This window comes from Micromonospora matsumotoense, from assembly GCF_900091525.1.
Taxonomy (GTDB): Bacteria; Actinomycetota; Actinomycetes; order Mycobacteriales; family Micromonosporaceae; genus Micromonospora; species Micromonospora matsumotoensis.
Genome location: NZ_FMCU01000003.1, coordinates 516,434 through 625,011 on the forward strand (window position 1 = coordinate 516,434; position 108,578 = coordinate 625,011).

Annotated in this window: 99 protein-coding genes and 4 pseudogenes (1 of these 103 cut by a window edge); 49 read left to right on the plus strand and 54 right to left on the minus strand. The window is 72.9% G+C overall.

From position 1 onward, the window contains the following. The 3 genes and pseudogenes from GA0070216_RS09415 to GA0070216_RS09425 all read left to right on the plus strand — a co-directional run. Positions 1 to 102, plus strand: the end of a protein-coding gene (locus GA0070216_RS09415; protein WP_091242284.1) for an ABC-F family ATP-binding cassette domain-containing protein. The gene continues 1,536 nt to the left of window position 1, outside the view; the window shows 102 of its 1,638 coding nt (coding positions 1,537-1,638); its start codon lies off the left edge, out of view; it ends in the stop codon at positions 100 to 102. A gap of 37 nt (positions 103 to 139) precedes the next feature. Continuing rightward, a pseudogene (locus GA0070216_RS09420) lies at positions 140 to 391 on the plus strand (hypothetical protein); the annotation flags it as partial. Between the two features lie 229 nt (positions 392 to 620). Further along, positions 621 to 1,346, plus strand: coding sequence for a methyltransferase domain-containing protein (locus GA0070216_RS09425; RefSeq protein WP_091242293.1), 726 nt, complete (start codon positions 621 to 623; stop codon positions 1,344 to 1,346). Between the two features lie 39 nt (positions 1,347 to 1,385). Here GA0070216_RS09425 and GA0070216_RS09430 read toward each other — a convergent pair whose 3' ends face one another. Then, positions 1,386 to 2,387: a LacI family DNA-binding transcriptional regulator gene (locus GA0070216_RS09430; protein WP_091242295.1), complete on the minus strand. Its 1,002-nt coding sequence runs from the start codon at positions 2,385 to 2,387 to the stop codon at positions 1,386 to 1,388. Between the two features lie 139 nt (positions 2,388 to 2,526). Here GA0070216_RS09430 and arfA point away from each other — a divergent pair, with 139 nt between their 5' ends. Further along, on the plus strand, positions 2,527 to 4,038 hold the full coding sequence (gene arfA, locus GA0070216_RS09435; protein ID WP_091242298.1) for an arabinosylfuranosidase ArfA: 1,512 nt from the start codon (positions 2,527 to 2,529) through the stop codon (positions 4,036 to 4,038). A 244-nt stretch (positions 4,039 to 4,282) separates the two neighbouring features. Here the strand turns inward: arfA and GA0070216_RS09440 are convergent, their stop codons facing one another. Continuing rightward, positions 4,283 to 5,776 carry an amino acid permease gene (locus GA0070216_RS09440; RefSeq protein WP_091242301.1) on the minus strand — a complete coding sequence of 498 codons (1,494 nt, stop codon included), beginning with the start codon at positions 5,774 to 5,776 and terminating at the stop codon, positions 4,283 to 4,285. A 364-nt stretch (positions 5,777 to 6,140) separates the two neighbouring features. Here GA0070216_RS09440 and GA0070216_RS09450 point away from each other — a divergent pair, with 364 nt between their 5' ends. Continuing rightward, positions 6,141 to 7,847, plus strand: coding sequence for a glycoside hydrolase family 10-like protein (locus GA0070216_RS09450; protein ID WP_091242310.1), 1,707 nt, complete (start codon positions 6,141 to 6,143; stop codon positions 7,845 to 7,847). A 171-nt stretch (positions 7,848 to 8,018) separates the two neighbouring features. Then, the gene (locus GA0070216_RS09455) at positions 8,019 to 8,561 is read left to right on the plus strand and encodes a phospholipase (protein WP_091242314.1); all 543 of its coding nucleotides are present in this window, start codon (positions 8,019 to 8,021) and stop codon (positions 8,559 to 8,561) included. 143 nt (positions 8,562 to 8,704) lie between these two features. Here the strand turns inward: GA0070216_RS09455 and GA0070216_RS09460 are convergent, their stop codons facing one another. Both GA0070216_RS09460 and GA0070216_RS09465 read right to left on the minus strand, forming a co-directional pair. Then, positions 8,705 to 11,581: an ATP-binding protein gene (locus GA0070216_RS09460; protein ID WP_091242317.1), complete on the minus strand. Its 2,877-nt coding sequence runs from the start codon at positions 11,579 to 11,581 to the stop codon at positions 8,705 to 8,707. Positions 11,582 to 11,783: 202 nt separating this feature from the next. Then, positions 11,784 to 12,011: an FmdB family zinc ribbon protein gene (locus tag GA0070216_RS09465; RefSeq protein ID WP_091242321.1), complete on the minus strand. Its 228-nt coding sequence runs from the start codon at positions 12,009 to 12,011 to the stop codon at positions 11,784 to 11,786. A gap of 56 nt (positions 12,012 to 12,067) precedes the next feature. On the opposite strand from GA0070216_RS09465, the gene GA0070216_RS09470 reads away from it, so the two are divergent. The 3 genes from GA0070216_RS09470 to GA0070216_RS09480 all read left to right on the plus strand — a co-directional run bounded on the left by GA0070216_RS09470 (position 12,068) and on the right by GA0070216_RS09480 (position 17,921). Further along, entirely contained in the window at positions 12,068 to 13,372 is a 1,305-nt protein-coding gene (locus tag GA0070216_RS09470; RefSeq protein ID WP_091242324.1) for a lytic transglycosylase domain-containing protein, read from the plus strand. Positions 13,373 to 13,444: 72 nt separating this feature from the next. Beyond that, positions 13,445 to 14,461 (plus strand): GNAT family N-acetyltransferase, encoded by a 1,017-nt coding sequence (locus tag GA0070216_RS09475; RefSeq protein WP_091242327.1) that lies wholly within the window; start codon positions 13,445 to 13,447, stop codon positions 14,459 to 14,461. 187 nt (positions 14,462 to 14,648) lie between these two features. Further along, on the plus strand, positions 14,649 to 17,921 hold the full coding sequence (locus tag GA0070216_RS09480; protein WP_091242331.1) for a lamin tail domain-containing protein: 3,273 nt from the start codon (positions 14,649 to 14,651) through the stop codon (positions 17,919 to 17,921). 56 nt (positions 17,922 to 17,977) lie between these two features. On the opposite strand, the gene GA0070216_RS09485 is transcribed toward GA0070216_RS09480, so the two are convergent. From GA0070216_RS09485 to GA0070216_RS09515, 7 genes are all read right to left on the minus strand, one after another. Continuing rightward, positions 17,978 to 18,694: a helix-turn-helix transcriptional regulator gene (locus tag GA0070216_RS09485; RefSeq protein ID WP_091242724.1), complete on the minus strand. Its 717-nt coding sequence runs from the start codon at positions 18,692 to 18,694 to the stop codon at positions 17,978 to 17,980. Between the two features lie 755 nt (positions 18,695 to 19,449). Further along, positions 19,450 to 20,433: a porphobilinogen synthase gene (gene hemB / locus GA0070216_RS09490; RefSeq protein ID WP_091242334.1), complete on the minus strand. Its 984-nt coding sequence runs from the start codon at positions 20,431 to 20,433 to the stop codon at positions 19,450 to 19,452. A 19-nt stretch (positions 20,434 to 20,452) separates the two neighbouring features. Continuing rightward, the gene (locus GA0070216_RS09495) at positions 20,453 to 22,033 is read right to left on the minus strand and encodes a bifunctional uroporphyrinogen-III C-methyltransferase/uroporphyrinogen-III synthase (protein ID WP_091242337.1); all 1,581 of its coding nucleotides are present in this window, start codon (positions 22,031 to 22,033) and stop codon (positions 20,453 to 20,455) included. Next, complete coding sequence (gene hemC, locus GA0070216_RS09500; RefSeq protein ID WP_091242340.1) at positions 22,030 to 22,998, minus strand: hydroxymethylbilane synthase; 969 nt, start codon at positions 22,996 to 22,998, stop codon at positions 22,030 to 22,032. Before hemC ends, GA0070216_RS09495 begins: the two co-directional genes overlap by 4 nt. Further along, positions 22,995 to 24,386 carry a glutamyl-tRNA reductase gene (locus GA0070216_RS09505; RefSeq protein ID WP_091242343.1) on the minus strand — a complete coding sequence of 464 codons (1,392 nt, stop codon included), beginning with the start codon at positions 24,384 to 24,386 and terminating at the stop codon, positions 22,995 to 22,997. Before GA0070216_RS09505 ends, hemC begins: the two co-directional genes overlap by 4 nt. Next, positions 24,383 to 25,153, minus strand: coding sequence for a redox-sensing transcriptional repressor Rex (locus tag GA0070216_RS09510; protein ID WP_091242345.1), 771 nt, complete (start codon positions 25,151 to 25,153; stop codon positions 24,383 to 24,385). Before GA0070216_RS09510 ends, GA0070216_RS09505 begins: the two co-directional genes overlap by 4 nt. 294 nt (positions 25,154 to 25,447) lie before the next feature. Further along, positions 25,448 to 25,702, minus strand: coding sequence for a glutaredoxin family protein (locus tag GA0070216_RS09515; RefSeq protein ID WP_091242727.1), 255 nt, complete (start codon positions 25,700 to 25,702; stop codon positions 25,448 to 25,450). Between the two features lie 941 nt (positions 25,703 to 26,643). On the opposite strand from GA0070216_RS09515, the gene GA0070216_RS09520 reads away from it, so the two are divergent. The 3 genes from GA0070216_RS09520 to GA0070216_RS09530 all read left to right on the plus strand — a co-directional run bounded on the left by GA0070216_RS09520 (position 26,644) and on the right by GA0070216_RS09530 (position 29,547). Beyond that, on the plus strand, positions 26,644 to 27,471 hold the full coding sequence (locus GA0070216_RS09520; protein ID WP_425413143.1) for an ECF subfamily RNA polymerase sigma factor, BldN family: 828 nt from the start codon (positions 26,644 to 26,646) through the stop codon (positions 27,469 to 27,471). A 230-nt stretch (positions 27,472 to 27,701) separates the two neighbouring features. Next, entirely contained in the window at positions 27,702 to 28,565 is an 864-nt protein-coding gene (locus tag GA0070216_RS09525; protein ID WP_091242350.1) for a DUF5667 domain-containing protein, read from the plus strand. A gap of 109 nt (positions 28,566 to 28,674) precedes the next feature. Continuing rightward, positions 28,675 to 29,547, plus strand: coding sequence for an HAD family hydrolase (locus GA0070216_RS09530; RefSeq protein WP_091242352.1), 873 nt, complete (start codon positions 28,675 to 28,677; stop codon positions 29,545 to 29,547). Between the two features lie 119 nt (positions 29,548 to 29,666). On the opposite strand, the gene GA0070216_RS09535 is transcribed toward GA0070216_RS09530, so the two are convergent. The 6 genes from GA0070216_RS09535 to GA0070216_RS09565 form a co-directional block, all read right to left on the minus strand. Then, the gene (locus tag GA0070216_RS09535) at positions 29,667 to 30,524 is read right to left on the minus strand and encodes a lysophospholipid acyltransferase family protein (RefSeq protein WP_425413144.1); all 858 of its coding nucleotides are present in this window, start codon (positions 30,522 to 30,524) and stop codon (positions 29,667 to 29,669) included. A 143-nt stretch (positions 30,525 to 30,667) separates the two neighbouring features. Continuing rightward, on the minus strand, positions 30,668 to 31,741 hold the full coding sequence (locus tag GA0070216_RS09540) for an NAD-dependent epimerase/dehydratase family protein (protein WP_091242355.1): 1,074 nt from the start codon (positions 31,739 to 31,741) through the stop codon (positions 30,668 to 30,670). A 120-nt stretch (positions 31,742 to 31,861) separates the two neighbouring features. Beyond that, positions 31,862 to 31,963 carry a 30S ribosomal protein bS22 gene (locus GA0070216_RS09545; protein WP_007465623.1) on the minus strand — a complete coding sequence of 34 codons (102 nt, stop codon included), beginning with the start codon at positions 31,961 to 31,963 and terminating at the stop codon, positions 31,862 to 31,864. 207 nt (positions 31,964 to 32,170) lie between these two features. Continuing rightward, the gene (locus GA0070216_RS09550) at positions 32,171 to 32,383 is read right to left on the minus strand and encodes a helix-turn-helix domain-containing protein (protein ID WP_091242358.1); all 213 of its coding nucleotides are present in this window, start codon (positions 32,381 to 32,383) and stop codon (positions 32,171 to 32,173) included. Between the two features lie 186 nt (positions 32,384 to 32,569). Beyond that, positions 32,570 to 33,880 carry a hypothetical protein gene (locus tag GA0070216_RS09555; RefSeq protein ID WP_141723030.1) on the minus strand — a complete coding sequence of 437 codons (1,311 nt, stop codon included), beginning with the start codon at positions 33,878 to 33,880 and terminating at the stop codon, positions 32,570 to 32,572. Between the two features lie 118 nt (positions 33,881 to 33,998). Further along, the gene (locus tag GA0070216_RS09565; protein ID WP_091242366.1) at positions 33,999 to 34,919 is read right to left on the minus strand and encodes a proline dehydrogenase family protein; all 921 of its coding nucleotides are present in this window, start codon (positions 34,917 to 34,919) and stop codon (positions 33,999 to 34,001) included. 123 nt (positions 34,920 to 35,042) lie between these two features. Between GA0070216_RS09565 and GA0070216_RS09570 the strand changes: the two genes are divergently transcribed. Genes GA0070216_RS09570 through GA0070216_RS09580 form a run of 3 tightly spaced genes read left to right on the plus strand, consistent with a single transcriptional unit; the run spans position 35,043 to position 37,064 of the window. Next, positions 35,043 to 35,324 (plus strand): hypothetical protein, encoded by a 282-nt coding sequence (locus tag GA0070216_RS09570; RefSeq protein WP_245722382.1) that lies wholly within the window; start codon positions 35,043 to 35,045, stop codon positions 35,322 to 35,324. Positions 35,325 to 35,326: 2 nt separating this feature from the next. After that, positions 35,327 to 36,493, plus strand: coding sequence for a glutathionylspermidine synthase family protein (locus tag GA0070216_RS09575; protein ID WP_091242369.1), 1,167 nt, complete (start codon positions 35,327 to 35,329; stop codon positions 36,491 to 36,493). Positions 36,494 to 36,512: 19 nt separating this feature from the next. Next, entirely contained in the window at positions 36,513 to 37,064 is a 552-nt protein-coding gene (locus GA0070216_RS09580) for a CGNR zinc finger domain-containing protein (RefSeq protein WP_091242372.1), read from the plus strand. Positions 37,065 to 37,239: 175 nt separating this feature from the next. Here the strand turns inward: GA0070216_RS09580 and GA0070216_RS09585 are convergent, their stop codons facing one another. After that, a complete protein-coding gene (locus GA0070216_RS09585) occupies positions 37,240 to 38,046 on the minus strand; it encodes a sugar phosphate isomerase/epimerase family protein (RefSeq protein ID WP_176738889.1) in 807 nt (268 codons plus the stop codon). A gap of 76 nt (positions 38,047 to 38,122) precedes the next feature. Beyond that, positions 38,123 to 39,067 carry a Ppx/GppA phosphatase family protein gene (locus tag GA0070216_RS09590; protein WP_091242379.1) on the minus strand — a complete coding sequence of 315 codons (945 nt, stop codon included), beginning with the start codon at positions 39,065 to 39,067 and terminating at the stop codon, positions 38,123 to 38,125. A gap of 74 nt (positions 39,068 to 39,141) precedes the next feature. Between GA0070216_RS09590 and GA0070216_RS09595 the strand changes: the two genes are divergently transcribed. Then, positions 39,142 to 39,954: a DUF3109 family protein gene (locus tag GA0070216_RS09595; protein ID WP_091242383.1), complete on the plus strand. Its 813-nt coding sequence runs from the start codon at positions 39,142 to 39,144 to the stop codon at positions 39,952 to 39,954. Positions 39,955 to 39,972: 18 nt separating this feature from the next. On the opposite strand, the gene GA0070216_RS09600 is transcribed toward GA0070216_RS09595, so the two are convergent. Together GA0070216_RS09600 and GA0070216_RS09605 are read right to left on the minus strand one after the other, a co-directional pair. Continuing rightward, the gene (locus tag GA0070216_RS09600; protein ID WP_091242387.1) at positions 39,973 to 40,656 is read right to left on the minus strand and encodes a response regulator transcription factor; all 684 of its coding nucleotides are present in this window, start codon (positions 40,654 to 40,656) and stop codon (positions 39,973 to 39,975) included. A gap of 22 nt (positions 40,657 to 40,678) precedes the next feature. Next, positions 40,679 to 41,962 carry a sensor histidine kinase gene (locus GA0070216_RS09605; RefSeq protein WP_091242390.1) on the minus strand — a complete coding sequence of 428 codons (1,284 nt, stop codon included), beginning with the start codon at positions 41,960 to 41,962 and terminating at the stop codon, positions 40,679 to 40,681. A 211-nt stretch (positions 41,963 to 42,173) separates the two neighbouring features. On the opposite strand from GA0070216_RS09605, the gene phoU reads away from it, so the two are divergent. Beyond that, a complete protein-coding gene (gene phoU / locus GA0070216_RS09610) occupies positions 42,174 to 42,827 on the plus strand; it encodes a phosphate signaling complex protein PhoU (RefSeq protein ID WP_091242392.1) in 654 nt (217 codons plus the stop codon). Positions 42,828 to 43,075: 248 nt separating this feature from the next. On the opposite strand, the gene GA0070216_RS09615 is transcribed toward phoU, so the two are convergent. Continuing rightward, a complete protein-coding gene (locus GA0070216_RS09615; protein ID WP_091242395.1) occupies positions 43,076 to 43,843 on the minus strand; it encodes a phosphoglyceromutase in 768 nt (255 codons plus the stop codon). A 151-nt stretch (positions 43,844 to 43,994) separates the two neighbouring features. Between GA0070216_RS09615 and GA0070216_RS09620 the strand changes: the two genes are divergently transcribed. Then, positions 43,995 to 45,335 (plus strand): MDR family MFS transporter, encoded by a 1,341-nt coding sequence (locus GA0070216_RS09620; protein ID WP_091242398.1) that lies wholly within the window; start codon positions 43,995 to 43,997, stop codon positions 45,333 to 45,335. A 455-nt stretch (positions 45,336 to 45,790) separates the two neighbouring features. On the opposite strand, the gene GA0070216_RS09625 is transcribed toward GA0070216_RS09620, so the two are convergent. From GA0070216_RS09625 to mshA, 3 genes are all read right to left on the minus strand, one after another. Then, a complete protein-coding gene (locus tag GA0070216_RS09625) occupies positions 45,791 to 46,645 on the minus strand; it encodes a hypothetical protein (protein ID WP_245722401.1) in 855 nt (284 codons plus the stop codon). 187 nt (positions 46,646 to 46,832) lie between these two features. Continuing rightward, on the minus strand, positions 46,833 to 47,348 hold the full coding sequence (locus tag GA0070216_RS09630; RefSeq protein WP_091242403.1) for a type III secretion system chaperone family protein: 516 nt from the start codon (positions 47,346 to 47,348) through the stop codon (positions 46,833 to 46,835). Between the two features lie 60 nt (positions 47,349 to 47,408). Further along, on the minus strand, positions 47,409 to 48,773 hold the full coding sequence (gene mshA, locus GA0070216_RS09635; RefSeq protein WP_091242404.1) for a D-inositol-3-phosphate glycosyltransferase: 1,365 nt from the start codon (positions 48,771 to 48,773) through the stop codon (positions 47,409 to 47,411). A gap of 183 nt (positions 48,774 to 48,956) precedes the next feature. On the opposite strand from mshA, the gene GA0070216_RS09640 reads away from it, so the two are divergent. Together GA0070216_RS09640 and GA0070216_RS09645 are read left to right on the plus strand one after the other, a co-directional pair. Then, the gene (locus GA0070216_RS09640) at positions 48,957 to 49,724 is read left to right on the plus strand and encodes an SDR family oxidoreductase (protein ID WP_091242407.1); all 768 of its coding nucleotides are present in this window, start codon (positions 48,957 to 48,959) and stop codon (positions 49,722 to 49,724) included. Positions 49,725 to 49,804: 80 nt separating this feature from the next. Further along, positions 49,805 to 50,602, plus strand: a complete 798-nt coding sequence (locus GA0070216_RS09645) for a class I SAM-dependent methyltransferase (protein WP_091242409.1) — start codon at positions 49,805 to 49,807, stop codon at positions 50,600 to 50,602. Between the two features lie 355 nt (positions 50,603 to 50,957). Here GA0070216_RS09645 and GA0070216_RS09650 read toward each other — a convergent pair whose 3' ends face one another. Next, complete coding sequence (locus tag GA0070216_RS09650) at positions 50,958 to 52,049, minus strand: UDP-N-acetylmuramate dehydrogenase (protein ID WP_091242411.1); 1,092 nt, start codon at positions 52,047 to 52,049, stop codon at positions 50,958 to 50,960. 70 nt (positions 52,050 to 52,119) lie between these two features. Here GA0070216_RS09650 and GA0070216_RS09655 point away from each other — a divergent pair, with 70 nt between their 5' ends. The 7 genes from GA0070216_RS09655 (at position 52,120) to GA0070216_RS09685 (ending at position 60,385) form a co-directional block, all read left to right on the plus strand. Beyond that, positions 52,120 to 52,881, plus strand: coding sequence for a maleylpyruvate isomerase family mycothiol-dependent enzyme (locus tag GA0070216_RS09655; RefSeq protein WP_091242414.1), 762 nt, complete (start codon positions 52,120 to 52,122; stop codon positions 52,879 to 52,881). 291 nt (positions 52,882 to 53,172) lie between these two features. Further along, entirely contained in the window at positions 53,173 to 54,480 is a 1,308-nt protein-coding gene (locus tag GA0070216_RS09660; protein ID WP_091242418.1) for an ABC transporter substrate-binding protein, read from the plus strand. A gap of 227 nt (positions 54,481 to 54,707) precedes the next feature. Beyond that, complete coding sequence (locus tag GA0070216_RS09665; RefSeq protein WP_091242422.1) at positions 54,708 to 55,694, plus strand: carbohydrate ABC transporter permease; 987 nt, start codon at positions 54,708 to 54,710, stop codon at positions 55,692 to 55,694. After that, complete coding sequence (locus GA0070216_RS09670; protein WP_091242425.1) at positions 55,691 to 56,524, plus strand: carbohydrate ABC transporter permease; 834 nt, start codon at positions 55,691 to 55,693, stop codon at positions 56,522 to 56,524. Before GA0070216_RS09665 ends, GA0070216_RS09670 begins: the two co-directional genes overlap by 4 nt. Before the next feature lie 46 nt (positions 56,525 to 56,570). After that, complete coding sequence (locus GA0070216_RS09675) at positions 56,571 to 57,950, plus strand: GH1 family beta-glucosidase (protein WP_091242428.1); 1,380 nt, start codon at positions 56,571 to 56,573, stop codon at positions 57,948 to 57,950. A 19-nt stretch (positions 57,951 to 57,969) separates the two neighbouring features. Then, complete coding sequence (locus tag GA0070216_RS09680) at positions 57,970 to 58,977, plus strand: LacI family DNA-binding transcriptional regulator (RefSeq protein WP_091242433.1); 1,008 nt, start codon at positions 57,970 to 57,972, stop codon at positions 58,975 to 58,977. A gap of 511 nt (positions 58,978 to 59,488) precedes the next feature. After that, positions 59,489 to 60,385, plus strand: coding sequence for a GNAT family N-acetyltransferase (locus GA0070216_RS09685; RefSeq protein WP_091242736.1), 897 nt, complete (start codon positions 59,489 to 59,491; stop codon positions 60,383 to 60,385). A gap of 59 nt (positions 60,386 to 60,444) precedes the next feature. Here GA0070216_RS09685 and GA0070216_RS09690 read toward each other — a convergent pair whose 3' ends face one another. Next, on the minus strand, positions 60,445 to 61,239 hold the full coding sequence (locus GA0070216_RS09690; RefSeq protein WP_091242436.1) for an EI24 domain-containing protein: 795 nt from the start codon (positions 61,237 to 61,239) through the stop codon (positions 60,445 to 60,447). Positions 61,240 to 61,323: 84 nt separating this feature from the next. On the opposite strand from GA0070216_RS09690, the gene GA0070216_RS09695 reads away from it, so the two are divergent. Then, positions 61,324 to 62,316, plus strand: coding sequence for a helix-turn-helix transcriptional regulator (locus GA0070216_RS09695; RefSeq protein ID WP_091242740.1), 993 nt, complete (start codon positions 61,324 to 61,326; stop codon positions 62,314 to 62,316). Positions 62,317 to 62,346: 30 nt separating this feature from the next. On the opposite strand, the gene GA0070216_RS09700 is transcribed toward GA0070216_RS09695, so the two are convergent. Further along, on the minus strand, positions 62,347 to 63,264 hold the full coding sequence (locus tag GA0070216_RS09700; protein WP_091242439.1) for an SDR family oxidoreductase: 918 nt from the start codon (positions 63,262 to 63,264) through the stop codon (positions 62,347 to 62,349). 76 nt (positions 63,265 to 63,340) lie between these two features. Here GA0070216_RS09700 and GA0070216_RS09705 point away from each other — a divergent pair, with 76 nt between their 5' ends. Continuing rightward, positions 63,341 to 64,033: a nucleotidyltransferase domain-containing protein gene (locus tag GA0070216_RS09705; protein WP_091242443.1), complete on the plus strand. Its 693-nt coding sequence runs from the start codon at positions 63,341 to 63,343 to the stop codon at positions 64,031 to 64,033. Here GA0070216_RS09705 and GA0070216_RS09710 read toward each other — a convergent pair. The 4 genes and pseudogenes from GA0070216_RS09710 to GA0070216_RS09725 all read right to left on the minus strand — a co-directional run. Then, entirely contained in the window at positions 64,023 to 64,910 is an 888-nt protein-coding gene (locus tag GA0070216_RS09710; protein WP_091242446.1) for an alpha/beta fold hydrolase, read from the minus strand. The two genes, GA0070216_RS09705 and GA0070216_RS09710, sit on opposite strands and share 11 nt — an antisense overlap. Next, positions 64,907 to 65,221, minus strand: a complete 315-nt coding sequence (locus GA0070216_RS09715; RefSeq protein WP_091242743.1) for a DUF2516 family protein — start codon at positions 65,219 to 65,221, stop codon at positions 64,907 to 64,909. The genes GA0070216_RS09710 and GA0070216_RS09715 overlap by 4 nt, the downstream gene beginning before the upstream one ends. A 70-nt stretch (positions 65,222 to 65,291) precedes the next feature. Beyond that, positions 65,292 to 66,089: a hypothetical protein gene (locus GA0070216_RS09720; RefSeq protein WP_091242449.1), complete on the minus strand. Its 798-nt coding sequence runs from the start codon at positions 66,087 to 66,089 to the stop codon at positions 65,292 to 65,294. 185 nt (positions 66,090 to 66,274) lie between these two features. After that, a pseudogene (locus GA0070216_RS09725) lies at positions 66,275 to 66,946 on the minus strand (helix-turn-helix domain-containing protein); the annotation flags it as partial. 110 nt (positions 66,947 to 67,056) lie between these two features. Here GA0070216_RS09725 and GA0070216_RS09730 point away from each other — a divergent pair. Next, positions 67,057 to 67,857 carry an alpha/beta fold hydrolase gene (locus tag GA0070216_RS09730; RefSeq protein WP_245722383.1) on the plus strand — a complete coding sequence of 267 codons (801 nt, stop codon included), beginning with the start codon at positions 67,057 to 67,059 and terminating at the stop codon, positions 67,855 to 67,857. Positions 67,858 to 67,945: 88 nt separating this feature from the next. On the opposite strand, the gene GA0070216_RS09735 is transcribed toward GA0070216_RS09730, so the two are convergent. The 4 genes from GA0070216_RS09735 to GA0070216_RS09750 all read right to left on the minus strand — a co-directional run bounded on the left by GA0070216_RS09735 (position 67,946) and on the right by GA0070216_RS09750 (position 71,584). Then, positions 67,946 to 68,905 (minus strand): asparaginase, encoded by a 960-nt coding sequence (locus GA0070216_RS09735; protein ID WP_091242460.1) that lies wholly within the window; start codon positions 68,903 to 68,905, stop codon positions 67,946 to 67,948. Between the two features lie 195 nt (positions 68,906 to 69,100). Beyond that, positions 69,101 to 69,928 carry a beta-keto acid cleavage family enzyme gene (locus GA0070216_RS09740; RefSeq protein ID WP_091242463.1) on the minus strand — a complete coding sequence of 276 codons (828 nt, stop codon included), beginning with the start codon at positions 69,926 to 69,928 and terminating at the stop codon, positions 69,101 to 69,103. A gap of 142 nt (positions 69,929 to 70,070) precedes the next feature. Further along, on the minus strand, positions 70,071 to 71,183 hold the full coding sequence (ygfZ, locus tag GA0070216_RS09745; protein ID WP_091242466.1) for a CAF17-like 4Fe-4S cluster assembly/insertion protein YgfZ: 1,113 nt from the start codon (positions 71,181 to 71,183) through the stop codon (positions 70,071 to 70,073). Next, positions 71,180 to 71,584 carry a Fur family transcriptional regulator gene (locus GA0070216_RS09750; protein ID WP_091242469.1) on the minus strand — a complete coding sequence of 135 codons (405 nt, stop codon included), beginning with the start codon at positions 71,582 to 71,584 and terminating at the stop codon, positions 71,180 to 71,182. Before GA0070216_RS09750 ends, ygfZ begins: the two co-directional genes overlap by 4 nt. Positions 71,585 to 71,697: 113 nt before the next feature. Here GA0070216_RS09750 and GA0070216_RS09755 point away from each other — a divergent pair, with 113 nt between their 5' ends. Beyond that, the gene (locus GA0070216_RS09755; protein ID WP_091242472.1) at positions 71,698 to 72,540 is read left to right on the plus strand and encodes an aminotransferase class IV; all 843 of its coding nucleotides are present in this window, start codon (positions 71,698 to 71,700) and stop codon (positions 72,538 to 72,540) included. A gap of 141 nt (positions 72,541 to 72,681) precedes the next feature. Here GA0070216_RS09755 and GA0070216_RS09760 read toward each other — a convergent pair whose 3' ends face one another. Together GA0070216_RS09760 and mtfM are read right to left on the minus strand one after the other, a co-directional pair. Continuing rightward, a complete protein-coding gene (locus GA0070216_RS09760) occupies positions 72,682 to 73,269 on the minus strand; it encodes a heme-binding beta-barrel domain-containing protein (RefSeq protein ID WP_091242476.1) in 588 nt (195 codons plus the stop codon). A gap of 114 nt (positions 73,270 to 73,383) precedes the next feature. Further along, the gene (gene mtfM, locus GA0070216_RS36045) at positions 73,384 to 73,488 is read right to left on the minus strand and encodes a small membrane protein MtfM (RefSeq protein ID WP_067315095.1); all 105 of its coding nucleotides are present in this window, start codon (positions 73,486 to 73,488) and stop codon (positions 73,384 to 73,386) included. 12 nt (positions 73,489 to 73,500) lie between these two features. On the opposite strand from mtfM, the gene GA0070216_RS09765 reads away from it, so the two are divergent. The 3 genes from GA0070216_RS09765 to GA0070216_RS09775 all read left to right on the plus strand — a co-directional run bounded on the left by GA0070216_RS09765 (position 73,501) and on the right by GA0070216_RS09775 (position 76,535). Beyond that, positions 73,501 to 73,875 carry a DsrE family protein gene (locus GA0070216_RS09765; protein WP_091242478.1) on the plus strand — a complete coding sequence of 125 codons (375 nt, stop codon included), beginning with the start codon at positions 73,501 to 73,503 and terminating at the stop codon, positions 73,873 to 73,875. 228 nt (positions 73,876 to 74,103) lie between these two features. Beyond that, positions 74,104 to 74,481, plus strand: a complete 378-nt coding sequence (locus tag GA0070216_RS09770; protein WP_091242482.1) for an SCP2 sterol-binding domain-containing protein — start codon at positions 74,104 to 74,106, stop codon at positions 74,479 to 74,481. Then, entirely contained in the window at positions 74,481 to 76,535 is a 2,055-nt protein-coding gene (locus GA0070216_RS09775; protein ID WP_091242485.1) for an amylo-alpha-1,6-glucosidase, read from the plus strand. The genes GA0070216_RS09770 and GA0070216_RS09775 overlap by 1 nt, the downstream gene beginning before the upstream one ends. Before the next feature lie 166 nt (positions 76,536 to 76,701). Here the strand turns inward: GA0070216_RS09775 and GA0070216_RS09780 are convergent, their stop codons facing one another. Further along, positions 76,702 to 77,541, minus strand: a complete 840-nt coding sequence (locus GA0070216_RS09780; protein ID WP_091242488.1) for a hypothetical protein — start codon at positions 77,539 to 77,541, stop codon at positions 76,702 to 76,704. A gap of 12 nt (positions 77,542 to 77,553) precedes the next feature. Then, positions 77,554 to 78,054 carry a winged helix-turn-helix domain-containing protein gene (locus GA0070216_RS09785; RefSeq protein ID WP_245722384.1) on the minus strand — a complete coding sequence of 167 codons (501 nt, stop codon included), beginning with the start codon at positions 78,052 to 78,054 and terminating at the stop codon, positions 77,554 to 77,556. A gap of 301 nt (positions 78,055 to 78,355) precedes the next feature. On the opposite strand from GA0070216_RS09785, the gene GA0070216_RS09790 reads away from it, so the two are divergent. After that, positions 78,356 to 82,738 (plus strand): S8 family serine peptidase, encoded by a 4,383-nt coding sequence (locus GA0070216_RS09790; protein ID WP_245722385.1) that lies wholly within the window; start codon positions 78,356 to 78,358, stop codon positions 82,736 to 82,738. 882 nt (positions 82,739 to 83,620) lie between these two features. Here GA0070216_RS09790 and GA0070216_RS09795 read toward each other — a convergent pair. The 5 genes from GA0070216_RS09795 to GA0070216_RS09815 form a co-directional block, all read right to left on the minus strand. Continuing rightward, positions 83,621 to 83,941: a DUF1416 domain-containing protein gene (locus GA0070216_RS09795; protein WP_091242495.1), complete on the minus strand. Its 321-nt coding sequence runs from the start codon at positions 83,939 to 83,941 to the stop codon at positions 83,621 to 83,623. A gap of 3 nt (positions 83,942 to 83,944) precedes the next feature. Further along, positions 83,945 to 84,793, minus strand: a complete 849-nt coding sequence (locus tag GA0070216_RS09800) for a sulfurtransferase (RefSeq protein ID WP_091242498.1) — start codon at positions 84,791 to 84,793, stop codon at positions 83,945 to 83,947. Positions 84,794 to 84,995: 202 nt separating this feature from the next. Then, a complete protein-coding gene (locus tag GA0070216_RS36375) occupies positions 84,996 to 85,124 on the minus strand; it encodes an Ms5788A family Cys-rich leader peptide (protein WP_342670712.1) in 129 nt (42 codons plus the stop codon). A 65-nt stretch (positions 85,125 to 85,189) separates the two neighbouring features. After that, the gene (locus GA0070216_RS09810; protein ID WP_176738890.1) at positions 85,190 to 85,981 is read right to left on the minus strand and encodes an LmeA family phospholipid-binding protein; all 792 of its coding nucleotides are present in this window, start codon (positions 85,979 to 85,981) and stop codon (positions 85,190 to 85,192) included. A gap of 117 nt (positions 85,982 to 86,098) precedes the next feature. Beyond that, positions 86,099 to 87,145, minus strand: a complete 1,047-nt coding sequence (locus tag GA0070216_RS09815; protein ID WP_091242501.1) for a hypothetical protein — start codon at positions 87,143 to 87,145, stop codon at positions 86,099 to 86,101. Between the two features lie 274 nt (positions 87,146 to 87,419). Here GA0070216_RS09815 and GA0070216_RS09820 point away from each other — a divergent pair, with 274 nt between their 5' ends. From GA0070216_RS09820 to pstB, 7 genes are all read left to right on the plus strand, one after another. After that, entirely contained in the window at positions 87,420 to 88,160 is a 741-nt protein-coding gene (locus GA0070216_RS09820) for a winged helix-turn-helix transcriptional regulator (RefSeq protein WP_091242504.1), read from the plus strand. 150 nt (positions 88,161 to 88,310) lie between these two features. Further along, positions 88,311 to 89,189, plus strand: coding sequence for a polysaccharide deacetylase family protein (locus GA0070216_RS09825; RefSeq protein ID WP_091242753.1), 879 nt, complete (start codon positions 88,311 to 88,313; stop codon positions 89,187 to 89,189). A gap of 158 nt (positions 89,190 to 89,347) precedes the next feature. After that, the gene (gene mshD / locus GA0070216_RS09830) at positions 89,348 to 90,274 is read left to right on the plus strand and encodes a mycothiol synthase (RefSeq protein WP_091242507.1); all 927 of its coding nucleotides are present in this window, start codon (positions 89,348 to 89,350) and stop codon (positions 90,272 to 90,274) included. A gap of 315 nt (positions 90,275 to 90,589) precedes the next feature. Next, positions 90,590 to 91,699: a phosphate ABC transporter substrate-binding protein PstS gene (gene pstS / locus GA0070216_RS09835; RefSeq protein WP_091242510.1), complete on the plus strand. Its 1,110-nt coding sequence runs from the start codon at positions 90,590 to 90,592 to the stop codon at positions 91,697 to 91,699. A gap of 45 nt (positions 91,700 to 91,744) precedes the next feature. Next, positions 91,745 to 92,836, plus strand: a complete 1,092-nt coding sequence (gene pstC, locus GA0070216_RS09840; RefSeq protein WP_091242513.1) for a phosphate ABC transporter permease subunit PstC — start codon at positions 91,745 to 91,747, stop codon at positions 92,834 to 92,836. After that, positions 92,833 to 93,921, plus strand: a complete 1,089-nt coding sequence (pstA, locus tag GA0070216_RS09845; RefSeq protein WP_091242516.1) for a phosphate ABC transporter permease PstA — start codon at positions 92,833 to 92,835, stop codon at positions 93,919 to 93,921. The genes pstC and pstA overlap by 4 nt, the downstream gene beginning before the upstream one ends. A 17-nt stretch (positions 93,922 to 93,938) precedes the next feature. After that, complete coding sequence (gene pstB, locus GA0070216_RS09850) at positions 93,939 to 94,715, plus strand: phosphate ABC transporter ATP-binding protein PstB (RefSeq protein WP_091242519.1); 777 nt, start codon at positions 93,939 to 93,941, stop codon at positions 94,713 to 94,715. Between the two features lie 48 nt (positions 94,716 to 94,763). Here the strand turns inward: pstB and GA0070216_RS09855 are convergent, their stop codons facing one another. Then, positions 94,764 to 95,639 (minus strand): NUDIX hydrolase, encoded by an 876-nt coding sequence (locus GA0070216_RS09855; protein WP_091242522.1) that lies wholly within the window; start codon positions 95,637 to 95,639, stop codon positions 94,764 to 94,766. Positions 95,640 to 95,824: 185 nt separating this feature from the next. Between GA0070216_RS09855 and GA0070216_RS09860 the strand changes: the two genes are divergently transcribed. After that, a complete protein-coding gene (locus GA0070216_RS09860) occupies positions 95,825 to 96,793 on the plus strand; it encodes a Gfo/Idh/MocA family protein (RefSeq protein ID WP_091242525.1) in 969 nt (322 codons plus the stop codon). A 98-nt stretch (positions 96,794 to 96,891) separates the two neighbouring features. Here GA0070216_RS09860 and GA0070216_RS09865 read toward each other — a convergent pair whose 3' ends face one another. The 3 genes from GA0070216_RS09865 to GA0070216_RS09875 form a co-directional block, all read right to left on the minus strand. Beyond that, positions 96,892 to 97,896: an inorganic phosphate transporter gene (locus GA0070216_RS09865; protein ID WP_091242527.1), complete on the minus strand. Its 1,005-nt coding sequence runs from the start codon at positions 97,894 to 97,896 to the stop codon at positions 96,892 to 96,894. 4 nt (positions 97,897 to 97,900) lie between these two features. After that, a complete protein-coding gene (locus GA0070216_RS09870) occupies positions 97,901 to 98,527 on the minus strand; it encodes a DUF47 domain-containing protein (protein ID WP_067311399.1) in 627 nt (208 codons plus the stop codon). Between the two features lie 140 nt (positions 98,528 to 98,667). Further along, positions 98,668 to 99,648 (minus strand): PPK2 family polyphosphate kinase, encoded by a 981-nt coding sequence (locus GA0070216_RS09875; RefSeq protein WP_091242530.1) that lies wholly within the window; start codon positions 99,646 to 99,648, stop codon positions 98,668 to 98,670. A 123-nt stretch (positions 99,649 to 99,771) separates the two neighbouring features. Here GA0070216_RS09875 and sigJ point away from each other — a divergent pair, with 123 nt between their 5' ends. Further along, complete coding sequence (gene sigJ, locus GA0070216_RS09880; protein ID WP_281190406.1) at positions 99,772 to 100,743, plus strand: RNA polymerase sigma factor SigJ; 972 nt, start codon at positions 99,772 to 99,774, stop codon at positions 100,741 to 100,743. A 136-nt stretch (positions 100,744 to 100,879) separates the two neighbouring features. On the opposite strand, the gene GA0070216_RS09885 is transcribed toward sigJ, so the two are convergent. Next, entirely contained in the window at positions 100,880 to 101,386 is a 507-nt protein-coding gene (locus GA0070216_RS09885; RefSeq protein ID WP_091242533.1) for a DUF402 domain-containing protein, read from the minus strand. Between the two features lie 140 nt (positions 101,387 to 101,526). Between GA0070216_RS09885 and GA0070216_RS36565 the strand changes: the two are divergent. Both GA0070216_RS36565 and GA0070216_RS36570 read left to right on the plus strand, forming a co-directional pair. After that, positions 101,527 to 102,888 (plus strand): annotated as a pseudogene (locus GA0070216_RS36565) (ATP-dependent DNA helicase); the annotation flags it as partial. A gap of 132 nt (positions 102,889 to 103,020) precedes the next feature. Further along, a pseudogene (locus GA0070216_RS36570) lies at positions 103,021 to 103,707 on the plus strand (ATP-dependent DNA helicase); the annotation flags it as partial. 93 nt (positions 103,708 to 103,800) lie between these two features. On the opposite strand, the gene GA0070216_RS09895 reads toward GA0070216_RS36570, so the two are convergent. Next, positions 103,801 to 105,156 carry an AI-2E family transporter gene (locus GA0070216_RS09895; protein WP_342670714.1) on the minus strand — a complete coding sequence of 452 codons (1,356 nt, stop codon included), beginning with the start codon at positions 105,154 to 105,156 and terminating at the stop codon, positions 103,801 to 103,803. 134 nt (positions 105,157 to 105,290) lie between these two features. On the opposite strand from GA0070216_RS09895, the gene GA0070216_RS09900 reads away from it, so the two are divergent. Both GA0070216_RS09900 and GA0070216_RS34445 read left to right on the plus strand, forming a co-directional pair. Continuing rightward, on the plus strand, positions 105,291 to 105,638 hold the full coding sequence (locus GA0070216_RS09900) for a GroES family chaperonin (protein ID WP_091242545.1): 348 nt from the start codon (positions 105,291 to 105,293) through the stop codon (positions 105,636 to 105,638). Between the two features lie 204 nt (positions 105,639 to 105,842). After that, positions 105,843 to 106,010 carry a hypothetical protein gene (locus tag GA0070216_RS34445; protein WP_176738891.1) on the plus strand — a complete coding sequence of 56 codons (168 nt, stop codon included), beginning with the start codon at positions 105,843 to 105,845 and terminating at the stop codon, positions 106,008 to 106,010. A gap of 60 nt (positions 106,011 to 106,070) precedes the next feature. Here GA0070216_RS34445 and GA0070216_RS09905 read toward each other — a convergent pair whose 3' ends face one another. Genes GA0070216_RS09905 through GA0070216_RS36050 form a run of 3 tightly spaced genes read right to left on the minus strand, consistent with a single transcriptional unit; the run spans position 106,071 to position 108,324 of the window. Further along, positions 106,071 to 107,336, minus strand: a complete 1,266-nt coding sequence (locus GA0070216_RS09905) for a glycosyltransferase (RefSeq protein WP_091242757.1) — start codon at positions 107,334 to 107,336, stop codon at positions 106,071 to 106,073. Between the two features lie 8 nt (positions 107,337 to 107,344). Then, complete coding sequence (locus GA0070216_RS09910; protein WP_091242549.1) at positions 107,345 to 107,950, minus strand: tetratricopeptide repeat protein; 606 nt, start codon at positions 107,948 to 107,950, stop codon at positions 107,345 to 107,347. Continuing rightward, entirely contained in the window at positions 107,947 to 108,324 is a 378-nt protein-coding gene (locus tag GA0070216_RS36050; RefSeq protein WP_218108154.1) for a hypothetical protein, read from the minus strand. Before GA0070216_RS36050 ends, GA0070216_RS09910 begins: the two co-directional genes overlap by 4 nt. A gap of 45 nt (positions 108,325 to 108,369) precedes the next feature. Between GA0070216_RS36050 and GA0070216_RS36055 the strand changes: the two genes are divergently transcribed. After that, positions 108,370 to 108,578 (plus strand): hypothetical protein (locus GA0070216_RS36055; RefSeq protein WP_218108155.1); only part of this gene is annotated, 209 nt, incomplete at its 3' end.

The following is a 108,578-nucleotide window of genomic DNA, read 5'->3' on the forward strand; positions in this document are numbered from 1 at the left end:
CCGGGGACGTTGCTGCTGGTCACCCACGACCGGCGGATGCTCGAAGCGGTCAGCGTCGACCGGCGGCTGCGGGTCGACGCCGGGCGGATCGCCGAGGACTGATCCGCGCCGTCCGGTAGCGGCCGGGTGACAATGGGTCATGCTCAGATGGGAGTACGCGCTGCTGGTCCGCCGTCGCCAGCCGACCGCCTCCGACCTCAGCTGGGAGGTCGTCTTCTCCTGGTACGGCCCGGACGGCTCGATGGCCGACGTGACCGCCTACGGCGACACCGCGCTGGCCCACCTGAACCGGGCCGGTGACCAGGGTTGGGAACTCGTCGGGATGAGCGAGGACCCGTCCCTGGCGGGCCACAACGAGCTGCACCGCTACCACCTCAAGCGACCCAAGTCGGCCGACACGCCCCGGCAGCGCATCCGGGCCGTCGGCCGGCCCACCCGCCGCGCCGGCGGCTGACCGGAGGGGTACCCGTTCCGCGCCCAAAGCCGTCACCGGGCTGGACGGCCGCGGTGGTCCCACCGGCCCCGCGATGGGCAGCAGAGCGGGCGGCAGTTGCCGGTAACCGACCGGATCGGGTGGTGTGCCGGGCCGGAGAGCGGGTAACGGCCGGCGGGAGGTGGCCATGGTCGCGTTGGCGCAGGCACCGCCCTCGGCCGAACGGCTGCGGGCGCTCGACGGGTTCCTCGATGCGGCCTGGGTCGAGCAGGCCCGCCACGACGAGCGGTTGCGCGGGCTCCCGGTCGAGGTGCGGTTCGACCGGGGGGTCGCCCACCTGAGCGGGGAGGTGGCCGAACCGGATCAGTTGCGGCTGGTCCGTGAGCTGGTCGGCCGGCTGGCCGGGGTGTACGGCGTGTGGGGGCGGGTGCGCGTCGGTGGCCGGGACCCGGTGGTGGTGGACCTGGGCTGCGGCGGCCAGAAGCAGTACCCGACGAACCTGGGGCTGGACATCTTCCCGGCACCCGGGGTGAACGCGGTGGCGGACCTGTCCGGGTCGCTGCCGCTGGCCGACGGCTCCGTCGACGTCATCTTCACCGTGCACATCCTGGAGCACCTGATCGACTTCCTGCCGCTGCTGGACGAGTGTCACCGGGTGCTCCGGCCGGGCGGGGTGCTGCACGTGATGAGCCCCTGGTGGGGGCATGTCAACGCGGTGGCCGACCCGACCCACGTGCGACTGTTGGACGTGCAGACGATCAAGGGGGTCTGCGGTCAGCGCCCGCCGGGCACCCCGCGTTGGCATCCGCTGCACGCCGGCTGCGACGGGGCGTCCATCTTCGCCGACCTCACCCCGCTGCCCGTCGACGCCCCACCCGTCGCCCCGACCCACCTGGCCCGCTTCTTCGACTGACCGGCTGCGCGGCGGCGGGCTGACGGGCCGGCAGGTGGGTCAGGCGGTGCTCTCGCGGGGGGTCAGCCGGTGCGGGGCGGTGAGTTCCCGTGGCGGCGCGTCCCGGTCGCCTGCCAGCCGGCCGGCGAGCAGGTCGACGGCGAGCCGGGCGATCCGCTCCTTGTCCGGGGCGACCGTGGTCAGGGTGGGGACGCTGAACCGCCCGTCCTCGATGTCGTCGAAGCCGGCGACGGCGACGTCGCCGGGGACCCGGAGGCCGGCCTCGTGCAGGGCGCGCAGCGCACCGAGGGCGAGGGTGTCGTTGAAGCAGAAGACCGCGTCGGGGCGGGCCCCGGAGTCGAGCAGGTGGCGCATGGCGGCGGCCCCGTCGGCGCGGTGCCAGGCCGGGGTGGGGGCGACCAGGCTCTCGTCGTACCCGAGGCCGGCCTCGGTCAGGGCGGCGGTGTAGCCGGCCAACCGGAGGCGGGCGCCGGCCCCCTCGGGGGTGCGTGGTGAGCCGATGGCGGCGATCCGGCGGCGGCCGAGGCCGATCAGGTGGGTGGTCATCTCCCGGGCGGCGGTCACGTTGTCGATCACCACGTGGTCGGCGAGGCCGTGGTCCACCCGTTCGCCGAGCAGCACCATCGGCATGCCGTCCAGGCCGGTGAGGTCCTCGGCGTCGAGGGACAGCGGGCTGAAGATCAGGCCGTCGATCATGTGGTCGCCGATGCCGGCGGCGGCGACGCGTTCCTGCTCGGGGCCACCACCGGTCGGGTGGATGAGCACGGTCCAGCCGTGGTCGGCGGCGGCGGTGACCACGTGCCGGGCGAGTTCGGCGAAGTACGGGATGTCCAGTTCCGGCACGGCGAGGGCGATCACGCCGGTGCGGCCCTTGCGCAGGTTGCGGGCGGACAGGTTGGGCCGGTAGCGGAGTTCGGCGATGGCCGCCTCGACCCGGGCCCGGGTGTCCGGTCGCACGTGCGGATAGCCGTTGACCACGTTCGACACGGTCTTGACCGACACCCCGGCCCGTTCGGCCACATCCTTCAGTCTGTGCCGCACGATCGGCCACCTCCCCGCCTTCGACTCAGGACTGTATCGCGTGACAAGTCCTTTACAACGTTGGTTACAACGTTGTAGGAATGCGGGGGTAGGGCGTGACCGCAGTCACGGAGCAGGTCGAGGAAAGGTGGCACCCCCGGTGCGTACAGCTCGGTTGACGATCGATCCGGCCTTCACGATCGGCCCCGTGGATCGACGGCTCTTCGGCTCCTTCGTCGAACACCTGGGCCGCTGCGTGTACGGCGGGATCTACGAGCCCGACCACCCCGAGGCCGACCCGCTCGGCCTGCGCCGCGACGTGCTGGCGCTGACCCGGGAGCTGGGCGTCTCGATGGTCCGCTACCCCGGCGGCAACTTCGTCTCCGGCTACCGCTGGGAGGACGGCGTCGGCCCGGTCGGCGACCGCCCCCGCCGGCTGGACCTGGCCTGGAAGACCGTCGAGACCAACGCGTTCGGCATCGACGAGTTCATGACCTGGGCCGCCGCCGCCGAGGTCGAGCCGATGATGGCGGTCAACCTCGGCACCCGGGGCGTCCAGGAGGCGTGCGACCTGCTGGAGTACGTCAACCACCCCGGCGGCACCCAGCTGTCCGACCTGCGCCGCGCACACGGCGCGGAGCAGCCGTACGGGGTCCGGCTGTGGTGCCTCGGCAACGAGTTGGACGGACCGTGGCAGGTCGGCCACAAGACCGCCGAGGAGTACGGCCGGCTCGCCGCCGAGACCGCGCGGGCGATGAAGCTGATCGACCCCTCGATCAGCCTGGTCGCCTGCGGCAGCTCCGGTCGGGGCATGCCCACCTTCGCCTCCTGGGAGGCGACCGTGCTGGAACACACCTACGAGCACGTCGACTTCATCTCCGCGCACTCCTACTACGACCCGACCGACGGCGACCGGGCCAGCATCCTGGCCTCGGCCGTCGACATGGACCAGTTCATCACCGAGGTGGTCGCCACCGCCGACCACGTGGCCGCCCGACTGCGCCAGACCCGCAAGCTCAAGATCTCCTTCGACGAGTGGAACGTCTGGTACCAGTCCCGCGTCCAGGGCGACCTGGACGGGCGCGGCTGGGTCGAGGCACCCGCGCTGCTCGAGGACGACTACACCGCCGTCGACGCGGTGGTGGTCGGGAGCCTGCTGATCACCCTGCTCCGGCACGCCGACCGGGTCGGCGTCGCCGCCCAGGCGCAGTTGGCCAACGTCATCGCCCCGATCCGTACCCGCACCGGCGGGCCGGCCTGGCGGCAGAGCATCTTCCACCCGTTCGCGCTGACGGCCCGCTACGCCCGGGGCACCGTGCTGCGTACCGAGCCGGTCTCCCCCCGCTACGAGACGAAGCGGTACGGCGACGTGCCGGTGCTGGACACCGTCGCGCTGCACGACGAGGAGTCCGGCGAGCTGACCGTGTTCGCGGTCAACCGGGGCACCGCGGACCTCCCGCTGGACCTCGACCTGCGGGGCCTGTCCGGGCTGCACCCGGTGCAGCACCTCAGCCTCGCCGCCGGGGACGACCCGGACGCGGTCAACACCGAGGCCGAGCCCGACCGGGTGACGGCCCGGGAACTGCCCACCGCCGACGTCGACGGCGATCGCTGCTCCGTACGCCTGCCGGCGGTCTCCTGGAACGTGCTGCGCTTCGCGCCGCAGCCCTGATCAGCCGACCCGGCCCCGGGCGCACCCACCCTGTCGGGACGCGGGTGCGCCCGGGCCGGGTCGGCCAGCTGCGGCGGGCCAAGGTAACGCCCGCCGGGTGCGGGTCGGCCGGGTGCGGGCCGGCCGGGTGCGGGCCGGCCGGGTGCGTCGGGGCCGAGGTCGGGCCGGCCGGGTGCGGCAGGCCGAGGTCGGGCCGGCCGGGTACGGGCGGCGGGAACGGTGTGGCCGGCAGCCGACCGGGCGGTCAGGCCGAAGCGGGCTGCTTGGCGCGGCCCTCGGCTTCGCCGGTGGCCAGGCGGTTGCGACGGTAGCCGTAGCCGAAGTAGATGATCCCGCCGAGCGCCATCCAGATGAGGAACCTGATCCAGGTCTCGATCGACAGGTTGAGCGTCAGATAGAAGCAGGCCAGCGCGGTGAAGATCGGCAGCACCGGGGAGAACGGGACCCGGAACGGCCGCTCCAGGTCGGGGCGCTTGCGGCGCAGGATCGGCACCGCGATGGCGACGATCATGAACGCGCAGAGCGCGCCGATGCTGACCAGGTCGGCCAGCGCGGACAGCGGCAGGAATCCGGCGAGCAGCGCCACCGCCACCGTCATCACGGCGGAGATCCGGTACGGGGTCCCCCAGCGCGGGTGGATCTTGGCGACGGCGGGCGGGATCAGCCCGTCCCGGGAGATGGCGAACCCGATCCGACCCATGGCCACCAGGTCGACCAGGATCACGCTGGTCAGGCCGGCGACGGCGGCGATGGAGACCAGCACCCCGGCCCAGCTCGCACCGACCGCGTTGAAGGCTGCGGCGATCGGGGCGCCCCGGTCGATCTCGCCGTACGGCACCATGCCGACCACGACCAACGAGACGCCGATGTAGAGCGCGGTGGAGATCAGCAGGGTGCCGAAGAGCCCCAGGGTCAGGTCCCGCTTGGGCCGCCTGGTCTCCTCACCCAGGTTCGCCACCGCCTCGAACCCGGTGTACGCGAAGAAGACCACGGCGGCGGCGCTGAGCACCCCGACGAAACCGAAGACGGACGGCTCCAGCCCGAAGAACGCCTGGACGACCGGCTGCTTGATCCCGTCGTCACCGGCGCCGGCCGGCTCGGCCGGCGGGATGAACGGGCTGAGGTTGGCGGCCTTGACGAAGAACAGCCCGGCGACCACGACGAAGACGCAGATGGCGACCTTCACCAGGACCAGGATGTTGGTGATCCGGGCGGACTCGCGGATGCCGATGATGGCGACCACGCCGAGCAGCAGCACGATGCCGATCGCGCCGAGGTTGACCACGCTGCCCTCTTCGGCGAACCAGGTGCTCGGCAGGCCGAACAGCTCGGCCAGGTAACCCGACCAGCCCCGGGCCACCACCGCCGCGCCGAGCGCGAACTCCAGCAGCAGGTCCCACCCGATGATCCACGCGACGATCTCGCCCATCGTGGCGTACGCGTAGGTGTAGGCGCTGCCGGCGGTCGGCACGCTGGACGCCAGCTCGGCGTAGCAGAGGGCCGCGAGCAGGGCGACCACCCCGGCGATGGCGAACGAGATCACCACGCCCGGCCCGGCGCTGTCGCGTGCCTCGATGCCGGTGAGGGTGAAGATGCCGGTGCCGATCACGATGCCGATGCCGAAGCCGGTGAGGTCGCGGGCACCGAGCCGACGTTTCAGGCCGGGGCTGCCGTCGCTGCCGTCGGCGTCGCCCTGGGCAACCACATCCTTGATCGGTTTGGTTCGCAGCACAGACACCGTACTCACCCCTCCCACCACCGCGATCGCCCTGCTGACGACCGGTGCCGCGCGTTGCTACCCACCCCGACCCCCCGCCAATCACCCCTCCCCCACCCACCCACCATCAACCCCCAGTCCCCCCACAACCACTTTCGGTCACACCACCCCCACCCCGGCCCGCCCCACCCCGGCCCGGCCCGGTGATCAAGAGGTTTGCGTCATCCGCCGCGCGAAAGCTGACGCAAACCTCTTGATCACGGGGGGGTGGGGGGTGACCCGGAGGGCCCGGGGGTGGAGGGGGTGACTGGGGATGGGTTGACGTGTATCTCTTTCTCGTGGGGAGCGGTGGGGGCCACCGGGGACCTATTGAAGGGATATCGGCGTGAGAGTGACTCGGATCGGTGTGGTCGGGCTGGTGGTGGCACTGCTGGGAGGGCTCTCCTGGAGTGGGGCGGCCGGGGCGGCCGGGGCGGCCGGGGCGGCCACCGCGGCCGGGGCCAGCTTCACCGGCGGGGCCGGGCTCACTGGCACCGGAGCTGGTGGTGTCTGCGAGGTCGATCCGGCGGTGCCGAAGCGGCAGTTCCGGGCAATGTGGATCTCGTCGGTGGTGAACATCGACTGGCCGAGTGCGGGCTCCCGGACCGCCCCGGACCGGGTCGCCGCCCAGCAGGCGGAATACCGGGGCTGGCTCGACCTGGCGCAGCGGCTGCACCACAACGCGGTGGTGGTCCAGGTCCGGCCGACCGCCGACGCGTTCTGGCCGTCGCCGCACGAGCCGTGGTCGGAGTACCTGACCGGGGTGCGCGGGCAGGACCCGGGCTGGGACCCGTTGGCCTTCCTGGTGGCCGAGTCGCACCGGCGGAACCTGGAGTTCCACGCCTGGTTCAACCCGTACCGGATCTCCATGCCGGCACCCGCCGGCGCGGGCGCGGACCTCGGGCAACTCGCCCCGGGCCACCCGGCCCGGCAGCACCCGGAGTGGACCTTCGCCTACCCGCCGGCCGGGGTCGCCGGCAGCCGGCTCTACTACGACCCCGGCGTCCCGCAGGTCCGCGAGTTCGTCCAGACCGCGATGCTGGACGCCGTCGGGCGGTACGACATCGACGGCGTGCACTTCGACGACTACTTCTACCCGTACCCGAGCGGCACCTACCCGGTGCCGGACGATGCGACGTTCGCCGCGTACCACCGGGGATTCACCGACCGGGCCGCCTGGCGGCGGGACAACATCGACCTGCTGATCCAGGAGATGGGGACCAGGATCAAGGCGGCCAAGCCGTGGGTGAAGTTCGGGGTGAGCCCGTTCGGCATCTGGCGCAACGCCAGCGCCGACCCGAACGGCTCGGACACCACCGGCAGCCAGTCCTACGACATCATCTCCGCCGACACCCGTAAGTGGGTCAAGCAGGAGTGGATCGACTACATCGTGCCGCAGCTCTACTGGTACATCGGCCAGTATCCGGCCGCCGACTACGCCCGGCTAGTGCCCTGGTGGGCGCAGACGGTACGCGGCACCCGGGTGCAGCTCTACATCGGCCAGGCGGACTACAAGAGCGGCGACCCGGCCTACGGCACGTACTGGATGAACCCGCAGGAACTGTCGGACCACCTGACGCTCAACCGGTCGTACCCGGAGGTGCTCGGCAACGTGCACTTCTCCGCCGTGCAGGTGCGGGCCGACCGGCTCGGCGCGACGAGCAGCTACGCCGCCGCGCACTACTCCCGCCCGGCGCTGGTGCCGACCATGGCGCACCTGCCGGCGAAGCCGCTGCTGCGCCCGGCACTCACCCGGGCCGAGCGGACCACCGAGGGGGTACGACTGCGCTGGCGGCAGCCGGCCGACGGGAAGGGCCCGCTCGGCACCGCCACGTCGTATGCGGTCTACCGGTTCGACGGGCCCGGCCGGGTCGACGGGTGCGACCGGGCCGACGCGGCACACCTGGTCGGCACGGTCCGGGCCGCCCCCGGGCAGCCGCAGTCCTGGGTGGACGGCACCGCTGAGCCGGGCCGGGCGTACACCTATCAGGTGACCGCGCTGGACCGGCTGTGGAACGAGAGCGCCGCCTCGTCGGCCCGGGTGGTGCGCTGATCGACCTCGGACGCCCCGGGTGCCACGGCACCCTGGGCATTCGTCTGTTTCGACGTATGCCATCAATACGTCGCCTCCACCACATCCCACCGACGGGATATTGATCGAGACTGATCCCATTCCGGTAACCAGCCACTGACGCACCGTACCGCCCACCCCGCGGAGGAAACCGTGTCCCGTCGTCTCGCCACCGCCCTCGCCGCCGGCACGTTCGCACTGCTCAGCGTGCTCGGCGTCGGCTCACCCGCGTCCGCCGCGGTGAGCACCGCACAGAAGCTCAGCGTGCTGAGCAGTTGGACCCAGACCAGCGCCAGCAGCTACAACGCGTGGAACTCCGGCCGCCTCAACCAGGCCGCCTGGGCGGACTACGGCTTCGACTGGTCCACCGACTACTGCTCGTCCAGCCCGGACAACCCGCTCGGGTTCACCTTCAACCTGTCCTGCTACCGGCACGACTTCGGCTACCGCAACCACAAGGCGATGGGGATCTTCTCCGCCAACAAGACCCGCCTCGACAGCGCCTTCTACGAGGACCTGAAGCGGGTCTGCGCCACCTACAACTCCGTCGTCCGCCCGGCCTGCACCAGCCTGGCCTGGACGTACTACCAGGCAGTCAGCATCTTCGGCTCGGTCGCCGCCGTCTCGCAGGCCGACCTCGACCGGGCCGCCCGGATGAAGGCCGACGCCGAGCGGGCCGCCGCCGTACGCGGCTGACCCACCGGCGCCCCGACCCACCCGCATCCGGGCGTCCGGCGGCGCGGACCGCGTCGCCGGACGCCCGCGCCCGCCATGCCGCGCGCACCACATCCACCGGCGGCCCGCGGTGTCGCTTCCGCACCACCGGACGGCGCGGCGGGTCAGGCCCACTCCTCCCGACGTTCCGCATCGCGGCGGCCCACCGGCCGAGGGGTGACCGCACTGGCCGGTCGGGGCGTGGCCGTGCCGTTCGGTCGGGGCGTCACCGCGCCGGTGGCCCGGAACCGGACCGAGTCCGCTGCCAGATCCGGGTGCTCCACCGCGAACGCCAACGCCGCCGCCTCCTCCAGGCCCAGCTCACCACCCTCGCCGTAGGCGGCGTCGAAGGCCGCGTCGCCGAGGGCGCGCCGCAGCTCCGCCTGCCGCTCGTGCCAGTACGAGGCGAAGATGCCCGGAGTGCCCCGTAACCTGGCCCGGGTGGCCTGGGCCGCGCCGAAGAGCCGGGCCGCCGTCACCGGCTCCCCACCCAGCGCGCACCGCACCGCCACCGCGTTCACCGTGTCGCAGGCCCGCCCGTGGTAGCCGTGGCCCATCCGGGCCCGCAGCGCCACCAGCAGATGGTCGTGCGCGGCCACCAGGTCACGCCGGGCCAGCGCCACCATGCCCAGCAGCATGTCCACCGACCGGCAACCCCGCTCCACCGGGCGGGCCGCCTCCACCGGCCGGGCCGCCCCGAGCAGCTCCGCCGCCTCCGCCAACGCGCCCCGCCGCCACAGCAGCTCGGCCAGGTTGTAGACGGCCAGCAGCGCGTCCCCGCTGACCTCCAGCTCGCCCGCCCAGTCGATGACCTCCCGGCAGACCCGCTCCGCCTCGGCGAACTGCCCCATGTCGACCAGCGGTGCGGCCCGCCCGGCGAGCACCCGGGCCAGCAGCCCCGCGTCGCCGGCCTGCCGGGCCGCCGCCTCAGCCCGCTGCGAGAACCGCAGCTCCTCGGCGAACTCGCCGTCCGCCCCCGCGTGCAGCGAATGCAGGTGGTACGCCGCCGCCAACTCCGCCTCGGGGATCGACTCGCCGGTCTCGGCGATCCGCCCGTACAGCCGGAACAGCCACAGCCGGGCCTCCCGGGACAGCCCCCGCTCCCGCCACCACTGGTCCAGCCCACCGGCCAGCCGCAGCCCGGCCCGGGCGCTGCCCCCGGTGGCCGACCAGCGCAGCGCCGCCCGCAACTCACGGGCGAGCGGGTCCACCGCGTAGAGCGACAGGGTGACCGGGCGGCCGTCCTCCCCCAGGTGCGCCCGGTGCAGCGCGTGCTGGGCCCAGGCCACGTGCCGGTCCCGGGCGGCCTGCTCCTCGCCGGTCTCGACCAGCCGCCGCGCCGCGTACGCCCGGATCGGGTCGAGCATCCGGTAGGTGCTGCCGGAGGCGTGCGGCTCGGCCAGCACCATCGACTTGTCCACCAGCACCGACAGCGGGTCGAGCGGGTCCTCGGCGAGCAGCCACTCCACCGTGGCCAGATCCACCGGCCCGGCGAACACCGCCAACCAGCGCAGCAACCGGGCCGCGCGGGGCCCCAACGTCCGGTACGACCAGGTGACCGTGGCCTGCATGGTGAGGTGCCGCTCGGTGGCGGACCGCTGCACCGCCCGGTGTGCTGGGCTCGGCGGCGCCTGCCCGAAGGCGGCGGCGACCAGGTCGACGGTGTCCTGCTGGTTGCCCGCCCAGCCCCGCCCGGCGGGTGGTTCCGTGACGTCCCTCCCGGCGTCGAGGGTGCCCAGCATGTCGTCCAACCGGGCGGCCAACTGGCCGGCGGAGAGCACCCGCAACCGGGCTGCGGCCAACTCGATCGCCAACGGCAGCCCGTCCAGCCGCTGCACCACCCGGCGCAGGTCGGCGGCCTCCGTCCACTCCGGCGGGCGACCACCCCGGGCCGCCGCCGTACGGTCCAGCAGCAGCGCCACCGCATCGCTCTCGGTCCGCCCCGGCTGCGGGTCGACCGCCAGCGGCGGAATCCGCCACACCACCTCGCCGGGGAGACCGAACGCCTCCCGACTGGTGGCCAGCACCCGCACCCCGCTGCCACCGGCGAGTAGTCGGGAGATCACCTCGGCGCAGGCCGCCGGCTGGGCGTCACAGGTGTCGAGCACCACCAGCATCCGCCGGACGGCCGCGTACTCCACCAGGGTGTCCAGGATCGGGCGGCCCGGTTCCGGGCGCGGCCCGAGCACGGCGGCGATCGCGAACGCCACCAGCCCCGGGTCGGTGACCGTGGCGATGTCGACGAACCACACCCCGTCCGGGTACGCCTCCACCTGGCCGGATGCCACCTCGACGGCGAGTCGGGTCTTACCGGCGCCGCCCGCGCCGACCACCGTGACCAGCCGGTGCCGGCGGATCAGCAGATCCAGCTCGACCCGCTCGGTCTCCCGGCCGACGAACGAGGTGACCTGGGTGGGCAGGTTGTGCGCCAACGCCTCGGCGGTACGCGGACGGGGGAACTGCCGCCCCAGCCCCGGCGCGACGAGTTGGAACAGCCGTTCCCGGTCGTCGAAGCCCCGGAGCCGGTGCAGGCCCAGGTCGATCAGGCTGGCCCCGTCGGGCAACGGCTCGGCCAGCCGTGCGGTCGACGCCGAACAGAGCACCTGTCCACCGTGCGCGGCGGCAGCCACCCGGGCGGCCCGGTGCACCTCGGGGCTGGCGTACTCACCGTCGCTGGGTTCCGCGTAGCCGGTGTGCAGCCCCATCCGTACCTTCGGGGCGGCCTCCGGGTTCGGCCAGTCGTGGGTGGACAGCGCCCGCTGCGCGGTCAGGCAGGCGGTCAGCGCCGCCGACGCGTCCGGGAAGGCCAGGAAGAACGAGTCCCCCTCGGTCAGCAACTCCGCGCCGTCGGTCTCGGCCAGGGTGTCGCGCAGCAGCCGACGATGCTCCCAGAGCACCGGGCGATAGTCCGACCCGAGCAGTTGGGCCAGCCGGGTCGACCCTTCGATGTCCGTGAACACGAAGGTCACCCAACCGCTCGGGAGGTGGATCCGTGGCGACATGCGTGGCACCTCCGCCCCTGACGTCGGGTTCATGCTGCCCTATGGTCAACCGGTCACGCATCGTGAGAACGGTTGGGCGATATCGGACCCAAGGGGCCAATGATCTCGGCGCATCATCGCGCCGCACCGTTACATCGGGCCGCGTCCGGCCCGGTCGACAGCCGGCCGGGTCAGCAGCCCGCCTGGTCGACAGCCCGCCCGGTCAGCAGCCGCAGCCACCACCGCAACAACCGCCCCCGGAGGCGGGACCCGCCGGGGCGCCACCGGTCGCGGAGCCGCCACCACGGCCGGTGACCGCCACGGTGGAGAGGAGCTTGACCGTGTCGGCGTGGCCCTGAGGGCAACCGGCCGGCGCACCGGCCTCGACCATCGGTCGACTGACCTCGAAGGTGTCGCCGCAGGCGCGGCAGCGGAACTCGTACCGGGGCATGCCCCCACCCTACGACCGGACCTGACTCCCTGGCCGACATGGGTGATACTCAAACAGTGGTGAGCGGCGAAGATTCGACGGTACGAGCCCTGCGCGCAGCGACCCCACCCGAGGATGTGCCCCCCGCTCCGCGTCGCGGCTGGATCCCCCGGCCCCGCCGACCCCGCCGTGACCCCGCCAGCCCGCCGGCCGACCCGGCCGACCCGGCCACCGTCGCCTCGACGGTGGACTCCGCCGCAGGTCGTCCCCCGGCCTCCGAGGTCCGACCGGACCCGGCGACGCCCGGGGCGGAGCCGACCACGACGACCGGCCCCGACGACGATGCCGGGCCTGCGCCGAAGACGGATGCGGGAGAGAAGGCCGGGCCGACTGCGAAGGCCGACGCGGACGGCGGTGCGGAGCCCACCACGAAGGCCGACACGGTGGCGGGTCGGCGGCGGAGGATTCCGTTCGCGCACGCCGTCCGGCTGCCGCCACCCCGGCAGGCGGTGGGAGCCGCGACCCGGGCCACCCGGGCCTGGTCCCGTCGTCCGAGCGGCCGGCTGACCCTGCCCGCCCTGTTCCTGTTCGCACTGGTCGCGGCGACCGCCGCCGTCGGCGCGGTGGTGGTGCCGAACGCGGTCCGGGCACCCCGACCGGTAGCGGTGGACGACACCGCCACCACCGGCCCCGGGTTCCCGCCGGTCACCGCGACCACCGGGGTTCCGCTGCTCCCGGGCGGGAGCGTCCCCGGACTGCCGCCGGGCGGGGTCGCACCGACCGGGCCGATCGCCCCCACCGCCGCCGGTCGCCCCGCCGACGCGCTGGGCGACTGGGCCCGGGTCACCGGCACCAAGGTGGGCATCTCCCCGATCGCCATGCAGGCGTACGGCTACGCCGAACTGGTGCTCGCCCAGACGAACCGGAGCTGCCAGCTGAGCTGGACGACGCTCGCCGCCATCGGCTACGTCGAGTCCCGGCACGGGCAGGCCAACGGCGCGACGCTCGGGCCCGACGGCCGGGCCGTACCGGAGATCATCGGCGATCCGCTCGACGGCAAGGGCGGACGGTCCCTGATCCGGGACACCGACGGCGGGCTGTTCGACCGGGACACCGTCTACGACCGGGCGATCGGGCCGATGCAGTTCATCCCCACCACCTGGGAGCAGGTCGGCGCGGACGCCGACAACGACGGCCGCAAGGACCCGCACGACCTGGACGACACCGCGCTCGCCGCCGGCAACTACCTGTGCCAGGGCGGCCGGAACATGACCGTCCCCGGCGACTGGTGGGGGGCCATCCTCTCCTACAACGATGTACGCCGGTACGCGCAGGACGTCTTCGACAAGGCCCACGAATACGGACGCGCAAGCCGTACGTGAGGTGATCGTTCGCATACATTGCCGGACCGGACACTTCCCCCGAGAAGCCGTTGACGGCAAGCTAGACGCGTGATGGTGCGCGAGTGGGATCCCCGAACCGCGTCGTCCGCCGAGATCGGCTCCGTGCTGGACACGCTGAACGCGGTCCTCGCCGCCGATCTCCCGCAGGACCCGCCGTGGCGGGAGGATTCCCTGCGGGAGTACCTCTCCGAGGTGATGCCCGGCGAACGACGCATCTCCTGGGTGGCGGAGGCCGATCCACCGGCCGGGGGCGGTCCCGGGCAGATCCTCGGGCACGTGCACGTGCTGCTGCTCGGTGACATCGGCGTGCTGGAGGTGCTGGTGCACCCGGCGGTGCGCCGCAACGGGCTGGGCCGGGAGCTGGTGCTGACCGCCGCCCGTCGGGTCTACCAGGAGGGCTTCCAGTCGATCGGGGTGGAGGTCGTCGGGGACACCCCGGCGATCGGCTTCTACTCGTCGCTGGGCTTCGCCCTGGAGTACGTCGAGACCCGCAGCGTGCTCGAACTGGCCACGGTCGACTGGACGGCGCTCACCGAGATGGCTGCCGGCGTCGACCCGGGCTACCACCTGGAGTTCTACCCGGGCGGGCCGTCCGACGACCTGATCGAGGCGTACGCGCGGGCGAAGGCCGAGGTGCGCGATGTCGACGACGGCGAACTGCGCCCCAGCTCGTACGACCCGCAGCGGCTGCGGGACAGCCTCGACACCCTGCACCGCCGGGGCATGAAGCCGTACATCGTGCTCGCCCTCCAGCAGCGGACGGGCACGGTGGCCGGCCTGACCGAGGTGGTGGTGCCGGTCCAGCACCCCACCCGCGCCGACCAGTACGACACCATCGTGGTGCGCGACCACCAGGGATACGGCATCGACCGGGCGATCAAGGCGCGGATGCTGCTGGAGCTGCGTTCCGCCGAGCCGGAGCTGGCCGAGGTGCAGACCTGGAACGCCCAGGCCAACGAGGCGATGCTCAAGGTGAACGCCGAGCTGGGCTACCAGACCGACCGGGACTGGTGCGAATACAGCGTGGACGTCGCCGAGCTGGTACACCGGTTCGACGCCCAGCGCTGAGCAGCGACCGGCGGCACGGCACCCCGCAGCAGCGGGCGACAGCCGGCGGGCGGCCGCACCGGGCGGGTGCTGGGCGGCACCGGGCGGCACTGTCGCGAATTCACCACATCGCCGCCGCAGGGATGGACGGCGGACAGCGGCGCACCTTAACGTGCGTTGGTTCCCGTCCACCCATCGTGGAGGCCCCATGCGCCTGCGCCGCAGATTCGCCGCGCTCGCCACCGTCGCCGTCGTCGCCGTACCGGTGCTCGGCGTCGCTCCCACCGCGGCCACCGCCGCGCCCACCGACCTGTTCATCTCCGAGTACGTCGAAGGATCGTCGAACAACAAGGCGATCGAGCTGTACAACGGGACCGGCGCACCGGTCGACCTGACCGCCGGCGGCTACCAGCTCCAGCTCTATTTCAACGGGGCCACCACGGCCACCACCATCGCCCTCACGGGCACCGTCGCCGCCGGGGACGTCTTCGTCTTCGCCGCCGCCTCGGCCGGCCCGGCGATCCTCGCCCAGGCCGACCAGACCACCGGCGCGAGCCTGTTCAACGGCGACGACGCGATCGTGCTGCGCCGGGGTGGGACCGTGCTCGACGCGATCGGGCAGGTGGGCGTCGACCCGGGAACCGAGTGGGGCAGCGGGCTGACCAGCACCGCCGACAACACGCTGCGCCGGCTGCCGTCGATCTCCGCCGGGGACACCGACCCGTCGGACGCGTTCGACCCGGCCGCCCAGTGGGCCGGGTTCGCCACCGACACCTTCGACGGGCTGGGCGCGCACACGCGCGACGGCGGCGGCCCGGTGGATCAGCCGGCCGTGCTGACCTGCGGCGGCGCGTTGACCATCGAGGCCGGCGCGACCGGCAGCCGGGAGGTGACCGGCACCGACCCGGACGACACGATCGTCGACCTGGCGGTCACCTCGGTCAGCCCGGCCCCGGCGAGCGGCTCGATCAGCCGTACCGCGTTCACCCCGGCGACCGCGACGGGTGGCACGGCGACCGCGACGGTGACCGCCACCGGCCTGCCCGGCGGCACGTACGCGGTCACCGTGACCGCGACGGACGCCGACGGCGGCACCGCCACCTGCCTGCTCACCGTGCAGGCCAACGGGGTGCTGTCGGTGGGCCAGGTGCAGGGCCCGACCGGCGACGACGAGAACCCGCGCACCGACCGGTCGCCGCTCGCCCCGCCCACCGGCACCGGCACCAGCCCGCTGCTGTACGACGTGCGCGGCGTGATCACCCAGAAGTCGCTGACCCGCACCTCGGCCGGCGCCGACCAGTACGGCTTCTACCTGCAGAGCCGTACCGGCACCGAGGACGGGGACCCGCTCAGCTCGGACGGCGTCTTCGTCTTCATGGGCGCGTTCACCACGCTGATCGGCGGCTACGCGCCGACCGTCGGCGACGAGGTGCTGCTGCGCGGCCGGGTGTCGGAGTACTTCGACCAGACCCAGCTCTCCGGCGCCTCGCTGGTCCGCCGGCTCGACACCGGGCTGGACGTGAACACCGCCGTGACGGTGGACGACGCGGTCCCGCCGGCCGACGCTGCGGCGGCGGACCGGTTCTGGGAGCGGCACGAGGGGGCCCGCCTGCGGGTCCGCAGCGGCTCCGGCGTCACCGGTCCCCGGGACGTGTTCGGCTCCACCGCCGACTCCGAGGTGTGGGTGGTGGACCGCGCGGATCCGCTGTTGAAGCGGGCCGACCCGTACGCCCGCCGGGTGTTCCGGGACACCCACCCGCTGGACGACGTGCCGGGGCAACTCTTCGACAACGGCAACGGGCAGCGCATCCTGCTCGGCGGCGGCGGCGTGAAGGCCACCGCCGGTGACTCGACGGCGCTCCTCCCGCCGGCCCGCACCTTCGACACCCTGACCGCCGACGCGTTCGGCGCGGTGTCGTACGGCTTCAGCAAGTTCAGCGTGCAGCCGGAGTCGCTCGCCCTGACCGCCGGGGTCGACCCGGCGAAGAACAACCCGCCCCGCCCCGCGGACCGCTCCCGGGAGGTCGCGGTGGCGACCTACAACGTGGAGAACCTGTACGACTTCCGCGACGACCCGTTCGACGGTTGCGACTTCACCGGCAACCCGGGCTGCCCGGGGGTGTCCCCGCCGTTCGACTACGTGCCGGCGGGCGAGGCCGACTACCGGGAGCACCTGACCGAGTTGGCCGCCCAGATCCGCACCGACCTGCACGCCCCGGATCTGATCCTGGTGCAGGAGGCCGAGGACCAGGACATCTGCGCGGTCTCCGGGGGCAGCCTGGTCTGCGGCACCACCGACAACGCCGATGGTGCCCCGGACACCCTCCAGGATCTGGCGCTGGCGATCCGGGCCGCCGGTGGTCCCGCCTACCTGGCGGCGTACGACCGCACCGGCGCGGACGCCCGGGGCATCACCTCGGCGTTCCTCTACCGCACGGACCGGTTGTCGCTGGCCGGGGCGACCGCCACCGACCCGCTGCTGGGTTCCGCTCCCACCGTGCAGTACCGGTCGGCGGGGCTGGCGTCCAACGCGGACGTGCAGAACCCGAAGGCGCTCAACGCGGTGCTGCCGGCCGACACCGACACCTCGACCGGCAAGGACGGCAACAACGTCTTCACCCGGGCCCCGCAGCTGGGCAAGTTCGTGGTGCGGGCGACCCCCGGCGGGTCGGAGTCCTCCCTGCTGTACGCGCTGAGCAACCACTACTCGTCGGGGCCGGACACCCGGGTCGGGCAGCGCACCGAGCAGGCCGGGTACGGAGCCGCGATCGTCACCGCGATCGAGGCGGCCGACCCGAACGCCCGGGTGGTGTACGGCGGGGACCTGAACGTCTTCCCCCGCCCGGACGACCCGATCGCGACCGGCGCCAACCCGACCCCGTCGGACCAGCTCGGGCCGCTCTACCGGGCCGGCCTGCACAACCTCTGGGACGACCTGGTGGCCGACGTGCCGTCGGCGGCGTACTCGTACAGCTTCCAGGGGTCGGCGCAGACGCTGGACAACCTGTTCGTCAACGACGCGCTGCACGACGACCTGGTGCAGATCCGGGCGGCGCACGTCAACGCGGACTGGCCGGCCGAGTTCACCGGGGACGGCACCCGTGGGGCCAGTGACCACGACCCGCAGGTGGCCCGGTTCCGCAGCCAGCCGTCGCTGCGGGTTGCCGACACGTCCGTGGTGGAGGGCGACCGGGGCACCAGCACGATGATGTTCCAGGTCACCGTGTCCCGCCCGCTGTCCCAGCCGACGACGCTCTGCGCCGCCACGGTGGGACTGACCGCGACCGTCGTGTTGGACTTCGACCCGTACGTCGGCTGCCGGACCCTGCCCGCCGGGCAGACCTCCCTGGCGTTCCCGGTGACCGTGCGCGGTGACCGGAAGCGGGAGGCGGACGAGAAGATCGCGTTCGCTGTCGCCGGTCCGTTGCAGCTGCGGTTCGCCGACCTGCTGGCGACCGGCACCATCACCGACGACGACTGACGATCCCGTACCTCCGACGGCCCGTCGGTCCGGCTTCCCGCCGGGCCGGCGGGCCGTCACCATTGCGGGCCCACCACCCGGGGCGGTGGTGGCACGTTGCGGTACTTCGCCACCCGCACCTCCCACTGGCTCCGGCGGCGCATCGCGTCCCGGACGGCCCGGTTGCGGTAGAACGTCTCCGGCGGCCGGGCCAGCCCGTAGACGTCCGCCCACCACTCACCGGGTTCCGGGTCGAGAATCGTGTCCAGGTGCGAGGGGTAGCGGCGCTCCGCACCGTCGCGTGCGTCGTCGCGGTCCCGCATCGGGGTGAGCACCCGGCCGAACTCGTCGACCACGGCCAGCCGGAAACCGGCCGCCGCGATGATCCGGCGCAGCAGGGCGATGCTCGGCGTGAGCGCACCCGCCTCGATCCGGCCCACCGTGCCGTGGTGCACCCCCGCCCAACGGGCCAGTTCCCGTTGACTGGCGTCCGCGCGACGACGGACCGCCCGCACGATGCCGGCCGCCGGCCAGGGCAGGTCGTACGGCTTGCTGAGGAAGGTGGGCGGCTCGTCCTCCCATCGCCTCTCTTCCCTCGCACGACCCGGCGCGTCCCCGGACGCCGCACGCACAGAGGCCGGGCCGCAGGCAGCCGCCGGAATGGCCCCGGAAGCCGGAACAGAACCGACGTCCGGGGCGGCATCAGCGGCCGGGGTGGCATAGGCGGCCGGGGTCGCATGAGCAGCCGGGGTGGGGTGGGCGGCGGGTCCGTGCGGCGGGACGGAGTCGGTCATGTCGCCACCGTCGCGCTCGGCCGGGCACCGCGGCAACCCCGCCCTCGTCACCTGTGGACAACGCCGCCCCCTGTGGAAAACCCTCCCCCACGACCAGCCACCTCGACTACAACGAGTGACTGTTCCGCTCAGATCACCTCGGTTACTGGGCGTAATCGGGAATTCAGCCTCGCCGACACCATCAAGATCCGCAATATCCGCCTCACCTGTGAAAACAAGACTCCATCGTCGGCCCGGCCCCACCCCAATGCCGGCGCTTTGCTCTGCTGCCCCATCAGCGACGGACACCCAGAGCAAGCGTCGCGCGGAGGGCAGCAGAGCAAAGCGTGCGAGAGAGGGTAGGGATGGTCGGGCAATAAAGTGCGGAGAGTGACCGAAGCCGTGTCGAAACCGGACGGGCGACGCCGACGAGGGCCAGCCACCCCTGCCGGAACGGGGCAGGCAGACGAGGCGGTGGAGGCAACCATCCCGTGCCGGAACCGGCAGGCGGGCGAGGCGGTAAGGGGGCAGCCGCCCCGTGCCGGAACCGGGCAGGCGGTCAAGGGCCAGCCCACCCTGTGCCGGAACCGGACGGCGGACGACACGGTCGAGGGTCAGCCCGACCGGTGGCAGCCCGACCGGTGGCAGCCGGCCGTCAGCGGCGGCGGACGATGGTGACGGATGACGGTGGCGACCCGGGCGGGTGGCGCGAACGAGGGCCGGTGACAGCGCTCAGGACGGGCTGCGGGCCCAAGGTCGGGCAGCGCGCGTCCGGGTCAGTAGCGCTGGCGCAGCAGAGCAGCAGCCTCGACCGCCCAGTAGGTGAGGATGACCTGCGCACCGGCCCGCCGGATCGAGGTGAGCGTCTCCAGCATCACCCGCTCGCGGTCGATCCAGCCGTTCGCGGCAGCCGCCTCGACCATCGCGTACTCGCCGGAGACCTGGTAGGCGGCGACCGGGACGTCCACGGCGGCCCGGACCGCGGCCACCACGTCGAGGTAGGGCAGGGCCGGCTTCACCATCACCAGGTCGGCGCCCTCGGCCACGTCCAGCGCGACCTCGCGCAGCGACTCCCGCAGGTTCGCCGGGTCCTGCTGGTAGGTGCGCCGGTCGCCGTCGAGCGCCGACTCGACCGCGTCGCGGAACGGGCCGTAGAAGGCGGAGGCGTACTTCGCCGCGTACGCCAGCACCGCCACGTCGGCGTGACCGGCGGCGTCGAGGGCCCGGCGGACCACGCCCACCTGGCCGTCCATCATCCCGGACGGGCCGACCACGCCGACCCCGGCGTCCGCCTGGGTCACCGCCATCTCGGCGTACGCGGTCAGGGTCGCGTCGTTGTCCACCCCGCCGTCGGGGGTGAGCAGCCCGCAGTGCCCGTGCGAGGTGAACTCGTCCAGACACAGGTCACTCATCACCACGGTGGCGTCGCCGACCTCGGCCACCACGTCACGGATCGCGACGTTCAGGATGCCGTTCGGGTCGATGCCGCCGGAACCGGTCGGGTCCCGTCGCTCGGGCACCCCGAACAGCATGATCCCGCCGACCCCGGCCTGGACCGCCTCCACGGCCGCCTTGCGCAGCGAGTCCCGGGAGTGCTGGAGCACCCCCGGGAGCGACGCGATGGCCCGTGGCCCGGTCAGCCCCTCCTTGACGAACATCGGCACGACCAGCTCGGCCGGGTCGACGCGGGTCTCGGAGACCAGCCGCCGCACGGCCGCGTTACGGCGCAGCCGGCGGGGCCGGATCTCGGGGTACGGCATGAGGGGCCTCCCAGTACGACTAGCGGAACCTGAGCGCGGTCGGCCCCTGCACCTTCGAACCCCGACGCTGCTTCGCCGGCATGGCGGCGAGCTTCTCGCGCAGTTCGACGGCGTAGGCGGCGAGCGCCTCGACCAGGTCGGGCACCGAGGCGTGCGGCGGCTGCACGTCGACCCGCAGGCCGAACTCCGTCGCGGTCTCCGCCGTCTTGGGCCCGATGACGGCAACAACGGTACGCGCGTGCGGCTTCCCGGCGATACCGACGAGGTTGCGCACCGTGGAGGAGGACGTGAAGAGCACCGCGTCGAACCCGCCCGACTTGATCGCGTCCCGGATCTCGGCGGGCGGCGGAGCGGCCCGGACCGTGCGGTACGCGGTCACGTCGTCGACCTCCCAGCCGCGCTCGGTGAGCCCGGCGGCGAGCGTCTCGGTGGCGATGTCGGCGCGCGGCAGCAGCACCCGGCCGACCGGGTCGAGGATCTCGTCGTGCGGGGAGAACTCGGCCAGCAGCCCTTCGGAGGACTGTTCCCCGGCGGGCACCAGCTCCGGCTGGATGCCGAAGGCGCGCACCGCGTCGGCGGTGGCCTCACCGATACAGGCGATCTTGACGCCGCCGAAGTGCCGGGCGTCCAGTCCGTGCTCGGCGAACTTCTCCCAGACGGCCCGGACCGCGTTCACCGAGGTGAAGATCACCCAGGCGTACCGGCCGTCGACCAGCCCCTTGACCGCCCGCTCCATCTGGGCCGGGGTACGCGGCGGCTCGACCGCGATCGTCGGCACCTCGCACGGGATCGCTCCGTACGCGCGCAGCCGGGCGCTCATCGCCCCGGCCTGCTCCTTGGTCCGGGGGACCAGCACCTTCCAGCCGTACAGCGGGCGGTTCTCCCACCAGCTCAGCCGGTCCCGCTGGCCGACGCCCTCGCCGACGGTGAGCACCACCCGGCCGGTGAATCCGAGCGCCGCCGCGACGAACGAGTCCACGCTCGACGTGGTGGTGTACTGCGTCTCGCCGGTGCCGTCACCGGTCACCCCGACCCCGGTGGTGCCGTCCACCCCGGCGGCCAGCAGGCCGTCCCGCACGGCGGCCAGGTCACCGGCGTCGACTGCCAGGGCCAGCGACCCCCGGCCGACGGCGGCGGCGAGCGCGTCGAAGTCCAGCGTGCCGACGTCCTCGACGTCGGCGGCGGTGCGTACCCCGGGCAGTGGCACCCCGGCGTAGGTGGCGACGCCCTCGGCCTGGCCGACGCCCGGCACCACCTCGAAGTGCGCGGCGGTACGCGCGACCGCCTGCACCTCCTTGACCACCGAATCGTGGCCGAACGGGTCCCCGGCGACCAGGTGCACCGCGTTGAGCCCGGAGCGGGCCGCGCTGATGAGCATCTTCGCCACGTCGCCCGGCACGCCTTCGGCGGGGCTGAACTGGGCGTCTGACCGGGCCTGGGCGCGTACGACGTCGAGCAACGAGTCGGGGACTCCCCGGTCGTACACCACCTGGTCGGCGTCGATCAGGGCGTCGTGGGCCCGGCGGGTCAGCAGGCCCGGGTCACCGGGACCGGCGCCGACGAACGCGATGCGGCCGACGGGCTTACGGGTGCGGGTCATTCTGTGCTCCCAAATTGCTGGGTCCCCGGGCCGGTGCTTCCTTCGTGGCCGAGGATCGAGTCGGCGCCGAGTTCGAGGAGTTCGGCGGCGAGTGCCTTGCCGATCTCCGCCGCGTCGGCGGGCGTTCCGGTGCGGGACAGCCGGATGTCTCGGGAACCGTCCGGGCTGATCACCGCCCCGCGCAGGTAAATCTCGTCACCGGCGTCGCCTTCGGCGAGTTCGGCGTAGGCGGCGACCGGGGCGGAGCACCCGGCCTCCAGGGTGGCCAGCAGCGCCCGTTCCGCGATGACCGCGGCCCGGGACGGCGCGTGGTCGAGCACGGCGAGCAGCTCGACCAGGTCGGAGTCGTCGGCCCGGCACTCCACGGCCAGCGCGCCCTGGGCGGGCGCGGGCAGCATCAGCATCGGGTCGAGCGTTTCGGTGATCACGTCGGTCCGGCCCAGCCGGGCCAGCCCGGCCCGGGCCAGGACGACCGCGTCGAGGTCGGCGTCCGGGCCGAGTACCCGGCCGAGCCGGGTGTCGACGTTGCCCCGGATCGGGGCGACCTCCAATTGCAGGCCGAGGGCGTGCAACTGGGCGATGCGGCGCAGCGCGCCGGTGCCGACCACGGCCCCGGGCGGCAACTCCGCGAGGGTACGGCCGCCGGTGGCGACCAGCGCGTCACGCGGGTCCTGCCGGGGCGGCACCGCCGCGATGTGCAGCCCGCTCGCCCCGGCGGTGGGCAGATCCTTGTAGGAGTGCACGGCGAGGTCGATGGTGCGGGCGGTCAACGCGTCGCGCAGCGCCGAGACGAAGACGCCGACGCCGAGCCGCTGCACCGGCGCGGACGAACGGTCACCGACGGTGACCACCTCGACCAGCTCGACGGCGCGGCCGGTCGCCGCGGTGATCGCCTCGGCGACGTGGCCGGACTGGGCCATCGCCAGGGCGCTGCCCCGGGTGCCGAGGCGCAGGGGGGTACTCATCGCTCACCTCCGGTGGGCGGCTGGTCGGTATCGGTCGGCGGCACGTCGGCGACCTCGAACGAACCACGGCCGTCGACGGTCTCGACCACGTCGGGCACCGAGTCGACCGGCGAGGTCTGCGGCACCTGCAGGTCGAACAGTTCACGCAGCAGCGCGGCGTACTGGTCGCCGCCCGGCTCGGCGGCGAGCTGGCGGACCTTGACGGTGGGCTGGTGCAGCAGCCGCTGCACCACCCGGTGCACGGTCCGGGCGACCTCGGCGCGCTGCTCGTCGCTGAAGTCCGGGCGACGCTGGGTGAGTCGACGCAGCTCGGCGGTGACCACGTCGTCGGCGCGTCCGCGCAGGGCGGCGACGGTGGGCGCCACGTCGGCCCCGCGCAGCCAGCTCAGGAACGCCTCGACCTCGGCGGCCACGATCCGGCCGACCTCGGCGGCGTCGGCGGCGGCCGGGCCGTCGGCGAGCAGTGCGGCCATCCGGTCGATGTCGATCACCTCGACGCCGGGCAGCCCGGCCACCTCGGGTGCCACATCACGGGGTACGGCGAGGTCGAGCAGGACCAGTGGCCCCCGGTCGGGGTCCCGGCGGGCGAGCGCACCGGTCACCACGTCGACGGTGAGGACCGGTTCGGTGGCCGCGGTGGCGGCCACTACGATGTCCACTGTGGAGAGCGCGGGGACGAGTCCGGCGATCGGAACGGCGTTCGCGCCGTACGACTCGGCCAGCCGGACGGCCCGGTCGATGCCCCGGTTGGTCACGGTGAGCGGGCCGGCGTCCCGGCGGGACAGCGTCGCCACGCTCAGCGCGCCCATCGCGCCCGCGCCGACCACCAGGGCCGGCCGGCCGGCGAGGTCGCCGTCGAGAAGTTCGGCGGTGAGGTCCAGGGCGGCGGTGACGACACTCTGCCCGGCCCGGTCGATGTTGGTCTCGGCGTGGGCCCGCTTGCCGACCCGCAGCGCCTGCTGCATCAGCTCGTGCAGCAGCCGCCCGGCGGTGTCCGCGCCGGAGGCCCAGTGGTAGGCGTCCCGGAGCTGGCCGAGGATCTGCGCCTCGCCGACCACCATGGAGTCCAGCCCGGCGGCGACCCGGAAGACGTGGTCGACGGCGGCCGAGTCGTAGTGCACGTAGAGGTGGTTGGCGAACACGGCGGGCGGGGCGCCGGCCTGCTCGGCGAGGACGGCGCAGATGTCGCCGAGGCCGCCGTGGAAACCGGACACGGCGGCGTACACCTCCACCCGGTTGCAGGTGGAGACGAGCACGGCCTCGGCGACGTACGGCTGGGCGACCAGGCGGTCCAGGGTTCGGGTGAGGTCGGCGGGGGCTACCGCCAACTGCTCCAGGGTGGCCACGGGAGCGGTGCGGTAGGACGCGCCGACGACGAGCAGCTTCACGTGCCGATCGCCTCCTGGGTGTCGGGGGTCGCGAGCCCGCCGGGCAGGGCGGTGAGGGCGGAGCCGCCGGCGGCGGGCAGCGCGGTCAGCGACGCCTTGCGGTGCTCGTGGAAGGACAGGATCTGAAGCTCGATGGCGAGGTCGACCTTGCGCACGTCGACCCCGTCCGGCACCGAGAGTACGCACGGCGCGAAGTTGAGGATGCTCGTGACGCCGACGGCGACCAGTTGCTCGGCCACCGCCTGGGCGGCCGGGGCGGGAGTGGCGATCACGCCGATCGAGATGGCCTCCTCGGCGGCGACCCGGGGCAGCTCGTCGACGTGCCGGACGACCAATCCGTTGATCATCTCGCCGACCCGGGACGCGTCGGCGTCGAACAGGGCCGCGATCCGGAAACCCCGGCCGGCGAAGCCGTCGTAGCCGGCCAGGGCGTGACCGAGATTACCCACCCCGACCAGGGCGACGGCCCGTCGCTGGGTGAGCCCGAGCACGAACTCGATCTGGTCGATCAGCAGGGCGAGGTCGTAGCCGACCCCCCGGGTGCCGTACGAGCCGAGGTGGGAGAGATCCTTGCGGAGCTTGGCCGAGTTGACCCCGGCCGCCCCGGCCAGGCCCTCGCTGGAGACCGTCTCGTGCCCGGCGTCGGCGAGGTTGTGCAGGGCGCGGAGATACTCGGGGAGCCGCGCGACGGTCGCCTCCGGGAGGTCCGGGAGCGCCGGTACGGCACCGGCGCGGTCGGGCGCGCCAGGGTGACGGTGCTGACTCATGAGACTCCGTGCGGTGCGATCCTCGGCCGGCTCCGGTGCCCGCCCGTTGGGGGACCCCCGCCGGTGGCCGGGTGAGCCGGCCGTGCTAGCAGGGCGCGTCGAAACTACAGAGTAGGCGCTTGTGAAGACGTGCACAAATCGCGATCTTGCTGAATCGCGGCGCCCCTCCACCAGCTCCCCCCATCCCGCAAGATCGATCCGGCAGGTCAGTGCTGCCGCCGCGCGATTATGACGCAATCGCGACTTCCCTCACCAATCGCGCGCGGTTGCTGACCCACCGTGATCCTCGCCACCCTAGAGCTGGGGAGTGGTCAGGTCGCGCAGCAACCGCTCCTCCTCCACCCGCCAGTAGCCGTGCTCCTTGCCGTCGAGCAGCACCACCGGCAGCCGGTCGCCGTACTCGCGCTCCAACTCGACGTCGCCGGTGACGTCCTTCTCCACCCAGCTGTCGCCGGTGACCGCCACCACCCGCTCCAGCGCGGCCTTGGCGTCCTCGCACAGGTGACAACCGGGCCGGGTGATCAGAGCGAGCCGGGCGGCAGTGGACATCGGGACCTCCGGGTACGGGCGGCCGGGCTCGGCCGCGACTGGGATGCGCGCGGTGGACAGACCACGGCGCACCGGGTGCCGGACGCCCGACGACACGCGCCGGGCAGGCCCGCCCAGTCTCACCCGCCCCCGGGGGCGGCACACCCTGGACGGCGGAGCCGGTCGTCCGCCCGTCGCCGCGCGGTGGCTGAGTCTGACACGCCGTCGGCCGCCCGGCCAGGCGCACACACCGTACGGTCACGCAGCGTCAACCGGACCGCTCGACCAGGGCGGTCGGTCCGCGTCCAGACCGCCGCCGGACGGGCCGGGTGACGCTGGCCGCCGGAGATCTGGGCCACTCCGCCACCGACCGGCCACCCCCGCGCTGACCTGGAATTTCCATCCCGAAACAAGTCGTGACGTGAAAGTCAACCGACCACGACGGACAACCGGTCCGCCACCGGTCTGCGGGCCGGGCAAATACTTTGGCCCTGTGTAACGGACTTGGCACACGCGGGTGACGTTGGCCCTATCATCACTCGGGTCGGCTCACCCCATTTGCCGTGAGTCGACACCCCTCAGCCCGAGGAGGCCCCCGTGCCTGTGCGCGCATTGGACCAGCACCTCAAGGGGATCTGCCGCGCGTCGGCACCCCACCACACGGCCCTGTCCGGCAGGGACAGACCCGGCGCGGCGGCTGCTCGCCGCCGCCCGAGCCCGGCCGTGTCGCGCCCCCGGGAGGCCCGATGACCGCCTTCGGCTACCAGGATCGTCCCACCGGACTGACCGGGCCGGTGCCCCGGGCCTCGGTCAACGAACGGTTGGACCCGGCCCGCCCCGAGGCGGCGTCCCGCCGGGTACACCAGCGTCCGCACCACAACGAGGCCGCGCCCCGGCCCGCCGCACCCGGCGGCAACGCCACCCCGGCCGGCCGGGTGACCTCACCCGCCCGGCCACCCACCATGCCGACGCAGAGCCGACGGGTCGGCGACCCCCCCGCCGTCGCCGATCCGGCCGCCGGGGAGACCGCCGTGATCCCGGTGGTCCCGGCCGACGACACCGCCGTCATCCCGGCGGTCCCGGCCGACGACACCGCCCTGATCCCGGCCGTCACGACCGACCCCACCGTGCTGCCGACGGCCCCGGCCGCCGCCCCGCCCGGCACCGCGGCGACGCCCGCCGGCAGCCCGCCGACCGGCTTTCCGAGCCGGCCCGACCCGTCCGACCCGGCCACCGAGGTCTGGACGCTGGTCGAGCGGGCGCAGGCCGGCGAGTCCGAGGCGTTCGGGCTGATCTACGACCGGTACCTGGACACGGTCTTCCGGTTCGTCTACTTCCGGGTCGGTAACCGCCAACTGGCGGAGGACCTCACCTCGGACACCTTCCTGCGCGCCCTCAAGCGGATCGGCAGCTTCACCTGGCAGGGCCGTGACCTGGGCGCCTGGCTGGTCACCATCGCCCGCAACCTGGTCGCCGACCACTTCAAGTCCGGCCGCTACCGGCTGGAGGTGACCACCGGCGACGTGCTCGACGCGGACCGGGAGGACCGCGGGCCGGAGGGCAGCCCCGAGGCGGCGGTGGTCGAACACATCACCAACGTCGCCCTGCTCACCGCCGTCACCCGGCTCAACCCGGAACAGCAGGAGTGCATCGTGCTCCGCTTCCTCCAGGGCCTCTCGGTGGCGGAGACGGCCCGGGCGATGGGCAAGAACGAGGGAGCGATCAAGGCGTTGCAGTACCGCGCGGTCCGCGCGTTGGCCCGTCTGCTACCGGACGGTTTCCAGCCCTGACCTGCGGTAACGATCACTCTTCGTGATTTCGCTACCGGCCGCCCCGTAACCGGTGCCCGGCACGGAGCGTTTCTCCGGGTGCGGCCGGTGGTTGTCCCGGCGCCCCCGGATCCGTCCCGATCCGGAGCAGCGCCGCCGACCATGACCCTGGTACGACGGTGCACGCCGCCGCCGGTCGCTGGGAACCACCGCGGCCGACCGGCCGTGACCAGCGATAGGGGGTGCCTGCGGTGGACAGCGACCTTTTCTCCCGTCGTCGGGCCGTACGCTTCGCCCAGCTTCTCGACGAGGCCAACGGCGGTCGACGCCATCACGTCAGGTCCCGCGCCGACGACCAGCTCACCAGGCTCGTGGCGGTCGGGCAGCGACTCGTCGCCGAACGACCCGACGTCCAGGTGGACGTCGAGTTCCGCGCCGGCCTGCGGGCCATGCTGGTGGCCGCCGCCGAACGGGAGCACGCCGCCGACCCGGTTGTCGACTCCGCGCCGCAGGCCACCGGCCGGAGTTCGCTGCTGGGTGGGGCGACCGCCCGCCGGGCCCGGGCCCGGGGCGCCATCCTGGTCGGCATCGCGGCCGGGGCGGTCGCCGTCTCCGGCATCTCCGCCGCCAGCGAGAACGCGGTACCGGGCGACGCCCTCTACGGCATGAAGCGCTCCACCGAACGGGCCCAGCTCGCCCTGGCCGACTCGGACCTCGGCCGGGGGCAACTCTTCCTCGACTTCGCCCGGACCCGGCTCGACGAGGCAGCCACGCTCCGCGACGACGCGACCGGATTCAGCGCGGTGCTCGACGACATGGACGCCGACACCCGGCAGGGCGTACGGCTGCTCACCACCGGGGCCGCGCAGCACACCGATCCGGCGGCGCTGGACGCGGTGAACACCTTCGTCAGCGGGCAGCGCCGGGCGGTAGCTGGCCTGCTCGACGGGGCCGGCTCCGCCGAGCGGGAACGCACCCGGCAGTCCCTCGCCCTGCTTGACGCGATCCGCAAGCGCTCCGACGCGCTGCGCGCCGCGATCGCCTGCACGCTGCCCACCCCGGTCGGCAGCGACGCCCTCGGCCCCATCCCGGCCGGCTGCCCGATCGGCCGCTGAGCGGCGGCGGAGCCGCACGCCACAGTTCCTGCGTGGACCGGCCGGCCGGTGCCCGGGCCCGACTAGGCTCGTCGACGGAGGCCGACTCGTCGGCGCGGGAGGAGGTGCGATGGCCAGCACCCGAAAGGTCACTGTCAGCACCGACGTCCACGGGCACACCGCCGGCTGGGCGGACGCGACGCCGGCGCCCGGGCCCGCACCGGCGGACTCCCGCGCCGCCGCGTTCTTCGACATCGACAACACCATGATGCAGGGCGCATCGATCTACTGGTTCGCCCGTGGGCTCGCCGCCCGCCGCCACTTCACCACCGGTGACCTGGCCCGGTTCGCCTGGCAGCAGGCCCGGTTCCGGTTGCTGGCCACCGAGCACGCCGGCGACATGTCGCAGGCCAGACAGGCCGCCCTCGCGTTCGTCCAGGGCTGGCGGGTCGGTGACGTCGAACGGCTGGCCGAGGAGATCTTCGACGAGTTGATGGCACCGAGGATCTGGGCCGGCACCCGTCGGCTCGCCCAGCACCACCTCGACGCCGGCCAGCGGGTCTGGTTGGTCAGCGCCGCGCCGGTGGAGATCGGCCGGGTGATCGCCGCCCGGCTCGGTCTGACCGGCGCGATCGGCACGGTCGCCGAGGTGGTCGACGGCGCCTACACCGGTCGGCTGGTGGGTGAGCTGATGCACGGGCCGGCCAAGGCCGACGCGGTCACCCAGCTCGCCACGGTCGAAGGACTGGACCTGGCCCGCTGCGCCGCCTACAGCGACTCCCGCAACGACCTGCCGATGCTCGACGCGGTGGGCCGGGCCGTGGCGGTCAACCCGGACGGCGCATTGCTGCGGACCGCCCGGGAACGGGGCTGGGAGGTTCGTGACTTCCGCACCGGCCGCCGGGCCGCCCGGATCGCCGTACCGTCGACGGCTGCGCTCGGGCTGTTGGCCGGCGCGGTCTCCGCCGGCCGGGTGCTGCACCGACGCCGACGCCCGGCCTGACCCGGGCCGCCTCGGGCCGCAGCCCGGCCCGGATCGCCACACCGCCGGCGTCACCGCAGGGTCGGCGCAGGGTCACCTCAGGGTCGGCACCTGCCCGGGCAGGTGCCGACCGGGGGCGGTCAGGGGCCGAACGGGTCGGGGCGGCGTTCCAGCAGCTGGTGCAGGGTCTGCTGGATGGTCTCGCGGACCTGGTCGGCGAGGTTGAACACGACCAGCGGGTCGTCCGCCGAGTCGGTCAGGTGGGCGGTCGGGATCGGCGGGCAGAACTCGATCAGCCACTTGCTCGGCAACGGCACCATGCCCAGCGGCCCCAGCAGGGGGAACGTCGGCGTGACCGGGAAGTAGGGCAGCTTGAGCAGCCGGGCCAGCGGCTTGATGTCGGCCAGCATCGGATAGATCTCCTCGCCGCCGACGATGGCGACCGGAACGATCGGGGTGCCGGTGCGCAGCGCCGCCGAGACGAAGCCGCCCCGGCCGAAGCGTTGCAGCTTGTAGCGGTCGGAGTAGAGCTTGCCGATGCCCTTGAAACCCTCCGGGAAGACCCCCACCAGCTCGCCGTTGCCGAGCAGTCGCTCGGCGTCCAGGTTGCAGGCCACCGTGCCGCCGGTCTTGCGGGCCAACTCGGAGACCACCGGCATCCGGAAGACCAGGTCCGCGCCGAGCAACCGCAGGTAGCGGCGGGCGGGATGCTGGTCGTGCAGGGCGGCGGAGAGGATCAGCGCGTCCAGGGCCACCGTGCCGGAGTGGTTGCCGACCACCAGGCCGGCCCCGTCGGTGGGCACGTGCTCCAGGCCGGTCACCTCGGTGCGGAACCAGTCGCGGTAGAGCAGCCGCAGCAGCGGGTGGAAGATCGCCCCGGTCAGCTCCGGGTCGAACCCGAACTCGTCCACCTCGTACTGGCCGGAGAGGCGGCGGCGCAGGAACGCCAGACCGGAGGCGACCCGACGGTCCCACTGGTCACCGGACCGGTCCGCCACCGAGGGGCCAGCGACGGCCGGAGCGGGCCGCACCCGGTCAGCGACAGCCAGATCGGGGACAGCCGGATCGGGTCGCGCCCCGTTCCGGGACGACGGGGCGGGTACGGGTGCCGTGGTGAGCCGACGGTGGCCGTTCTGCTCGGTCACGTACGTTCCCGGACGGCGGCACGGACCTGACGGATGCTCTCCAGCACCAACTGCTCGGCCGCGGCGAGCTGGTCCCGGCTGACCACGACACCACCGTGGTGGGCGCGGATGAAGTCGTCGAACGCGACGGCGGTGGAGCGCGGGGTGAAGCCGTACTCCCGGGTCAGTCGGCTGGTGTCGACCACCCGGCCGTGCACGATCAGGTCGACCTGGTCGAGGCCGTAGCGGCCGAAGCCGAGGTTACGGGCGAGCGCGGCGGCCCCGGACAGCCCCGGCTCCCACACCGGCACGGCTACCCGGCCGGCCCGGCGGATCGCCTGGGACAGCGAGAGCACCCCCGGCCCGGCGACGTTGTACGTGCCCGGATGGTCCTCGGCGATGGACCGGTGCAGCACTTCGAGGGCGTCGTCGAAGTGCACGAACTGGAGCCGCGGATCGCGGCCGAAGACGGTGGGCACCACCGGCTGGGAGAGGTAGCGGGTGAGCGTGGTGTCGGCGGTCGAGCCGATGAACGGGGCGAAGCGCAGCACCGTCGCGGTCACGTCGGGCCGACGGCGGCGGAAGCCCCGCACATACCCCTCGATGTCGAGGATGTCGCGGCCGAAACCGCCGCGCGGCACCTCGCGGGGCTCGGTCTCCTCGGTGAAGACCGCCGGGTCGCGGAAGGACGCGCCGTAGGCGGCGGTCGACGAGCGGACCACCAGCTTGCGCAGCCGGGGCGCCCGCTGGCAGGCGGCGAGCAGCTGCATGGTGCCGATGACGTTCTGTTCCTTCATCCCCGACCGGCCGCCCTGCTGCGGGTCGGGGGCGGTGGCCAGGGCCAGGTGGACCACGGCGTCGACGTCGAGGTCGGCCAGCAGCCCCCCGAGGGAGTCGAGGTCCAGCCGGATGCGTTCCACCCGGCCGAGCAGGTCGGTGAACTCGGGGCCGGGGGCGGCCGGGTCGACGCCGATCACCCGTTCGATGCGCGGGTCGGCGGCGAGCCGGGCGGCGACGTGCGCCCCCAGGTAGCGACCGACCCCGGTGACGACGACGACCCCCGGAGCACCTGGGGTGCCACCGGGGGTCATCGCGCACGCCCTGACCGGCAGGTGGGATCGAGCCGGGATGTCCGCGGCCTGATCACCTGAGCCTCCGGGGGTCGACAGTTGGCAAGTGGTGCCGGACGCCGGGTGGTGACCCGGCGTCGGTCACTTACCGAGACGGCGACGCTGGACGCGGGTCTTGCGCAGCAGCTTGCGGTGCTTCTTCTTAGCCATGCGCTTGCGGCGCTTCTTGACCACCGAGCCCATACGACAGCCTTTCAATGCAACGTTCGGCGCGGACTCCCGGCGTCGAGATGGTGACGCCGGTGGCCGCTCTGCGGACAACGGACCTGGACCAGTCTGGTGGCGGCGGGGCACACCGGCGCACGGTCAGGATCGGCTCCAGGGTAGCCGGAGAGCGTCAGCAGGACCAACGCGCCCCCGTCGATGCCCGTTACGTCGCGATCGGCGAGGTCAGGCGGTCTCCTGGAACGCCCCGCGCAGATAGTCGTGCACGGCGTGCTCGGGCACCCGGAACGAGCGGCCCACCCGCACGGCGGTGAGTTCACCGCTGTGCACCAGGCGATAGACCGTCATCTTGGACACCCGCATCACTGCGGCGACCTCGGCGACCGTGAGGAACCTGACGTCCGACAGCCGACCGTCGGAGGACTGCGACCCGGCCATGGCTCACCCGACCCATCCCATGCCCGGCGCGCGCCACCCGACGGAGCTCCCGTACGGGCCGGCAACGCGCGTGTTACCAGTACGGTAGCGGGGCGGCTGTGACCTGCGCGATCCCTTCCCACAACTGATAGTGCCCGGAGCCCCGTTCACCCGGTCGTGACCTGGCGTCCTCCCCCCGGACGCCGGTCAGGCCCGGGCCCGGACGTAGGCGACGCACTCGTCGTGCAACGGTTGCCACGGCTCGCCGAAGACCTGCGCGGACGCCTCCTCGACGGCACGGCCCCCGGACAGCGCCGCCCGGAAGAAGTCCCGGACGCGCTGCTCGCCGTACCGGTCGACGAGGTGCCGGACGGCCAGGTAGCCGATGCCGTAGGCGGCACCCGCCCGGTCGGCCGGGGCGTCGTCGGCCGGGGCGAGGGCGGCGAGCCGACCGTCCCAGCCGGCGGCGACGAACCGGTGCACCTGGTCCAGCCCCTCGTAGCGGTCGACCGGGGCGTGGTCGGTGGCGGCGTACTCGGCCAACCCCTCCACCAGCCACCAGGTCGGCCCGCCCCGCCAGCCCGCCGCAGGCAGCGAGGCGGCATGGGCCAGCTCGTGCCGGAGCAGCTCGTCGGGGCCGCTGGCGGTGAGCGCGGCGGCGTTGAGCACCACCTCGTGCCGCCCGTCGCCGACGGTCACCGCGTACCCGGCGGTCCACCGGGGTCGGCCGCCGCCGTACCAGCGACGCCACTCGGCCCGGCCGGCGTAGAAGATCCGGTACCGGTCCGGGGGCGGACCCGCGACCGCGAACCGGTCGGCGACCTGCGCCGCCGCCTCGGCCCCGGCCAGCAGCCCCGGCAGCCGACCCCGGTAGGCCGGGGTGGTGGCCACCACGCTCCGGGGGCCGACGGCGGTGACCAGCTCGCTGACCTCCCAGGGACGCGGTCCGGTCCGCCCCGCCCGGGACTCCTCGACGGCGACCAGGACGGGGGTGTCCCCCGACTCGCGCCACCGGGTCTGGACCCGCACCGGGTCGGGCCGGCAGTCCGGCACGACGAGGCAGTAGCGGAAGGTGACCGGTTGCCGCCACCGGCCGGGCTGCCCGGCGACGGCGGTGGGCGGCCCCTCCGGCTCGGCCCGCCACACCCTCACCCGCAGCGCCCGCAGGGCCGCGTACCGGCGGGCCAGATCGGGGCGGGCGGGCCGGTCGGCGATCGCCAGGAAGCCGGCGCGGTCACCGCGCCGCAGGGCCACGGCCTGCCGGTCGAGCTGGGCCGCGAGGTCCCGGCCGAGGCGGGCCGCCCGGCCGGCCGGGGCAGCCTGGCCAGCCTGGTCGACCGGGTCCGCCGGGTCGGCCCGGCCGGCCGCCGGACGGGCCGCCGCCGGACGGTCGGCACCGCGCTCGGCGGCGTCGGCCAGCAGCACCGCCGGCAGACCGCAGACGAGCAGGGACAGGGCCACCGCGAGCGCCGTCCGCCGCGGCCACCGTGGGCGACGGCGCGGGGCGTCCTCGGTCACCGGCGAAGAGTACGACGAATCGGGGCGATCCCTCCAGAGTCACCCGCGCGGCGACCCGCCCCGGCCCGGCGCGACCGGCACCCGTCGGTTCACTGCGCCGGGGTCGCCCCCGAGCGGCTCACTTCTTGGAGGCCAGGGCCCGGCCGAAGAAGACCAGGTTCGCGGGACGCTCGGCGAGACGGCGCATCAGGTAGCCGTACCAGTCCTCCCCGTACGGCAGGTAGGTGCGCACCGTGTAGCCCTCGCCGGCCAGCCGGGCCTGCTCCTCGGGACGGATGCCGTACAGCATCTGGAACTCGAACTCGTCCGGCCCCCGGTCGAACCAGCGGGCCCGGTCCTCGCCGATGGCGATCAGGCGCGGGTCGTGGGTGGCCAGCATCGGGTAGCCGGCCCCGGACATCAGCACGTTGAGGCAGCGCACGTACGACTTGTCCACCTCGCGGGCCGACTGGTAGGCCACCGACTCCGGCTCGGCGTACGCGCCCTTGCACAGCCGTACCCGGGAGCCGACGCCGGCCAGTTCCCGGCAGTCCGACTCGGTCCGCCGCAGGTAGGCCTGGAGCACCGCCCCGGTCGACGGGTGGTCCTTGCGCAGCTTGAGCAGCGTGTCCAGGGTCGAGTCGGTGGTGGTGTGGTCCTCCATGTCCAGGGTGACCGTGGTGCCCGCCTGGTCGGCCGCCACGCAGATCGCCCGCACGTTGTCGTACGCCAGCTGCGCGTCGAAGCGTTGGCCGAGGGCGGAGAGTTTCACGCTCACCTCGGCGGCCGGGGTGAGCCCGGCGGCGGCGAGCCCCCGCAGCAGGGCGAGGTACTCGTCCCGGGTGGCGGTGGCCTGGTCGGGGGTGACGGTGTCCTCGCCGAGATTGTCGAGGGTGACCGTGAGGCCGTCGGCGACGAGTTCGCGGGTCGCGCGCAACGCGTCGTCGGTGCCGGTGCCGGCGACGAACCGGCGGACGACGTCCCGGGTGAGCGGGGCCGTCGCGACGAGCCGCTCGACCTGGGATGACCGGGAGGCGGCAAGAATGACGGAACGGAGCATGAGCCGAGCGTATCGCCCGGGGGTGTGACCGCGCCCGGCGGCGGCCGGACCGCACCGGGAGGTTCCAACCGCATCACGGGCCCCGGTCCGGGGGCGCGCCGGTGGCGTGGATCAGTTACAACCATGAGCGTGGAACGACACCCCCGCCGCCGGCTGCGGTCGGCCTCCGTGCAGCTCGGCGCGCTCACCGCGCTGGCGCTGGCCCTCTCCGGCTGCAACCTCACCTCCGACGACGACGATGACGACTGCGCCCTCGGGCCGGTCGGCGGCGGGGACACCGTGGCACTCGCCATGCAGGTGCCGACCGTCGGCATCGATCCCCGGGCCGCGGCACCCGACCCGGTGGCCGGCGCGCTGCCGGACCGCGGCGGCTTCGGCACCCATCTCGCCTCCTGCGGCGGCTGACGGTGCGCCGGGAGCGGGTCACCCCCCGCCCGGACTTCGACTCGGTGATCCGCACCCAGGGCCTGGTGTACGTCGACACCGAGCTGCCCGACGGCGAGATCATGTCGTACTGGGACGAGTCCGCCGCGTACGCCTTCGACCTCGACGAGGTGCTGCGGCTGGAGGAGGCGACCGAGGAGCTGCACCGGATGTCGGTGGCCGCCGCCGAACACGTGGTGGCCCGTGGCCGGTACGCCGAGTTCGGCATCCCGGCCTGGGCGGCGCAGGCGGTGGCCCGGTCCCTGCACGAACGCCCACCCACCCTGTACGGCCGGTTCGACCTCGCCTACGACGGCTCGTGGCCGCCGAAACTGCTGGAGTACAACGCCGACACCCCGACCGCCCTGGTCGAGGCGAGCATCGTCCAGTGGTACTGGCTGGAGGAGACCCGCCCCGACGCCGACCAGTGGAACAGCCTGCACGAGCGGCTGGTCGGGGCGTGGGCCAAGATCGGCGCCGGGCTGCACGACCGGCGGGTGCACGTGTGCTGGTCCAACGAGGAGGAGTCCGGCGAGGACCAGATCACCGCCGGCTACCTGGCCGAGACGGCCCGGCAGGCCGGACTGGACGTGACGCTGCTGCCGATCCAGCACGTCGGGTGGGACGGCCGGCGCTTCGTCGACGCCGCCGACCAGCCGGTCACCACCTGCTTCAAGCTCTACCCGTGGGAGTGGATGCTGGCCGAGCCGTACGGCCGGCCGGCGCTCGACCCGGGCACCCCGACCACCTGGATCGAGCCGGCCTGGAAACTGCTGCTGTCGAACAAGGCGCTGCTGGCCGTGCTCTGGGAGCTGTATCCGGGGCACGAGTACCTGCTCCCGGCCTATCTGGACTCGCCGCGCGGGATGGCGGAGTACGTGGCGAAGCCACTGCTCGGCCGGGAGGGCGGCTCGGTACGCATCGTCACCGGCGACACGGAGATCAGCAATCCGGGGATCTATGGCGACGAGGGCTTCTGCTATCAGGAATTCCGGCCGTTGCCGCAGTTCGACGGGGGTCGGATGGTGCTGGGCAGCTGGATCGTCGACGGCGAGTCGGCCGGGGTCGGCATCCGGGAGAGCGAAAGTCTGATCACTGACGGTTACGCGCGCTTCCTGCCGCACTACATCGACGCGCCGCGTGCCCCGTGAGTCGTCTACCGTTGGTCGGGTGAACTTCGACGCGTACGCCAGGACCGGCGTTGACCTCGTCAACGCCCACCTGGACGACCTCGACGACCTGCGGGCCCTCTTTCCGGACGACAACGCGTGGATGCGCGACGAGGTCGCCGATCGGGACCTGGCGATCTTCCGGCGGGCCCAGAAGCGGCTGCGGGACGTCTTCGAGTACGGCACCTCGGGGCGCGACACCCAGGCGGTGGCCGAACTCAACGCCATGCTGGAGGCGTTCCCGGTGCAGCCGCGCATCTCGGGTCACGACTCCAGCGACTGGCACATGCACGTGACCAGCCGGGGTGCCTCGGTCAGCGCGGAATACCTGGCCGGCGCGGCGTGGGGCCTGTCGGTGTGGCTCTGCGAGTACGGCAGCGCCCGGTTCGGGGTCTGCGCCGACGAACGCTGCGGCAACGTCTACCTGGACACCTCGTCCAACTGCTGTCGCCGGTTCTGCTCGGAGCGCTGCGCCACCCGCTCCCACGTCGCCGCCCACCGCGCCCGCAAACGCGCCGCCACCGAATCCCCCACCCTCACCCCAGTCCCCTAACCCCACCCCACCCCCCGCCCCGCCCCGCCCCGCCCCGGACGAGTTGATCAAGAGGTTTACGTCAAATCTGCGCCCGAACATGACGCAAACCTCTTGATCACCGGGGCGAGCGCGGACGGAGCCGGGGCGAGCCGGGGCGAGCACGGACGGAGCCGGGGCGAGCGCGGGCCGGGGGTCAGGCGTTGAGGGGGGTGGGGGCGGTGAGGTGGGCGCGGGCGAAGGCGAGGGACTCGCGCAGGTCGGCCTCGCGGACGGCGCGGCTCTTGGCGCCCCGGGTGGTCACCTCCACCGCCACCGAGCCGGTGAAGCCGCGCCCGGCCAGGGAGCGGAGCAGTGCGGCGCAAGGTTGGGTGCCCCGGCCGGGCACCAGGTGCTCGTCACGCCCCTCGCCGGTGCCGTCACCGAGGTGGACGTGGGCCAGGCCGGCACCCATCCGGTCGGCCATCGCCAGCGGGTCGCTGTGCGACGCGGCACTGTGCGACAGGTCGAGGGTGTAGGCGCGGTAGCCGACCTCCGTCGGGTCCCAGCCGGGCGCATACGGGACGAACTGCCGCCCGGCCATTCGTACCGGGTACATGTTCTCCACCGCGAAATGCACCCCGTCGAACCGGGCGGCGACGGTGTCCAGCCCGTCAGCGAAGGTCCGGGCGTAGTCACGCTGCCAGGTGAACGGCGGGTGCACCACCACCGTCGGCGCCTCCAGCGTGTCGGCCAGCTCGGCGGCCCGGCGCAGCCGCTCCCACGGGTCGGGGCTCCACACCCGCTGGGTGACCAGCAGGCAGGGGGCGTGCACCGACAGCACCGGGACGCCGTAGTGCGCGGCGAGACCGCGCAGCGCGCCCGCGTCCTGGCTGACGGCGTCGGTCCAGACCATCACCTCGACCCCGTCGTAGCCGAGTGCCGCGGCGAGTTGGAACGCCGCCGCGGTCCGTTCAGGAAAGACCGAGGAACTGGACAGAAGCACCGGGACGCGGGAAGTCACATCCCCGAGGGTAGCTTGGCTCGCCACCACAGTTCCGGACGAGCAACCGCAAAAGCCGCGCAACGACCGGCGTACGTCACATCGGTTCCAGCTGATCCAACCGTCTGAGGATGACGCCCTCACGCAGCGCCCACGGGCAGATGTCCACCGCCGGCACGTCGAACCGGCGCAGCACCGCCTCGGCCACCACCGCGCCGGCCAGCAGTTGGTGGGCCCGGCCGGCGCTCACCCCCTCCAGCTCGGAGAGCTTGGCCGGTGGGATGTGCCGGACGAACCCCAGCACCTGCCGCACCCCGGTCCGGGTGAGGCCGCGCCGGGCCCACAGGCCCGCCGAGGAGGGGGCCGCCCCGGCCAGCCGGGCCAGCGTCCGGAACGTCTTGGAGCTGGCCACCGGGCGGTCCCAGCCCACCCCGGACAGCTTCTCCACCACCGGGTCGAGCTGCGCGTCGACGTACTCCCGCAGCTCCTCCACGGCCTCGGCGGTCGGCGGCGTCGACCCCGACGGGTCGACGTGCAGCCGGTCCCGGCTCAACCGGCCGGCCCCCAGCGGCAGCGACACCGCCACCTCCGGGTCCTCGTCGATGCCGGCCGCCAGCTCCAACGACCCGCCGCCGATGTCCATCGCCAGCAGCCGCCCCGCCGACCAGCCGAACCACCGCCGGACCGCGAGGAATGTCGCCCGCGCCTCGTCCGCACCGGAGAGCACCTCCAGCCGTACGCCGGTCTCCTCGCGGACCCGGGTCAGCACCTCGGCGGCGTTGGTGGCGTCGCGCACCGCGCTGGTCGCGAAGGCCAGCAGGTCGTCGGCGGCCAGCGCGGTGGCCGACGCGCGCGCCGCGCCGACCGCCCCGACCAACCCGTCCGCGCCGGCCCGGGTGAGCGCGCCGTCCGGGCCGATCTGCTCGGCCAGCCGCAGCACCACCTTCTCGGAGTGCGCCGCCCACGGGTGCGCGCCGTGGTGGGCGTCGACCACCAGCAGATGAACCGTGTTGGAACCGACGTCGAGCACACCCAGCCGCATGAGAAAGACCCTAGGGCCACCGTGTTTCGGCGGCACGCCGGCCGGCCGCACCGCGCGCGCGTACGCTGGTCCGGGTGACGAGCCAGGTGGAGCTGCACGTGCTGGTGGACGACCCCGGCGACCCGCGCAGCCGGGAGGTGGAGCTGGACTTCCCCCGGGAGTGGATCGAGTTCGTCGACCCGGCCGACGGGCGGCACCTGGTCCGCGCCGACCTCACCTGGCTGCTGTCCCGTTGGACGTGCGTCTTCGGCCGGGGCTGCCACGGCATCGTCGCCGGCCGGGCCGCCGACGGCTGCTGCTCGCACGGCGCGTTCTTCACCGATGCCGACGACGAGAAGCGGGTCCGGGCGGCCGTCAAGCGGCTCACCCCGCAGACCTGGCAGCACTTCCGCCGGGGTACGAAGAACTGGACCGAGACCGACACCGTCGACGGCAAGAACCCGGCCCGGCGTACCGCCACCCGGGGCGAGGACGCCCCGTGCGTGTTCCTCAACGACGCCGACTTCCCCGGTGGGGGCGGGTGCGCCCTGCACGGCCAGGCGCTGCGCGACGGGGTGCACCCGCTGGAATACAAGCCGGACGTCTGCTGGCAACTGCCGATCCGTCGCGACCAGGAGTGGACCACCCGGCCCGACGACACCAAGGTGCTGGTCTCGACGCTGGCCGAGTTCGACCGGCGGGGCTGGGGCTCCGGCGGGCACGACCTGGACTGGTGGTGCACCTCCTCCACCGACGCGCACGTCGGCACCGAGGCGATGTACCTGTCGTACGGCCCGGAGCTGACCGCGCTGATCGGCGCGCCCGCGTACGCGAGGCTGGCCGAGCTGTGCGCGGCCCGGCTGGGTCAGGGTCAGATCGCCCCGCACCCGGCCAGCCCGCAGGGGTGAGCGCCGTGCGCCGCCGGCCTACGGCTCGAACTTGTAGCCCAGCCCGCGCACGGTGACGATGAACCGGGGCGCCGACGGCTCCGGTTCGATCTTGGAACGCAGCCGCTTGACGTGCACGTCCAGGGTCTTGGTGTCACCGACGTAGTCGGCGCCCCAGACCCGGTCGATGAGCTGCCCCCGGGTGAGCACCCGGCCTGCGTTGCGCAGCAGCAGCTCCAGCAGCTCGAACTCCTTGAGCGGGAGCTGCACGGTCGTCCCGTCGACGGTCACCACGTGCCGTTCGATGTCCATCCGGACCGGGCCGGCGGCCAGCGTCGGCGCACCCGACTCGGTCACCTCGGGGCTCTGCCGGCGCAGCACCGCCCGGATCCGGGCCACCAGCTCCCGGGGCGAGTACGGCTTGGTGACGTAGTCGTCGGCGCCGATCTCCAGCCCGACCACCTTGTCGATCTCGCTGTCCCGGGCGGTCACCATGATGATCGGCACGTGCGAGCGCTGTCGCAACTGCCGGCAGACCTCCGTCCCGGACATCTCCGGGAGCATCAGGTCGAGCAGCACGATGTCCGCGCCGGTCCGGTCGAACTCGGTGAGGGCGGAGGTGCCCGTCGCGGCGACGGAGACCTCGAAACCCTCCTTGCGGAGCATGTACGACAAGGCGTCGGAGAACGACTCCTCGTCCTCGACCACCAGTACGCGGCTCAACGGGGTGTTTCCTTTCCTACGGTCAGGCCCGGCGCAGTTCGGCCGGGCCGGGCTCGATCCCAGCCGACGGCAGTATCGTCTCCAGGGCGTCCGGCGGGCCGGCGGGTAGCCGGAGGGTGAATGTCGAACCCCCTCCCAGAGTGCTCGCCACCTCCACCCGGCCGCCATGGTTGCTGGCGATGTGTTTGACGATGGCCAGGCCGAGGCCGGTGCCACCGGTGGCGCGGGAGCGGGCCTGGTCGGCCCGGTAGAACCGCTCGAAGATCCGGTCGACGTCGGTGGGGGCGATGCCGATGCCCTGGTCGGTGACGGAGACCGTGACGTGGTCGTCGTCCGCCCGGGTGCTGACCCGGACGGTGGTGTCCTCGCCGGAGTAGGTGATCGCGTTCTCCACCAGGTTGGACACGGCGGTGGCGAGCTGACTGTCGCTGCCGTACGCGGTCAGCCCCCGCTGCCCGTCGGTGACCACCTGGACGCGGCGCGCGGCGGCCGAGGTACGGGTCCGGTCGAGCACCTCGGCGATCACCCAGTCGACCGCGACGGGCTCCGGCGCGGGTTGCGGCTCGGCGCCCTGGAGCCGGGTCAGCTCCAGCAACTCCTGGACCAGCCGGCCGAGCCGGGTCGACTCGTGCTGGATGCGCTCGGCGAACCGGCGGGCGGCCAGCATGTCCTCGGAGAGGTCGGGTGCCCCGTCGGCCGGTTCGGTGGCGTCGACGAGCGCCTCGGCGAGCAGCTGCAACGCCCCGATCGGGGTCTTCAGCTCGTGGCTGACGTTGGCCACGAAGTCCCGCCGCACCCGGGCCAGCCGGTGCGACTCGGTGACGTCGGCGGCTTCGACGGCGATGTACCCGCCGCCGATGCCCATCGCCCGCAGGTGCACGCCGAGCGGGTTCTCCCCGGCGTTGTCGCGGCCCCGGGGCAGGTCCAGCTCGATCTCGCGCCGCACCCCGGTCCGCCGGACCTGCCCGGCGAGGGTACGGATCAACGGATGGGCCGCGATGGAGCCGGGAGTGGCGCCGGTACGGAGCAGTCCCATCGCCCGGGCGGCCGGGTTCACCAGCACCGGCACGTCGTCCGGGCCGAGCACCACGACACCGGCGCGGAGCGAGTCGATGGTCTTGCGGCCGAGCCCGGTCAGCCCGCCGGACTGGTCGTCGGGAATCGCACGCCTCCCCAGGTTCCAACGGGAGCCCTCGCTCCCGGACGACGCCGCACGACGCCGCCAGTCGTGGACGGGTCGCGACAGCAGCAGCCCGGCGACCAGTCCGGTCCCCAGGGCCACCACGATCGCCACCGCCCATTCCACCCGGCGATCGTAGGGTCATTGTTCACCTGGCTATCGCCCATAACAGGACGAACCACACTCGCTTTGGGAGAAATTCACTCCCGGGCCCCGCGTCGTTCACCCGGGTTCATCTGCGGTCCGTCGCCCCCGCCTACGGTGGGTCGCGCACCTGCTCAACCCGTACGTCGGCGATCCTTCGGGCCGCCGGCGGCACCGACCCCAGGAAGTGACGATGCGCGACGAGTTCCGGGCCGACCTGCAGATTGTCAGCCAACTGCTGGTGGACATGGCGGAGGGGGTGCGCGCCGCGATGCGCCAGGCCACCCGCGGCCTGCTCACCGCCGACCGCGAGGCGTCCGAGGCCGTGATCGCGCGGGACGCCGAGATCGACGACCTCTACCAACACGTCGAGGAGCGGGTCTGTGACCTGCTCGCCCGACAGGCGCCGGTCGCCTCCGACCTGCGCGCGATGATCACCGCCCTGCACGTCGCGGCCGACCTGGAGCGGATGGGCGACCTGGCCGACCACGTGGCGAAGACCGCGCTGCGGCGGCACCCGTCCCCGGCCGTACCGGCCGAGCTGCGTCCGGTCTTCACCGACATGGCGTCGGTCGCCGACCGGATGGCCGAGAAGATCGGCAAGGTGCTGGCCAGCCCCGACGCCGACATCGCCGCCGAGTTGGACCGCGACGACGACGTGATGGACGACCTGCACAAGAGCCTGTTCGGCGTGCTGCTCGGCGACGGGTGGCCGTACGGGGTGGAGACCGCCATCGACGCCACCCTGCTCGGCCGGTTCTACGAGCGGTTCGCCGACCACGCGGTGAACGCCGGCGAGCGGGTGGTCTACCTGATCACCGGCGAGACCGTCCCCGCCGCAGGCTGAAACCGGCGGCCGGCAGCACGCCCGGACCGGGGGACGGCCGGTGGCGCCCGCCGGACCGGGTGGTCCGGTAGCGCACCGGAGGACGGCCGGGGGCGCACGGAGGACGCCGATAGCGCACGCCCGCCGGCCGGGACGGGCGACAGCGCGCCGGGCCGACGCAGCCCGGCCGCGGGCCCGACCGGGCCGATACCGAGGAAGGGCTCCCCGGCAGCGGGTTCATCCGCTGACGGGGAGCCCTTCCGTGCGGCTCAGCGGCCCTGGTTGGCGACCGCGGCGGCGGCCTCCTTGGCGGCGGTCGGGTCGAGGTAGGCCCCGCCCAGGGTGATCGGGCGCAGCTGCGGGTCGAGGTCGTAGCGCAGCGGGATGCCGGTGGGGATGTTCAGCTTGGCGATCGCGGTGTCCGAGATCTGGTCGAGGTGCTTGACCAGGGCGCGCAGCGAGTTGCCGTGCGCGGCCACCAGCACCGTCCGGCCGGCGAGGATGTCCGGCACGATCGAGTCGTACCAGTACGGGAGCATCCGCTGCACCACGTCCTGCAGGCACTCGGTACGCGGCATCAGCTCGGTGGGCAGCAGCGCGTAACGCGGGTCACCGACCTGGGAGAACTCGTCGTCGTCGGCGATCGGCGGCGGCGGGGTGTCGTACGAGCGACGCCAGAGCATGAACTGCTCCTCGCCGTACTCGTCCAGGGTCTGCTTCTTGTTCTTGCCCTGCAGGGCGCCGTAGTGCCGCTCGTTGAGCCGCCACGACCGGCGCACCGCGATCCAGTGCCGGTCGGCGGCGTTCAGCGCCAGCTCGGCGGTGCGGATCGCCCGGCGCATCACGCTGGTGTGCACCACGTCCGGCAGCAGGCCGTGCTCCCGCAGCAACTCGCCGCCGCGACGCGCCTCGGCCTCACCCTTGGCCGTCAGGTCGACGTCGACCCAGCCGGTGAAGAGGTTCTTCGCGTTCCAGTCGCTCTCGCCGTGCCGCAGCAGGACCAGCGTCCCGACGGTGGGTCCCTCGCTCGCAGTCATGCCGATCATCCTGCCGCACCCGGCGCGGGGACACGCGGGCAGTGGTGGTGACGACCACCACGTGGAAAAACGGGTGACCGGTGTCGGACCCCGGAACTAGGTTGTAAGGCGCTTCAAGGGCAGCGGTCATTACCTGAGTGGGGGCGCGGGCGTGCGGACGGTACGGGGATGGTTCCGGGACACCACCGGTGGACTACCGAGGACCTTCTGGTACCTCTGGACCGGCACCCTGATCAACCGGCTCGGATCGTTCGTGCTGATCTTCCTCGCCATCTACCTGACCCAGGCGCGCGACTTCTCCGCCGCCCAGGCCGGCCTGGTGATCGGCCTGTGGGGGGTCGGTGGGGCGGTGGGCACCACCGTCGGCGGCACCCTGGCCGACCGGTGGGGACGGCGGCCCACCCTGCTCACCGCCCACCTGGGCGCGGCCACCATGATGCTGGCCCTCGGCTTCGCCCGGCCGCTCTGGACGGTGGCGGTGGGCGCGCTGCTGCTCGGCATGTTCGCCGAGGCGGCGAGGCCGGCCTTCGGGGCCATGATGGTCGACGTGGTGCCGGAACGGGACCGGCTGCGGGCGTTCTCGCTCAACTACTGGGCGATCAACCTGGGCTTCGCCTGCGCCGCCGTGCTCGCCGGGCTCGCCGCCGAGGCCGGCTACCTGCTGCTCTTCGTGGTCGACGCGGTCACCACCCTGGCCACCGCGCTGATCATCTTCGTCCGGGTCGGTGAGACCCGACGCGCTCCGACGACCGGCGCCGTCAAGGGTGCGACGGGTGGGCCGCCCCGGGCGGGCGCGCTGCGCACCATCGCCGCCGACCGGGTGTTCCTGGGATTCGTGGTGCTCAACCTGTTCGGTGCGCTGGTCTTCCTCCAGCACATCTCGATGCTGCCGATCGCGATGGGTGACGCCGGGCTGTCCCCGGCCACCTACGGTTCGGTGATCGCGCTCAACGGGGTGCTGATCGTGGCGGGCCAACTCTTCGTCCCCCGGCTGATCCGGGGGCGGAGCCGGTCGCACGTGCTGGCCCTCGCCTCGGTGGTGATGGGCATCGGTTTCGGGCTGACCGCGTTCGCCGACGCCGCCTGGTTCTTCGGTCTCACCGTGCTGATCTGGACGCTCGGCGAGATGCTCAACTCCCCGTCCAACGCCACCCTGATCGCCGAGCTCTCCCCGGCCGAGCTACGGGGCCGCTACCAGGGCGTCTTCTCGCTCTCCTGGCAGGTGGCCGGCGCGGTCGCCCCGGTGCTCGGCGGGGTGGTCCGGGAGCATGTCGGCAACGGCACGCTCTGGCTGGGTTGCGCCGCGATCGGCGCGGCGACCGCGGTCGCCCACCTGCTCTCCGGGCCGGCCCGGGAACGCCGGGCGAGCCAACTGACCCGTCCCACCGCGCCGACCGTGCCGGTCACCGCCGTCCAGCCGCCGCCGCCCCAGTCGGCCGAGGCCGCCGCGACCGCACCCGCCGAGCCGGTCCCGGCCCGCACCCCCGCCTGAGTACGACGCCCGCCCACCCGGCGCACGGCTCGGCGCTACCTGCCCACCCGGGCCCGGCGCGGCGCGCCCACGGAAGGACCGGCAACGGCAGAGCGCCCACCGACGACCGAAAGTCGCGGTGGGCGCTCGTACCGCCTGCCCGGCGGCGGCGGGCGACCCTCACCCCCGTAAGCGTCGCCCGCTCGCGCCGCCGGTTCCCGGGTGGCACCGTCCCCCAACGGCGTGCTCCACCCGATGTGCGTCTCGCCCGGTGCACGGATCTGATCGATCCGCCGCTCCCCCGAACGTTTCCGAGCGTGACGCGGTGCAATAAAGTTAGTTCGCCCGGATTCCGGATTCAACCCGCGAACACTGTTCCGCCGGTCACAACACCGGCCTTCCCAGCTGCGGTGATGCCGTTCCGGGCCTCGTGACTGCCAACATGCGGCTACCCGGCAGCCATTCCCGCAAACCCCTCAACCGTCTTCCCGATCGGGTGATTCGGTCCGGAAGAAGTTGCTCTGCCGGCCGTCCCGCAACTGCTCCTGGAAGATCAGGTTCAGCTTGCGGCTGTCGAACGTCCGGAACCAGTCGTCCCAGCTGACCACCCGCATCTGCCGGCTCTCCCGGTAACCCGGCAGGTCGAAGGTGAGCACACCCGGCCGGCCGTCCCGCTCGGTGCCGACGATGGTGGCCGGCTTCGCCCCCCGGGCCGCGGCCCAGTTCCGGATCACCTCGTGGTTGGTGGTGACCAGGCTGCGCCCGGGACGTTCCGGCCGGTCCGCCGGGGACGAGATGAGCTGCGAGGACCGTACCGACCGGGAAGTGGAGCGCCCGGTCCGGACGCCCGATGCGCGGCTGGCGGCCTTTGCCGGTGCCGCCTTCGCTCCCGGCCGCGACAGGGCCGCCCGTCCCGACCGGGACGCCGCCGTCGCCTTCGCCCGGGAGGACGCCGACGTCTTCGTCCGGGACGGGACGGTCGCCTTCGCCAGTACGGTCGGCGTCGCCTTCGCCCGGGAGGGAGCCGCCTTCGCCCGGGAGGACGAGGCCGCCGGCCGCCGGGCGGCGGTGGAGGTGGCCTTGCGTGCCGGGGCCGGAGCCGCCTTGGCCCGTGCCGACGTACCCCGCCGGGCCGAGGTGCCCTGACCGGCACCGGTCTTCCTGGCGGGTGCCCGGCCGGACGGGCCGGTGCCGCGGCGGGCGGCGCCGCCGGCCCGGCCCTCCGAGCGCAACGTCCGCGCGAGCGTCTTCACCAGTTCCGGCTTGCGTAGCGCGGAGATCCCGGAGACTCCCCGGCGGCGCAACTGACCCCGGATGTCGTCGACCCTCATCCGGGAGATCTCCGACTCGGAGATGCCCGGCGTGTTCGGGGTCTGGTTGCCGGCCTGACGCGTGGTCCTGGTCGCCGTCGCGCCGCGACCTGAGCTGTTCCGCTGAGCCATGACACGCTCCTCGACGGTCCGTCCTCGGCCTGCGGCGGGTCCCACACTGCCGCACCGCAGCGGTGCGGCATACCCGTCAGGACCGGTCCGAACCTCCGGCGGACGGGGTGAACAGGTGAGCGAAGGCGGCGAGGTTCGCGGTCGACTCGCCCCGCTTGACCCGCCACTCCCACTCCCGGCGGATGGAACTGCCGAAACCGATCTCCAACATGGTGTCGAAGGACTCGTCGGCATAGCTGAGCACCGCCCCGAACAGGCGGTCCAACTCGTCGGCGTCGACACCGGCCGGGTTGACCCGGCCGGTGAGATAGACGTCCCCGACCGCGTCGATCGAGAACGCGACGCCGTACATCCGGGCGTTGCGCTGCAGCAGCCACGCCCACAGCTCCTCGCGCCGCTCGTCGGGCTGGCGCATCACGAACGCCTCGACCCACAGCGCGTGCTCGCCGACGATCAGGTTGCAGATCGTCTTGAGCTTGTGGGTGCCGGGCAGGGTGACCGCGTACGAACCCTCGCCGGTGGCCTCCCACTCCAGCTCCCGCTCGGTGCAGAACGACTCGATCAGGGCCGCCAGCTCGCTCTTCGCGCTCATCGGACCCACTCTACGGCCGGGGCGACGGGCCCACCGGATGACGCCGGGCCGGCAACCCGGTCACCAGGAGCCGGTGAGCGCCGGCCCCTCGGCCAGCCGGGCCGCCAACCGCTCCCGGTGCCCGGTGACCGCCTCACCGTAGACGGCGAGCAGGCCGGAGACGGTGCGCTCCCAGGAGAAGCTCCGGGCGTGCCGGGCGGCGCCCCGGCCCAACGCCTCCCGGGCCGACCGGTCCGGGAGCAGCCGGGCCAGCGTACGGGCCCAGTCGGTCGGATCGTGGCCGTGCACGAGCACGCCGCTGACCTGGTCCCGAACGGCGGTGACCAGGCCACCGACGGCGGCGGCGACCACCGGGGTACCGCAGGCCTGCGCCTCCAGGGCCACCAGGCCGAAGGACTCGTTGTGTGAGGGCACCGCCACCAGGTCGGCGGCCCGGTAGAGAGCGGGCAGGTCGTCCCCGGTGCGCGGCGGCAGGAAGCGGACCCGGTCGGCGACACCCAGCGAGCCGGCCAGCTCGATCAACGAGGTGGGCCGGTCCAGGCCGCTGCCGCTCGGGCCACCGCAGATCACCACGGTCAACTCTTCGGCGAGCTCCGGGTCCCGCTCGCGCAACGCGGCGACCGCGCGGACCAGCACGTCGGGTGCCTTCAGCGGCTGGATCCGGCCGACGAACGCGACGACGTACCCGTTGGTGGGCAGGCCCAGCCGGTGGCGGGCGGCGCGGGTCGCCGCGGCCCGGTCCCCGGCGGCGGGGCGGAACCGGTCCAGGTCCACCCCGGGTTCGACGACCGCGACCCGGGCCGGGTCGGCGGCATAGCGGTCGATCAGGTCGGTCGCCTCCACCCGGGTGTTCGCCACCAGCCGGTCGGCCTCGGCGACCACCTGCTCCTCACCGATCACCCGGGCCTTCGGCTCCGGCCGGTCACCGGCGGCGAGCTGGGCGTTCTTCACCTTGGCCAGGGTGTGCGCGGTGTGCACCAGCGGCACCCCCCAGCGCTCCTTGGCCAGCCAGCCGACCTGCCCGGAGAGCCAGTAGTGCGAGTGGATCAGGTCGTAGTGACCGGGCGGGCGGGCCGCCTCGGCGCGCAGCACCCCGGCGGTGAAGGCGCAGAGCTGGCCGGGCAACTCCTCCTTGGTCAGCCCCTCCAGCGGGCCCGAGGTGACGTGCCGGACATGTACGCCGGGTGCCATCTCCACCACCGGGGGCAGGTCACCCGAGGTGGCCCGGGTGAAGATCTCCACCTCGACGTTGGCCTCGGCGAGCCGACGGGCGACCTCCAGGATGTAGACGTTCATGCCGCCCGCGTCGCCGGTGCCCGGTTGGTGCAGCGGCGAGGTGTGCACCGACAGGGTGGCGATCCGGCGGGGCCGGGGCCACGGCAGGGCGCCTCGCTGCCGACCGACGCCGGTGTGCTGATCCGCCACGTCCGCTCCCTCTGTCACGGTTGATGCCGTCCCGCACGACCGGCGCCTCCTCGGTCAACCCGAACGCCGGGTGTCATCTTCCCCATCGGGCTTCGGAAATGCGTCGCCCCGGGTCGCCGGGGTGACGGACCTCATCACCGGGGCCCCGGGTCCCGGCCGCGCGGTCGGGGTGAGAATGGCCGGATGACCTCTGTCGCGATCGTCACCGGGGCGTCCAGCGGGATCGGCGCGGCCACCGCCCGCCGGCTCGCCGCCGCCGGTTTCCACGTGCTCGTCGCCGCCCGCCGCGCCGACCGGCTCGCCGGTCTGGTCGCCGACATCACCGCGGCCGGTGGCAGCGCCACCGCTGTGGCCTGCGACGTCACCTCGGACGAGTCGGTGGCCGGGCTGGCCCGGGCCGCCGCCGACGCCCCCGGACCGGTCACCGTGCTGGTCAACAACGCCGGTGGCGCACGCGGCCTGGACCCGGTGGAGAGCGGCTCGGTGGCCGACTGGCAGTGGATGTACGACGTGAACGTGCTCGGCACGCTCCGGGTCACCCAGGCCCTGCTGCCGGCCCTGGAGCGCTCCGGCGCCGGGACCATCGTGGTGGTCTCGTCCACCGCCGGCTTCACCGTGTACGAGGGCGGCGGCGGCTACAGTGCGGCCAAGCACGCGCAGACCGCCGTGGCGGGCACCCTGCGGCTGGAGCTGTGCGGCCGGCCGGTCCGGGTCGTCGAGATCGATCCCGGGATGGTCCGGACGGACGAGTTCAGCCTGAACCGGTTCGGCGGGGACGCCGCAAAGGCCGACGCTACCTACACCGGGGTGGCGCAGCCGCTGGTGGCCGAGGACGTCGCCGAGTGCATCACCTGGTGCGCCACCCTCCCGCATCACGTCAACGTGGACCGGTTGGTGGTCCGCCCGCTGGCCCAGGCCGCCCAGCACAAGGTGCACCGGGTCAGCCAGTGACCCGACCCGGCCTACCCGACCGGGTCGGGCGATGATCCGGCACGGCTGGTGCCGCCGGCCGGAGTGGGCGGTGGCCGGCTGTGGCTGACCGCGACCGGCACCGGCCGTTGGGGGTGGTGACCCGGGGGACGACGAACCCGAACCGGCTCCGCCGGGTCGACAACTGGCTCGTCGAGACCTGCGGCGACCGGTTGCGGGCAGCAGCCGACCCGCTGGTGGTGGACCTCGGTTACGGCACCACCCCGGTCACCGCCGTCGAGCTGCGAGGCCGGTTGGCCGCCCGGGTCCGCGCCGATGTCCGGGTGGTCGGGCTGGAGATCGATCCGGTACGGGTGGCCGCCGCCGCGCCCGCCGCCGATCCCCCGGGGCTGACCTTCGCCCGGGGCGGCTTCGAGCTGGCCGGCTTGCGTCCCACCCTGGTCCGGGCGTTCAACGTGCTACGCCAGTACGACGAGAGCGAGGTCGCCGACGCCTGGCGGACGGTCACCGACCGGCTCGCCCCGGGCGGGGTGCTGGTCGAGGGGACGTGCGACGAGTTGGGCCGGCTGGGCGGCTGGCTGCTGATCGACGCGGACGGCCCCCACACCCTCACCCTGGCCGCCCGACTGACCACCCTGGAGCGCCCGGCCCAGTTGGCCGAACGCCTGCCGAAGGCGCTGATCCACCGCAACGTCCCCGGGGAACGCATCCACGCCCTGCTGCGCGCCCTGGACGACGCCTGGCACTCCGCCGCCGGCTACGCCCCGTTCGGCCCCCGCCAACGCTGGCTGGCCGCCGTCACCGCCCTCAGTTCCACCGGCTGGCCCATCCTCGACGGCCCACCCCGCTGGCGTCACGGCGAGCTGACCCTCCCCTGGCAAACCATCGCCCCCACCTGACCCACCCGCCCCTCCACCCCCACCCTTAGCTCCCCACCCAACCCCGCCCCACTTCACCCCGCCCCTGCCCCTGCCCCTGCCCTGCCCCGCCCCGCCCCGCCCCGATGATCAAGAGGTTCAGGTCAACATCCCGCCGAAAACTGACGTAAACCTCTTGATCACGCCACCAACCCCACCCCAGCTCGGCCAGTGCGCCTGTTCGGGCGGGGTGAGCGCGATGATCAAGAGGTTTACGTCATGAAAGCGGCCGAGGATGACGTAAACCTCTTGATCACCGGGCGGGACGGGACAGGACGGGACAGGACGGGACAGGGCGAGGCGCGGCCTGGTGGGGATCAGGGTGGGGTGGGGTGGGTCAGATGGTGCAGGTGATGAGGACGGGTTCGGGGTGGAGGGGGACGCCGAAGCGGGTGTGCACGCCGTCGCGGATCTCGCGGGCGAGGGCGATCAGGTCGGCGGTACGGGCGGTGCCGCTGTGATTGGTCAGAGCCAGCGTGTGCTTGCCGGAGATGGCGGTGCCACCGGGTCCGGGATGCCCCTTGGCGAAGCCGGCCTTGTCGATCAGCCAGGCGGCGCTCACCTTCACCAGGTCGCCCGGGCAGGGCCAGGAGGGTGGTTCGCCGAGGTCGGCGGCGCGCTCGCGCAGCAGCTCGTACGCCGCCCGGTCGAGCACCGGGTTGGTGAAGAACGAGCCGACCGACCAGGTGTCCGGGTCGGTGGCGTCGAGCACCATGCCCTTGCCGGCGCGCAGCGTCAGCACGGTGTCCCGGGCGGCGGCCAGCGGCACCCGGTCGCCGACCTCGACCCCGAGCGCGCGGGCCAGCTCGGTGTAGCGGACCGGCCCGGACAGCGGTGAGCGGTCCAGCCGGAAGTCGACGGAGAGCACCACCCAGCGGTCGCTGTACTTGAAGATGCTCCCCCGGTAGGCGAACCCGCAGTCCGCCGCGGCGACGGTGGTCAGCCGGTCCTCGGCGCGGTCGTACACCTGGACGCCGGTGATCCGCTCGGCGACCTCCTGCCCGTACGCGCCGACGTTCTGGATCGGGGTGGCACCGGCCGAGCCGGGGATGCCGGAGAGGCACTCCAGACCGGACCAGCCGTTACCGACGGTGGCGGCGACCAGGTCGTCCCAGGGCTCGCCGGCTTCGACCCGTACGGTGACGGTGTCGGTGTCCTCGGCGACCACGGTGAACCCCCGCGACCGGACCAGCACGACGGTGCCGGGGAAGCCGGCGTCCCCGACGACCACGTTGCTGCCACCGGCCAGGACCAGCACCGGTTCGTCGCGGCGGTGCGCCTCGCGGACCCGGCGGACGATCTCGTCGGCGCTGGTGGCGGTCTCCAACCGGGCGGCGGGGCCACCGAGACGCAGGGTGGTGTAGCCCGCCAGGACGGCCGGATCGGCGGGTTCGGCGCTCGTTGTCGGTTTGGCGTAGACGTCTGACACGCCTTTCACCCTAGGCTGAGGGGTAGCCACGGCACCCACTGGTCGCCGGGTCACCCCGGGGAGGATTGCGATGAGCAGACTGCACGCCACGAAGGACTTCTGGACCGGAGCGCTCCGGGTCGACGGCCCGGCATTCGCCGCAGCCGTGGCCGAGGCCCCGCCGGAGACACCTGTGCTGTCCTGCCCGGGGTGGACGGTGGCGGACCTGACCCTGCACCTCGCCGGCCTCTACCACTGGGTGCACTCCGTCGCCGGCACCGGCGACACCGCGCAGCCGGCCAGCCGCGACGACACCGTCGACCTGCCCGCCGGGCTGACCCCGCTCCAGCTCTGGCAGCACGAGTACGACCGGCTGATGACCCTCTTCGACGCGCTCGACCCGGAGGCACCGGCGTGGAACTGGGCGCCGCAGCCGAAGAAGACGGGTTTCTGGTCGCGCCGGATGGCGCACGAGACGGCGGTGCACCGGTGGGACGCCCAGCTCGCCATCGCCGCCGGTGACCCGATCGAGACGAAGCTCGCCGCCGACGGGGTGAGCGAGGTGCTGGACACCTGGCTGCCGTCCGGTCGTCGGCGCAACCGGGGGCAGTGGCAGGGGGTGGTGCACCTGACCGCGACCGACGCCGCCCAGGACTGGTACCTGCGGATGCGCGGCGAGGGGGTGGCCCTGCTGGACACCGCGACGGTCTTCGGGCACGACGACCACCACGCCCGGGTGCAGGTCACCGGCTCGGCCAGCGACCTGCTGCTGGCACTCTGGGGCCGGGTCAGCTTCGACACCCTCGGGGTGGCGGGGGACCGTTCCCTCCTGGAGGGCCTGCGCGTGGGCTGAGGTCCGCGCACCACCGCTACCGCACATCGGGAGCGGCCGTCCCACCGGGGACGGCCGCTCCCGGCGTTCCCGGGGCGGGACGCGACCCCTCCCGGCGTTGCCGGTGGGACGGCCGCTCCCGGCGTTCCGGCGAGTTTCGAGAGAGCGCTCTCTTGACAGGAGTCCATCGACCTACCACCCTGTCGTGAGAGCGCTCTCTCATCGAGATCGAATCCGGGCCGGCGACCCTCGCGGCCCGCTCATACGCAGGTCCACACCCCACCACCACCCGACCTGAGAGGGGTCCGACCCATGGGTGTCTTTTCCCGCCGCCGCCTCGCGGCGATCGCGCTGGTGGCCACCAGCGCGCTGCTCTCCACCACCGCCTGCGGCGGCGGCGACGAAGCCGCCGACGGCGGGCCGGTCACGCTGACCGTCGACGTGTTCGGCCAGTTCGGCTACGAGAAGCTCTACCGGCAGTACGAGGCCGACCACCCCGGCGTCAAGATCGTGGAGCGGGGCACCGGCGGCAACCTCGACGAGTACTCCCCCAAGCTCACCCAGTGGCTCGCCGCCGGCAAGGGCGCCGGTGACGTGGTCGCCATCGAGGAGGGGCTGCTGGTCGAGTACAAGGCCAACCCGCAGAACTTCGTCAACCTGCTCGACCACGGCGCCGCCGACCTCAAGGGCAACTTCCTGGAGTGGAAGTGGAACGGCGGGCTGACCGCCGACGGCAAGCAGCTCATCGGCCTCGGCACCGACGTCGGCGGGATGGCGATCTGCTACCGCAAGGACCTCTTCGCCGCCGCCGGCCTGCCCGTCGACCGGGACGCCGTGTCCAAGCTCTGGCCCACCTGGCAGGACTACGTACGGGTCGGCGAGCAGTTCACGGCGAAGAACACCGGCGCGGCCTTCCTGGACGCCGCCACCAACACCTTCAACACCATCCTGTTGCAGACCGCCGGCAACACCACCGGCTACAGCTACTACGACACCACCGACAAGCTGGTGGTCGACAGCAACCCGGCGGTACGCCAGGCGTACGACACCACCGTCGACATCATCGACTCCGGACTCTCCGGCCGGTACGGGGCATGGTCCGAGGAGTGGGTGTCGGCCTTCAAGCAGGCGAAGTTCGCCACCATCGCCTGCCCGGCCTGGATGACCGGGGTGATCGAGGGCAACGCCGGCCCGGACGCCAAGGGCAAGTGGGACATCGCCCAGGTGCCCGGCAGCGGCGGCAACTGGGGTGGCTCCTACCTGGCGGTGCCGAAGCAGAGCCGGCACCAGGCCGAGGCGATCGCGTTGGCCAGGTTCCTGACCAGCGCCAAGGGCCAGATCGGCGCGTTCCAGGAGAAGGGGCCGCTGCCGTCGTCCCCGCAGGCGCTGGACGACCCGGCGATCGTCAACTCGACGAACGCGTACTTCTCCGACGCCCCGGTCGGCAAGATCTTCGCCGCCGGCGCCAAGAGCCTCAAGCCGGTCTACATGGGCCCCAAGAACCAGGCCGTCCGGACCGAGGTGGAGAACGCCGTCCGCACCGTCGAACTGGGCCAGCGCAACCCCGCCCAGGGCTGGACCGACGCCACCAACAACGCCCGCAAGGCCGCCGCCAAGTAACCCTCCCCGACCGCGTGGGGGCGATGTGGCGGGGTCACCCACACCGGGACACCGCACCATCGCCCCCCGGCGGGCCGCTGCCCGCTCCCACCGCGCCGCGCGATCCGGGCGGGCGGCGGGGCGGACAGCGGCTCGCGGCACAGAGCGGGCGCGGGCGGGCCGGTCGCGCGGGACAGGTCGGGCGGACAGAGGTCGGGCGGGTCAGGGAGAGAGGGAGCACGCGGGAGATGGTTGTTCAGGTTGAGGGTCGGCCGCCGAGGGCGGCCAAGGCCCGGGGCAGGGGGCCGGCACGGGAGCACCGGCTGGCCCGGCTCGACGTCAGGTACTCCCCCTATCTGTACGTGACGCCGTTCTTTCTGCTCTTCGCGATCTTCGGGGCCTATCCGCTGGTCTACACGTTCTGGGTGTCGCTGCACGACTGGGACCTGCTGGGGGTGGACCCGACCTTCATCGGCACGCAGAACTACACCCAACTGCTGGCCGACGCCGACTTCTGGCACTCGGTGGTGAACACCCTCGGCATCTTCGTCATCTCCACGGTGCCGCAACTGCTCGCCGCCCTGTGGCTGGCCAACCTGCTCAACCGGCGGCTGCGGGCGCGGACCACCTGGCGGATGGCGGTGCTGGTGCCGAACGTCACCTCGACGGCGGCGGTGGCGATCGTCTTCGCGGTGCTCTTCGGCCGCGAGTTCGGCATGATCAACTGGCTGCTCGACCTGGTCGGCATCGACGCGATCGACTGGAAGGCCAACCGCTTCGCCGCCTGGACGGCGATCTCCGCCATGGTCGACTGGCGGTGGACCGGCTACAACGCGCTGATCTTCCTGGCCGCCATGCAGGCCATCCCACGCGACCTGTACGAGTCCGCCTCCATCGACGGGGCCGGCCGGGCCCGGCAGTTCTGGTCGATCACCGTGCCACTGCTCAAGCCCACGATCATCTTTGCGGTGATCATCTCCACCATCGGTGGGCTGCAACTGTTCACCGAACCCCGGCTGTTCAACTCCGGCACCAACGCGATCCGGGGCGGGCCGTTGCGGGAGTCCCAGACGGTGACCATGTACATGTTCGAGAACGCCTTCGCCCCGCACTACAACTTCGGCTACGGCTCGGCCGTCGCCTGGCTGCTCTTCGCCCTGATCGCGGTGGTCGCCGCGATCAACGTACTGATCCTGCGCCGGCTCGGTGGCGGCGCGCGCAAGGGGGACCGATGACCCGGATCTGGTCGGCCGGCCGGCTCACCTACCCGGCGCTGGCGCTCACCGCCCTGCTGTCGATCTTCCCGATCTACTGGATGTTCGTGGTGGCCAGCCGCAGCAGCGACGCGATGGGCCAGGTGCCGCCGCCGCTCACCCCGGGCGGCAACCTCGGCACGAACATCTCCCGACTCTTCGCCAACCCCGACGCGCACTTCCTCACCGGCCTGGTCAACTCCACGATCGTCGCGGTCAGCGTCACCTTCTCGGTGGTGCTCTTCTCCACCCTGGCCGGATTCGCCTTCGCCAAGCTGCGGTTCCGGGGACGCAACGCGCTGCTCATGGTCATCGTCGCCACCATGATGGTGCCCACCCAGCTCGGGGTGATCCCGCTCTATCTGCTGATGACCAAGCTGAACTGGAACGACCGGCTGCCGGCGGTGATCGTCCCGGCCCTGGTCACCGGGTTCGGCGTGTTCATGATGCGCCAGTACGCGGCCCAGGCGGTCAGCACCGAGCTGATCGAGGCGGCCCGGGTCGACGGCTGCCACACGCTGCGGATCTACTGGAACGTGGTGCTGCCCGCACTGCGGCCCGCCGCCGCCGTACTCGGCCTGCTCACGTTCATGACCACCTGGAACGACTTCCTCTGGCCGTACGCTGTGCTCAACGATCCGGAGAACCCGACCGTGCAGTTGTCGCTGCGGGCCCTCTCCGACGGTTACTACCAGGACATGTCGCAGGTGTTCACCGGCACGGCGATCGCCACGCTGCCGTTGCTGCTGGTGTTCGTCGTGTTCGGCCGCCAGATCATCGGCGGCATCATGGAAGGTGCGGTCAAAGCGTGAGCGCCGATCCTGCGAGCCCCGCAGTCGCGAAGAAGGAGAATGCCGCGTGAGCGAGCTTCGGTTCCCCGAGAACTTCGTGTGGGGCGCGGCGACCGCCGCGTACCAGATCGAGGGCGCGGCCCGCGACGACGGTCGCGGCGAGTCCATCTGGGACACCTTCAGCCGTACGCCGGGCAAGGTGTTCGCCGGGCACACCGGTGACGTCGCCTGCGACCACTACCACCGGTACGCCGACGACGTGGCGCTGATGGCGGAGCTGGGGCTGGCCGCGTACCGGTTCTCGGTGGCCTGGCCCCGGATCAGGCCGGACGGCACCGGCCCGGTCAACCCGCGCGGGCTGGACTTCTACGACCGGTTGACCGATGCGCTGCTCGACCGGGGCATCGACCCGATCATCACGCTCTACCACTGGGACCTGCCCCAGGCGTTGCAGGACCGGGGTGGCTGGGCCAGCCGGGAGACCGCCGAGCACTTCGCCGACTACGCCCTCGCGGTGCACTCCCGGCTCGGGGACCGGGTGCGCACCTGGACGACGCTCAACGAGCCGTGGTGCTCGGCGTACCTCGGTTACGGCAACGGGGTGCACGCTCCCGGCGAGCAGGACGCCGGGGCGGCCTTCCGGGCCGTACACCATCTGTTGCTGGGGCACGGGCTGGCGGCGCGGGCGCTGCGGGCGGCGGGCGCGCGGACCGTCGGGATCACCCTCAACCCGGCGGACGTCGCGCCGGCCGACCCGGGCAGCGCCGCCGACGCCGCCGCGGTACGCCTCGTCGACGGCCTCCAGAACCGGATCTTCCTGGACCCGCTGACCGGGGCCGGCTACCCGGCCGACGTGCTCGAACACGTCGCCCGGATGGTCGAGCCCACGTTCGTCCGGGACGGCGATGAGAAGATCATCGCCGCGCCGCTGGACCTGCTCGGGATCAACTACTACTCGCCGACCTATGTCGCGGGCCGCCCGGACGGGGGTGGCAGCAGCGCCTACCCGGGCACCGAGGGGGCGGTGGAGTTCCTGCCGGCCACCGGCCCGGTGAGCGACATGGGCTGGCAGATCGAGCCGGCCGGGCTGACCCGGTTGCTGGTGCGGATCGGCACCGACTACCCCGGGCTGCCGCTGATGATCACCGAGAACGGTGGCGCGTTCCCGGACGACGCCGCCAGCCTGGCACCCGAGGGGTCGGGCCGGATCGCCGACAACGACCGGATCGCCTACCTGGACGGGCACCTGCGGGCCGCGCACGAGGCCATCTCCCGCGGAGTCGACCTGCGCGGCTATCTCGTATGGTCGTTGCTGGACAACTTCGAGTGGGCCGAGGGCTATCGGAAGCGGTTCGGGATCGTCCACGTCGACTACCTGAACCAGCGGCGCACCCCGAAGTCGAGCGCCCGGTGGTACCAGGAGGTGATCTCCCGGAACGGGCTGTGACGAGGCGGTGGTAACGGGTATGACGGCGGCACAGCGACCCACCCTGGAGGCGGTCGCCCGGCAGGCCGGCGTGTCCCGGGCGACGGTGTCCCGGGTGGTGAACGGCTCCACCACGGTCGCCGAGCCGATCCAGGAGGCGGTCCGTCGGGCGGTGGCCGAGCTGGGGTACGTGCCGAACCTGGCCGCCCGCAGCCTGGTCACCCAGCGGACCGACTCGATCGCCCTGGTGCTGCCGGAGGTCGCCACCCGGGTCTTCTCCGACGACCAGGTCTTCCCCGGGCTCATCCGGGGCGCGGCCCAGGAGTTGGAGGCGGCCGACAAGCAGCTGGTGCTGATGCTGGCCGGCTCGCCCGCCGGGCACGACCGGGTCACCCGATACACCACCGGCCGGCACGTCGACGGGGTGCTCTTCGCCTCGCTGCACGGGGAGGACCCGCTGCCCGGTCGGCTCGCCCGGCTGGGGATACCGGTGGTGTGCAGCGGCCGACCGCTGGACGCGGCCGACGTGCCCTACATCGACGTGGACCACATCGGCGGGGTGGCCGCGGCGACCCGTTACCTGATCAGCAACGGTCGCCGCCGGATCGCCACCATCGCCGGCCCGCAGGACATGGTCGCCGGCATCGAACGGCTCGCCGGCTACCGGGACACCGTGGTCGCCGCCGGCCTGCCGCAGATGATCGAGTACGGCGACTTCACCCGCGAGTCGGGGACCACGGCGATGCGTCGGCTGCTCGCCGCGTACCCCGATCTGGACGCGGTCTTCGCCGCCTCCGACCTGATGGCGCACGCCGCCCTACGAACGCTGCACGAGGCGGGACGGCGGGTGCCGGAGGACGTCGCGGTGATCGGCTTCGACGACATCGAGACGGCCGCCTACACCGAGCCGCCGCTGACCACCGTGCGGCAGCCGATCGTCGAGCTGGGCCGGAAGATGACCCGGCTGCTGCTGGCCCTCGCCGATGGCGCGGAGGTCGAGCGGGCGGTGGTGTTGCCGACCGAGCTGGTGATCCGGCAGTCCGCCTGACCTTGCTGGTCCTGACCCCGTCGCTCCTGCTCCCGGGGCCGGGGCCGGCCCCCAGGAACGGGTGCACCCGCCTGGCGGGCAGCAGCCGACCCGCAGCCCTGCCCCATTACTCTGAGCGACAGAGCCGTCGACCCCACCTCAACCCACTCGACCCCTTTGCTCTGCTGCCACCCAGGCGACAGGCACCGGGAGTAACCGGTTGGCGTGACAACCGACCACACCGCCGAGCCGAACTCACCAGCTCAGTCGCCCGTCGCGCCCAGGGCAGCAGAGCAAAGGGGCTGAAGGTGACATGAGGGGGGTGGACTGGCAATCGCGGAGAGTGACCGCCCTCGGCAGCAGGGGCCGATGTCACTCAGAGTTGGATTGCGGCGGCGAGGGGCGAAAAGCTGTGGCAGCCGGTTCGACGGGTGCCTACGCTCGCGGGCATGTCTGACCTTGCCCCATCGTGTCGTCCCACCAGCATGCCGCCCGACGCCGGAGTGCGGCGACCGGGGGCGGGGTGGCGCGGGTGCTGATCCGTACCGCTCGACCGGACGACGCGCCGGGGGTGGTGGCGCTGCGGTCGCTGGTCCATCCGTACCTGGTGCGGGGCGTCGCGTCGACCCGACAGATGATCGCCCAACCACCGGACGGCGAGGACTGGGCCGCCTGGGTCGCCGAGACGGACGGGCAGGTCGTCGGCTGGGCCTCGGCATACCGGAACGTCGAGACCTCGGAGCCGGACTTCGGGGAGATCTCCACCCTGCACGTGCACCCGGAGCATCGGGGCCGGGGCACCGGAACGGCGCTGCTCACCACCGCCCTGGCACACCTGAGGTCCCTCCGCGCCCGCCGGGTACGGACCTGGGCGCAGACCGACTCGCTGCCGTACGCCCGTCGGCACGGGTTCATCCCGAGCCGGGAGCTGCGCTACTCGGCGCTCGACCTCCACCAGGCTCCGCCGATGCCCGAGCCACCCGCCGGGGTTCGCCTGCTCCCGATCACCGGACTCGATCCGTACCAGATCTATCTTCTCGACGTGGCCGCCGCCACGGACGAGCCGGGGGACGTGCCGGTGGATGCGACCAGCTACTCCTACTGGCGGTTCGCGTCCTGGGACAACCCGGGTCTGGACCGGGACGCCAGCACGGTCGCCGAGATGGACGGCGCGTTGGTCGCGCTCAGCCTGGTCAAGCGGGACGGCGACCGGATGTGGTCCGACTTCACCGCGACCCGGCCGGAATACCGGGGCCGGGGGCTGGCCCGGCTGACCAAGCAGGCCGCGCTACACCGGGCCGCCGGCCGCGGGGTACAGACGGCCTACACCTCGAACGACGAGGCCAACGCGCCGATGCTGGCGATCAACCTCCGCCTCGGCTACCGACCGGTGGCGTCCGGCTGGTCCTGCCTGCACGAACTGCGCTGAGAGGCCCGACCGCGACGGCGGGCCGCCCACCATGGTCACGCCGTCGGCCGACCGCCGGCTCAGCTCTCGTCGATGTGCTGGCCCAGCGACCGGCGGGCGAGCAGCGCGGCCCCGGCCACGGCGGCCGGCATGACCAGCACCGCGCCCAGCGGGATCAGGAAGCAGAGGAAGACCGCCACGCCGAAGCCGAGCGAGGTGGCCCGGTCCGCCTTCAACCTGGCCCGGCGGTCCGGCAGCCGCAGCCCGCGCCGGGAGAACGGCGCCCCGACCAGCTCCACGGCGAGCAGCCAGCCACCCACCGCCGCGCCGATCACCGGCACCACGGTCTGCCCGACCACCGGGATGAAACCGGCCGCGAAGAGCGGGATGCCGAACAGCACCGAGAGCCCGACCAGCCGCAGCGAGTCGACGATGCTGCGCCGCAACGACGCCCCGAACGGCACCTCCACCGCGCCCGGGGTGCCGCCGAGCCGGTCCTCCACCCGCTCGGAGATCTTCTCGTAGAACGGGTCCCCGATGACCAGGGTGACCGCGGTGAAGCCGACCACGGTGAGCAGCCCGCCCAGCCCGAGGAAGGCCAGCCCGGCGATCACCCGGACCAGGCTGCGCGCAGTGCCCGACCAGTCGTCGGCGAACGGGGTCACCCACGCCGCCAACTCGTCCACGAAGTAGACCAGGGTGGCGAACGCGGTGACGAAGAGCACGGCGGACAGCAGCGCCGGCACCACGCCGAGCAGCATCAGCCCCGGGCTGCGTACATAGAGGCCGAGGCCACGCACGAGCAGGCCCACACCGCCGAAGAAGCGGCGGGCGACGCCGGTGACCGGCGCGGCGATGGTACGGGGTCCGTTCACGACCGCAGAGCCTACTGGCCGGAGACCACCCCCACCGGGCACCCGGTGGTGCCGGTCGGCCGGTCGGGCCGGCAGGATGCGGGGGTGCGCGCCTCCCGGTTGATCTCCCTGGTGCTGCTGTTGCAGTCCCGCGAGACGATGACCGCCGCCGAACTCTCCCGTGAGCTGGAGGTTTCCGAACGGACCGTCTACCGGGACGTGTTGGCGCTCTCCGCCGCCGGGGTGCCGGTCTATGCCGACCGGGGACGGGCCGGGGGTTACCGGCTGCTCGGCGGCTACCGGACCCGGCTGACCGGGCTGACCCGGGACGAGGCGGAGGCGCTCTTCCTCACCGGCCTGCCCGGCCCCGCCGGTGACCTGGGGTTGGCCGACGCGGTGGCGTCCGCCGAGCTGAAGGTGCTCGCCGCGTTGCCACCGAGCCTGCGCGACGCCCCGGCACGGACCGGCCAGCGGTTCCACCTGGACGTGCCGGGCTGGTTCCGCGAGTCCGCCCCACCCCGCTGGCTGACCGAGCTGGCCCGGGCGGTGTGGCGGGACGGGGTGGTCGCGCTGCGGTACCGGCGCGGCGACCGGGAGGTGACCCGCCGGGTCGAGGCGTACGGGCTGGTGCTCAAGAGCGGCACCTGGTATCTCGTGGGCCGGGTCGGCGACACGATGCGCACCTACCGGGTGGACCGGGTGCGCGACGTCGTCGCCGACCCGGCGACCTTCACCCGGGAGGACGGCTTCGACCTGGGCGGCTACTGGCGGGAGCAGGCCGAGGCGTTCCTGCGGGAGATGCTCGCCGCACGGATCACCGTCCGGGTCAGCCCCGCCGGTCTGCGCCGGCTCCGCTTCCTCGCCGACACCCCCTTCGCGTACGAGGAGGCGGTGGCCGCCGCCGGCACACCCGACGGGCAGGGCTGGGTGGTGACCCGGCTGCCCGTCGAGTCCGTCGAGGTGGCGTACCCGCAACTGCTCGGCCTCGGCCCCGAGGTGGAGGTGCTCGACCCACCGCAACTGCGTGCCCTGCTCGCCGACGCGGCGGCCCGCACGGCCGCCCGCTACGGCGTCGACCCGGACCACCCGCCCCGCTGACGGCACGCGGGCGACCGGGCCGACGAGTCGTCAGCGGTAGCCGGTGACGTCGGCGGGCCGGTCGGTCTCGACCACGTCGGTGAGATAGCGGAAGGCGTCCGGCCGGCTGCCGTCGAGGTCGGTGAAGCCGTACACCTGGGCCAGTTCGCCGGCCGAGACGGACGCCTGGTTCCAACGGGCCCGGTCCTCGGCGGCGGCCAGTGCGGCGACCGCCCGCCCGACGAAGGCCGGGGTCTCCGAGATGAGGAAGTGCGGGTCCTTCGCCGCGCCGTCGCGCCAGGTCTGCTCGGTCACCCCGAAGTGCTCCAGCATCGCCTCGGAGCGAATCCAGCCGGGGGTGAGTGCCACCGCCGTGCACCCGTGCGGTTCCAGCTCGTGCCCCCAGCTGTACGCGAGCCGGGTCACCGACACCTTCGCCAGGTCGTAGAAGACCGACAGCCGGTAGTGCGTGTCGTTGTACGCCCGGGTACCGTCGCCGATCTCGACGACCAGGCCGCCGGGACGGCGGATCAGCAGCGGCAGCGCGAAGTGGCTGGTGATGATGTGGGTGTCCACCGCCAGCCGCAGGGTGCGGAACCCGGCGTCCAGCGGCTGCTCCCAGACCGGCTTCTCCCAGGTGATCATGGGATCGGCGCCCCAGATGTCGTTGACCAGCACGTCGAGCCGGCCCTGTTCGGCGTCGATCCGGGCCACCAGGTCACGGACCTGGTCGGGCACCAGGTGGTCGACCCGTACCGCGATGCCGGTGCCTCCGGCGGCGGTGACCAGCTCGGCGGTCTCCTCGATGGTCTCCGGGCGGTCCAGCTCGGAGCGGCCGGCCCGGCTGCTGCGCCCGGTGGCGTAGACCGTCGCCCCGGCCGCGCCGAGCTGGACCGCGATCTGCCGGCCCGCGCCCCGGGTCGCGCCGGCCACCAGCGCGACCTTTCCTTCCAGCGGTGTCGTCGTCATACCGTCGAGGGTGTCAGCGATACCTGACAACCGAAGTCCGGTTTCGCGCAACGGTTCCGTCCGGCATGCTCCCGACATGCACCTGTTGCTCTCCGGGATCGTCGGCTCGGTCGCCTACGGGCTGGCCGGCCCCGGCTCCGACGTGGACCGGATCGGTGTCTTCGCCGCCCCGACGGTGGCCTTCCACGGCCTGCGGCCACCCCGGGAGTCGGTGGTCAGCACCGACCCGGACGTCACCCTGCACGAGGCCGGCAAGTACGCCCGGCTGGCGCTGAGCGGCAACCCGACCGCCACAGAGCTGATCTGGCTGCCCGCCGACTGCTACGAGACCCGCACGGACCTCGGTGACCGCCTGATCGCCATCCGGTCGGCGTTCCTCAGCGCACCGCGCGTCCGCGACGCCTACCTCGGGTATGCGAGTCAGCAGTTCCGCAAGCTGACCACCCGCGACTCGACGGTGGGCGGCCGGCGGCGCTCGGCCAAACATGCCCGGCACCTGGCCCGGCTGCTGCACCAGGGGCGGACCCTCTACGCCACCGGCGTGCTGGAGATCAGGCTGGCGGACCCGGCGTGGTTCCGGGCGTTCGGCGAACGGGTCGCGGGCGGCGCGCTGGCCGAGGCGGAGCTGCTGGTCGCCGAGGCGGAACGGGACTTCGCCCGGCTCCGCACCCCGCTGCCCGACCGGCCGGACGAGGCACCGGTGGAGCGTTGGTTACGCGACGTCCGCGCCGCGCACCTGCCGACGCCGGGGCACGACGTCAGTCGTTGAGGAAGCTGGAGATCCGTTCCCGCACGTCGGCGCGATCGGTCCAGGCGAACCCGGGGCGGTCGTAGACGTGCAGGGTGGCGTGGGGCAGCGCGGCGGCCAGCTCGGCGGCGATGTGGGTGGGGTGCAGGTCGTCCCCGACGCAGCCGATCACCAGGGCCGGCGCGGTCACCCCGGCCAGGGCGGTGGCGTCCGGCAGCGGGGACTGTTCCGGCAGGTCGGCCAGGCCGGGGGCGAGGCCGTCGCGGAGCAGCTGGTCGAGTCGTTGACGCAGGTACGCCCAACCTGCCGGGGTGTTGCGTACCGACGGCGGCAGCTCCAGGGCGACCACGTCCGCCACGGCCGAGGCGTCGCCGCCGGCCACCGCGTCGAGCAGGTCGCTCAGTCGTTGCTGGGCGATCGGGCCACGCGGCCGGTCGAGGGCGGCGGGCAGCAGGAAGACCAGCTTCTCGAAGCGGTCCGGGCTCTCGACGAGCAGCCGGCAGAGCGCGCCCGCGCCGAGGCTGGCCCCGAACGCCCGGGTGGCGCCGCTGAGATCCGCCACCGCCCGCAGGTCACGGGCCAGGTCGAGGTAGCTCCACGGGCCGGGCGGCGCGTCGGAGCGGCCGTGCCCCCGGAACTGGAAGAAGACCCGCCGGCCGGTGACCGCGCTGCCGAACGGACGGGTGGTGGCGATGCCGTTGCCGAACCCGTGGGCGAACACGGTGACCGGGTCACCGACGCCGGTGACCAGCCGTTCCAGCTGTACGTCGTGCGGGGTGGCGACCAGTTCGGTCTCCGGTTCCGGCAGGGCGGGTCGCCCGGTACGCGGTGCGCCGGGGCCGGGGCCCCAGGTGCGGGGCCCGCCGTCCGGCGGTGGCGGCCAGCGGAAACCCCTCACCAGAACCCTTTGCCGTCGTGCAGGTCGCGCAGTCCGACCCGGACGTCCAGCAGGTAGATCAGGCCGGCGGCGATGCCGATCAGGCCGAAGATGCTCAGCGCGCCGAAACCGAGCAGGGTGAGCAGCATGCAGACAGCCAGGATGGCGATCCAGCCACCCTTGGGGAGGGTGCCGATGGCGGGAAAGGCGTCCGAGCGCTGGGTGAACGCGTGCACCAGCGAGATGCCCTGCACAGCCAGGGCGAACACGAGCAGGATCAGATCGATCACGTAGACGAGGTGGAACACGAAGATCGGCGCGGCGATGGCCATGCCGGCCAGCATATGCCGACGGCCCCGGAAACGTCCGTCAGGACGCCCCCGGGGCCGGTGCCGGCAACGGTCACTCGGCGGCCGGGCGGGTCCGCTTCGTGGTCTTCGGCTGCTTCGCCGCCGGATCGGTGGCAGCGGGCTTGGCAGCGGCCTTGCCCGCCGCCGGCTTGGCAGCGGCCGGCTTGGTCGTGGCCTTGGTGACCCGGGTCCGGGTGACCTTGGCGGCGGTCGGCTTGGCCTCGACGACCTCGGCCACGTCCGCCGGGGTCGGCGTGTGGTCCGGGGCGACCTGCGCCACGTCCGCCGGGGTCGGGGTCCGGTCCTGGGTGGCCACGGCCTGCGCCCCGGCCGGGACGGTGGCGTCGGTCGCCTCGATGTCGGCGTTGACGGTCTCGGCGGCCTCCAGCACCCCGGCACCGACCACCCGCTCACCACGGGCGATCAACGCGCCGTACGCGGCCAGCGCCCGTTCCTGGGCCGCCTGCGCCCCGGCGAGCACCACGGCGGCGTTGCGGGTGGCGGCACCGCGCAGCTTGTCCAGGTCCAGCTCGGTCCGCAGCTTCTCCAGATCCAGCTCGGCGCGCAGCTTGTCCAGGTTCAGCTCGGCCGGGGTGGCCTTGTCACGCAGGCCGGTCGCGGTCAGGTTGGCCGTCCGGAAGGTCTCGGTGGCCTTCTGCCGCAGCTCGACTCCGGTGACGACGGCCCGGCCGCCCCACTCGGCGGCGACCTTGGTGCCGTCGGCGACGACCCGGTTGCCCAGCTCGCTCACCACGGTCGGGAGCTTGCGTAGCTGCTGGAAGGCCAACTCCCCGGCGCCGGCGGCGGCGTAGAGCGGGGCCGGAATGCGGTTGGTCTTCGGCTGGGTCATGACAACTCCTCCTCGGCCGCTCCGGCGGCCTTGCTGTTGCTGGTCGTGGACGCGGCATCCGCCAAGCTGTCACGGGTGCCGGTGGCGGGTGCGGTGCGCGCCTCGCCGGTGGCGGTCCTGGTGGCCGCCCCGCCGGTCGCGGGGGCGGGAGCAGTGCCCGCCTCGGTGACGGCGACCGATTCGAGGACGGCCTCGGTCGGCGTGCCCTCCGGGGTGACCGGTCCGGTGGCGGCCGACGCGACCGTCGCCGCCGCCTCCGTCGGCACGCTCGGAGCCGGCACGCTCGGAGCCGGCGCGGTCGGTCCGGTGCCGGCGTTCGGCCGGTCCGCCGAAGCGGCGGTCCGATCCGTGACGACCGGCTGATCCGTGATGACCGGCTGATCGGTGCCCACCTGGTCCGCAACGGGACGCTCCGTGACGGCCGGCTCGTCCGTGACGGCGGGCTCGCTGGTCGCGAGCGCCTCGTCGGTGGTGGGTTCCGGCGGGGTGGGCCGACCGGCGGTGGCCTCGGTCAGCCGGGTGTTCTCCCGGCGGAAGGTCTCGTAGATCTGGCTGAGCGACTGCTTCTGGGCCATCGTCAGGTCGGGGTCGATCGCGATGGCGGCGAGCACCCCCTGACCCTCCTTGTCGTCGAGCAGCCCGGCCCGCAGGTACATGGCCGGGGTGGAGACCCGTAACGCGCTGGCGAGCTGCTGGAGCACCTCGGCGCTGGGCTTGCGCAGGCCCCGCTCGATCTGACTGAGGTAGGGGTTGCTCACCCCTGCCTGCTCGGCGAGCTGGCGGAGCGAGATCTTGGCGTTCCGCCGCAGGTCACGGATGAATCCGCCGACGTCGGGTAGATCCTTGGGTGCGGCCATGACTCCACGGTAGTCCGCGCTGCTAGCTCCAGCAAGCAAAACGCTAGCCAGAGTTAGCAAGGTTACAAAGTGCGTTGCCGCCAGGGAGGTCCGGTCGTAGCTTGCACGGCGTGACCAAGAAGATCGCCGTCAACGGCACCACCCTCGCCTACGACGAGGCCGGCAGCGGCACCCCGGTGCTCCTGCTGCACGCAGGAATCGCCGATCGGCGGATGTGGCGCGCGGTGTCCGACGCCCTCACCGACCGGCACCGGATGATCGCCCTGGACCTACGGAGCTACGGCGACTCCGCGCTTCCGCCCGAGTCCTTCGCCCATCACGACGACGTGGTGGGTGTGCTGGACGCGCTCGACATCGCCCAGGCCGCCCTGGTCGGCTGCTCGTTCGGCGGGGCGGTGGCGATCGACACCGCATTGGCGTACCCGCAGCGGGTGTCGGCCCTGGCGCTGTTCGGCACCGCCGTCTCCGGGCACGAGTGGTCGGAGGACACCGAGCAGCTGTGGGACCGGCTGGTCGGCGAGGTCGACCAGGAGGACCTGGCGGCGAGCGCGGCCGGTGAGGTCCGGTTCTGGGTGGTCGGTCCGCACCGCCGCCCGGAGGATCTCGACCCGGCGTTCATCGCCTTCGCCGAGGAGTTGGACCGGCGGGCCCTCGCCGCCGAGCAGGCGTTGAGCGCGGTGGACGTCGTCGATCTCGACCCACCCGCCATCGGCCGCCTCGACGAGTTGCAGGTGCCGGTTCTCGTCACCGCCGGCGCCGTCGACATCCCGGACATCATCCGGCTGGCCGACCGGATCGCCGCCGAGGCTCCCCGGGCCGTCCGCCTGCCCGACATCCCCGACGCCGCACACCTGGTCCCCCTGGAACGCCCCGCCCCGGTCGCCGAGGCCCTCCGCGCCTTCCTGCCCTGACCATCCCGGCATCGCCGCTCCGGCCCGGCCTGCCGCCGCCCCACCCGGCGGAGAGGGCACCAGGCCGACGGTCCTGGTCGCGCAGACTTCACCAGACGGGACGGACGCCGCCGACCGGAAGGGCACCACCCAGCAGGGGGAATTCGGCGTACTCGGTGAGGACGGGGGCCCGCACGCCGAGCCGGCGCAGCGCCGAGACCAGCACCGGCATCCGGGCGCGGGTGGCGCCGTCGTCGATCTTGAGGACCACCGCGCCGACGTCGGGCAGCGCCGCGGCGATCACCCCCTCCGCGCCGATCTTGGCCACCATCCCGGGTACGCCCCGCATCAGCCGGGTGTCGTCCGCCACGGTGCCGCCGACCACCTCCGGGTACGCCCGCATCGCGTCCGCCACCGTGCGCGGCAGGGAACCGGGCTCGGCGGCCACCAGTCGCAGGTACGCCCGCGCCAGCCCGGTCAGCGAGACCGCCAGCACCGGCGCCCCGCAACCGTCCACGCCGACCGCCGCGGCCCGCTCGCCGGTGAACTCCTCGATCGTGGCGGTCAGCCGCTGCTGCAACGGGTGCTCCGGCCGCCAGTACCCGTCCCACGGCCAGCCGGCCGCGAGGCAGGTCAACAGCATCCCGGCATGCTTGCCGGAGCAGTTCATCGCCAGGCGGCTCGGGCCACCACCGGCCCGCAGCACGGACTCCCGGGCCGCCACACCGAACGGCAGGTCGGGCGGGCAGTGCAGCGCTCCCGGGTCGAGGCCGGCGGAGCCCAGCAGCGCCGCGACCCGGGCCAGGTGGAACTCCTCGCCGGCGTGGCTGGCCGAGACCAGCGCGACGTCGGCGGGGTCGGTCAACGCGAGTCCGGCCCGGAGCATCCCGAGCGCCTGCAACGGCTTGCTGGCCGACCGGGGAAAGATCGGCGACACGCCGTCCCCCGCACCGGCCACCGGCGCACCGGCGGCGTCGAGCACCACCACCGAGCCACGGTGCAGACCCTCCACGAACCCGGACCGGACCACCTCGGCGAGCGGCTCGCCACCCTCGTACGTCTTGGACACCTGGCGAAGGTACCGACGGGGGTCGGAGCGCCCGACACCCGGGTGACCTGCAACGTCAGCCACGGCGTACAGGAGTGCCGGGCCAGGCGTGGCTTACCGCGCCGCGCCGACCGGGACCGGAGCGGGCCGCCGAGACGGAACCGGACCATTGGCCGAACCGACGCCGTCCCCGCCCCGGCCACGCTGCCCGCCGGACTAGCGGCCGAGCAGCCGTCGGGCCTCGGTGGTGGTCAGCGGCGGGCGCTGGGCGAGCTGCGCGAAACCAACCGCACGGGCGACCAGCTGCATGTTGGACTCCACCGGGCGACCCTTGGCGTACGTCACGGTGTCCTCCATGCCGACCCGCAGGTGCCCGCCGGTGGAGAGCGCGGCCAGCATCACCGCGATGGAGCTGCGGCCGACACCGGTGGCCGAGAAGGTGGTGCCCGCCGGCAGGTCACGCAGCATCTGCTGGGCGGCGACCAGGGTGGCGGTGGTGCCCGGCATGCCGCCCGGGACCCCCATCACGAAGTCGACGTGTACGTGCCCGCCGTGCGGCAGGCCGTGCCGGTCGAGCAGGCGTTGCAGGGTGGTGAGGTGACCGAGGTCGAAGATCTCGTACTCGGGGAGGATGCCGCGCTCCTGCATCCGGGTGTGCAGATCGACGATGAACTCCCACCGGTTGAGGAAGACGTCGTCGCCGAAGTTGACCGTGCCCATGGTGCAGGAGGCCATGTCCGGTGCCGCGTCCAACACGGCCAGCCGATCGGCCTCCGGATCGGTGACCGCCCCGCCGGAGGAGAGCTGCACGATCAGGTCGGTGCCGTCGCGCAGCGCCGCCACGGTCTCCCGCAGCCGCCCCTGGTCGAGGGTGGGCCGGGCCTGGTCGTCGCGGATGTGGACGTGGATCACGGAGGCGCCGAGCGCCTCACACTCCTTGGCGGTGAGCAGCAACTCGTCGAGGGTGACCGGCAACGCCGGCACCTGCGCCTTGGCCGACTCCGCGCCGGTCGGGGCCACCGTGATCAACGTCCCTGTCGTCATGCCGGCGATGGTAGCCGCCCCGACCGCCCGAGGTCGATGGCGCAGCCCAGTCACGACAGGAAGAACCGCACACTGAAAGAGGAAGGCGCGAAAGAACTCCCGCCCACCGGGCGATGATGAGCCATCCTTGCTTCCGGCCCGGCTACTCCGGGTCGATTGCGGCGGCGCTGTCGCCCACCGACAGCCGGGCGTCGTCGGCGAGGTTGCGCTTGACCACGGCCAGCGCGACCTGACCCAGCTCGAAGTGGTGCACGGCGGTGCCGACGAAGCCGACCGTCCGGCCGTCCAGGGTGACCGGGGTGCCGGCCGCCGGCAGGTGGTCGGTGGTCACCCCGTCCAGGTGCAGCAGGACGAGCCGACGCGGCGGCCTACCCAGGTTGTGCACCCGGGCGACGGTCTCCTGCCCCCGGTAGCAACCCTTGTCCAGGTGCACCGCCGGGGCGATCAGACCCGCCTCGGCGGGGATCGTCCGGTGGTCGGTGTCCACCCCGACCCGGGCCTGCCGGGCGGCCACCCGCACCGCCTCGTACGCCCACAGCCCGGCCGGGGGGACCCCGTGGTCGCGCAGCGCGGCGACGACCTGGTCCAGGGCCGACCGGGGCACCAGCAGGTCCACCCCGAGCGGCACCCGTCGGGCCCATCCGCCACCGGTCAGCGGCTGCACGTCGTACCCGACGGTGGGGCGGGGGGGCAGCTCGCCGGAGCGGAACTTCGGACCCGGCACCGCGAGCACCTCGGGTGCGGTCAGGCCGGTGACGCCGAGCGCCGCGACGGCGTCGGTGGCCTGCGGCCCGACCAGCGACAGCAGCGCGTGGTCGGCGGTGGCGTCGCGCGGTTCGACCTGGCTGAAGAACCGCATCTTCTCCAGGTACGTCAGCAGGCCGGCGGTCATCCCCGGCTCGGTGTCCAGCCAGGTGGTCACGCCGTCCTCGGCGACCATCGCGTGCTGCTCGACGTGCCCGTGCGGGCTGAGCACCAGCAGCTCGGTGCCCTGGCCGGGGCCGAGCGCGGCGAGGTGCTGGCTGGTCAGGGTGTGCAGCCAGCCGATCCGCTCCGGGCCGGTGACGGCGATGACGCCCCGGTGCGAGCGGTCCACCAGGCCGACCCCGGTGGCCAGGGTGCGCTGCTCGCGCATCGGGTCGCCGTAGTGCGCGGCGACACCCCGGACCCCGGCCGCCCGGTGCTCGGCGTCCGGCTGGTCCCGGCTGGCCTCGTCGATCGCCTCGACGGCCACCGCTCCCGCGATGTCGATCATGTCGGTTCCCCGTCCTCACAGTTGCCGCAGACGCCGAAGAGCGCCACGTGCCCGATGTCCACCTGGAAGCTGCGCTCCGTGGCGAGCCGGTCGGCCAGTGGGCGCATCAGCTCCGGGTCGATCTCGTCCACCGCGCCGCACTCCCGACAGACCAGGTGGATGTGCTGGTGCTCCCCCGCCGCGTGATAGGTCGGCGAGCCGTGCGACAGGTGGGTGTGGGTCACCAGACCGAGCCGTTCCAGCAGCTCCAGCGTGCGGTAGATGGTGGTGATGTTGACCCCGGCGGCGACCTCCCGGACGGCTGTGTGCACCTGTTCCGGTGTGGCGTGCCCGAGGTCGAGCACGGCCTGCAGGACCAGTTGGCGCTGCGCCGTCAGTCGCAGCCCACGCGAGCGGAGCATTTCCGCCAGGGAGGATTCGGACACCGTCCGATCATAGTTCGGCCGCCGCCGATCACCGCCCGCCCGCGTCGCGCCGCCGTCGGTTCCGGGACGCGCCGCTAGGCTCGGCGGTCATGGTGGCATCGAGGGTCGCCGTGCTCGGCCGGGGCGTCGTCCCCGCGACGGAGCCGGTGCTGCGCGGGAACGATCTGGGTGTGCTGCACGGGGACGGGCTCTTCGAGACCATGGACCTGCGCGGCGGACGCCCCTGGCTGCCCGCCGCCCACCTGGCGCGGCTGCGGGCCGGGGCCGCCGCCCTGGAACTCCCGCTCCCCCCGGACGAGGCGCTGGTGGAACTGCTGGACGGCATCGCCGCCGGGTGGCCCGCCGAGGTCGAGGGCGCGTTGCGGCTGGTCTGCACGCGGGGGCCGGAGGGGGGCGGGCTGCCCAGCGTGTACGCCACCCTGGCCGAGGTGCCGGCCGCCGCGAAGCGGCTCCGCCGCGACGGGGTCACCGTCGCCACCCTGCCCCTCGGGGTGCCGGCGACGGGTCGCCCCGAACTGTCCTGGCTCCCGGTCGGCATCAAATCGATCTCGTACGCGACCAACAGCGCCGCCCGCCGCTGGGCCGCGCGCAACGGGGTGGACGACGTGCTCTGGGTCTCCACCGACGGCTACGTGCTGGAGGCGCCCGGCGCGAACGTCGTCTGGTCCGACGGCGACACCCTGTGCACCGTCCCGGCCGCGCGTACCGGCATCCTGCCCGGCACCACCTGCGGCTGGCTGCTCGACCACGCCGCCGAGCTGGGCCTGGAGCGGGCCGAACGGATGGTCACCCCGGCCAGGTTGCACGCCGCCACCGGAGTCTGGCTGACCTCGTCGGTACGCGGTCTGGTCGAGGTCAGATCGTTGGACGCCACCCCCCGCCCACCCGCCCCGCACACCCCCCGCCTCCAGGAGCTGCTGGGCTTCGCCTGACCGACACGCGGCATGATCGACCCAGCGGCATGATCGACACCGCGGGGCTGATGTTGCGGTATCCCGGCAAGCAGACACCGCAACATCGGCGCAATGGAGTCGATCAACCAGCCGCCGGGCGGCTCAGTCCGGTGGCGGGGGTCAGCCGGCGACCCGGATCAGGCGGGCCGACAGGTGCGGGGAGAGACTGTGGCCCACGCCGGCCATCTCCTGGGCATAGAGCAGCGCCCCCTCGACGATGCCGAAGAGCCGGGCGCCCGCCGTCACCTCCTTGGCGGTGGCGGTCCGCACCACCGCGTCGGTGGCGAACTCGATCTGGGTACCCGTGCGCTTGCCGATGTGCAGCTCCATGATCCCGGTCGGGGTGGTCATCAGGGCTTCCAGCTCGTCGGTGACCCGCTCGCCGTCCAGCACCGGACGCCACCAGCCCACCTCACGCCCGGCCGGACGGATCGGACGGCTCTCCTCGTCGAGCAGCCAGGCCCGGGACTCGTAGAACAGGAACGGCCGGCCGTCGTGGCTGATCCGGATCTCCTGGGCGTAGTCGAAGTCCTCGATGGTGGGGAACCCGCCCCGACCGCGCCCCCGCCACACCCCGACGTACGGCAGCAGGCCATCCAGCGCCGGGTGCAGTTTCGGGCCGACCCGCAGGTCGTGGCTCTCCTGGTACGGGTACTCCTCGACCGGCGGCGCATTCAACCACGGCGGCTGAAGGGGATTCTCGCTCACCGGGCCACCTTCGTTCGCGACTGCGGGGCTCGCAACCCCGGCTCACTCCTCGCGCTCACCGGGCCACCTTCGTTCGCGACTGCGGGGCTCGCAAGACCGGCTCACTCCTCGCGCTCACCATTTACCTCTCGACAGGCGTACGGCCAGGTAGACCAGGCCACCGGCGAGCGCGCCCAGGCCGGCGACCAGCAGGCTGACGAACCCGATCTCGGTAACCATCATGGTCATCCTATGCTGGGTCCCATGGGCCGCACTCTCGTCGTCAAGGCCACCGCCGGAGCGGACGCCCCGGAGCGGTGCGCGCAGGCGTTCACGGTGGCTGCCACGGCCGCCGCCGCCGGGGTACCGGTGTCGCTCTGGCTGACCGGCGAGTCCGCCTGGTTCGCCGTGCCCGGCCGGGCCGAGCAGTTCGCGCTGCCGCACTCCGCGCCGCTGGCCGACCTGCTGGGCATCATCCTGTCCACCGGCCAGGTCACCGCCTGCACGCAGTGCGTCGCCCGCCGGGACATCGGCCCGGACGACGTGCTGCCCGGCGTCCGGATCGCCGGCGCGGCCGTCTTCGTCGAGGAGGCGATGGCCGAGGGTGCCCAGGCGCTGGTCTACTGACCACCCCGCCTGCTGGCCCCACCGGCCCGCCCGCGCGCCGCACCCGGACCGGCCCCACGGGCCCACCGGCCTGCCGACCGCACCGGATCACCGACTCCGCCGGCCTGCTGACCCCCACCCGGTCTGCGACCGCACCGGCTGTCCACCATTCGGCCGACGCGGTTCGCCCGTGGTGCGCGCGCTGCCGATCCTGAACCTAATTGTCGTTTTGCTGCCTACCATTCGGGGGTGAGCCAGGCGACGGAGGAGTTCTTCGCATCCCTGCCGGCGCGCGCCCCGGCGATCCTGCGCGCCCCCGTCACCGGCACGCTCCAGATCGATCTGACCACCGACCACCGCACCGACCACTGGCTGGTACGGCTCAGCCCCGGCAGGGCCGTGGTGGACCGAGCCCGGGGCCCGGCGGACGCGGTGTGGAGCAGCAGCGCCGACCTCTTCGAACGGCTGGCCATCGGCACCGCCCAGAGCATCTCGGCGGTGCTGCGCAACGAGTCCACGTTCAGCGGGAACGTGATGCTGTTTCTGGTCTTCCGGCAGTTCTTCCCCACCCCGCCCGGCGTACGCGACCCCCGGGAGACCGCCCGTGAGCAGACCGGGCGGGCCTGATGCAGCAGCGGGTGAGCATCCTCGACGGCAACACCTTCCTGGTCTGCGACCGCAGCGGGGACGTCGAACCCTCGTTCGACTTCCCCACCGGGATGTTCTCCTTCGACACCCGGTTCCTCTCCACCTGGCTGCTCACCCTCGACGGCGAACGCCTGCACGCCCTCTCGGTCGACGACGCGCACTCCTACCAGACCCGGTTCTTCCTCGTCCCCGGTGAGCCGACGCACTACCTCGACGCCAAGGTGTCGATCATCCGGAGCCGGTCGATCGGCGGCACCTTCACCGAGGACCTCACCGTGCTCAACCACTCCGGCCGGGAGATGCGGTTCCAGTTGCGGCTGGAGATGGGCTCCGACTTCGCCGATCTCTTCGAGATCAAGCACCAGCGGCCCAAGAAGGGTCGGACCAGCGCCCAGGCCGGCGAGAACGAACTGCGGCTGACCTACCGCCGGGAGGCCTTCCACCGGGAAGCGATGATCACCAGCAGCGCCGACGCCCACGTCGACCAGAACGGGATGACCTGGTCGATCACCGTCGCGGCGCACTCCGAGTGGAGTACCTGCGTGACCGCGACGCCGATCATCCACGGCGCCCGGGGCGAGGACGTCCGGGCGATCACCGCGTTGGGCGCCGCGCGCGGCCCGGCCGTCATCCGTGACGAGCAGGAGGACCTGGTCGGCCGGGCCCCGCAACTCGGCTGCGACTGCGAGCCGCTCGCCGGGGCGTACCGGCAGAGTCTGCACGACCTGGCGGCGCTCCGGTACGAGTCGATCACGCTGGGCGTCCGGCTGCTGGCCGCCGGGCTGCCGTGGTTCATGACCCTGTTCGGGCGGGACAGCATGCTCACCTCGTTGCAGGTGCTGCCCTTCCTGCCGGAACTGGTCCCGCCGACGATCCTGATGCTGGCCGGGCTCCAGGGTTACCGGCTCGACGACTTCCGCGACGAGGAACCCGGCAAGATCCTGCACGAGCTGCGGTACGGCGAGACCGCCGGCTTCGAGGAGCAGCCGCACTCCCCCTACTACGGGGCGGCCGACTCGACCCCGCTCTTCGTCATCCTGCTCGACGAGTACGAGCGCTGGACCGGGGACGCCGCGCTGGTCAAGCAGCTGGAGTTGCCCGTCCGGGCCGCGCTGCACTGGATCGACACCTATGGCGACCTGCTCGGCACCGGCTACGTCTGGTACCGCAGCCGCAATCCGGAGACCGGTCTGGAGAACCAGTGCTGGAAGGACTCGTGGGACGCCATTTCCTACGCCGACGGCCGACTGCCCGGCTTCCCCCGCGCCACCTGCGAGATCCAGGGGTACGCCTACGACGCCAAGCGGCGCGGCGCGCGGATGGCCCGGCTGTTCTGGAACGACCCGGAGTACGCCGACCGGTTGGAGCGGGAGGCGGCGGCGCTCAAGGAGCGCTTCAACCGGGATTTCTGGATTCCCGAGAAGAACTACTACGCCCTCGCCCTGGACCCGGACGGCCGGCACGTCGACTCGCTCACCTCCAACATCGGCCACCTGCTGTGGAGCGGCATCGTCGACGAGTCCCGCGCCGCCCTGGTCGCCGAGCACCTGCTCGGCCCCCGGCTCTTCTCCGGCTGGGGGGTCCGCACCCTGGCCACCGACGAGGGCCGCTACAACCCGATCGGCTACCACGTCGGCACGGTGTGGCCGTTCGACAACGCCTTCATCGCCTGGGGCCTGAGCCGCTACGGCTTCCGTGAGGAGGCCGGACGGATCTGCGAGTCGATGATCAGCGCCTCCCGTTACTTCGACGGGCGGCTGCCCGAGGCGTTCGCCGGCTTCGAACGCCACCTCACCGACTATCCGGTGCAGTACCCGACGGCGTGCAGCCCGCAGGCCTGGTCGGCCGGCACGCCCCTGCTGCTGTTGCGGGTGATGCTCGGCCTGGAACCGCAGGGCGAACACCTGATCATCGACCCGCTGGTGCCGGAGGGGATGGGCCGGGTCGAGCTGCTGGACATCCCGGGCCGGTGGGGTCGGGTCGACGCCCTGGGCCGCAGCCGCACCCCGCACGACCACGAACACCACCACTGACCCGGCAACCGGGCGGCCCGGCGGGCCAGGCGGGCCAGGCGGGCCAGGCGGACCCAACGCCGGCCGGATCAGGCGGGGCAGCCGGGCAGACAGAGAGCAGGGGGCAGCAGAGCAGGGCGGGTCAGGCGGGGGCAGGGGGCCGCAGAGCAGAGCAGGGCAGGGCAGGTCAGGCGGGGCAGCCGGTGGAGGCGGAGAGGCGGAGCTGCGCGCCGGTACCGTCGGCCAGCACCGTGGTCGGGCCACTGCGGTAGGCGTACACCTCGGGGAGGTCGACCACCGGGGGGCCGGCGGCCAACGGGCGCAGGCCGGTCAGCGCGACCGGCGCGGCCCCGGCCGAGACGGCGAGGGTACGGGCGGTGCCGCCACCCGGGCAGGGGGCGGTGACCGGCTGCGGGGCGGACTGCGCCGCACGGCCCAGGGCCCCCAGCGCGGCGTCCAGCGTCGGATCGGTCGGGGCGGCCGGGGGTTGCGGGTAGCCGGCGCCGATCGGGCGGCAACCGGTGTCGGCGGTCAACCGGACCCGTCCGCCGCTGGTGACCCGCCCCTGCACGGTGATGAACTCCCCCGCGTCGGCCCGTAGCCGGGGCCCCGACGAGCCGGACCGCACGCCGGCCCGCCAGTCGGCCGGCAGCCGGTCGGCGACCCGGTCCAGCAAAGCCCGCTCGCCGCCCTCGGCGACCAGCACGTCCAACCCCCGGCTCAGGGTCGCCCCGGCGGACATCGGGGTGAGCCGGCAACCCCGTTCGACCTGCGGCCCGGTCAGCGCCCAGGCGCCGTCCCCGACCGCCGCGACGAGTTGACCGAGGGCCCGGTCCACGACCGGACCGGCCTCGGCGACGGTGCGCTGCTCCCGCACGGTCGGCGCGTCGTGCCGCGCCGACCACCAGGTGAGCACGCCCAACAGCACCGCCCAGGCCACGGTCACCGCCAGCAGCCAACGCCACCGGCGGCGCGGCGCGGACGGACCGGGCGGTGGGGCGTACCCCGGATGGACGGCACCACTCACCGGATCATCGTGTCACGGCCCCACCGCCGGCTGGCCGGGCGGTACGGCGAGCCGGTAGCCGACGCCGCGCACGGTCTGCACCTGCGGGCAGCCCGGCACCGCGCCCAGCTTGCGGCGCAGCCGCTTGACCGCCGAGTGCAGGATCGCCGCGTCGCCCAGCCAGGCCCCGCCCCAGACCGAGCCGAAGATCCGTTCGTAGCTCCACACCGCCCCCGGGTCGCCGGCCAGCCGGGCCAGCAGCTCCCGCTCCAGCCGGGTCAGCGCCAACGGCTCCCCCTGCCAGGTGACCAGGTGACCGGCCGGGTCGACGACCAGGTCGCCGCAGCGCACCGGGGTCGCCCCGGTGGGCGGCGCGGCGGGCGCCGCCGGGGTCGGGAAGAGCATCGCGCGCAGCTCGGCCAGGTCCGCGCAGATCACCACCGGCCCCACGTCGTCGAGCTGCCGGACCACCCGCTCCCGGACCGAGACGTCGGCGCTGACACAGACCACGAACGGGATGTCGACACCGGTCACACGTCCTCCCCAGGACCGCACCTGCCGCCCGCTCCCGACGGTCCCGTCTGCCCATGACAGGTGCCGGCGCGGCTGGTGTCAGCCTAATGGTCAGCGTGGCGCCTGGTTACTGACCGAATACTGACCGACCCGATCCATTGATCAGCTTGGTTCCCCGGCTGAGCATGATGCACAGCGGCCGTGGGGGGCCGGCCCACCAGCACCCACCACCGGCCACCTCCCCAGCCGCTCCGCGTGGCCGCGACCCCGGCACACGCAGCCGGGTCCGAACCGATCGGGCCCGAAGACGTGGGGAGGAACTGTGCGCAGACGACCGACCGGACGACCGTCCCGGTGGCGATTGGTGGCCGCGCTCGCGGCCGGACTGTTGGGGCTCACCATCCAGCCCGCACTGCCCGCCGCGGCCGCGCCGGCCGCACCCCGGGCCACCGTGGACCAGCAGGTCCTCGACGGGCTCGCCGACGGCACCGAGACCTTCCTGGTCTACCTGCGTGAGCAGGCCCCGCTCGCCGAGGCGGCCCGGCTGCGCAGCGCGGACGCCCGCGCCGACGAGGTGCACCGGTTGCTCACCACCACCGCCGAGCGGACCCAGCGCGAGCTGCGCACGGTGCTCGACGAGCGGAAGGCCACCTACACCGCGTACTGGATCGCCAACGCGCTGCGGGTGACCGGGGACCGGGCGCTACTGGACGTCGTCGCCGCCCGCCCGGAGGTCGCCCGGATCGCCCCGACCCGCAGCTACCCGCTGGTCCGCCCGGTCCGCAGCACCGCCGCCCGCGCCGGCACCAACGCCGCCGAGTGGGGGCTGACCAACATCGGCGCCCCCCGGGTCTGGGACGAGTTCGGCGACCGGGGTGAGGGCCTGGTGGTCGCCAACATCGACAGCGGTGTGCAGTTCGACCACCCCGCGCTGGTCGGGTCGTACCGGGGCAACCTCGGTGGCGGCACCTTCGACCACAACTACGACTGGTACGACCCGGCCAATGTCTGCCCGCAGGACGCCCCCTGCGACAACAACGACCACGGCACCCACACCATGGGCACGATGGTCGGCACCGACGGGGCCAGCAACCAGGTGGGTGTCGCCCCCGGTGCGAAGTGGATCGCCGCCAAGGGCTGCGAGTCCAACAACTGCTCGGACGCCTCGCTGTTGGCCGCCGGTCAGTGGGTGCTCGCCCCGACCGACCTCAACGGGCAGAATCCCCGCCCCGACCTGCGCCCCGACATCGTCAACAACTCCTGGGGCGGCGACGGCGGCGACCCCTGGTACCAGCAGACCGTGGCGGCCTGGCGGGCCGCCGGGATGTTCCCGGTCTTCTCCTCCGGCAACGACGGCCCGGCCTGTGGCAGCGCCGGCTCCCCCGGCGACAACCCCAACGCGTACGCGGTCGGCTCGTACGACGTGAACAACACCATCTCCGGCTTCTCCGGTCGGGGCAACGCCACCGACCCCTCCGGGCTGAAGCCGAACATCGCCGCGCCCGGCAGCAACGTGCGCTCCAGCGTGCCGGGCAACGGATACGCGTCGTTCAGCGGCACCTCGATGGCCGCCCCGCACGTAGCCGGCACGGTCGCCCTGGTCTGGTCGGCCGCGCCCAGCCTGCGCGGGAACATCGCCGCCACCGAGACGCTGCTCGACCGGACCGCGACGGACGTCGACGCGACCACCTGCGGGGGCACCGCCGCCGACAACAACGTCTTCGGCGAGGGGCGGCTCAACGCGTACGAGGCGGTGCGGCAGGCCCCGCGCGGGCCGGTCGGCCGGGTCAGCGGCCTGGTCACCGACGCGGCGGGTGGCGGCCCCGTCGCCGGTGCCACCGTCTCCGACGGCGAGCGCAGCGTCACCACCGGCACGGACGGCCGTTACACGCTGACCGTGCCGGCGGGCGAGATCACCCTGACCGTGTCCGCGTACGGCTTCCGCACCGCGACCGGCACCGTGACCGTCCCCGAGGACGGCGCGGTCACCCGTGACTTCGCCCTGACGGCGACGCCGACGGTCACCGTCTCCGGCCGGGTCACCGACGGCTCCGGGCACGGCTGGCCGTTGTACGCCAGCATCGAGGTCGCCGGCCGCCCCGGCGCTCCGGTCTTCACCGACCCGGTGACCGGCCGGTACTCCTTCACCGTGGCCGGCAACACCGACTACAAGCTCACCGTCACCGCGAAGTACCCGGGCTACCGCACGGTGACCAAGGACCTGACCGTCGGGTCGACGGCCACCACCGCGGACATTCCGGTCCCGGTCGAGGCGGCCTGTGTCGCCGCCGGTTACACCGGCAGCCTCAGCGCGCCGCTGCTGACGCAGAGCTTCGACGGCACCACCGCGCCGGAGGGCTGGTCGGTGCGCAACCGCACCGAGAAGGGCGGCTGGGTCTTCAACGACCCGGGCGCGCGGGGCAACCTGACCGGCGGCACCGGCGGGTTCGCGATCGTCGACAGCGACAAGCTCGGCACCGGCAACACCCAGGACACCGACCTGATCGCCCCGCCGGTCGACCTGTCCGCCTCCGCCGCGCCGCTGCTGCGGTTCCGCAGTGACTGGCGGGCGGTCGGGATCAGTGACACCGCCGACGTGGACGTCTCCACCGACGCCGGGGCGAGCTGGACGAACGTCTGGCACCAGACCGCCAGCCGGCGGGGCCCCCTGGTCGAGGAGGTGCCGCTGACCCCGGCGGCCGGCGCGACCGGGGCGCTGGTGCGCTTCCGGTTCAAGGGCACCTACGCCTGGTGGTGGCAGGTGGACGACGTCCAGCTGGTCAACCGGGACTGCACGCCCGTACCGGGTGGGCTGGTGGTCGGCAACACCACCGACCGCAACACCGGCGCGGCGGTCAACGGGGTGACGGTCACCAGCATCGACCGGCCCACCGACACGACCGTCTCGGCGGCCACCCCGGACGACCCGAACCTGCCGGACGGCTTCTACCACCTCTTCTCGGGGCTGACCGGCGCCCACCCGTTCACCGCTTCCCGGCCGCCGTACTCGGCGGTCACCCAGCCGGTGACGGTGGTGGCGGACAGCACCCGCCGGGCCGACTTCGCCCTGACCGCGGGGCGGCTCACCGTCAGCACCACCACGATCGAGGCCCACCAGCCGTACGGCAGCACCCGCAACGCCAAGGTGACGGTACGCAACACCGGCACCGCCCCGGCCACCGTGGAGCTGCTGGAACGCGGTGGCGGGTTCGAGGTGCTCGCCACCGGCGGCGCTCCGCTGCGGGAGCAGGTGGTCAAGGGGATCAGCACCGCCCGTACCGGTGCCCGTTACGGCGGCGGGAACTCCGACGCCGCGCCGCAGGCCGACGACGCCTGGACCCGGATCACCAACCTGCCCGCCGCGATCTATGACAACGCGGCGGCCAACCTGGACGGCAAGGTCTACTCGGTCGGCGGCGGTGGCGACACCGGCAACGAGCGCAAGGCCTGGGTCTTCGAGCCGGCCACCGGCGTCTGGACCGCGCTGCCCGACCTGCCGCACGCCCGGTCCAAGCCGTCCGCCGTGGGCATCAGCGGCAAGCTGTACGTGATCGGCGGCTGGGGCGCCAGCGAGGGCACCGAGCCCTCGGTGGACGTCTTCGACCCGGCCAGCGGTTCGTGGAGCACCCTGGCCGGGGCGGTCAACCCGGCCCCTGCCGCCGCAGCCGGCACCGCTGTGGCGGGCGGCAAGGTGTACCTGGTCGGCGGCTGCCTCGACGGCACCTGCACGGAGTCCAACAAGCTGGTGGTGTTCGACCCGCGCACCGGGACGTTCCGCACCGGCGCGGCCTACCCGCACCCGGTCTCCTGGCTGTCCTGCGGCGGGATCGGTGCACAGGTGTACTGCGCCGGCGGCGTCGCCGACGACGAGTACACCGACGCCTGGCGGTACGACCCGGCTTCGGACACCTGGAGCCCGCTGCCGAACCTCCCGGTCGACCTGTGGGGCTCCCAGTACGCGTCGGCCGGCGGCATGCTGGTGCTGGCCGGCGGCGTGACCGGCGGCTCGACGTCGGTGACCAACCGGACGGTCGGCTTCGACCCGGTCGCCGGGGCCTGGCGGAACCTGCCGAACGCCCAGTTCAACCGGTACCGGGGCGCCGCCGCCTGTGGGGCGTACAAGATCGGTGGTTCGCCCAGTTCGTTCGTCGGCTCGGCGGACAGCGAGCGGCTCGGCGGGCTGGAAGGCTGCGCGGACGCCAGTGACCTGCCGTGGCTGTCCACCGCACCGACCAGCTTCACGCTGGCCCCGGGCGCGTCCCAGACGGTCACCGTCACGCTGACCGCCACGGCGGCGGCCGGGGTGCTCCAGCCCGGGGCATACTCGGGTGAGCTGGGGATCACCTCGGACACCCCGTACCCGGTGTCGTCGGTCGGGGTCGAGATGAACGTCTCGCCGCCGAACAACTGGGGCAAGATCCAGGGCACGGTGACCGGGGTGACCTGCGGTGGTCAGACCGTCGGCGTCCCGGCCACGATCCGGCTGAACCTGGTCGGCTCGACCACCGGCACCACGCTCACCGCCGACGGCCAGGGCCGGTACGCCTGGTGGCTGCCGAAGGGCAAGTACGAGGTGATCGTGGCGAAGGACAGCTGGGTGCCTCAGGTCCAGCGGGCCGTCGTGGAAGCAGGCATCGTCGGCACGCTCGACTTCCGCCTGGCCCCGACGTCGACCTGTGCGGGCGCACGGGCATCCGGCCTCTGACCGGATAGCAGCACCGACGGTGGCCGTCGACCCCGCCCGGGTCGGCGGCCACCGTCGCGCCCACCCACCGTCGCGCCCACCCACCGTCGCGCGCCCACCCACCGCCGCGCGCCCACGGACCGCCGCGCCCATCCACCGCCGCGCCCATCCACCGCCACACCCACCCACCGCCACACCCATCCACCGCCGCGCGCCCACCGACCGCCGCGCCCGCAGACCGGCGCCCATACATCGCCGTGTCCGCAGACCGCCGCGCCCACACACGGCCGTGTCCGCAGGTCAGCGGACTGACCCGGAGTCATTCCTGACCCGGCACCCGCCCCGGGGAACGCTGCTCCCTTTCGGCTGTCTCATGGCGGGTCCGCCGGCAGGAGTCCGGGGAGCCGTGCTCCTCTCGGCTGCCTCGGGGGCACACACTATGTCCCGAACGCTGTATGCCTGCCCGTCATATTTATGACGGACAGGCATACCCGTCGCCGAGGAAACAGTCCCCACCGGGTCCCGCCGGGCGGCAACCCACGTCGTGTCCACAGGGCCCGGCCGGGATCGGCAGCTGGGGCTCCGCAGGGCTCGGCCGGTTGGGACTCGATGGGCCCAACAGCTGGGGCTCGCCATTTTCGGCCAAATAGCGGCATCAGAGCGGGCAGATACCGCTACATCGCTGACAATGAGTTGATCATGGCACCTTGTCCGGACCCGGGCAGCACTGGTCAACCAGAGGGTCGCTACTCCGACTGCTGTGCGCGCACATTCCTCGCCGCGGCCGGCGGGCGGCCGGGCTTGCCGGCCGAGCGGGTGCGACGGGGACGAGAGCGGGTGCGACGGCTCGGGGCCGGTCACCCCGGGTGGGGTGACCGGCCCCGGGGCCGATCGATGCGTGGGTCAGGCCACCGTGACGGAGACCTCGTTGATGCCCCGGTTGGCGGTCACGGCGGTGTCGCCGTTGCCGTGCCGGGACAGCGCCCGCAGGGTCCAGTTGCCCGGCGCGGCGAAGAACCGGAACTGCCCGGTCGGGGAGGTGACCACCTCGGCGGTGAACTCACCGGTCGAGTCGAGCAGCCGGACGTACGCGCCTGCTACGGGCTCGCCCGACTCGGCCAGCACCTGGCCGGTGATGACGGTTTCCTTCTCCAGGTCCAGGCTGGCCGGCAGGGGCGCGGACTGGTCCGGCGCGGCGCAACCGGCGGCGGTGGGAGCAGTCATGGCTCAGGCCTCCCCGGGCTCGTCGCCGAGCGCCACCGGCACACCGACCAGCGAGCCGTACTCGGTCCAGGAACCGTCGTAGTTCTTGACGTTGGGGTGGCCGAGCAGCTCCTGCAGGACGAACCAGCTGTGCGAGGAGCGCTCGCCGATCCGGCAGTAGGCGATGGTCTCCTTGCCGTCGTCCAGCCCGGCGTCGGCGTAGATCTTGCGCAGCTCGTCGTCGGACTTGAAGGTGCCGTCCTCGTTGGCCGCCTTGGACCACGGCACGCTGATCGCGGTCGGGATGTGCCCGGCCCGCTGCGCCTGCTCCTGCGGCAGGTGGGCGGGGGCCAGCAGCCGGCCGGCGAACTCGTCGGGGCTGCGCACGTCGACCAGGTTCTTGGTGCCGATGGCGGCGACGACCTCGTCGCGGAAGGCCCGGATCGAGGTGTCCGGCTCGCTCGCGACGTACTGGGTGGCCGGGCGGGTCACCGCGTCGTTGACCAGCGGGCGGGCGTCCAGCTCCCACTTCTTGCGACCGCCGTCGAGCAGCTTGACGTCGCGGTGGCCGTAGAGCTTGAAGTACCAGTACGCGTAGGCGGCGAACCAGTTGTTGTTGCCGCCGTAGAGGACCACGACGTCGTCGTTGCCGATGCCCCGCTCGGAGAGCAGCGCCTCAAACTGGGTCTTGTTGACGAAGTCCCGGCGGACCTGGTCCTGGAGGTCGGTCTTCCAGTCGAGCTTGACGGCGCCGGCGATGTGGCCGGTGTCATAGGCCGAGGTGTCCTCGTCGACCTCGACGAAGACGACGCCCGGAGCGCCGAGGTTCTTCTCGGCCCATTCGGCCGAGACGAGTGCGGTGTCGCGACTCATCAGATCACTCCCTGGTGATGATGGGTGGTGAGCCAGCGCGTTGGTGGAGACCGGTGATGTCGCACCACGCGCGGGACCCATAGAGGAACGGATCACGGGTTTGAGCGACGGCGCCGCTGCCGGGCGTTTCGGAGGGTGGGCACCGGAGGTCAGTGGAACCCCGGGCGCAATGGCCGCTGGGCGGCCGGAGACAGCCCCGCCGTCAGATGACGGAGCGACACAGGCAGGTGGCCACGCGGCACAGGTCGACCGCGCGCCGTTTGGTGAGGTGCGTCCCCATGGTGTCGGAGCCTACCAGCCGTCCCGGAGAGTGCCAGGGGCCGACCAACATACGGGACACAGCCCGGCCTGCCGGGGAGCCCCGGGGCCGGGCCGCGCCCAGAACTGAGCGGCGAGTCAGCTCGCCGAGTTGATCGGGACGTCCTTCGCGTCGGCGGTCACCGTCAGCCCCTCCGGGCGCGGCTCGACCTTGCGCACGTTGAGCTGGAACGGCAGCGCCGGCAGGGGCACGTCGACCGAGATGCCCCGGGCGTAGTTGTTCAGCAGGGCCCGGGCCAGCGGCACCGCCGGCAGCCCCTGGGCGTTCAGGTCGCTGAACTTCAGTGCCACCTTGCCGTTGTCGGCCACCGTCACGTCGGCGGTGCCGGTGACGGTGAGCTTCTGGCCGAGGATGTCGACCGGCGCGGTGACGGCCAGCTTGCCGTTCTGCTCGCCGAGCTTGAGCCCCGGCCGGTCCAGCAGCTTGGCCAGGCTGTCATAGGTGACCGTGCCGGTGCCGGCCACCGTCTCGGCCACCACCTCACCCTGCCCCGAGCGGATGGTGTCCAGCGAGGCGCGCACGTTGCGGGCGTCCACGTCGAGCCGGGGCAGGCTGACCGCGTTGCCCTCCACGGAACCCTGCACGTCGGTCAGCACGATGGAGATCCGCTCGTACCGGCCGTCGACCACCTGGGTGAGGAACGGGAAGCCACCCACGTCCACCTGGGGTGGGGCGGAGCTGGCGTCCTGCTTGGCGACCTCCTGCTGCACCTGGTCGGCAATGGCCCGCTCGGCCAGGCCGGCCGCCACCCGGTCGGCCACCACCAGCAGCCCGCCCAGGATCAGCACCAGGACGACCAGTACGACGAGCCACCTGCGCCCGCGCCGCCGGGGCCGCTCCTCGTACGTCTCCGCCACGCCCGTCTCCATCCGTCGCCGTCGCGGTCACGCGACGTGCCGTCATCGATGCCGCCGTCGCGGCGCACCGCTACTACCCGAGTACCCGAGCGCCGTCGCGCCCAATCGCCGTCGCGCGTCCCGCCGCCGTCAGAGGAAGAGCACACACATGGCGTACGCCGCCGGAGCGGCCAACGCGAAGCCGCCCAGCGGACCCTGCATGTGCCGGGCGATCCACATGGTGGGCGGTTCGCCGGCCATCAACCGGCCTGCCTCGGCGTAGCCGACGGCGAGGTCGGCCAGCACGGCGGTGGCTGCGGTGACCAGCCCGATCAGCGCGGCGCTGGTCGGCGTGAAGCCCACCAGGTAGCTGCCGAGCAGGGCGCTGGTGAGGGTGCCGACCATCGCGCCGACGACCACCCCGGCGGCGCCCCGGGGCACCTGCGGCGCCAGCCGGGGCCAGGCCAGCACGGCGTCGGTGAGCCGGGCCACGGTGAGCGCGACGCCGGTGGCGACCAGGCAGACGGTGATCGCCTGGGTGCCGGCGGGAATCCGGCTGAGCGTGATCAGGGTGGCGAACGCCACCACGCCCACCACGATCAGCAACGTGGTGCCGAGCGAGTCGGTCACCCGGACCCGGTCCACCCGGCGGACGAGCTGACCGAGCACGCCGAGCAGGAAGCCGCCGAGCGCCACGAACCCGAGCGGGGCCAACCCGGCGACGTCGGTCTGCACGGCGGCGACGTCCGCCGCCGCGGCGACCACGCCGCTGGTCAGCGCGACCAGCAGCAGCGCGGGCGGGCGCATGGCCATCGTCCAGGCCAGCACGAAGAGCAGTTGGACGCCGAACACGATGATCGCGAACGGCAGCCGGTGTCCGGGGCCGGCGGTCTGCGCACCGAGCACCAGTCCGACGCCGAGCAGCGCGGCGAAGCCGGCGACGGTCAGCGAGAGCGGCCGGCGCACCTCGACCGGCTCGATCGGCTCCTCGTCCGGCTCGACGTCGTCATCCTCGCTGCGGCGCGGCTGACCGCCCTTGCGGAACCGGCGTGGGCCGCGCTCGCGTCGGCTCCCGGCGTCGTCGGCCGGGGCGGGGCGGGGCTCGGGTGCGGGTCCGCCTGCCGGGCCGGCGGGCCCGTCGGGGGCGCCGTCGGCCCACGGGTCACGGCCGGTCTCGGGCGAGGTGGAGGGAAACACGCCCCGATCGTGCCAGACCGACGGGCTTCGGCGGGGATCACGTGGGCTCCCGGCGGGGATCACGGTTTCGGTCACGTTAAAACCTGGGTGGTGATCACGGGCAGATCCGACAAACAGGAAAGGACGCCGAGGTGACGACGGAGCAATCGGTTACGCTCAAGCCGTTACCCGCCCGTCAGCGACGCCGGGACCCACGCAAGTTCTCAGCGCCCCGCCCACCGGCGGGGCAGCTGGTCGCGTGCGGCCATTGAGCCGCCGGGACGGAGGTGATCGTGTGGAGCTCCTGCTGCTGGTGACCGCGCGTGCAGGTGAGCCCTCGGCGGTGCTGCCGGCACTCGACCTGTTGCCGCATTCGGTGCGTACCGCGCCGCGTGACGTCCGCACCCTGGTTTCCGGGCCCAGCCCGGACGCGGTGCTGGTCGACGCCCGGTCGGAGTTGAGTGAGGCCCGGGCCACCTGTCGGATGCTGCACGCCACCGGCCTGGGCGTGCCGCTGGTCGCGGTGGTCACCGAGGCCGGCCTGATCGCCCTGAACGCCGACTGGGGCGTGGACGACGTGATCCTGGCCGGAGCGGGCCCCGCCGAGGTGGAGGCCCGGCTGCGGCTCGCGGTGGGCCGGCTGAGCAACGCCACCTCCGGGGCCGGCGGTTCGATCCGGGCCGGCGAACTGAACATCGACCCGGACACCTACGCGGCCAAGCTCAAGGGCCGGCCGCTCGACCTCACCTACAAGGAGTTCGAGCTGCTGAAGTTCCTGGCCCAGCACCCGGGCCGGGTGTTCACCCGGGACCAGTTGCTCCGCGAGGTCTGGGGCTACGACTACTTCGGCGGCACCCGCACGGTGGACGTGCACGTCCGACGGCTGCGGGCCAAGCTCGGCTCGGAGTACGAGTCGATGATCGGCACGGTCCGCCAGGTGGGCTACAAGTTCGTGGTCCCGCCGTCGTCCCGCTCGCTGCCGGAGTCCGAGCCCGCCGTTGCCGGTCTGATCCCGATCGACAGCACCGCACCCTAGAAGGACTATTTCCGATACGCCCCTTTTGCACCTGTTGCCGGCTTTAGTCTTACTGCCGGAATCAGCAGGCGTGAAAGGGGCGACGGTGCGTGCACTGACCACGGGGGCGACGAGAGGGCCGTCCCGCGATCCGGACCGGTGGGGACGCTGATGCGCACCCGGTCGACCAGCGGGACCGTCGGCGTCGTCACCCTGGTGCTGGCCGCCCTGCTCGGGTCCGCGTACGCGCTCGGGCGCAGCATGACCCCGGCCACACCCCGGCAACCGATCGGCGCGTCGGCGCAGATCGACGGCGCCCAGTACGGCGAGCAACCCGCCGACCCGGCCGCCCCGCACACCGATCCGGACGGCACCCGCCCCGACGGGGGCACCCCCACCACCGGGGCCGACCCGGATGCCCCGCAGCCGGCCAGCGACGGTGACGGCCCGTTCGGCAGCCACGCCAGCACCGGTACTCCCGAGGTCGCGCTGACCTTCGACGACGGACCGGACCCGACGTACACGCCGCAGGTGCTGGAGGTGCTGCGCGCGTACGGGGTCAAGGCGACGTTCTGCGTGGTCGGCGAGAACGCCCAGGACCACCCGGACCTGGTCCAGGCGATCGTGGCCGACGGGCACACCCTCTGCAACCACTCGTGGCACCACGACGTGCTGCTCGGCAAGCGCTCCCCCGCCCTGATCCGGGCCGACCTGATCCGGACCAACGACGCCATCCACGCCGCCGTGCCGGATGCCCGGATCAGCTACTTCCGGCAGCCCGGCGGGGCTTGGACGTACCCGGTGGTGTCGGTCGCCGAGGGGCTGGGGATGACCCCGCTGCACTGGACCGTCGATCCCAACGACTGGCAGGTCCCCGGCGCCGCGAAGATCACCACGACGGTCACCCGGGACACCGGGCCGGGCGCGATCGTGCTCATGCACGACGCCGGTGGCGACCGGCAGGGCACCGTGGACGCGCTGCGCCGGCTCCTGCCCGAACTCGTCAGCCGATTCCGGCTGGAGGCGTTGCCGGCCAACGGGGCCAACTGAGCCGACCGGGGCCCGCAGCGCCGTCGCCGGCCGGCAGACCGGACGGGCCGGGGACGGACAGGACCGGGCAGGCCGGAGGGCCGACAGGGCTGGGCAGGTCGGGGACGGACAGGACCGGGCGGGCTGGACGAGCGCGCGGAGCCGACTACGGTGACGGGATGAGCAGCGGCGAGTCGACGACCGACCGGTTGGCCCAGAGCGACCGGCTCACCCCGGCCGAGGTGACCGAGGTGCTGGCCCTGGCCCGGTTCGCGGGCGACACCGACGGTGCCGACCCCTTCGACGAGCACACCCTGCTGCGGCTGCGCGACCCGCAGGCGTCGGCCCGGCACCTGACGGCCCGCGCCACCGACGGCACCCTGACCGGGTACGCCCACCTGGACACCACCGACCCGACGTCCGGGGTCGGGGTGGAGTTGGTGGTGCGCCCGGGTTTCCGGCGGCGGGGCACCGGACGGGCGCTGGCCCGGGGCGTACTCGCGGCGGCTCCCGGCCCGGCGCGGGCCTGGGCGCACGGTGATCACCCGTCCGCCGCGGCGCTCGCGGTCGACCTGGGCCTCACGCGGGCCCGGGTGCTCTGGCAGTTGCGTCGGTCGCTGACCGACCCGGTCTCGCCGCCCCGCCTGCCCGACGGGGTGACGCTGCGCTCCTTCCGCCCCGGCGAGGACGACGACGCCTGGCTCGCCGTCAACGCCCGCGCCTTCGCCGAGCACCCGGAGCAGGGCCGGTGGACCGCCGACGACCTGCGGGCCCGACTGGCCGAGCCGTGGTTCGACCCGGCCGGTTTCCTGCTCGCCGTCGACTCCCCGGGCGGACGGCTGCGCGGTTTCCACTGGACCAAGGTGCACGAACGGCCGGGCGCGGCCCGGATCGGCGAGGTCTACGTGGTGGGGGTGGACCCGGACGCGCACGGTGGCGGTCTGGGGCGGGCCCTCACCACCGCCGGGCTGGCGTACCTGCGGGACCAGCGCGGGCTGGACCGGGTGATGCTCTATGTCGACGAGTCGAACACCGCCGCCGTCTCGCTCTATGAACGGCTCGGCTTCGCCCGCTGGTGCGGGCACGTCAACTACCACCTGGGCTGAGACTCCCCCCGGCCATGGCCGGCCGGCTCCGCCGGCGCGACCGGCGGTCTCCGTGCGGTAACGGCGGGGCAACGCCAGGATAACGGCTGCCCGGATATATCGCATCAATGCGGATACCGGGACGGCAGTTCACCTAACGGACAACCCTCCCTCAGGCAGCGGTCACCTTTCCGGCCGGGGCTGTTCATGCCCCGTTCACTTCCGACCGGCGAACCGTCTACCTGGCACTTCTAGCTTTCGTGTCAGCCGGTCAGCGCCGGCACTCGGGCCCCAATCCGGGCGACCTGACCAAAGACGTGAAGGGAAACCCCTCAGGTGAAGCTCCAGCGGCACGGCGCCATTGCCTGCCTCGCTCTTACTGCGGTGCTCGGCCTCAGCGCCTGTGGCTCGGACAACAACGAGCCGGCCAACACCTCCGCCTCCGCCTCCGGCTCGGCCAGCGCGGCCGACTGCGGCAAGGGCACCCTGAACGCGCAGGGCTCCTCCGCGCAGAAGAACGCCATGGCCGAATGGATCAAGGCGTACCAGCAGAAGTGCGGCGGCACCACGATCAACTACGAGCCCACCGGCTCCGGCGCGGGCATCCAGGCCTTCATCGCCGGCACCGCCGACTTCGCCGGCTCCGACTCCGCCCTCAAGCCGGAGGAGCAGCCGCAGGCCGACGCCAAGTGCACCGGGGGCGCGGCGCTCAACCTGCCGATGGTGATCGGCCCGGTCGCGGTCGTCTACAACGTCGGCGGCCTGGACAACCTCCAGCTCAAGCCGGCCACCCTGGCGCAGATCTTCGCCGGCAAGGTCACCAAGTGGGACGACCCGGCCATCAAGGCCGACAACCCGGACGCCAAGCTGCCCGCCACCGCGATCCAGACGGTGCACCGCTCGGACGAGTCGGGCACCACCGACAACTTCACCAAGTACCTGTCCAAGACCGCCGCGACGGACTGGACCTTCGGCAACAACAAGGCGTGGAAGGCCCCCGGTGGGCTCGGCGCGCCCAAGTCCGACGGCGTCGCCGCCAAGGTCAAGAGCACCGAGGGCACGATCAGCTACGTCGAGTGGTCGTACGCCGAGAACTCCGGTCTGAAGAAGGCCAAGGTGCAGAACGGCGCCGGCGAGTACACCGAACTGACCGCCGAGTCGGCCGGCAAGACCATCGCCGGAGCCAAGATCGAGGGCCAGGGCGACGACCTCAAGATGTCGATCGACTACGCCACCAAGGAGGCCGGGGCGTACCCGATCGTCCTGGTGACCTACGAGATCGTGTGCAGCAAGGGCACCGCCGCCGACAAGCTGCCGCTGATCAAGGGCCTGCTGGGCCACGCCGCCAGCGCCGAGGGCCAGACCGAGCTGGTGGAGCTGGGCTACGCCCCGCTGCCCGACTCGGTCCGTACCAAGGTCGAGGCTGCGGTCAAGAACCTCGGCTGACCGTCCCCAGCGACAACACCTCCTCAAGTCGAAGCGAGCGAGCAGATGGGTGAAACCCCTCACCGCTCGGCACACGCCGGCACCGGCGGGCATCCCGTGACCCAGGGTCACGAGCGGTCCGCCGGTGCCTCGGCGCGTGTTGCCGAGGCACCAGTCAGCCTCCGTACCCCCGATGACGACCATGGCCTGGGCGGAGGCGGCGGGCTGCCCCGGGCCCGCGCGTTCGGCGCGGAACGGGCGTTCCGTGGCCTGACCCTGGCCGCCGGCGTCACCGTGCTGGTCATCATCGCGGCCATCGCGGTCTTCCTGATCGCCAAGGCCGTCCCGGCGCTGCGGGCCAACAGTGCGAACTTCTGGACCTTCGAGGGCTGGTTCCCCAACGACGATCCCGCCACGTTCGGCATCGGCGCGCTCGCCTTCGGCACCCTGCTCACCGCCCTGTTGGCGCTGCTGATCGCGGTGCCGGTGGCGCTGGGCATCGCCCTCTACCTGTCCCACTACGCGCCGCGTCGGCTCGGCACCGCCCTGGGCTTCGTGATCGACCTGCTGGCCGCCGTGCCGAGCGTGGTGTTCGGCCTGTGGGGGCGGGACTACTTCGTCGGGCCGGTCGCCGACCTGTCGGCCTGGCTGCACACGTACTTCGGCTGGATTCCGATCTTCGGCGACGGCCCGTACGGCAACTCGATCCTGCTCGGCTCGCTGGTCCTGGCGATCATGGTGCTGCCGATCATCACCTCGCTCTCCCGCGAGGTGTTCCTCCAGACCCCGACCGCCAACGAGGAGGCCGCCATCGCGCTGGGGGCCACCCGCTGGGAGATGCTGCGTACGGCGGTGCTGCCGTACGGCCGGCCGGGCATCATCGCCGCCGTCATGCTCGGCCTCGGGCGGGCGCTCGGCGAGACCATCGCGCTCGCGCTGACCCTCGGCTCGACGTACGCCATCTCGTTCAACATCCTCGCCAACGGCGGCAACAGCATCGCCGCGAACATCGCCAACCGGTTCGCGGAGGCCAACGAGACCGGTCGGGGCGCGCTCATCGCCTCCGGCCTGGTGCTCTTTGCGATCACGCTGATCGTCAACATCACCGCGCGGGCGATCATCTACCGCCGCCGCGAGTTCACGGAGTCGGCCGCATGACCACGACGCTCACCCCCCGCCGTTCCCGCCCGCCGGCCCAGCCGGACAGCCTGCGGGCCAGGCGACTGCCCGGGTACGCCGCCCCCGCCCTGGCGGTGCTGGCCCTGCTGCTCTCCGCCGGCATCGTCTACGGCGTCGACCTCGGCGGCCCGGTCCTGGTCGTGGTGTTCGGCGTACTGCTCTATCTGGCCGGGCTGTTCACCGCCGCCAACGCGGTGGAGGGCCGCCGGTCGGCCCGCAACCGGGTCTGGAGCGCCCTGATCCACTCCGCCCTGGTGCTGGCCGTGCTGCCGCTGGCCTCGGTGGTGTGGACGCTGGTCAGCAAGGGCACCGCCCGGCTCGACGGCGACTTCTTCGGCAGCTCGATGAACAACATCGGGGCCCGCGACGCCAACGGCGGCGCGTACCACGCCATCGTCGGCACCCTGCAGCAGGTCGGCATCGCCACCGCGATCACCGTCCCGCTCGGCGTGCTCTGCGCGATCTACATCGTCGAGTACGGGCGCGGCCGGTTCGCCTTCGCCATCCGGTTCTTCGTCGACGTGATGACCGGCATCCCGTCCATCGTCACCGGCCTGTTCGTGCTGGCCTTCTGGGTGCTGATCGTGTCGCCGTGGTTCAACGACGGCCGGCCCAGCTTCTCCGGCTTCGCCGCCGCGCTCGCGTTGAGCGTGCTGATGCTGCCGACGGTGGTCCGCTCCACCGAGGAGATGCTGCGCCTGGTCCCCCCGCCGCTGCGCGAGGGGGCGTACGCCCTGGGCGTACCGAAGTGGAAGACCATCCTGCGGGTGGTGCTGCCCACCGCGCTGCCCGGCATCGTCACCGGCATCATGCTCTCCATCGCGCGGGCCGCCGGGGAGACCGCCCCGGTGCTGCTCGTCGCCGGCGGTGGCGCGGCGATCAACTTCAACCCGTTCGAGAACAACCAGTCCTCGCTGGCCCTCTTCGTCTACCAGCAGGCCGGCGAGGCCTCGAAGTACTCGCCTGCCCGGGCCTGGACGGCGGCGTTGACCCTGGTCGTCCTCGTGCTCGTCCTCACCGTCGCCGCGAAGCTGCTGGCCCGCCGCAACCGGCTCGGCCGATGAACCCCGGAGGTACCACCATGGCCAAGCGCATCGACGCCACCGACGTGACCGCCTACTACGGCGGTTTCAAGGCGATCGAGAACATCAACCTGACGGTCGAGCCGAAGACGGTCACCGCCCTGATCGGCCCGTCCGGCTGCGGCAAGTCGACCTTCCTGCGGTCGATCAACCGGATGCACGAGGTGCTGCCGGGCGCCCGGGTCGAGGGCAGCCTGACCATCGACGGTCAGGACGTCTACCACCGGGACGTCGACGTGACCGCCGTCCGCCGCATGATCGGCATGGTGTTCCAGCGCCCCAACCCGTTCCCCACCATGAGCATCTTCGAGAACGTGGTGGCCGGGCTGCGGCTCAACGGGGTCCGCAAGAAGTCCATCCTGGACGAGGCGGCCGAGCGGGCGCTGCGCTCGGCGAACCTGTGGGACGAGGTCAAGGACCGCCTCGGCAAGCCCGGCGCGGGCCTGTCCGGTGGCCAGCAGCAGCGGCTCTGCATCGCCCGGACCATCGCCGTCGAGCCGCAGGTGGTGCTGATGGACGAGCCCTGCTCGGCGCTGGACCCGATCTCGACGCTCGCCATCGAGGACCTGATGTTCCAGCTCAAGGACAAGTTCACCATCATCATCGTCACCCACAACATGCAGCAGGCCGCCCGGGTCTCCGACCGCACCGCCTTCTTCTCGATCGAGAAGACCGGCGACCCCGGCCGGCTCATCGAGTACGACAACACCCAGAAGATCTTCAGCAACCCCAGCCAGAAGAAGACCGAGGACTACATCACCGGCCGCTTCGGCTGACCCCTGCGCCGCCCCTGCACGGGCCGGGGCGGGCCGCGTGAACGCGGGTCAGGTGAGGGTGAAGTGGGGGGTGCCGTTCTCCGGAACGTGCAGGCGGGGGGTCACCGGGGTGGCCGCGTCCCGGGTGGCCGAGGCGCGGGCCACCGCAGCCAGCGCACCGGCACCGGCCAGGTCACCGGCGGCGGCCACCTCGGCCAGGGTGACCAGGGTGGGCGGGAGCATGGTCAGCTCACCGGCCCGCGCGCGGGCCAGCGCGTCCACCGGGCGGACCCACATGGTGTGGTCGGCCTCGCCGGACACATCCCGGGTCCGCTGCCCCTCGGGCAGCAGGGCGACGAAGAAGTACGTGTCGAAGCGGCGCGGCTCGAACTCCGGGGTGATCCACCGGCTCCACGGCAGCAGCAGGTCGGACCGGAGGGTGAGCTGCCGCTCGGCGAGCAGCCCGGCGAAACCCCGACGACGTGCCTCCAGATCCTGCCGTGCACTTTCCCAGTCGTCGCCGCTGACGTCACCCACCACCGTGCCGCCGACAGCATCCCCCGCCGTGCCGCCGCCGGGGCCGGCCAGCAGCACGCCGGCCTCCTCGAAGACCTCCCGTGCGGCGGCGCACACCACCGCCTGGGCGGCGTCGGGCGTGACACCCAGCCGTCCCGCCCAGGCCGCCGGGTCGGGACCGGCCCAGTCCAGGTGCGCCTCCGAGTCCGACGGGTCGACACCACCGCCGGGGAAGGCGTACACCCCGCCGAAGGCCATCGCGGCGACCCGGCGGATGACGTACACCTCGAAGTCGGTGCCGGCCGGGCGGAGCAGCAGCACGGTGGCCGCGACCCGGGGCGGGGCCGGGGTGCCACCCTCGGCGTGGAACCGGCGGGCGTGCTCGACCAGCGCCGGCGGGGCGGGGAAACCGGAACTGTCGATCGTCATGCGCCGAGCCTAGTCCCGCCGGACGGACCCGCCCCCTCCGCCGACAACCGCCGACAGGCGACAGGCGACAGGCGGACGGGCAACGGGCGGCGGTCAGAGCAGGGGACGGGCAGCAGGCGGCGGGCAGGAGACGGGCGGCGGGGCACGTGGGCGGGGAACAGGGGGCGGCGGGTTAGCGTGAGCGCATGACACGTTGGGGGATTCTGTCCACCGGCCACATCGCCGGCCGGTTCGCCGAGGACCTACGGCTGGTGCCGGGGGCCGAGCTGGTCGCGGTCGGTTCACGTACGACGGAGAGCGCCGAGGCGTTCGCCACCCGGTACGGTGCCGAGCGGGCGTACGGCTCCTGGGCCGAGCTGGCCGCCGACGACGGGCTGGACGCGATCTACGTGGCCACCCCGCACGCCGCCCACCACGAGGCCGCCCGGGTCTGCCTGGAGGCCGGCCGGGCGGTGCTGTTGGAGAAGCCGTTCACCCTCGACCTGGCCACCAGCACCGAGCTGGTCGAGCTGGCGCGGGCCCGGGGGGTCTTCCTGATGGAGGCCATGTGGATGCGGTGCAACCCGCTGATCCTGCGCCTGGTGGAGCTGGTCCGGGGCGGGGCGATCGGCGAGGTGACCAGCGTCCGGGCGGACTTCGGGGTGGCCGGGCCGTTCCCGCCGGAGCACCGGATGCGTAATCCGGCCCTGGGTGGCGGTGCCCTGCTGGACCTGGGCGTCTATCCGGTGAGCCTGGCCCACCTGCTGCTCGGTGTGCCGCAGCACGTGCAGGCCTGGGCCAAGCTGAGCCCGGAGGGGGTGGACGAGAACACCGGCATCGTCCTCGGGTACGACTCGGGCGCGGTCGCCACGCTGGGCTGCGGCATGGTCGGGGCCACCCCGCTGACCGCCGCGATCACCGGCACCACCGGCCGGATCGAGCTGCCCGAACCGTTCTTCCGCCCCGGCTCCGCGGTGCTGCACCGCACCGACGCCGAGCCGGAGACGCTCACCGACGACCCGGCCGGCGGCGGTTACCAGTACGAGGCCGCCGAGGTGCAGCGCTGCCTGGCGGCGGGGCTGACCGAGAGCCCGCTCGTGCCGCACGCCGTCACCCTGGAGGTGATGGCCCTGCTGGACGACATCCGGGCCCGGATCGGAGTCGACTACGCCTGAACAGACAGCGGGAGGGGCACCCCGTCACCGCGCGGTGCGGTGACGGAGTGCCCCTCCCGACCAGGTCAGGTACCCCTCGGGTCACCTTCCCGCAACGGTCAGAACAGCGGACGGACCACCAGGTAGGTCAGGCAGGCGATCAGCGCGGCGGCCGGGAAGGTGATGACCCAGGCGAGCACGATGTTGCCGGCCACGTTCCAGCGGACCGCGGAGAGCCGCTTGGTGGCGCCGACCCCCATGATCGCCGAGGTGATCGTGTGGGTGGTGGAGATCGGGGCCTTGAGCACCAGGGCGTTGAAGTAGAGCACCGCGCTGGCCACGGTCTCGGCGGCGAAGCCCTCCGGCGGCCCCAGGTCGATGATCTTTCGACCGAGGGTCCGGATGATCCGCCATCCACCGGCGTACGTGCCGAGCGCCAGCATGGTCGCCGAGGTCCAGAAGACCCAGCCCGGGATGTGCGTCTTGTCGTCCTGGAAACCGCCGGTGTAGAGGGCCAGCACCACGATGCCCATGGTCTTCGCGGCGTCCTGCATGCCGTGGCCGACCGACATGGCCGCCGCCGAGGCGGTCTGCGCCCAGCGGAAGCCCCGGTTGAGCCTGCCCGGCTGCCCCTTACGGAACGCCCACAGGATGGCCAGCATCAGCAGATAGCCGAGGGTGAGGCCGACGATCGGCGACAGGATCATCGGCAGGATGACCTTCTCGCCGATGGTGACCCACTGCACGACGCCGCCGGAGGAGAGCAGGGTCGCCCCGACCAGCCCACCGAAGAGGGCGTGCGAGGACGACGACGGCAGGCCGAAGTACCAGGTGATCAGGTTCCAGGCGATCGCGCCGAGCACCCCGGCGAAGACCACTCCGAGGCTGCCCACCCCGGTGGGCAGGGTGACCAGGCCGTCGCCGACGGTCTTGGCCACGCCGGCGCCGAAGTGCGCGCCGACGAAGTTGCCGACCGCGGCGAGGCCCAGGGCGATCCGTGGGGTCAGCGCCCGGGTGGAGACGCTGGTGGCGATCGCGTTGGCGGCGTCGTGGAAGCCGTTGGTGTAGTCGAACGCCAGGGCCACCGCGATCACCGCCAGCACGGCGATGAGTTCGGGACTCACAGGATCAGGACTCCTTGACCGCGATGGTCTCGACGGTGTTCGCCACGTGCTCGAAGGCGTCGCAGGCGGCCTCCAGCTCGTCGGCGACCTCCTTCATCTTCAGCACGGTCAGCGCGTCGTACTCGCCGGAGAAGAGTCGGACCAGCAGCATCCGGTACGCCTGGTCACCGTCGTTCTCCAGCCGGTTGCACTCGATCCAGTAGTCCTCGAGGTCCTTCATCGACTTCAGCCGGGGCATCGCCTCGGCGGTCAGCTTCGCCTGGAGGTCGAGCACGTTGACCAGCTCGTGCAGCTCGCGCGGGAGCGACGGGAGCTTGGTGAGGCCGTAGAGGTAGAGCAGGTTGCCGACCGCCTCCAGGTGGTCCATCACGTCGTCGAGCAGCGAGCCCAGCCGGTAGATGTCCTCCCGGTCGAACGGGGTGATGAAGGTGGAGTTGATCTTCTTGTAGAGATCGTGGGTGATCTGGTCGCTGTCGTGCTCGACCTCGGTCAGCCGCTCGCTGACCGACTGGACGTCGACGCCGGGCAGGGCCAGCTCGTTGAGCAGCTCCGTGCCCTTCACCAGGTTCTGCGCGGCCCTGGTGAAGAGCTCGTAGAAAGCGCCCTCGGTGGGACGGAAGGAAAACTTCACAGCACGGACCTCGTCGTGTCGGTGGAAGGGTGGCCGCCGCCCCAGGGGGCGTCCGCTGATGCATGCTAGGTACCGCACCGGAGTGGGTCTCCGCCGGCCCACCCCTGGTCAGACCCGATTCACCGGTCGTTCATCTGTTGTTAACCTCGGCCGTCACCGCCGCCACTCGACAACCGCCGGCGCTCCCGTTCCACGTCGAAACCGGCAGCCGGATACCCCAGATCAAGACCCTCGAACGTCTCCCGCAGCAGGTGCGCCACCGCCCAGTCCCGGTACCACTTGCGGTCCGCCGGCACCAGGAACCAGGGCGCGGCGTCCGTGTCGCACCGCCCCAGCGCCTCCGCGTACGCGGCCTGGTAGTCGTCCCAGCGGGCCCGGGAGTCGAGATCGCTCGGCTGGTACTTCCAGTGCTTCGTCGGATCGGTCAACCGCTCCGACAACCGCCGCGCCTGCTCGTCCCGGGAGATGTGCAGCATCACCTTCACCAGGGTCACGCCACCGTCGGTCAACTCCCGCTCGAACGCGTTGATCCGGTCGTACCGGGCCCGCCAGGTCTCCTCCGGCACCAGCGCGTCGACCCGGGCCACCAGCACGTCCTCGTAGTGCGAACGGTTGAAGACCCCGACGTACCCGGGTGGGGGCAACGCCCGGCGGATCCGCCACAGGAAGTCGTGCCGCAGCTCCTGCCGGGTCGGCGGGCCGAACGAGCGGATGTGCAGGCCGAGCGGGTTCATCGCGCCGGCCACCCGCTTCACGGTGCCGTCCTTGCCCCCGCAGTCCATCGCCTGGAGCACCAGCAGCAGCCGCCCCGGCCGCCCCGGCCGCAGCTTCGACCCGCCACCGGTCGGGGCCGAGGTGGGCGCGTCCGGCCCACCGGCCGCCTTGGCGGTGGCGAAGAGCATCTCCTGCTGCCGGGCCAACCCCGCACCGATCAGCTCGACCTGCCGGCGGGCCCACGGCTTGCGGTCCTTCCCGCCGCCCGCCGCCGCCGGCAGTCCCGGGGTGGACCGGGGATCGACCGCCCCCAGGTCGATCGGTCCACCGCCCGGGGACACCCGCAACAACTCCCGCACCGTCGCACCCTCGGGTACGACGATCTCCGTCTCCTCGTCTGCGCGCATCCCCCGATCCTCGCCCACCGCCGCACCACCCGCCCGTCGAGCCGGCACCGGGCTGTCACCTTTGCCGGTGGCGGGACGTCCGGTGGGTGGGGAGAATCCGGTCGTACCCCGGGGAGGTTTGTGGTGACGGTGGACCTGGTGGCGGAGTTCGAGGCGGAACGCGGGCGGCTGACCGCGGTGGCCCACCGGATGCTCGGCAGCCGCAGCGAGGCGGAGGACGCCGTCCAGGAGACCTGGCTGCGCTACGCCGGGGCGCTCGCCGACCCGCAGCGCCGGGCCGAGATCCGGCACCTGGGCGGCTGGCTCACCACCACCTGCGCCCGGATCTGCCTCGACGTGCTCCGCTCGGCCCGGGTCCGTCGCGAGACGTACCCGGGGCAGTGGCTGCCGGAGCCGGTGGTCACGCCGTGGGACGGCGGCGTGCCGGCACCGGACGGCTTCGCCCCCGACCCGGCCGACCGGGCGGTCCGGCGCGACCAGCTCGGCACCGCCCTGCTGGTCGTCCTGGAACGGCTCAGCCCCGAGCAGCGGGTCGCCTTCGTCCTGCACGACGTGTTCGCGGTGCCGTTCGCCCGGATCGCCGAGGTGCTGGCGAGCACCCCCGAGGCGGCCCGCCAGCACGCCTCCCGGGCCCGCCGGGCGGCCACCGCCACCGACGTGCCCCGGCACACCGCCGACCCGGCCGAGCAGCGCAGGGTGCTGGCCGCGTTCGCCGCCGCGACCGAGTCCGGCGACCTCGACGCGCTGGTCCGGGTGCTCGCCCCGGACGTGGTGCTGATCGGCGACGGCGGCGGGCACTTCCCGACGGCCCGGCGACCGATCGTCGGCGTCGACCCGGTGGCCCGCTTCCTGCTCGGCCTCTTCACCCGGGCCAGCCGGTACGGCCAGCACCTGCGGGCCGCACCGGTGCTGGTGGACGGGGTGCTCGGCCTGCACCTGGAGACCGTCGCACCCGACGGCCGGCTGCTGCGGATGGTCACCGGGTTCGCCGTGCACGACGGCCGGATCAGCGGGCTGTTCCACCAGCTCAACCCGGACAAGCTCCACCTGCTGCCCGACCTCGCCCCCGACGCCACCTGGCCGCCCCGCTGGTGACCGGCCCCGCCCCGCCCCGCCCCGCCGCGACCGCACCCACCGGCCGGACCACGCCGACCCGCCCAGGCCGCACCACGCCTACCGGGGCGGGCCGCTCCCGTCGGTCGGACCAGCCGGGTCACCACCGGCCGCCGGGTCAGACCACCAGGGCCAACCACTTGCGGTAGGCGGAGGCGAACGGCTCGGTGCCGTCGCCGAGGGCGGTGAGCAGCCGGGCCGCCGCCGCCTGCGCCTGCGCCACCACCTCGTCCGGATAGCCGAACCGGACCCGGTGCTCGGCGAACTCGTCCTCGTCGCGCAACTCCACCAGGCCGGTGCTCCGGCGGCGCACCACGTCCAGGTCGAGGTCGATCAGGTGGACGGTGTCGTCACCCTCCCAGCGGGCCGGGGTGGTGATGTCGCAGTAGACCTCGCTGGTCCGCGGCGGCGGGTTGAACATGCCCGTCCACCAGGCCCGGTGCGGCACCAGCAGGACGAAGGGAATCTGCTCCACCGAGGGCCGGCCGTGGTAGACCGACGCGGTGCCCTCGGTCACCCCCAGCCACACCCCGAGGTCGTCCTCGGCCAACCGACGGGCCGGGTAGTCGCGATGGGCGCTGCCGTCGTACTTGCGGTAGATCACACGGACCACGTCGCTCGGCATGAGTCGCACCCTAGCCGATTCCGCCCACTCGTCGCCGCAGGGAGTTGAGCGGTCCGGGGTGGCGACAATCCGGACGGTGACCGCGCCACGCGGGGGGCAGCGGCGCGTCCACTGTCGGCGGCGGCGGGTACCGTCGCACGGTGACTCCGCCCCGTACCGCCGCCGGCCCCAGCACCCCGTCGGCCCGCTCCGGCCGACGGCGCGGTGGCCGGCCGAGCGGCACCGAACTGCTCGCGGCGGCGGTCGGCGCGGTCCCCGGCGGCGCCACCCGGCCGGGCCAGCAGCAGATGACCGAGGCGATCGAGCACAGCGTCGCCGCCCGCGAGCACCTGCTGGTGCAGGCGGGCACCGGCACCGGCAAGTCGCTTGCCTACCTGGCCCCGGCGTTGACCGTGGACGGGCCGGTGGTGGTCTCCACCGCCACCCTGGCGTTGCAGTCCCAGCTGGTCGAGCACGACCTGCCCCGGCTCGCCGACGCGGTCGAGCCGCTGCTCGGCCGCCGCCCCACCTTCGCCGTGCTCAAGGGTCGGCACCACTACCTCTGCCTGGCCCGGTTGGACAACTCCACCGAGGACGAGCCGGAGGACACCCTCTTCGACGCCCCCGCCGCCCGGCCGGGCGGCGGGACGAAGTGGCTCGGTGAGGCCGGCCGGATGGGCAAGCAGATCCAACGGCTGCGCGACTGGGCCGAGAAGACCGACACCGGCGACCGGGACGAGCTGGACCCGGGCGTCGACGACCAGGCATGGCGGCTGGTGTCGATGCCCGCCCGCGAGTGCGTGGGGGCGTCCCGCTGCCCGTTCGGCCAGGAGTGCTTCGCCGAGGCGTCCCGGGCCCGCGCCCGGGAGGCCGACGTGGTGGTCACCAACCACAGTCTGCTCGCGGTGGACATGCTGGCCGGCCGGCACATCGTCCCGCCGCACAAGCTGCTGATCATCGACGAGGCGCACGAGCTGGCCGACCGGGTCTCCTCGGCCGCGCAGGCCGAGCTGGTCCCGGAGCTGATCGACCGGTCCGCCCGGCGGGCCCGGCCGCTGCTGCGGCCGGACGTCGCCGACCGGCTCACCGAGGCCGGTGACGCGCTCGCCGTCGGGCTGGCCGAGGCCCCGGCCGGTCGGCTCACCGGCGGTCTGCCCGGCCCGTTGCGCGAGGCGTGCACCCTGCTCGACGCGGCCACCCGGGCCGCGCTCGACGCGATCGGCGACGTCAAGGCCGACGACCCGGACCCGGTCCGCAAGCAGCAGGCCAAGGCCGCGCTGGACGAGCTGTCGACCACCGCGCAGCGGCTGCTGGAGGAGGCCGACCACGACGTGGCCTGGGTGGAGAAGCCGGACAACGGCAGCCGCCGGGCGCTGGTGGTCGCGCCGCTGTCGGTCGCCGGCACCCTGTCCACCCACCTGTACGACGAGCGCACCGTGGTCGCCACCTCGGCGACCCTGGCGCTGGGCGGCCGGTTCGACACGGTGGCCCGGGCCCTCGGTCTGGACGCGCCGCCGCCCGCCCCGCCGTCCCCGGCCGCCGCCGCGTTGGCCACCGCCGCCGCCGGCCGGTCGACCGGCGTCGTACCGGGCGGGGCACCGGGTGCCGGTCCGGTGGCGACCACGCCGGGCAGCCGGGCCGCCACCGGCGTCGTACCGGCCACCTCGGGGCCGGGCTGGTCGTCCCTCGACGTCGGCTCACCGTTCGACTACGCACGGCAGGGCATCCTGTACGTCGCCGCGCATCTGCCCCGCCCCAGCGTCTCCGGGCTGCCCGAGGCGGCCGGCGAGGAGTTGCTGACCCTGGTCGGTGCGCTCGGTGGTCGTACCCTCGGGCTGTTCTCCTCCCGACGGGCCGCGCAGCAGGCCGCGGAGCTGGTCCGGGCCCGCACCGACCTGCCGGTGCTGCTCCAGGGCGAGGAGGCGCTGCCGCTGCTGGTCCGCCGGTTCCGGGAGGAGCGGTCGAGCTGCCTGTTCGGGGTGATGTCGCTCTGGCAGGGGGTGGACGTGCCGGGCGACTCGTGCCAACTCGTGGTGATCGACCGGCTGCCCTTCCCGCGTCCCGACGAGCCGCTGGCGGCGGCGCGGGCGGCGGCGGTGGACGCGGGCGGTGGTTCCGGCTTCTCGGCGGTCAGCGTGCCGATCGCCGCGGTCCGGCTGGCCCAGGGCGTGGGTCGGCTGATCCGGGCCACCGGCGACCGGGGGGTGGTGGCGGTCCTCGACTCGCGGCTGGAGACGGCGCGCGGCTACGGCCCGTTCCTGCGCCGCTCGCTGCCGCCGTTCTGGTACACCACCCGGCCCGAGGTGGCCCAGGGCGCCCTGGAACGCCTCGCCAAGGTCTGACCACGCGGAAGCCGCCCGCTCCCGCAGGGGAACGGGCGGCTTCTCGGCTGTCGGACGACCGGCCTGACCAGGGGTCGATCGGACCGGCCCCGGTCAGGGGGCCTCGGAGGCGACCACCACGGCGTCCGGTGGGGTGTCCGGCACGCTGCGGGCGGCCAGCCGGCGTACGGCGGTGTTGAGCACGGCGATCAGCGGCACCGCGACCAGCGCGCCGGTGATGCCGGCGAGCACCACACCGGCGGCGATTCCGATGATCACCGCGAGCGGGTGGATGGCCACCGCCCGACCCATGATCAACGGCTGGAGCAGGTGCCCCTCGACCTGCTGCACACCGATCACCACGCCCAGGATGATCAGGGCGGTCACCGGGCCGCTGTCGACCAGCGCCACCAGCACCGCCACCACCCCGGAGAGGAACGCGCCGACGATCGGGATGAACGCGCCGAGGAACACCAGGGCGGCCAGCGGGAAGGCGAACGGGACGTCGAAGACGACCAGGAAGATGCCGATGCCCACCGCATCGATGAACGCCACCAGCACGGTGGCCCGCACATAGGCACCGAGCGTGGCCCAGGAGGCCCGACCGGCGTCGTCGACCTTCCACCGGGCGGCGACCGGCAGCAGGCGGACCAGGAACCGCCAGATCCGGTTGCCGTCACGCAGGAAGAAGAAGGTGGCGAAGAGCACCAGGACCGCGCCGGTGAGCAGCTCGGCCAGGGTGGTGGCGGTGGCGAGGGCACCGCTGGTGAACTTCTCGGTGTTGCCGTTGATCCAGCCCTGCGCCTCTTCGATGTACCGGTTGAGCTGGCTGTCGGACAGGTGCAACGGGCCGGTCTTGAGCCAGTCCTGGATCTGCCGTACCCCCTGCGACGACTTCTCGCTCAGCTCCGGCACCCCCTGGATGAACTCGTTGACCACCAGGGTCAGCGTGCCGAACACCGCGACCAGGCCGCCGACCATCACCACGGCGGTGGCCAGCGAGCGGGGGGCCCGGACGCGCAGCAGCCAGCCCACCGCCGGGGCGAGCAGCGCGGAGAGCAGCAGCGCCACCAGCAGCGGGATGATCACGATGCTGATCGCCCCGACGATCTTCAACAGCGTCCAGGTGACCGCACCGATCACGATCAACCGCCACGACCAGGCGGCAGCGATCCGCAGGGCGTGCGGCACGTCGGCGTCATCGCGGCTGGAGGTGGAGTGGTACAGGGCCGCCGGAGGCTCGGCGCCGACCACCGTCGCCGACGGGGCCGCCACCGGGCCGGGCGACGCGGGGGTGGCCACTCCGGTTCCCTCGGGCGCATCGGCCGGATCGGCACGCCCCGCGCGGCCCGACTCCCGCCCGGACTCGTACGCGCGGCGGAGCCGGCCGCGTACCCGCTCGAAGCGGCTCAAGCGCACCTCCTGCTGAAGAACGACACACCGGGTCGCCTGGGGCGACGGCCCGGACAGGGTACGTCCGGGAACCCGCCAGCGTAGGACAGTTCCGCCACTCAATGCCCCGCGCGGCACCAGCTCAACCCGCCCGTGCCGCATCGGCTCAACCACCGGGTGGACGCCACCGGAGCACACGGTAGCGTCTTGGCGTGACCGTCGACCCGAACCTCGACACCGGCCTGCCGATCCGCCTGCTGCACGACCGGGTGCTGGTGAAGGTGGACGGCAGCGAGGGCGAACGCCGTTCCACCGCCGGCATCGTCATCCCGGCCACCGCCGCCGTCGGCAAGAGACTGGCCTGGGCCACCGCCGTGGGAGTCGGCCCGCACGTCCGCGCCGTGGTGGCCGGCGACCGGGTGCTCTTCGACCCCGACGACCGCTCCGAGGTCGAACTGCACGGTCGGGGGTACGTGCTGTTGCGCGAGCGCGACGTGCACGCCGTCGCCGCCGAGCGGGTGGAGAGCGAGCCCACCGGCAGCACCGGCCTCTACCTGTAGGCGTACTCGCCGTCGGGCATCACCCGCCTGTCCCGCTGGTTCACCCGGCGTCCGGTTGGCGGCCGGCACGCATCCCCCCGTCCGCGCGTTTGCCCGGCCCCTGGCCCGCCCACCTACCCGGCCCCTCGGTGTTTGTCCAGCCTCCCGGTTTGTCCGGCTTCCTGGTGGGAAGCCAGGCACGTCCAGGTGCCCTGGGGAGGGACGATGCCGATTCTCGTGAAGAAGGTGCTGCTCTGGGGCAGCGTCGCCTTCCTGATCTACTTCATGGCGTTCCGCCCGGACGGGGCGGCGCAACTGTTCAAGGGGATCGGGGCGGCCCTGATGGCGATGGCCCAGGGCCTCGGCGACTTCCTCACCACCCTGATGACCTGACCGGTCCCGGCCGGGCACGATCCGAACACCCACGCGGGACGCGGCTGCGCCTCGCAGTGGTCAGATGTTCAGCAGCCCGCCGTTGCGCAGCACATCGTCCTTGATCGCGATGAGATTCGCCGAGACGTACGGGATGTGGTGCGTCTGGTGCCATTCGCTGGGGAAGTACGTGACCAACCGCGACGCCTGGAATCGGCACCGGATCTCCGGCACGAAACGAGAGTAGTTGGCGTCCGTGAAATACCAGAAAGAGTTCTCGTTGTAGAACGCCACGTGCGTCGGGTCCTGGTAGGCGCCTCGACCGTCGGTGCTGGGGGTCAGCGACAACAGCATCCCGTTCGGAGCGAGCAGCCGGTACAACTCGTTGAAGAGTGCGATCTTGTCCGGAATGTGCTCCAGGAAGTCCACGGCCCTGATGACCCCGACGCTGCCGTCCGGCAGATCGACTCCCTTCGTCACATCGCAGACCAGGTCGACGCCCGGCCCGTCGTGGTAGTCCAGACCGAGATAGCCCTCCGGCTTGTTGTGCGCGGCACCCAGGTCGAGCGCCTGGAGTCCCTGCCGCCGCGACCAGGCCAACGCGTTCTGTTGGATGTTCCGGTCGTAGATCTCCACCGTCCGCTGCTGAATGCGGGCGTTGAACTCCGGAATACGCTGCGTGTTCTTGGCGTGCATGCGCTGCAGGTAGAGGCATTTCTGAATGTGGTGGAACTCGCTCACCTGGTAGATCCGCGCCATGAGGTCGGCGTCATCCGCGACGTCGAGCGACTCGTCGTATCCGCCGACCTTCTCGTAGATGTCCCGGCGGAAGGCCCGCACGTGGTTCGGTGCGTACCAGATGTAGCTCACGTTGTGCGGCGTCGGCGGCAACGCCCGACAGACCAGCACCTCGCGGCCGTCCACCTTCTCGTCGTAGTGCCGCCAGCCGAACGAACTCGCGAAACGGTCCTCGCAGCGGCCACCGTCCTCCTGGATCTGGGCGGTGTCGCTGTAGACGAACCCCACCTCCGGGTGGGAGTCGAAGGCGTCGACAATTTCCTGCAGGCAGTCGCTGCTGAGCAGATCGTCGTCGTCGAGTTCGACCAGGATGTCCCCGGCAGCCTCGGCGCAGGCGAACGCCTTCACGGCACCCACACCGTTGAGGTCGTCCTGGACGACGAGCCGGATGCGATCGTCGTGCGCCTCGGGCCGCCACCGGGACCCCTGGTTGAGAATGACCACCCATTCCCAGTCGGTGAAGGTCTGCGCCACCAGCGACCGGAAGCACTCGTCGATGAAGCGGGTGCGGTTGCTTCCGGTGAAGACCGTTACACGCGGTGTGTGCATCGGGTCGGTCACCTGCCCGTCGGGGCGGGCCGGTACTTCGCCGGTACGGCAGAGGTGAGTCCCTTGTCCAGCCGGATGGCCGCCTTGAAGGCGTCCCGCGCCGCCGCTTCGTCACCGGACTTGGACAGCAGCAAGCCCAGTCGGAGGTAGGCGGTCGACGCCTTGTCGTCGATGGACACGACCTTGCGGTAGATCTCCATCGACGTCGTCGGCGCCTTGCCTTCCAGAACGATGGCCTTGTTGTAGAGGGCCGGCTTGTAGTCGCCGTCGGCCGCCAACGCCTTGTCGTAGTTGCTGATCGCCTCGTCGACCTGGTTGCGCGACTGTGCGATGAAGCCGAGGTTGAACCAGGCGAACTTGTTGTCGGCCTCGTCGGCCAGCACCTTCTCGAAGCTGGCCTTCGCCGTGTCGTAGTCACCGGCCTGGCCCTGCTCGACACCGAGTTTCAGGAGATCCGCCGGCGTGGATCCGGTGTGGGAACCGCCGTTCGTACTGTCGCTGCTGCCGGAACTGCTGGCCTGCGGCTTGTCGGCGGGTTTAGCGCTGCACGCCGGGACTCCGACAAGCAGGACCGCACCACAGGCAAGTGAACCGAGTATCTGACGCGTGCTCATTTCTCCTCCTTGACGGTACTGGGGCGGTTCGGCCGGCTGGTACGGCCACTGTTCTTCGCCGTTGCCCGATCCGACCTGTCGGCCGCAGGGGCGAGCGCCAACGGCATGGCGGGCGAGATGCAGGACACCCAGATGTCGGCACCACCGCCGGTGAAAGTGAACTGGTAGCCGCTGATCGAGAGCGGCTGGATCAGCACCGGATTCACGCCCGCACCCGAGAGTTGGTATCCGGTGCCGACAGCGATGTCTCCGGGCACGCACCCGAAATCAACGGGGGTGTCCGCGATCACGGTCAGCGGGCCCTGAATGTAGGCCGCCTGGATTCCGTTGCCCGCCGTTCCCTGCGCGCCCTGAGCACCCTGAGCACCCTGCACGCCCGCGCCCTGAGGTCCCTGAGGTCCCACGTCGCCCTGGGCACCTTGTACACCCTGAATGCCCTGTGGACCGATGGCACCCTGCGCGCCGACGTCGCCCTGGGCACCCTGGAAGCCCTGCGCACCCTGAACCCCTGCCGCACCCGCGACACCCTGCGGCCCCTGCACACCCGCATCGCCCTGCGCACCCTGCACGCCCACGTCGCCCTGCGCACCCTGCGCGCCCTGCGCGCCCGCGACACCCTGCGGCCCCT

Coding starts and splice junctions, on each gene's coding strand:
- GA0070216_RS09755 (WP_091242472.1), top strand. CDS start 71,698: ATGGTGGCATCGAGGGTCGCCGTGCTCGGCCGGGGCGTCGTCCCCGCG.
- GA0070216_RS09475 (WP_091242327.1), top strand. CDS start 13,445: ATGGTGCGCGAGTGGGATCCCCGAACCGCGTCGTCCGCCGAGATCGGC.
- GA0070216_RS09855 (WP_091242522.1), bottom strand. CDS start 95,639: ATGACGATCGACAGTTCCGGTTTCCCCGCCCCGCCGGCGCTGGTCGAG.
- GA0070216_RS09640 (WP_091242407.1), top strand. CDS start 48,957: ATGACCTCTGTCGCGATCGTCACCGGGGCGTCCAGCGGGATCGGCGCG.
- mshD (WP_091242507.1), top strand. CDS start 89,348: ATGAGCAGCGGCGAGTCGACGACCGACCGGTTGGCCCAGAGCGACCGG.
- GA0070216_RS09885 (WP_091242533.1), bottom strand. CDS start 101,386: ATGCCGAGCGACGTGGTCCGTGTGATCTACCGCAAGTACGACGGCAGC.
- hemB (WP_091242334.1), bottom strand. CDS start 20,433: ATGCCGTACCCCGAGATCCGGCCCCGCCGGCTGCGCCGTAACGCGGCC.
- GA0070216_RS36375 (WP_342670712.1), bottom strand. CDS start 85,124: ATGTTGGTCGGCCCCTGGCACTCTCCGGGACGGCTGGTAGGCTCCGAC.
- GA0070216_RS09495 (WP_091242337.1), bottom strand. CDS start 22,033: ATGACCCGCACCCGTAAGCCCGTCGGCCGCATCGCGTTCGTCGGCGCC.
- GA0070216_RS09765 (WP_091242478.1), top strand. CDS start 73,501: ATGCTGGGTCCCATGGGCCGCACTCTCGTCGTCAAGGCCACCGCCGGA.
- GA0070216_RS09630 (WP_091242403.1), bottom strand. CDS start 47,348: ATGAGCGCGAAGAGCGAGCTGGCGGCCCTGATCGAGTCGTTCTGCACC.
- GA0070216_RS09810 (WP_176738890.1), bottom strand. CDS start 85,981: ATGGAGACGGGCGTGGCGGAGACGTACGAGGAGCGGCCCCGGCGGCGC.
- GA0070216_RS09670 (WP_091242425.1), top strand. CDS start 55,691: ATGACCCGGATCTGGTCGGCCGGCCGGCTCACCTACCCGGCGCTGGCG.
- GA0070216_RS09570 (WP_245722382.1), top strand. CDS start 35,043: ATGAGCGTGGAACGACACCCCCGCCGCCGGCTGCGGTCGGCCTCCGTG.
- GA0070216_RS09425 (WP_091242293.1), top strand. CDS start 621: ATGGTCGCGTTGGCGCAGGCACCGCCCTCGGCCGAACGGCTGCGGGCG.
- GA0070216_RS09795 (WP_091242495.1), bottom strand. CDS start 83,941: ATGACTGCTCCCACCGCCGCCGGTTGCGCCGCGCCGGACCAGTCCGCG.
- pstA (WP_091242516.1), top strand. CDS start 92,833: ATGACCACGACGCTCACCCCCCGCCGTTCCCGCCCGCCGGCCCAGCCG.
- GA0070216_RS09715 (WP_091242743.1), bottom strand. CDS start 65,221: ATGGCCATCGCCGCGCCGATCTTCGTGTTCCACCTCGTCTACGTGATC.
- GA0070216_RS09775 (WP_091242485.1), top strand. CDS start 74,481: ATGCAGCAGCGGGTGAGCATCCTCGACGGCAACACCTTCCTGGTCTGC.
- GA0070216_RS09540 (WP_091242355.1), bottom strand. CDS start 31,741: ATGACCCCCGGTGGCACCCCAGGTGCTCCGGGGGTCGTCGTCGTCACC.
- GA0070216_RS34445 (WP_176738891.1), top strand. CDS start 105,843: ATGCCGATTCTCGTGAAGAAGGTGCTGCTCTGGGGCAGCGTCGCCTTC.
- GA0070216_RS09910 (WP_091242549.1), bottom strand. CDS start 107,950: ATGAGCACGCGTCAGATACTCGGTTCACTTGCCTGTGGTGCGGTCCTG.
- GA0070216_RS09545 (WP_007465623.1), bottom strand. CDS start 31,963: ATGGGCTCGGTGGTCAAGAAGCGCCGCAAGCGCATGGCTAAGAAGAAG.
- GA0070216_RS09860 (WP_091242525.1), top strand. CDS start 95,825: ATGACACGTTGGGGGATTCTGTCCACCGGCCACATCGCCGGCCGGTTC.
- GA0070216_RS09740 (WP_091242463.1), bottom strand. CDS start 69,928: ATGACGACAGGGACGTTGATCACGGTGGCCCCGACCGGCGCGGAGTCG.
- GA0070216_RS09700 (WP_091242439.1), bottom strand. CDS start 63,264: ATGACGACGACACCGCTGGAAGGAAAGGTCGCGCTGGTGGCCGGCGCG.
- GA0070216_RS09905 (WP_091242757.1), bottom strand. CDS start 107,336: ATGCACACACCGCGTGTAACGGTCTTCACCGGAAGCAACCGCACCCGC.
- GA0070216_RS09665 (WP_091242422.1), top strand. CDS start 54,708: ATGGTTGTTCAGGTTGAGGGTCGGCCGCCGAGGGCGGCCAAGGCCCGG.
- GA0070216_RS09625 (WP_245722401.1), bottom strand. CDS start 46,645: ATGAGGGTCGACGACATCCGGGGTCAGTTGCGCCGCCGGGGAGTCTCC.
- GA0070216_RS09615 (WP_091242395.1), bottom strand. CDS start 43,843: ATGACTGCGAGCGAGGGACCCACCGTCGGGACGCTGGTCCTGCTGCGG.
- hemC (WP_091242340.1), bottom strand. CDS start 22,998: ATGAGTACCCCCCTGCGCCTCGGCACCCGGGGCAGCGCCCTGGCGATG.
- GA0070216_RS09550 (WP_091242358.1), bottom strand. CDS start 32,383: ATGGCCGGGTCGCAGTCCTCCGACGGTCGGCTGTCGGACGTCAGGTTC.
- GA0070216_RS09660 (WP_091242418.1), top strand. CDS start 53,173: ATGGGTGTCTTTTCCCGCCGCCGCCTCGCGGCGATCGCGCTGGTGGCC.
- GA0070216_RS09680 (WP_091242433.1), top strand. CDS start 57,970: ATGACGGCGGCACAGCGACCCACCCTGGAGGCGGTCGCCCGGCAGGCC.
- GA0070216_RS09485 (WP_091242724.1), bottom strand. CDS start 18,694: ATGACCGACTCCGTCCCGCCGCACGGACCCGCCGCCCACCCCACCCCG.
- GA0070216_RS09705 (WP_091242443.1), top strand. CDS start 63,341: ATGCACCTGTTGCTCTCCGGGATCGTCGGCTCGGTCGCCTACGGGCTG.
- GA0070216_RS09590 (WP_091242379.1), bottom strand. CDS start 39,067: ATGCGGCTGGGTGTGCTCGACGTCGGTTCCAACACGGTTCATCTGCTG.
- GA0070216_RS09460 (WP_091242317.1), bottom strand. CDS start 11,581: ATGTCGCCACGGATCCACCTCCCGAGCGGTTGGGTGACCTTCGTGTTC.
- GA0070216_RS09520 (WP_425413143.1), top strand. CDS start 26,644: ATGCCGACGCAGAGCCGACGGGTCGGCGACCCCCCCGCCGTCGCCGAT.
- GA0070216_RS09480 (WP_091242331.1), top strand. CDS start 14,649: ATGCGCCTGCGCCGCAGATTCGCCGCGCTCGCCACCGTCGCCGTCGTC.
- pstC (WP_091242513.1), top strand. CDS start 91,745: ATGGGTGAAACCCCTCACCGCTCGGCACACGCCGGCACCGGCGGGCAT.
- GA0070216_RS09510 (WP_091242345.1), bottom strand. CDS start 25,153: ATGAGTCAGCACCGTCACCCTGGCGCGCCCGACCGCGCCGGTGCCGTA.
- GA0070216_RS09800 (WP_091242498.1), bottom strand. CDS start 84,793: ATGAGTCGCGACACCGCACTCGTCTCGGCCGAATGGGCCGAGAAGAAC.
- GA0070216_RS09530 (WP_091242352.1), top strand. CDS start 28,675: ATGGCCAGCACCCGAAAGGTCACTGTCAGCACCGACGTCCACGGGCAC.
- GA0070216_RS09825 (WP_091242753.1), top strand. CDS start 88,311: ATGCGCACCCGGTCGACCAGCGGGACCGTCGGCGTCGTCACCCTGGTG.
- GA0070216_RS09565 (WP_091242366.1), bottom strand. CDS start 34,919: ATGCTCCGTTCCGTCATTCTTGCCGCCTCCCGGTCATCCCAGGTCGAG.
- pstB (WP_091242519.1), top strand. CDS start 93,939: ATGGCCAAGCGCATCGACGCCACCGACGTGACCGCCTACTACGGCGGT.
- GA0070216_RS09875 (WP_091242530.1), bottom strand. CDS start 99,648: ATGCGCGCAGACGAGGAGACGGAGATCGTCGTACCCGAGGGTGCGACG.
- phoU (WP_091242392.1), top strand. CDS start 42,174: ATGCGCGACGAGTTCCGGGCCGACCTGCAGATTGTCAGCCAACTGCTG.
- GA0070216_RS09750 (WP_091242469.1), bottom strand. CDS start 71,584: ATGCTCCGCTCGCGTGGGCTGCGACTGACGGCGCAGCGCCAACTGGTC.
- GA0070216_RS09720 (WP_091242449.1), bottom strand. CDS start 66,089: ATGACCCAGCCGAAGACCAACCGCATTCCGGCCCCGCTCTACGCCGCC.
- GA0070216_RS09465 (WP_091242321.1), bottom strand. CDS start 12,011: ATGCCCCGGTACGAGTTCCGCTGCCGCGCCTGCGGCGACACCTTCGAG.
- ygfZ (WP_091242466.1), bottom strand. CDS start 71,183: ATGATCGACATCGCGGGAGCGGTGGCCGTCGAGGCGATCGACGAGGCC.
- mtfM (WP_067315095.1), bottom strand. CDS start 73,488: ATGGTTACCGAGATCGGGTTCGTCAGCCTGCTGGTCGCCGGCCTGGGC.
- GA0070216_RS09515 (WP_091242727.1), bottom strand. CDS start 25,702: ATGTCCACTGCCGCCCGGCTCGCTCTGATCACCCGGCCCGGTTGTCAC.
- GA0070216_RS09655 (WP_091242414.1), top strand. CDS start 52,120: ATGAGCAGACTGCACGCCACGAAGGACTTCTGGACCGGAGCGCTCCGG.